Origin of the sequence: Cupriavidus sp. IK-TO18 (genome assembly GCF_015549295.1) — a bacterium.
GTDB classification, from domain to species: Bacteria; Pseudomonadota; Gammaproteobacteria; order Burkholderiales; family Burkholderiaceae; genus Cupriavidus; species Cupriavidus oxalaticus_A.
Genome location: NZ_JADGMP010000052.1, coordinates 1 through 99221 on the forward strand (window position 1 = coordinate 1; position 99221 = coordinate 99221).

The 99221-nt window shown below is 66.0% G+C and carries 96 protein-coding genes, 5 tRNA genes and 1 pseudogene; 26 read left to right on the forward strand and 76 right to left on the reverse strand.

Annotation, left to right across the window (positions count from 1 at the left end):
* The first annotated feature begins 437 nt into the window (after positions 1 to 437).
* The 4 genes from IPF36_RS32270 (at position 438) to murI (ending at position 4744) form a co-directional block, all read left to right on the forward strand.
* Positions 438 to 1421, forward strand: coding sequence for a DMT family transporter (locus IPF36_RS32270; protein WP_276609576.1), 984 nt, complete (start codon positions 438 to 440; stop codon positions 1419 to 1421).
* Between the two features lie 112 nt (positions 1422 to 1533).
* Positions 1534 to 2091, forward strand: a complete 558-nt coding sequence (locus IPF36_RS32275) for a TIGR00645 family protein (RefSeq protein WP_133095560.1) — start codon at positions 1534 to 1536, stop codon at positions 2089 to 2091.
* A gap of 192 nt (positions 2092 to 2283) precedes the next feature.
* The gene (locus IPF36_RS32280; RefSeq protein ID WP_133095559.1) at positions 2284 to 3807 is read left to right on the forward strand and encodes a fumarate hydratase; all 1524 of its coding nucleotides are present in this window, start codon (positions 2284 to 2286) and stop codon (positions 3805 to 3807) included.
* Positions 3808 to 3934: 127 nt separating this feature from the next.
* Positions 3935 to 4744: a glutamate racemase gene (gene murI, locus IPF36_RS32285; protein ID WP_135705554.1), complete on the forward strand. Its 810-nt coding sequence runs from the start codon at positions 3935 to 3937 to the stop codon at positions 4742 to 4744.
* A 22-nt stretch (positions 4745 to 4766) separates the two neighbouring features.
* On the opposite strand, the gene IPF36_RS32290 is transcribed toward murI, so the two are convergent.
* Positions 4767 to 7067: an AAA family ATPase gene (locus IPF36_RS32290; protein ID WP_135705555.1), complete on the reverse strand. Its 2301-nt coding sequence runs from the start codon at positions 7065 to 7067 to the stop codon at positions 4767 to 4769.
* Between the two features lie 511 nt (positions 7068 to 7578).
* Here IPF36_RS32290 and IPF36_RS32295 point away from each other — a divergent pair.
* From IPF36_RS32295 to IPF36_RS32310, 4 genes are all read left to right on the forward strand, one after another.
* Complete coding sequence (locus IPF36_RS32295; protein ID WP_133095556.1) at positions 7579 to 8232, forward strand: energy transducer TonB; 654 nt, start codon at positions 7579 to 7581, stop codon at positions 8230 to 8232.
* Positions 8233 to 8304: 72 nt separating this feature from the next.
* Positions 8305 to 9033, forward strand: coding sequence for a MotA/TolQ/ExbB proton channel family protein (locus IPF36_RS32300; RefSeq protein ID WP_133095555.1), 729 nt, complete (start codon positions 8305 to 8307; stop codon positions 9031 to 9033).
* 21 nt (positions 9034 to 9054) lie between these two features.
* The gene (locus IPF36_RS32305) at positions 9055 to 9468 is read left to right on the forward strand and encodes a biopolymer transporter ExbD (protein WP_133095554.1); all 414 of its coding nucleotides are present in this window, start codon (positions 9055 to 9057) and stop codon (positions 9466 to 9468) included.
* A gap of 244 nt (positions 9469 to 9712) precedes the next feature.
* Entirely contained in the window at positions 9713 to 10042 is a 330-nt protein-coding gene (locus tag IPF36_RS32310; protein WP_133095563.1) for a hemin uptake protein HemP, read from the forward strand.
* A 275-nt stretch (positions 10043 to 10317) separates the two neighbouring features.
* Here the strand turns inward: IPF36_RS32310 and IPF36_RS32315 are convergent, their stop codons facing one another.
* The 3 genes from IPF36_RS32315 to IPF36_RS32325 all read right to left on the reverse strand — a co-directional run bounded on the left by IPF36_RS32315 (position 10318) and on the right by IPF36_RS32325 (position 11733).
* Positions 10318 to 10725 (reverse strand): heme-binding protein, encoded by a 408-nt coding sequence (locus IPF36_RS32315; protein WP_133095553.1) that lies wholly within the window; start codon positions 10723 to 10725, stop codon positions 10318 to 10320.
* A gap of 141 nt (positions 10726 to 10866) precedes the next feature.
* Positions 10867 to 11124, reverse strand: a complete 258-nt coding sequence (locus IPF36_RS32320; RefSeq protein ID WP_195432097.1) for a hypothetical protein — start codon at positions 11122 to 11124, stop codon at positions 10867 to 10869.
* Between the two features lie 276 nt (positions 11125 to 11400).
* Positions 11401 to 11733 carry a hypothetical protein gene (locus tag IPF36_RS32325; protein ID WP_133095551.1) on the reverse strand — a complete coding sequence of 111 codons (333 nt, stop codon included), beginning with the start codon at positions 11731 to 11733 and terminating at the stop codon, positions 11401 to 11403.
* Between the two features lie 208 nt (positions 11734 to 11941).
* On the opposite strand from IPF36_RS32325, the gene IPF36_RS32330 reads away from it, so the two are divergent.
* Positions 11942 to 12028 (forward strand) — tRNA-Leu (locus IPF36_RS32330).
* A 96-nt stretch (positions 12029 to 12124) separates the two neighbouring features.
* On the opposite strand, the gene IPF36_RS32335 is transcribed toward IPF36_RS32330, so the two are convergent.
* Positions 12125 to 13228 (reverse strand): YeiH family protein, encoded by a 1104-nt coding sequence (locus IPF36_RS32335; RefSeq protein ID WP_195432098.1) that lies wholly within the window; start codon positions 13226 to 13228, stop codon positions 12125 to 12127.
* Positions 13229 to 13322: 94 nt separating this feature from the next.
* Here IPF36_RS32335 and IPF36_RS32340 point away from each other — a divergent pair, with 94 nt between their 5' ends.
* Positions 13323 to 14252: a LysR family transcriptional regulator gene (locus IPF36_RS32340; protein WP_133095549.1), complete on the forward strand. Its 930-nt coding sequence runs from the start codon at positions 13323 to 13325 to the stop codon at positions 14250 to 14252.
* Positions 14253 to 14283: 31 nt separating this feature from the next.
* Here the strand turns inward: IPF36_RS32340 and IPF36_RS32345 are convergent, their stop codons facing one another.
* The 6 genes from IPF36_RS32345 to uvrC all read right to left on the reverse strand — a co-directional run bounded on the left by IPF36_RS32345 (position 14284) and on the right by uvrC (position 19279).
* Entirely contained in the window at positions 14284 to 15513 is a 1230-nt protein-coding gene (locus IPF36_RS32345; protein WP_133095548.1) for a cation:proton antiporter, read from the reverse strand.
* Between the two features lie 417 nt (positions 15514 to 15930).
* Positions 15931 to 16004 (reverse strand) — tRNA-Cys (locus IPF36_RS32350).
* 107 nt (positions 16005 to 16111) lie between these two features.
* Positions 16112 to 16187, reverse strand: a tRNA-Gly gene (locus tag IPF36_RS32355).
* A 61-nt stretch (positions 16188 to 16248) separates the two neighbouring features.
* Positions 16249 to 16324: transfer RNA gene (locus tag IPF36_RS32360), tRNA-Gly, on the reverse strand.
* Between the two features lie 172 nt (positions 16325 to 16496).
* Positions 16497 to 17096: a CDP-diacylglycerol--glycerol-3-phosphate 3-phosphatidyltransferase gene (pgsA, locus tag IPF36_RS32365; protein WP_133095547.1), complete on the reverse strand. Its 600-nt coding sequence runs from the start codon at positions 17094 to 17096 to the stop codon at positions 16497 to 16499.
* 107 nt (positions 17097 to 17203) lie between these two features.
* Positions 17204 to 19279 carry an excinuclease ABC subunit UvrC gene (uvrC, locus tag IPF36_RS32370; protein ID WP_195432099.1) on the reverse strand — a complete coding sequence of 692 codons (2076 nt, stop codon included), beginning with the start codon at positions 19277 to 19279 and terminating at the stop codon, positions 17204 to 17206.
* 108 nt (positions 19280 to 19387) lie between these two features.
* Between uvrC and earP the strand changes: the two genes are divergently transcribed.
* Together earP and efp are read left to right on the forward strand one after the other, a co-directional pair.
* Positions 19388 to 20557 carry an elongation factor P maturation arginine rhamnosyltransferase EarP gene (gene earP / locus IPF36_RS32375; protein ID WP_195432103.1) on the forward strand — a complete coding sequence of 390 codons (1170 nt, stop codon included), beginning with the start codon at positions 19388 to 19390 and terminating at the stop codon, positions 20555 to 20557.
* A 222-nt stretch (positions 20558 to 20779) separates the two neighbouring features.
* Complete coding sequence (efp, locus tag IPF36_RS32380; RefSeq protein ID WP_133095544.1) at positions 20780 to 21340, forward strand: elongation factor P; 561 nt, start codon at positions 20780 to 20782, stop codon at positions 21338 to 21340.
* A gap of 88 nt (positions 21341 to 21428) precedes the next feature.
* Here the strand turns inward: efp and nagZ are convergent, their stop codons facing one another.
* From nagZ to IPF36_RS32495, 23 genes are all read right to left on the reverse strand, one after another.
* Entirely contained in the window at positions 21429 to 22478 is a 1050-nt protein-coding gene (gene nagZ, locus IPF36_RS32385; protein ID WP_135705560.1) for a beta-N-acetylhexosaminidase, read from the reverse strand.
* Between the two features lie 14 nt (positions 22479 to 22492).
* Positions 22493 to 22915, reverse strand: coding sequence for a holo-ACP synthase (gene acpS / locus IPF36_RS32390; RefSeq protein WP_133095542.1), 423 nt, complete (start codon positions 22913 to 22915; stop codon positions 22493 to 22495).
* Entirely contained in the window at positions 22912 to 23694 is a 783-nt protein-coding gene (gene pdxJ / locus IPF36_RS32395; RefSeq protein ID WP_195432105.1) for a pyridoxine 5'-phosphate synthase, read from the reverse strand. The genes acpS and pdxJ overlap by 4 nt, the downstream gene beginning before the upstream one ends.
* A 34-nt stretch (positions 23695 to 23728) precedes the next feature.
* Positions 23729 to 24628, reverse strand: coding sequence for a DNA repair protein RecO (recO, locus tag IPF36_RS32400; RefSeq protein ID WP_133095540.1), 900 nt, complete (start codon positions 24626 to 24628; stop codon positions 23729 to 23731).
* 29 nt (positions 24629 to 24657) lie between these two features.
* A complete protein-coding gene (era, locus tag IPF36_RS32405) occupies positions 24658 to 25593 on the reverse strand; it encodes a GTPase Era (protein WP_133095539.1) in 936 nt (311 codons plus the stop codon).
* Positions 25590 to 26360 (reverse strand): ribonuclease III, encoded by a 771-nt coding sequence (gene rnc / locus IPF36_RS32410; RefSeq protein ID WP_133095538.1) that lies wholly within the window; start codon positions 26358 to 26360, stop codon positions 25590 to 25592. Before rnc ends, era begins: the two co-directional genes overlap by 4 nt.
* 1 nt (position 26361) lies before the next feature.
* Entirely contained in the window at positions 26362 to 26775 is a 414-nt protein-coding gene (locus IPF36_RS32415) for a DUF4845 domain-containing protein (protein ID WP_135705563.1), read from the reverse strand.
* A 50-nt stretch (positions 26776 to 26825) separates the two neighbouring features.
* Positions 26826 to 27725, reverse strand: a complete 900-nt coding sequence (gene lepB, locus IPF36_RS32420) for a signal peptidase I (RefSeq protein WP_195432106.1) — start codon at positions 27723 to 27725, stop codon at positions 26826 to 26828.
* Between the two features lie 89 nt (positions 27726 to 27814).
* Positions 27815 to 29608: a translation elongation factor 4 gene (gene lepA, locus IPF36_RS32425; RefSeq protein ID WP_135705564.1), complete on the reverse strand. Its 1794-nt coding sequence runs from the start codon at positions 29606 to 29608 to the stop codon at positions 27815 to 27817.
* A 210-nt stretch (positions 29609 to 29818) separates the two neighbouring features.
* Positions 29819 to 30103, reverse strand: coding sequence for a glutaredoxin family protein (locus IPF36_RS32430; protein ID WP_133095535.1), 285 nt, complete (start codon positions 30101 to 30103; stop codon positions 29819 to 29821).
* Positions 30104 to 30122: 19 nt separating this feature from the next.
* Positions 30123 to 31613 (reverse strand): DegQ family serine endoprotease, encoded by a 1491-nt coding sequence (locus IPF36_RS32435; protein WP_133095534.1) that lies wholly within the window; start codon positions 31611 to 31613, stop codon positions 30123 to 30125.
* 130 nt (positions 31614 to 31743) lie between these two features.
* Entirely contained in the window at positions 31744 to 32823 is a 1080-nt protein-coding gene (locus tag IPF36_RS32440) for a MucB/RseB C-terminal domain-containing protein (protein WP_133095533.1), read from the reverse strand.
* A gap of 8 nt (positions 32824 to 32831) precedes the next feature.
* Positions 32832 to 33455 carry a sigma-E factor negative regulatory protein gene (locus tag IPF36_RS32445; RefSeq protein WP_195432107.1) on the reverse strand — a complete coding sequence of 208 codons (624 nt, stop codon included), beginning with the start codon at positions 33453 to 33455 and terminating at the stop codon, positions 32832 to 32834.
* Between the two features lie 134 nt (positions 33456 to 33589).
* Positions 33590 to 34189, reverse strand: a complete 600-nt coding sequence (gene rpoE / locus IPF36_RS32450; RefSeq protein ID WP_012353313.1) for an RNA polymerase sigma factor RpoE — start codon at positions 34187 to 34189, stop codon at positions 33590 to 33592.
* 111 nt (positions 34190 to 34300) lie between these two features.
* Positions 34301 to 34771 (reverse strand): hypothetical protein, encoded by a 471-nt coding sequence (locus IPF36_RS32455; RefSeq protein ID WP_240745886.1) that lies wholly within the window; start codon positions 34769 to 34771, stop codon positions 34301 to 34303.
* A 52-nt stretch (positions 34772 to 34823) separates the two neighbouring features.
* The gene (gene fabF / locus IPF36_RS32460; RefSeq protein ID WP_063238294.1) at positions 34824 to 36056 is read right to left on the reverse strand and encodes a beta-ketoacyl-ACP synthase II; all 1233 of its coding nucleotides are present in this window, start codon (positions 36054 to 36056) and stop codon (positions 34824 to 34826) included.
* A gap of 190 nt (positions 36057 to 36246) precedes the next feature.
* Positions 36247 to 36486: an acyl carrier protein gene (gene acpP / locus IPF36_RS32465; protein ID WP_008644813.1), complete on the reverse strand. Its 240-nt coding sequence runs from the start codon at positions 36484 to 36486 to the stop codon at positions 36247 to 36249.
* Between the two features lie 182 nt (positions 36487 to 36668).
* Positions 36669 to 37418, reverse strand: coding sequence for a 3-oxoacyl-ACP reductase FabG (fabG, locus tag IPF36_RS32470; protein ID WP_133095531.1), 750 nt, complete (start codon positions 37416 to 37418; stop codon positions 36669 to 36671).
* Positions 37419 to 37479: 61 nt separating this feature from the next.
* Positions 37480 to 38409: an ACP S-malonyltransferase gene (gene fabD / locus IPF36_RS32475; RefSeq protein WP_133095530.1), complete on the reverse strand. Its 930-nt coding sequence runs from the start codon at positions 38407 to 38409 to the stop codon at positions 37480 to 37482.
* A 78-nt stretch (positions 38410 to 38487) separates the two neighbouring features.
* Positions 38488 to 39468: a beta-ketoacyl-ACP synthase III gene (locus IPF36_RS32480; protein WP_133095529.1), complete on the reverse strand. Its 981-nt coding sequence runs from the start codon at positions 39466 to 39468 to the stop codon at positions 38488 to 38490.
* 52 nt (positions 39469 to 39520) lie between these two features.
* Complete coding sequence (plsX, locus tag IPF36_RS32485) at positions 39521 to 40600, reverse strand: phosphate acyltransferase PlsX (RefSeq protein WP_133095528.1); 1080 nt, start codon at positions 40598 to 40600, stop codon at positions 39521 to 39523.
* A gap of 163 nt (positions 40601 to 40763) precedes the next feature.
* Positions 40764 to 40943 (reverse strand): 50S ribosomal protein L32, encoded by a 180-nt coding sequence (gene rpmF, locus IPF36_RS32490; RefSeq protein WP_029046300.1) that lies wholly within the window; start codon positions 40941 to 40943, stop codon positions 40764 to 40766.
* Between the two features lie 117 nt (positions 40944 to 41060).
* Positions 41061 to 41651 (reverse strand): DUF177 domain-containing protein, encoded by a 591-nt coding sequence (locus IPF36_RS32495; protein WP_135705565.1) that lies wholly within the window; start codon positions 41649 to 41651, stop codon positions 41061 to 41063.
* 195 nt (positions 41652 to 41846) lie between these two features.
* Here IPF36_RS32495 and IPF36_RS32500 point away from each other — a divergent pair, with 195 nt between their 5' ends.
* Together IPF36_RS32500 and IPF36_RS32505 are read left to right on the forward strand one after the other, a co-directional pair.
* Positions 41847 to 42446, forward strand: a complete 600-nt coding sequence (locus IPF36_RS32500; protein ID WP_195432108.1) for a Maf-like protein — start codon at positions 41847 to 41849, stop codon at positions 42444 to 42446.
* A gap of 16 nt (positions 42447 to 42462) precedes the next feature.
* The gene (locus tag IPF36_RS32505; RefSeq protein ID WP_133095525.1) at positions 42463 to 43194 is read left to right on the forward strand and encodes an SAM-dependent methyltransferase; all 732 of its coding nucleotides are present in this window, start codon (positions 42463 to 42465) and stop codon (positions 43192 to 43194) included.
* 67 nt (positions 43195 to 43261) lie between these two features.
* Here the strand turns inward: IPF36_RS32505 and IPF36_RS32510 are convergent, their stop codons facing one another.
* Genes IPF36_RS32510 through IPF36_RS32525 form a run of 4 tightly spaced genes read right to left on the reverse strand, consistent with a single transcriptional unit; the run spans position 43262 to position 46574 of the window.
* On the reverse strand, positions 43262 to 44437 hold the full coding sequence (locus IPF36_RS32510; RefSeq protein ID WP_133095524.1) for a S49 family peptidase: 1176 nt from the start codon (positions 44435 to 44437) through the stop codon (positions 43262 to 43264).
* 54 nt (positions 44438 to 44491) lie between these two features.
* On the reverse strand, positions 44492 to 44890 hold the full coding sequence (locus IPF36_RS32515; RefSeq protein ID WP_195432109.1) for a Rieske (2Fe-2S) protein: 399 nt from the start codon (positions 44888 to 44890) through the stop codon (positions 44492 to 44494).
* Positions 44883 to 45542 carry an HAD-IA family hydrolase gene (locus tag IPF36_RS32520; RefSeq protein ID WP_135705568.1) on the reverse strand — a complete coding sequence of 220 codons (660 nt, stop codon included), beginning with the start codon at positions 45540 to 45542 and terminating at the stop codon, positions 44883 to 44885. The genes IPF36_RS32515 and IPF36_RS32520 overlap by 8 nt, the downstream gene beginning before the upstream one ends.
* A gap of 30 nt (positions 45543 to 45572) precedes the next feature.
* Positions 45573 to 46574 (reverse strand): RluA family pseudouridine synthase, encoded by a 1002-nt coding sequence (locus IPF36_RS32525; RefSeq protein WP_133095521.1) that lies wholly within the window; start codon positions 46572 to 46574, stop codon positions 45573 to 45575.
* A gap of 815 nt (positions 46575 to 47389) precedes the next feature.
* Here IPF36_RS32525 and IPF36_RS32530 point away from each other — a divergent pair.
* The 5 genes from IPF36_RS32530 to IPF36_RS32550 all read left to right on the forward strand — a co-directional run bounded on the left by IPF36_RS32530 (position 47390) and on the right by IPF36_RS32550 (position 54277).
* On the forward strand, positions 47390 to 50503 hold the full coding sequence (locus tag IPF36_RS32530; protein ID WP_195432110.1) for an Rne/Rng family ribonuclease: 3114 nt from the start codon (positions 47390 to 47392) through the stop codon (positions 50501 to 50503).
* Between the two features lie 218 nt (positions 50504 to 50721).
* Positions 50722 to 51846: a GTP 3',8-cyclase MoaA gene (gene moaA / locus IPF36_RS32535; RefSeq protein ID WP_195432111.1), complete on the forward strand. Its 1125-nt coding sequence runs from the start codon at positions 50722 to 50724 to the stop codon at positions 51844 to 51846.
* An 18-nt stretch (positions 51847 to 51864) separates the two neighbouring features.
* Complete coding sequence (gene mobA, locus IPF36_RS32540) at positions 51865 to 52464, forward strand: molybdenum cofactor guanylyltransferase MobA (protein ID WP_133095518.1); 600 nt, start codon at positions 51865 to 51867, stop codon at positions 52462 to 52464.
* Between the two features lie 29 nt (positions 52465 to 52493).
* Positions 52494 to 53789: a gephyrin-like molybdotransferase Glp gene (gene glp / locus IPF36_RS32545; protein ID WP_195432112.1), complete on the forward strand. Its 1296-nt coding sequence runs from the start codon at positions 52494 to 52496 to the stop codon at positions 53787 to 53789.
* A 206-nt stretch (positions 53790 to 53995) separates the two neighbouring features.
* Complete coding sequence (locus IPF36_RS32550) at positions 53996 to 54277, forward strand: hypothetical protein (protein WP_029046288.1); 282 nt, start codon at positions 53996 to 53998, stop codon at positions 54275 to 54277.
* Between the two features lie 77 nt (positions 54278 to 54354).
* Here IPF36_RS32550 and rmuC read toward each other — a convergent pair whose 3' ends face one another.
* The 6 genes from rmuC to IPF36_RS32580 form a co-directional block, all read right to left on the reverse strand.
* Positions 54355 to 55851 carry a DNA recombination protein RmuC gene (gene rmuC / locus IPF36_RS32555; protein ID WP_133095516.1) on the reverse strand — a complete coding sequence of 499 codons (1497 nt, stop codon included), beginning with the start codon at positions 55849 to 55851 and terminating at the stop codon, positions 54355 to 54357.
* 37 nt (positions 55852 to 55888) lie between these two features.
* A complete protein-coding gene (locus IPF36_RS32560) occupies positions 55889 to 56884 on the reverse strand; it encodes a D-glycerate dehydrogenase (RefSeq protein ID WP_133095515.1) in 996 nt (331 codons plus the stop codon).
* Between the two features lie 4 nt (positions 56885 to 56888).
* Positions 56889 to 58334 (reverse strand): sodium:proton antiporter, encoded by a 1446-nt coding sequence (locus IPF36_RS32565; protein WP_195432113.1) that lies wholly within the window; start codon positions 58332 to 58334, stop codon positions 56889 to 56891.
* A 177-nt stretch (positions 58335 to 58511) separates the two neighbouring features.
* Positions 58512 to 59198 (reverse strand): lactate utilization protein C, encoded by a 687-nt coding sequence (locus IPF36_RS32570; RefSeq protein ID WP_133095513.1) that lies wholly within the window; start codon positions 59196 to 59198, stop codon positions 58512 to 58514.
* Between the two features lie 81 nt (positions 59199 to 59279).
* Positions 59280 to 60449 carry a nicotinate phosphoribosyltransferase gene (gene pncB, locus IPF36_RS32575; RefSeq protein ID WP_135705573.1) on the reverse strand — a complete coding sequence of 390 codons (1170 nt, stop codon included), beginning with the start codon at positions 60447 to 60449 and terminating at the stop codon, positions 59280 to 59282.
* Positions 60450 to 60527: 78 nt separating this feature from the next.
* A complete protein-coding gene (locus IPF36_RS32580; protein ID WP_135705574.1) occupies positions 60528 to 61067 on the reverse strand; it encodes a hypothetical protein in 540 nt (179 codons plus the stop codon).
* A 306-nt stretch (positions 61068 to 61373) separates the two neighbouring features.
* On the opposite strand from IPF36_RS32580, the gene fdxA reads away from it, so the two are divergent.
* From fdxA to IPF36_RS32595, 3 genes are all read left to right on the forward strand, one after another.
* On the forward strand, positions 61374 to 61697 hold the full coding sequence (fdxA, locus tag IPF36_RS32585) for a ferredoxin FdxA (protein ID WP_133095510.1): 324 nt from the start codon (positions 61374 to 61376) through the stop codon (positions 61695 to 61697).
* 86 nt (positions 61698 to 61783) lie between these two features.
* Positions 61784 to 62893 (forward strand): NAD(P)/FAD-dependent oxidoreductase, encoded by a 1110-nt coding sequence (locus IPF36_RS32590; protein WP_133095509.1) that lies wholly within the window; start codon positions 61784 to 61786, stop codon positions 62891 to 62893.
* A 210-nt stretch (positions 62894 to 63103) separates the two neighbouring features.
* Positions 63104 to 63179, forward strand: a tRNA-Asn gene (locus IPF36_RS32595).
* 119 nt (positions 63180 to 63298) lie between these two features.
* Here IPF36_RS32595 and IPF36_RS32600 read toward each other — a convergent pair.
* From IPF36_RS32600 to IPF36_RS32620, 5 genes are all read right to left on the reverse strand, one after another.
* Positions 63299 to 64066, reverse strand: coding sequence for an IclR family transcriptional regulator (locus IPF36_RS32600; protein WP_133095508.1), 768 nt, complete (start codon positions 64064 to 64066; stop codon positions 63299 to 63301).
* Between the two features lie 84 nt (positions 64067 to 64150).
* Positions 64151 to 65305, reverse strand: a complete 1155-nt coding sequence (locus IPF36_RS32605; protein WP_195432114.1) for a CaiB/BaiF CoA-transferase family protein — start codon at positions 65303 to 65305, stop codon at positions 64151 to 64153.
* Positions 65306 to 65318: 13 nt separating this feature from the next.
* Complete coding sequence (locus tag IPF36_RS32610) at positions 65319 to 66485, reverse strand: acyl-CoA dehydrogenase family protein (RefSeq protein ID WP_195432116.1); 1167 nt, start codon at positions 66483 to 66485, stop codon at positions 65319 to 65321.
* 20 nt (positions 66486 to 66505) lie between these two features.
* On the reverse strand, positions 66506 to 67483 hold the full coding sequence (locus IPF36_RS32615) for a tripartite tricarboxylate transporter substrate binding protein (RefSeq protein WP_135705577.1): 978 nt from the start codon (positions 67481 to 67483) through the stop codon (positions 66506 to 66508).
* A 48-nt stretch (positions 67484 to 67531) separates the two neighbouring features.
* A complete protein-coding gene (locus IPF36_RS32620; protein ID WP_135705578.1) occupies positions 67532 to 67921 on the reverse strand; it encodes a cupin domain-containing protein in 390 nt (129 codons plus the stop codon).
* Positions 67922 to 68409: 488 nt separating this feature from the next.
* Between IPF36_RS32620 and rpsU the strand changes: the two genes are divergently transcribed.
* From rpsU to IPF36_RS32640, 4 genes are all read left to right on the forward strand, one after another.
* Complete coding sequence (gene rpsU / locus IPF36_RS32625) at positions 68410 to 68622, forward strand: 30S ribosomal protein S21 (RefSeq protein WP_010814647.1); 213 nt, start codon at positions 68410 to 68412, stop codon at positions 68620 to 68622.
* Positions 68623 to 68808: 186 nt separating this feature from the next.
* The gene (gene nodI / locus IPF36_RS32630) at positions 68809 to 69720 is read left to right on the forward strand and encodes a nodulation factor ABC transporter ATP-binding protein NodI (RefSeq protein ID WP_133095503.1); all 912 of its coding nucleotides are present in this window, start codon (positions 68809 to 68811) and stop codon (positions 69718 to 69720) included.
* A gap of 13 nt (positions 69721 to 69733) precedes the next feature.
* Positions 69734 to 70606 (forward strand): ABC transporter permease, encoded by an 873-nt coding sequence (locus IPF36_RS32635; RefSeq protein ID WP_135705579.1) that lies wholly within the window; start codon positions 69734 to 69736, stop codon positions 70604 to 70606.
* Between the two features lie 90 nt (positions 70607 to 70696).
* Positions 70697 to 70987: a hypothetical protein gene (locus tag IPF36_RS32640; RefSeq protein ID WP_240745887.1), complete on the forward strand. Its 291-nt coding sequence runs from the start codon at positions 70697 to 70699 to the stop codon at positions 70985 to 70987.
* A 24-nt stretch (positions 70988 to 71011) separates the two neighbouring features.
* Here the strand turns inward: IPF36_RS32640 and IPF36_RS32645 are convergent, their stop codons facing one another.
* The 27 genes and pseudogenes from IPF36_RS32645 to IPF36_RS32770 form a co-directional block, all read right to left on the reverse strand.
* On the reverse strand, positions 71012 to 72217 hold the full coding sequence (locus IPF36_RS32645; protein WP_133095501.1) for an O-succinylhomoserine sulfhydrylase: 1206 nt from the start codon (positions 72215 to 72217) through the stop codon (positions 71012 to 71014).
* Between the two features lie 322 nt (positions 72218 to 72539).
* The gene (gene purF, locus IPF36_RS32650; RefSeq protein WP_133095500.1) at positions 72540 to 74069 is read right to left on the reverse strand and encodes an amidophosphoribosyltransferase; all 1530 of its coding nucleotides are present in this window, start codon (positions 74067 to 74069) and stop codon (positions 72540 to 72542) included.
* Between the two features lie 109 nt (positions 74070 to 74178).
* Positions 74179 to 74676: a CvpA family protein gene (locus tag IPF36_RS32655; RefSeq protein ID WP_029046270.1), complete on the reverse strand. Its 498-nt coding sequence runs from the start codon at positions 74674 to 74676 to the stop codon at positions 74179 to 74181.
* Between the two features lie 41 nt (positions 74677 to 74717).
* The gene (locus IPF36_RS32660; protein WP_195432117.1) at positions 74718 to 75440 is read right to left on the reverse strand and encodes an SPOR domain-containing protein; all 723 of its coding nucleotides are present in this window, start codon (positions 75438 to 75440) and stop codon (positions 74718 to 74720) included.
* A gap of 56 nt (positions 75441 to 75496) precedes the next feature.
* Entirely contained in the window at positions 75497 to 76807 is a 1311-nt protein-coding gene (folC, locus tag IPF36_RS32665; RefSeq protein WP_133095498.1) for a bifunctional tetrahydrofolate synthase/dihydrofolate synthase, read from the reverse strand.
* Between the two features lie 137 nt (positions 76808 to 76944).
* The gene (gene accD / locus IPF36_RS32670; protein ID WP_195432118.1) at positions 76945 to 77817 is read right to left on the reverse strand and encodes an acetyl-CoA carboxylase, carboxyltransferase subunit beta; all 873 of its coding nucleotides are present in this window, start codon (positions 77815 to 77817) and stop codon (positions 76945 to 76947) included.
* A gap of 175 nt (positions 77818 to 77992) precedes the next feature.
* On the reverse strand, positions 77993 to 78793 hold the full coding sequence (gene trpA / locus IPF36_RS32675) for a tryptophan synthase subunit alpha (RefSeq protein WP_133095496.1): 801 nt from the start codon (positions 78791 to 78793) through the stop codon (positions 77993 to 77995).
* Position 78794: 1 nt separating this feature from the next.
* Entirely contained in the window at positions 78795 to 79607 is an 813-nt protein-coding gene (locus tag IPF36_RS32680; protein ID WP_240746000.1) for a site-specific DNA-methyltransferase, read from the reverse strand.
* Positions 79608 to 79705: 98 nt separating this feature from the next.
* Positions 79706 to 80899 (reverse strand): tryptophan synthase subunit beta, encoded by a 1194-nt coding sequence (trpB, locus tag IPF36_RS32685; protein ID WP_116346157.1) that lies wholly within the window; start codon positions 80897 to 80899, stop codon positions 79706 to 79708.
* 126 nt (positions 80900 to 81025) lie between these two features.
* Positions 81026 to 81748 (reverse strand): phosphoribosylanthranilate isomerase, encoded by a 723-nt coding sequence (locus IPF36_RS32690; RefSeq protein ID WP_195432119.1) that lies wholly within the window; start codon positions 81746 to 81748, stop codon positions 81026 to 81028.
* Positions 81735 to 82553 (reverse strand): tRNA pseudouridine(38-40) synthase TruA, encoded by an 819-nt coding sequence (gene truA / locus IPF36_RS32695; RefSeq protein ID WP_133095493.1) that lies wholly within the window; start codon positions 82551 to 82553, stop codon positions 81735 to 81737. Before truA ends, IPF36_RS32690 begins: the two co-directional genes overlap by 14 nt.
* A 128-nt stretch (positions 82554 to 82681) precedes the next feature.
* A complete protein-coding gene (locus IPF36_RS32700) occupies positions 82682 to 85528 on the reverse strand; it encodes a FimV family protein (RefSeq protein WP_195432120.1) in 2847 nt (948 codons plus the stop codon).
* Between the two features lie 278 nt (positions 85529 to 85806).
* Positions 85807 to 86943, reverse strand: a complete 1137-nt coding sequence (gene asd / locus IPF36_RS32705; RefSeq protein WP_133098515.1) for an aspartate-semialdehyde dehydrogenase — start codon at positions 86941 to 86943, stop codon at positions 85807 to 85809.
* Positions 86944 to 87033: 90 nt separating this feature from the next.
* Positions 87034 to 87165 (reverse strand): hypothetical protein, encoded by a 132-nt coding sequence (locus IPF36_RS34935; RefSeq protein ID WP_012353360.1) that lies wholly within the window; start codon positions 87163 to 87165, stop codon positions 87034 to 87036.
* A gap of 99 nt (positions 87166 to 87264) precedes the next feature.
* Positions 87265 to 88332, reverse strand: coding sequence for a 3-isopropylmalate dehydrogenase (gene leuB / locus IPF36_RS32710; RefSeq protein WP_195432121.1), 1068 nt, complete (start codon positions 88330 to 88332; stop codon positions 87265 to 87267).
* A gap of 22 nt (positions 88333 to 88354) precedes the next feature.
* Positions 88355 to 89005, reverse strand: coding sequence for a 3-isopropylmalate dehydratase small subunit (gene leuD / locus IPF36_RS32715; protein ID WP_133098517.1), 651 nt, complete (start codon positions 89003 to 89005; stop codon positions 88355 to 88357).
* Between the two features lie 10 nt (positions 89006 to 89015).
* Positions 89016 to 89147: an entericidin A/B family lipoprotein gene (locus tag IPF36_RS32720; RefSeq protein WP_116322288.1), complete on the reverse strand. Its 132-nt coding sequence runs from the start codon at positions 89145 to 89147 to the stop codon at positions 89016 to 89018.
* 14 nt (positions 89148 to 89161) lie between these two features.
* Entirely contained in the window at positions 89162 to 90571 is a 1410-nt protein-coding gene (gene leuC / locus IPF36_RS32725; RefSeq protein ID WP_133098518.1) for a 3-isopropylmalate dehydratase large subunit, read from the reverse strand.
* Between the two features lie 347 nt (positions 90572 to 90918).
* A complete protein-coding gene (locus IPF36_RS32730) occupies positions 90919 to 91620 on the reverse strand; it encodes an ABC transporter ATP-binding protein (RefSeq protein ID WP_133098519.1) in 702 nt (233 codons plus the stop codon).
* Entirely contained in the window at positions 91620 to 92399 is a 780-nt protein-coding gene (gene livG / locus IPF36_RS32735) for a high-affinity branched-chain amino acid ABC transporter ATP-binding protein LivG (protein ID WP_133098520.1), read from the reverse strand. The genes IPF36_RS32730 and livG overlap by 1 nt, the downstream gene beginning before the upstream one ends.
* An 8-nt stretch (positions 92400 to 92407) precedes the next feature.
* Entirely contained in the window at positions 92408 to 93670 is a 1263-nt protein-coding gene (locus IPF36_RS32740) for a high-affinity branched-chain amino acid ABC transporter permease LivM (protein ID WP_195432123.1), read from the reverse strand.
* 35 nt (positions 93671 to 93705) lie between these two features.
* Positions 93706 to 94632: a high-affinity branched-chain amino acid ABC transporter permease LivH gene (livH, locus tag IPF36_RS32745; RefSeq protein WP_133098521.1), complete on the reverse strand. Its 927-nt coding sequence runs from the start codon at positions 94630 to 94632 to the stop codon at positions 93706 to 93708.
* Between the two features lie 85 nt (positions 94633 to 94717).
* Entirely contained in the window at positions 94718 to 95833 is a 1116-nt protein-coding gene (locus IPF36_RS32750; RefSeq protein WP_133098522.1) for a branched-chain amino acid ABC transporter substrate-binding protein, read from the reverse strand.
* 539 nt (positions 95834 to 96372) lie between these two features.
* Positions 96373 to 97674: a citrate synthase gene (gene gltA, locus IPF36_RS32755; RefSeq protein ID WP_133098523.1), complete on the reverse strand. Its 1302-nt coding sequence runs from the start codon at positions 97672 to 97674 to the stop codon at positions 96373 to 96375.
* Between the two features lie 43 nt (positions 97675 to 97717).
* Positions 97718 to 98005 (reverse strand): succinate dehydrogenase assembly factor 2, encoded by a 288-nt coding sequence (locus tag IPF36_RS32760; RefSeq protein WP_116322295.1) that lies wholly within the window; start codon positions 98003 to 98005, stop codon positions 97718 to 97720.
* A 78-nt stretch (positions 98006 to 98083) separates the two neighbouring features.
* Positions 98084 to 98785 carry a succinate dehydrogenase iron-sulfur subunit gene (locus IPF36_RS32765; protein WP_133098578.1) on the reverse strand — a complete coding sequence of 234 codons (702 nt, stop codon included), beginning with the start codon at positions 98783 to 98785 and terminating at the stop codon, positions 98084 to 98086.
* 34 nt (positions 98786 to 98819) lie between these two features.
* Positions 98820 to 99221 (reverse strand): annotated as a pseudogene (locus IPF36_RS32770) (succinate dehydrogenase/fumarate reductase flavoprotein subunit); the annotation flags it as partial.

The window sequence follows — 99221 nt, forward strand, 5'->3', positions numbered from 1 at the left end:
TCGGCTTCCTCGCACAGCGCGCGGTAGGCGTCCATGCTGGGAATCGCGGCCTGGCTGGCGAACGACTCGGGCGGGTTGAACACGCGGTTCTCTTGCATCACCGATTCGATGGCGGACATAGACTCGTCTCCTGATTTTGGAATGGCTTTGGCTGCCAAGTTACGCCCGACGGCTTACTTAAACCTGACGGTCGGCGGCTGCTGCCTATGGTGACTGGCCGGTGTCCGAGGTCGCCGCATGCTGCAATGCAGCGGGAAACGTCCTGCCATCGGGGGCGAAAGTGCAGCCTTCTCCATTAGGCTAGCACAGCTATAATCCCGCGAGCCCTATACCTGAACGCGGTGCTTACCCTTGCCGCGGCCTCTCCACGCTTGCACCGGCTCGCCGCGCCTCGCGCCACCCGCGATCGTGGCCGCCGGCTGACCGAGGCATCGACCGTGCCCACCAACACCTCCACTTCAGCCCCTGCCCACTCTCGGCTTTTCTCCCCGATCCACGCACTGTTCCTGGTCGGATCGATGGCGCTGGTCGGCAGCAATGTGGGGCTGGGCAAATCGATCATCGCCCATGTGCCGGTGCTGCTGTTCGCGCTGCTGCGCTTCGTCATCGCCATCGTCTGCCTGGCGCCGTGGTACCGGCCGGCGCGCATGCGCCGGGTGTCGCGCGGCGAATGGCTGAACCTGTTCCTGCAGGCGTTCTTCGGCACCTTCCTGTTCACGCTGCTGATGCTCAACGGCGTGCGGCTGACCAGCGCCATGGCCGCGGGGGTCATCACCAGCACCATTCCCGCCACGGTGGCAATCCTGTCCTGGCTGGTGCTGCGCGAACGGCTGTCGCGCCGCACCGTGGCCTCGGTGCTGCTGGCGGTGGCCGGCATCGCCGTGCTCAACATCGCCCGCAGCGATGCGCACGGCGCCGGCGAAAACAGCCAGGCCTGGCTCGGCAACCTGATGATCCTGGGCGCGGTGCTGTGCGAATCGGTCTACGTGATCCTGTCGCGCCGCCTCACGCAGACACTGGCCGCGATCGAGATCTGCGCCTATACCCACCTGATCGGCGGCCTGCTGATGCTGCCGCTGGGGCTGGTGCCGCTGCTGACCTTCGACGCCTCCACGGTGCCGGCGCAGACCTGGCTGATGCTGCTGTGGTACGCGCTGTCGGCCAGCGTGTTCTCGTTCTGGCTGTGGATGAAGGGCATCCGCCATGTGCCGGCGCAATTGGCGGGCGTGTTTACCTCGGTGCTGCCGGTGGCAGCGGCCACCTACGGCATCGCTGTGCTGGGCGAGCAGCCGGGCTGGCCGCACGGCGTGGCGCTGGCCTGCGTGCTGGCCGGAATCGTTCTTGCGAGCTGGCCGGGGCGGATTGCGCGCGGCGCGTGGCGCGGCAAGGCGGCGGGCGCCGATCCGCGCGCGGGAACCTGAACGGCGTGGCGTGGCACCGGTTACTGCTGGTAACACAGCGCTGCCATCGTCGCTTGGTACAATCCACGCCGATTTTCAACTCGCCGCAATTTTTCCACTCTTCGCCCCGCCCATGGCTTCCAATCCAATGACCAAGCCGCAGGCCCAGAGCCTGCGGCCGATCCCGAGCATCATCTTCGCGTCGCGCTGGCTGCAGCTGCCGCTATACCTGGGCCTGATCGTGGCCCAGGGCGTCTATGTCTACCATTTCCTGGTCGAAGTCTGGCATCTGCTGGCACATGTGACCGAGTTCGACGAGAACAAGATCATGCTGGTGGTGCTGGGGCTGATCGACGTGGTGATGATCTCCAACCTGCTGATCATGGTGATCGTGGGCGGCTACGAGACCTTCGTCTCGCGCCTGGGCATCGACAACCACCCGGACGAGCCGGAATGGCTGGACCATGTCAACGCAGGGGTGCTCAAGGTCAAGCTGTCGATGGCGCTGATCGGGATTTCGTCGATCCACCTGCTGAAGACGTTTATCGACGCGGAACAGCGCACTACCCACACCATCATGTGGCAGGTGGCCATCCACGTGGCGTTCCTGGCCTCTGCGGTGGCGATGGCGTATGTCGACCGGATGGTGTCGCACCCGGCCGGCGCGCATGCCAAGCGCGAATCACATTAAGCTTTCCAAAAGCCAGGACTTGCCTCCGGACCGCGGCCATGCGCCGCGGTTTTTGCATTTGGCGTTCGGTGTCCGCGCCATGAGGCGCCGGCGACACCCCAGGAGGCTGTAGACCAATGTATGCAGCCGGGCAGACAGCCCCGGGGCAGTGTATGATTTCGGCCTGTGTTTCACCGCTGCCCACCCCACAAAATGACAGTCATCAAGCAAGAAGACCTCATCCAGAGCGTCGCCGACTCCCTGCAGTACATCAGCTACTACCACCCGATGGACTACATCACCAGCCTGGGCCGCGCCTATGAGCTGGAGCAGAGCCCGGCGGCCAAGGACGCGATCGCACAGATCCTGACCAACAGCCGCATGTGCGCGGAAGGCAAGCGTCCGATCTGCCAGGACACCGGCATCGTCACGGTCTTCGTCAAGGTGGGGATGGACGTGCGCTGGGACGGCGCCACCATGGGCCTGACCGACATGATCAACGAGGGTGTGCGCCGCGGTTACACGCACCCCGACAACGTGCTGCGTGCCTCGATCGTCAGCCCGCCCGAAGGCGGCCGCAAGAACACCAAGGACAACACCCCGGCCGTGATCCACTATGAAGTGGTGCCGGGCAACACCGTCGACATCCAGGTCGCGGCCAAGGGCGGCGGCTCGGAGAACAAGTCCAAGTTCGTGATGCTGAACCCGTCGGACTCGATCGTCGACTGGGTGCTGAAGACCGTGCCGACCATGGGCGCCGGCTGGTGCCCGCCGGGCATGCTGGGCATCGGCATCGGCGGCACCGCCGAGAAGGCGATGGTGATGGCCAAGGAATCGCTGATGGAATCCATCGACATCCAGGACATCATCGCCCGCGGCCCGAAGGACTGGGTCGAGGAACTGCGCGTCGAACTGTACGAGAAGGTCAACGCGCTGGGCATCGGCGCGCAAGGCCTGGGCGGCCTGGCCACCGTGCTGGACGTCAAGATCATGGCCTGCCCGACGCACGCCGCGTCCAAGCCTGTCGCGATGATCCCGAACTGCGCCGCCACCCGCCACGTGCACTTCACGCTGGACGGCAGCGGCCCGGCCAAGCTGGAAGCGCCGGACCTGTCGCAATGGCCGGAGGTCGAGTGGGCACCCAACACCGAGACCTCCAAGCGCGTGGACCTGAACACGCTGACGCCGGAAGAAGTCGCCTCGTGGAAGCCGGGCCAGACCCTGCTGCTCAACGGCAAGATGCTGACCGGCCGAGACGCCGCGCACAAGCGCATCGCCGACATGCTGGCCAAGGGCGAGAAGCTGCCGGTGGACTTCAAGAACCGCGTGATCTACTACGTCGGCCCGGTCGATCCGGTGCGCGACGAGGCGGTCGGCCCGGCCGGCCCCACCACCGCCACGCGCATGGACAAGTTCACCGAGATGATGCTGGCCGAAACCGGCCTGATCTCGATGATCGGCAAGGCTGAGCGCGGCCCGGCGGCAATCGAGGCCATCAAGAAGCACAAGTCGGCCTACCTGATGGCCGTGGGCGGTGCCGCCTACCTGGTGGCCAAGGCGATCAAGGAAGCCAAGGTGGTCGGCTTCGAAGACCTCGGCATGGAAGCCATCTACGAGTTCGACGTCAAGGACATGCCGGTGACGGTCGCCGTGGACAGCGAAGGCACCTCGGTGCACAAGACTGGCCCCGCCGAGTGGCAGGCCAAGATCGGCAAGATTCCGGTCGCCGCGCTGTAAGCATCGCCACGCGAGCGCATCACGCCGAGGCGGTAGAATCTGCCCTAGCACTCGAAAAAGCCGGGTTCCGACCCGGCTTTTTTCTGCCCTCTTCTTTCCAGTCCTTTCCAGTCGTCCTCGCATCCCAGTGAACCCAGCACCCATCGGCATCTTCGATTCCGGCCTTGGCGGCCTGTCCGTGCTGCGCGAGATCCGCGCGCTGCTGCCGCAAGAATCGCTGCTGTACCTCGCCGACTCGAAATATGCGCCTTACGGCGAGAAGCCCGAGACGTTCGTCGAGGCGCGCACGCTGCAGGCGTGCGAATGGCTGCTCGGCCAGGGCTGCAAGGCGCTGGTGATCGCCTGCAACACGGCGACCATGCACGCGGTGCAGACCTTGCGCGAGCGGCTGCCGGTGCCGATCATCGGCGTCGAGCCCGGCCTCAAGCCGGCCGCCGCGGCGAGCCGCAGCAAGGTGGTGGGCGTGCTGGCGACCGCCAACACCCTCAAGAGCGCCAAGTTCGGCCGGCTGCTGACCTCGCTCGAGCACGAAAGCCGCTTTATCTGCGAGGCCGGCCTTGGCCTGGTATCGCTGATCGAGCAAGGCGACCTCGACGGCCCCGCCGTGCGCGAGCGCCTCGATGCCTACCTCACTCCCATGCTCGAAGCCGGCGCGGACACGCTGGTGCTGGGCTGCACGCACTACCCTTTCCTGTCCGGCACGATCCGCGAGATGGTCGGAGACCAACTGGCGCTGGTCGACACCGGCAGCGCCATTGCGCGCCAGCTCGCCCGCAAGCTGGCCGAGCACGGCCTTTGCGCGGACACCGGCGCGCTGCCGCGCGACCGCTTCGTTTCCACCAAGGACGCCGCGCACTTGCGCGCGATGGCAGCAGCGCTGCTGCGGGTGGACGCGGATGCCGAAACGGTGGTGATCGAGCCGGCGCCAGCGTTCTAGCCGGCGCCTGCCCTGCGGCAGGTTATTGCAGGAAGCCCAGCGGCCGGTGCTCCCGCACCTCCGGCTTGATGGCATGTTCCTGGCGCAGCTGCGCCAGGAATTCGTCCGGCGTCAGCGCCTCGCCCAGCAGCACGCACTGGCGCTTGACGGTGGCGAAGTCGCCTGGCGTCAGGCAATCCATCGCATCCAACTCGCGCCGCATGGCATCGGTCAGCAGCGTGGCGTCGCCGCCCAGCGCTTCGTCGACGAACATCGCCGCCCGTTGCTCCGGCCTCAGCGCCAGGAAGCGGATCTTGAACGAGAAGCGCCGCAGCGCGGCCTCGTCAATGCGGTCGAACAGGTTGGTGGTACAGATGAAGATGCCGTTGAAGCGCTCCATGCCCTGCAGCATCTCGTTGACCTCTGAGATCTCGTAGTTGCGCACCGCCTGCTGGCGGCTCTGCATGAAGCTGTCGGCCTCGTCCAGCAACAGCACCGCGCCGTCTTCCTCCGCGCGCGCGAACATGGCCGCGATCTGCTGCTCGGTCTCGCCCACGTACTTGCTCATCAGGTCAGAGGCGCGCCGGATCATCAGCGGCAGGTCCAGCTCGGCGGCGATATGCTCGGCGAGCGCGGTCTTGCCGGTGCCGGGCGGCCCATAGAAGCACAGCGTGCCGCGCTGGCGCACGCGCAGTGCATCGACGATCTTCACCACCTCGTAGCGGGTTTCCAGGTGCAGGTTTTCCAGCCGGTAATGCGTGACCACCGGGCGGGCCTCGGCCTCCGGACGCAGGCCCATGGCGCGGTCGGCATGCTCCAGCTGGCGCAGGATCAGCGCTTCGACCGGTTCCGCCACGTCGGGCCGCGCCAGCTCGACAAAACGCGCCGCCGATTGCACCTGCGCCGGCGTCAGCGTCTTGCGGGCGGCCAGGCCGCTGATGAAGGCATCGCTGACATCGAGCCCACCCAGGTGCTTGCGGATGATGTTCTCGCGCACCAGCGGCGGCGGGATCTTCAGTTCGAGGTGGAACTGGAAGCGGCGCAGGTAGGCCGGGTCGATCTGCCGGATCGAATTGGAAATCCAGATCACCGGCACCGGGTTCTGCTCGAGGGTCTGGTTGACCCACGCCTTGCCGTTGACCGACGCGCGCGTATCTTCCTGGCCGAACAGGCTCATCAGCTCGCGCGCGCTGCCGGGGAAAACGTCCTCCACCTCATCGAACAGCAGCGCGGTATGCGCGCGGCCGCGCAGGAAGGCCTGCGATACCTGCAGCGAGCGGTAGCGGTCCTTGCCCGACAGGCTGTTGCCGTCGCGGTCCAGGCAATCCACCTCGTACAGCTCGCAACCGGCCTCGCGCGCCAGCAGGCGCGCAAATTCAGTCTTGCCGGTGCCGGGCGGGCCGTAGATCAGCACGTTGACGCCGCTGGCGTGCTGGCGCGTGGCGTTGGCGAGCAGCGCGCACAGGTAGCGGGCATCGGTCTCGACATGCGGGTAGTCGGCGACGGTCAGCGTGGGCGGCGCGGCCGGGCGTGTGAACACCGCCATCATCTCGGCCTCGTTGGCGTAATTGCCCAGCAGCACGTGCAGCAGCCGGTCGGACAGGCGCATCAGGTCGCCCAGGTCGGTGACGCTGTTCTCGGGCAGCGGCTGCTCGATCAGGTTCAGCGTTTCCAGCCGCGAGCCCGGTCGCAGCGACGCGGCCACGTCGGCCGCCCCGGCACCGGTCAGGCCGGCCAGGATCTGGAAGGCTTCCTGGCTGTGCGCCACCTTGCAATCGACCATGACCGCGCGCAGGTCGCGCTTGTACTTGGCCAGCGCCGCGTACAGCAGCAGCTTGCGCTCGTGGTCGGGCAGGTCCAGCACGCGGCTGAGCATGTCGATATTGCGCACCAGCAGCACGCGCTCGCCGTCCAGCCGCTGCGCGATGGCGGCGGCCGAGGCGTCGAACACGGCGAACATGTCCTTGGCGTGGTGCTTGACGTACTCGTCGAGGTAATAGAACAGCGCGCTTTCGTCGAAGGCACTGTTCCACTGGCCGTGGCGGTCCAGGAATTCCTCGGGCGTCAGCCGCGCCGCGCCCTTCCACGCGGGCATGTCGGCGCAGCGGGCGGCCAGGAAGCGCTGCACGCGCAGCACCACCCCGTATGGCCACACCATTTCCTGCGCGCTGACGGTCAGCACATCGTTGATATTGCTGCGCAGGTTGAAGCGCGGACCCAATGCGCACACCACGCGCAGGGCAAATTGCGCGCACATCCAGTCCAGCGCGGAGCTGGACGACACCCCGGGCATGGAGCGCAGGAGCGTCGATCGGTCATCTTCAGCGGAACGTGTGAAATCCATGGACGGTTCCCCGAGTTCGCCGTGGCGGGGCCGACCGATCGGCGCACCGCCTCGTCTGCAGTTTCTTCCTATGCTAGCGCGCTTTGCTGCCCACCGCGCGGGGATAGGCAAAGCTGCCACCAGCGACTGTGGCCTGTGCCACCGAAGCTACGGATCCTTGCGGGCGCGCAAACCCGCGCAAGATAGCGCCAACCGCTCCACACGGCTGCCTGATCTGGCGGTATAACTTGCCGCGGCAGAAAATTCCAGTTGCGACGCACAAATCACAACAAATAAGAATCATTATCGTTTATACTAGCGCGCTGACACGCTGCCCCAGAGTGGCGCTCCCACGTCAACCTAGTTGAAGGAGCGTTTATCATGGAATTGCTGCTTAGCCTGCTGGTCGGTTGCGGCATCTCGCTGATCCTGTTTTACCGCAAGTGATGGCGCACGGTCGCTGCTGCTCGTGGCGCTGGTTGTACCGAGCCAGGCCCTCCTGCGCCTGCCGGCAGACTTTTGTTGTTGACACATGTTCGATCAACGCTTCTTCAAGATTACGCTCGCCGTCCTGCTGTTCCACGCCGGCCTGCTCTACCTGATCCAGAGCGGCCTGGGCCGCAAGCTGACCGAGGCGGTGGTCGCCCCCGAGATCGTCGCCCGCATCATCCCGCTCGAACCGCCCAAGCAAGAGGCCCCGCCCGAGCCGCCCAAACCCAAGCCCAAGCAGGAAACGCCGCCGAAGCAGGTCAAGGTGACCACGCCCAAGCCGGCGCCGCAGCCCAAGCCGACTCCGCAGCCGGTGGCCAACCTGCCGCCGACCCCGAGCGCGCCGGAAGCGCCGGCCGCACCGCCTGCGCCGCCCGCACCGCCTGAACCCGCTCCGGCGCCCGTTTCCGCCGCGCCGCGCGCTGTCGGCATCGGTGAAATCCAGTGCACGCCGCCCCAACCGAAGTATCCTTCTCAATCGCGCCGCATGGGCGAGACCGGCAGGACAGTGGTGCGCCTGACCACAGATGAAGGCGGCAAGGTCGTCAAGACTTCCGTGGTGTCGTCGAGCGGCTCGTCGCGCCTGGACCAGGCCGCGGTGGAAGCCGTGCAGGCCATGCGCTGCAAGCCTTACACGGACAACGGCCGTGCCATCGCCGTCACGGCGCAGCAGCCAATCGGCTTCGAACTGAACTGATCACCGATCCGCTACCCGATTTCCGATCATCCGATCTGACCTAAACCAAGCGAACTCACCAGGAACCAACCCATGCAGGACCTCGGACTCTCCCACCTCTGGACGCAAGGCGACTTCGTCATGCGTGCGACCGCCATCATTCTGCTGATCATGTCGCTCGCCTCTTGGATCGTGATCTTCACCAAGGCCTGGGATCTGGTGCGCCTGAAGAAGATGGCGCAAGGCGCGGAAAAGCGCTTCTGGCACTCGGACGACTTCGACCATGCGCTGGAAACCCTGGGCGCCAATGATGCCAACCCGTTCCGCACGCTGGCCATCGCCGGCAAGGAAGCCGCCCAGCACCACCGCGCCAGCCAGCCGCAGCTGCACGACGTGATGGATATCTCCGACTGGCTGACCCGCTCGCTCAAGAGCTCGATCGACGACGCCGTGGCGCACATGCAGTCGGGCCTGGCGGTGCTGGCTTCGGTGGGCTCGACCGCACCGTTCGTCGGCCTGTTCGGCACGGTGTGGGGCATCTACCACGCGCTGATCGGCATCGGCGCCTCGGGCGTTCCGACCATCGACAAGGTCGCCGGCCCGGTGGGCGAGGCCCTGATCATGACCGCCTTCGGCCTGGCCGTGGCAATCCCCGCGGTGCTGGGCTATAACGCACTGACGCGGGGCAACAAGGCGGTGATCTCCAAGCTCAACCGCTTCGCCCACGACCTGCACGCCTACTTCGTGACCGGCGCCCGCGTGCGCCCCACCGGTGCCCGCAGCGAAGACGGCACCGTGCGCCTGGCCGCGGCCCAGCGCTAATCCGCAAGCAAGGAAGTCATCATGGCATTCGGTACTCTCGACGGTGACGACGACGAGGTGATGAGCGAGATCAACATGACGCCGCTGGTCGACGTCATGCTGGTGCTGCTGATCATCTTCATCATCACCATCCCCGTGATCAACCACGCGGTGAAGATCGACCTGCCGCGCGCCACCAACTCCCCGAACGATCCCAAGCCGCAGAACATCAACGTCTCGATCGACGCCAGCGGCAAGGTGTTCTGGAACCAGGTGGAGGTGGACCAGGCCACGCTGGAAAGCAATATTTCGCTGGCCGCGCAGCAGCAGCCGCAGCCTGAGCTGCACCTGCGCGCCGACCGCGAGGTGCGCTACGAGCGCGTGGCCGAAGTCATGGCCGCCGCGCAGCACGGCGGCCTGGGCAAGATCGGCTTTATCACCGAACCCAAGCAATAAGGAGGCGCGCCGGCAGGCGTTGCGCACTGGAAGGGCATCCCGCGGGATGCCCTTTTTCGTTTACTGGCCGCTCGCCGCTGCAGGGCGCTGGACCGGATCGCTGTTTGTCGAATCTTCGATCCATGCTATTGTAATGATAACAATTCGCATTTATGATTCATCCATCGATTGCGCCATCGGTGGCGCACCCCTGATGCCTTTTCCCCTGCGCGCCCATGGCGCCAGGCCGACCCGGAGCCAGATGATGAGCACTCTTTCCCTGCCGCTGTCGCAACCGCGTGAAGTCACCCGCCGGCGCCTGTCGCTGCGCCGTGTCGAGGTGGCCCAGCCGCGCCGCGAGACCGCAGCCGCGAAAGCAGCCCCGTCGACGATCGCATCCATGAAATCGGCCGTAGCCGCCCTGCCCGCCCGGCTGGAAGCGTTGGTGCGCGACAGCCTGTCGTCGGCGCCCGCCGGCGAACCGGTCGCACTTGACGCGATCATGCGCGGCAACAGCACGCTGCCGATCCTGCATAACGGCGAGGTCTACACGCTGCGCGTGACGCGCTATGGCAAGCTGATCCTGACCAAATGACGCATCCTGGCGGCAAGGCCATGCGCTGAAGCCGAAGGGAACTGTTTGAGGGCCGCGTCTGCCGCGGGTGCCACGCAAGTGGCAGTACAGACTTTTGTGGGGACCACCTCGGAACGAGGTGTTGGGCAGTAGCCAGGTGCTGGCGCCGCGGCGGGAATTCCAGACCCCTCGCCATATCGGCCACACCCAGCCATGCCCTCTTTTATTCGGCCCCGCAGGCCCTGGCCTGCGGGGCTCTTTCATGCGCGGCTGGTGCCGCGCAACGGGCCCTGCTATTACAGGCCCAGAGCGGCGATGCCGGCGCGGGCAATCTGCGCGTCTTCGGTCGACTTCACGCCCGAAACGCCGACGGCACCGACCACCTGCTCGTTGGCGACGATAGGCACGCCGCCCTCCAGCATGCCCTGCAACACCGGTGCGGTCATGAACGAATAGCGGCCGTTGTTGATCATGTCTTCGTAGATCTTCGATTCACGACGGCCCAGGGCGGACGTACGGGCCTTTTCCGCGGCGATATGGGCCGAGATCGGCGCGGCGCCGTCCAGGCGCTGCATCGCCAGCATATGGCCACCGTCATCGACCACGACGATGGACACGGCCCAGTGATGGTTCTTCGCTTCGGTTTCCGCCGCGGCCATGATCTTCTTCACATCGTCTGCCGTCAGAACCGTCTTTTGCTGCATGCCACTCTCCTGGTCATTCATTTGGTTGGAGACCGAAGTATACCCCGCACCCCATGCCATCGTCATCGCGCCCACGCGGCAGCGGCGGGCAAGAAAATGGCCCGCACAGGCGGGCCATTCGTCATGCAGACACGGCGGCAATCAAGCGCCGTCGGTGTACGGATCCGGCTTGCCGATGCGGGCACCGTCGGTGTAAGGGTCAAGCTTGCCGATGCGCGCGCCGTCGGTGTACGGGTCGGTCTTGCCGACGCGGGCGCCATCGGTGAACGGATCGACCTTGCCCATGCGGGCGCCGTCCAGGTACGGGTCAGGCTTGCCGGTCGCGGCGAACGAGGCGGTGGACACTGCGCACAGCGCGGCCAGCACGGAGGCGGCGGCAATTGATTGTTTGAGCTTCATGAGATTCCCCTTGCAATTCTGGTCGGTAAGGCACCGCGGCGGACGACTCCTGAAACAAAAAGAGGCGCCGTCATCGCGATGTCATGCCTCCAGTTTAGGGAAAACCCTTAAGACGATAGACGTGACGCTTTGAGCAGTCCGTTCAAATAATTTGATGGGCGTCAAACTAGGGAATCATCCAGGGAACCGGCGCCTGCGGCTCGTGTCGCGATATGCAAGCCAAAAGGAAAGGGCCCCGCAGGGCCCTGTATTCCACAGCGTTTCGGCGCCGGCCGGTCAGTCGTGACGCCAGCGGCCATGACCGCGGTAGCCCGGCGGACCATAGTAACCGTGGTGATGGCCACCATAGTAGCGCGGCGGGCCATAGTAGCGCGGGCCGTAGTAGACCGGGCGCGGACGCACCACCACGGCCGGCGGGCCGTAGTAGACCGGTGCCGGGGCCACCACCACCGGCGGCGCATAGTAGGCCGGAGCGGGCGGATAGTAGGCCGGCGCGCCAACCACGACGCCCGGCACGCCAATCGCGACGCCGACGCTCACATGGGCCATCGCGGCCCCGGATGCCAGCCCGGCTGCGACACCGAATGCTGCGAGCCACCAACGTTTCATATCCGCCTCTCAGAATTTGAGATTTCTCTTACTCGGTATTGTAGAGGGCCTGAATTTTCCAGGTGCAACCGAAGGCACGACATTGTTACTAGCCGTAACAGTGCGTCACTTTTTCCTTCCGCGACGCCATCTGCTTGGCCAAGCAAATTAAAGCCTGCGGCGCGCTTGCATCCGGATTGCGAAGCCACCACAATACCGGGCTTGCCGTGCGGCCGTGGAGAAATTGGTAGACTCAGCAGACTTAAAATCTGCCGCCTTTCCAGGCGTACGGGTTCGAGTCCCGTCGGCCGCACCAGGGCCACCGCAGCGGCAACCTTGCGCCAAATACAAAAGAGGAGGCTCTCGCCCCCTCTTCAGATCCTTCGCGCTGGGTCGTGCTTTACGCCATCATTTAGGCCATTACGTAGCACATCAGCGCACCGACCCCCATCAGGAACACAAACAGCACCCCGGCCAGTGCCAGCGGCTTGCGTCCGGCGCGCACCAGGTCGCCGATGCGGGTATGCAGGCCGATGGCCAGCATCGCACACGCCAGCAGCCAGTTATCCAGCGCGATCAACGGGGCCTTCCAGGCAGCGGGCACCGTGCCGGCCGAGTTGAGTGCCATTACCGCGACAAAACCCACCGCAAACCACGGCACCGAGTTCAGGATCCCGGAGAAGCGGCCCTTGCCGGCAGGTGCCTGGCCTGCCTCGGCCTTGCCTTGCGGCCACAGCGCCATCACCAGCAGCAGCGGCCCCAGCGCCAGCACGCGCACCATCTTGGCCACCACCGCGGCATCGGCGGTCGGCTCGCTGATCATTTTGCCCGCGGCGATCACCTGCGCCACTTCATGCAACGTCGCGCCGGTGAAGATGCCGAACATGCGCTCGCTGACCGACCAGTGCCAATGGCCGTTGGCCAGTTCGAACAGATACGGATAGAGCAGCATGCCGACGGTGCCGAACAGCACCACCGTGGCGACCGCCACCGCGGTCTGGCGATCGTCGGTGCGTACCACCGACGACACCGCGATGGCCGCGGCCGCGCCGCAGATGGCGCTGCCGGAACTGACCAGGATCGCTTCGCGGCGGCTCAGGCCGAAGAAGGTCGTGCCGACCCAGGTGCCGAACAGCAGCGTGGCGACCAGCATCGTCAGCGGCACCACGATACCCGGCAGGCCCAGCGCGACGATGGACGCGAATGTCAGCCGCAGGCCGTACAGTGCCACGCCAAGCCGCAGCAGGTAATGGCGCGCCACCTGCATCCCGGGTGCCAGCGGCGCCAGCCAGTGCTTCGGCAGCGTATTGGCGGCGACCATGCCGGCGCACATGGCGAGCGTTAGCGCGCTCAGGCCGTAGCGGGCAATCGCCGGATGCTCGGCCAGCGCCAGTGCCAGCCAGGCAATGCCGCCCAGCGGCACCAGCGTCAGCAGGCGCTGTGACCAGGGCGGGGAAGCCGCTGCCGGCGTGGCGACTGCGGTGCGGGGGGCGCTGCTGGAAGTGGCGGAAGACATGGCAGTTCACTTGTTATGTAGTGACTCCAGCGTACTGGCCCGCCCCTAACCCGTAAAACGGGTAATATCGTTATGCGTTATCTATTCTTTCGATATGGAATCCCGTCCAGAGCCCCGCCCCGAGCAACGCCCCCTGCGCCTCACGCTGCGCCAGCTGTCCGTCTTCGTCGCCGTGGCCCAGCACGGCAGCACCATGGCAGCCGCGCAGGCGCTGGCGATGTCGCAGTCAGCGGTCAGCGCTTCACTGGCAGAGCTCGAACGTGCGCTGGACAGCCCGCTGTTCGATCGCATCGCACGCCGGCTCAGCATCAACGAGACCGGCCGCCAGTTCTTCCCGCGCGCGCTGGCGCTGCTGGACCAGGCGCATGAGCTGGAGCGCTTTGCCACACAGACCGGGGTGCAGTTGCGCATCGCGGCCAGCAATACCATCGGCAGCTATATCCTGCCGCCGCTGCTGGCGGGATTCCGTCATTCGCGCAGCGGGCCCTGCACGCTGGACCTGCGCATCGGCAACACCCGCGAAGTGCTGCAGTCGCTGCTGCAGTTCGAAGCCGACATCGGCCTGGTGGAAGGCGCCAGCCACGAGCGCGACCTGCGCAGCATGCACTGGTGCGATGACGAGATGGTGGTGGTGGTTGGCCCGTCGCATCCGCTGGCGCTCACGCCGAACGACCTGGTGGCACTGCGCGACGCCGAATGGATCGTGCGCGAACCGGGCTCGGGCACGCGCGAGGTGATCGAGGAACGCCTGGTGCCGTTGCTGGGCGAACTGCGCTTCGCGCTGGAACTGGGCAACGCCGAAGCAATCAAGCGCGCGGTGATGAGCGGCTTCGGCGTCAGTTGCCTGTCGTTGTACGTGGTGCGCGACGAACTCGCGCAAGGCACGCTGGTGGCGATCCGCGAAGGCTTGCCGCGCATCGTGCGGCCGCTGCAACTGGTCGTGCACCAGGACAAGTTCCCGACGCAAGGCCTGCTGGCCTTCACCGAATACCTGCGCACCATGGCGCCGCGTATCGGCGCGTGACGCCTCCTGCGGGCCGCCTGAGCGCGGACAGCTATGCCGCCTGCGGCTCGCTGCGCTTGCTGCGCGCGGTGTACAGGTCGAGCAGGTGGAACAGCACCGGATTGAGCATGATCGACAGCAGCGCACCCGCCAGGATCAATGCCTGGCCGCGCTCGGGCAGGATGTTCAGGTAGACGCCCAGGCTCGCCAGGATGAAGGAGAACTCGCCGATCTGCGCCAGGCTGACGGCAATCGTCATGCCGGTCTGCCCGGAGTGCCCGAACACCCGGACGATGCCCATCGCCGCCAGCGATTTGCCGACCACGATGATAAACAGCGTCGACAGCACGCCCCATGGGTCGTTGACCAGCACCATGGGATCGAACAGCATGCCGACCGAGACGAAGAACAGCACCGAAAAGGCATCGCGCAGCGGCAACGATTCTTCGGCCGCGCGATGGCTGAATTCAGATTCGGCCAGCACCATGCCGGCAAAGAAGGCCCCCAGTGCGAAGGACACGCCAAATAGTGAATACGCGCCATAGGCAACGCCCAGCGCGGTCGCCAGCACGCCCAGGCGGAACATCTCGCGATTGCCGGTCCAGACGATGCGCTCGAGCATCCACGGAATAAAGCGGCGCCCGATCACCAGCATGACCGCGACAAAGGCGGCGACCTTGCCCAGCGTCGAGAGCACCGCCAGCAGGACGTCGCCGGTGCCCGGACTGCCTTCGGCGCCGGCGTCCGCGGCGCCGGCAAGCAGACCCGCCATCGCTGGCAGCAGCACCAGCGCGAGCACCATGGCCAGGTCTTCAACGATCAGCCAGCCTACTGCGATCCGCCCCTGGGGCGATTCCACCAGGTCGCGCTCCTGCAGCGCCTTGAGCAGGACCACGGTACTGGCCACCGACAGCGCCAGGCCGTACACCAGCCCCTGCCCCCACGACCAGCCGAAACCCCACGCCACCAGCATGCCGAGGAAGGTCGCGATACCGATCTGCACGACCGCCCCGGGGATCGCGATGCGCTTCACCGCCATCAGGTCCTTGATCGAGAAATGCAGCCCGACGCCGAACATCAGCAGAATCACGCCGAGTTCGGCAAGCTCCGGCGCGAGCGCCTGGTCGGCCGTGTAGCCCGGCGTATGCGGTCCCACCACGATCCCCGCGCACAGGTAGCCGATCAGCGGCGGCAGCCGCAGCTTGCTGGCGATAGCGCCAAGGACGAAGGCCAGGACGATACCACCGACGATGGTGCTGATGAGCGGGGTGGCGTGATGCATGCGCGCGGGGTTCCTCGTGTCAGGGGCTGGACGGCGATGGCTGGATTCCACCCGCCCTCCCCGCGCGCCACGATGCCATGACCCACCATGCGGCGCGCACCAGCGGTCGGCGCGGCACGATGGCAGCCTCGTAACGGGACAAGCAGGGAAAGAACGGGAAGTGCCGCAGCGGCCCCGGACACGCTGGAGGCGCATCACGGATCGGGAATGGCGTATGACATGCTGCGCCGCGATCCATCGCGCGGCGCACCCGGAAAAGCGTACGACAGGAGTAATGTAACATGCCCGCCGCGCGCTCAAAGCGCAGAAATGCGAGGCAATTCGCGGCGCGGGGCGGCTGCGCGAGGCTGGGCGAACGAGCGCTAAACATGCGCAAAGCAAAAACGGCGCCCTTGGGCGCCGTTTTTGCTTTGCAACTGGAGGCGGAGGTCGGAATCGAACCGGCGTACACGGCTTTGCAGGCCGCTGCATAACCACTCTGCCACCCCGCCAGGTGACGTGATGCTGGATTGTAGCCGCATTCAGCCGATGCTGCCGGCCGGCCTGCCACGGCAATTCAACCCAAACAAAAAGGGAAGCGTTGCTTCCCTTTGGGGATTGGAGCGGGAGACGAGTCTCGAACTCGCGACCTCAACCTTGGCAAGGTTGCGCTCTACCAACTGAGCTACTCCCGCGTACAACTTTTTGCTGCCGGCCCGGCCAGTGCCATGCACGTTGCCGAACCCTTCGATAACCTGGAGCGGGAGACGAGTCTCGAACTCGCGACCTCAACCTTGGCAAGGTTGCGCTCTACCAACTGAGCTACTCCCGCAGGGTACTGCTTCAAAAACTTTTAAGGCATTTTATTTCGCAATTTTGCGCTATCACACAACATCTTGCGCCAAACCTGCCTTATCTCGCTGCTTTCGTTTGCGTCGTCAGCAACGAGAATGAGATTATGCAAAAAGCTCTTCTCTGCGTCAACACCTTTTTGGAATTTCTTTTCACTTCCGGGCGCCGGCACCCGCCACGACACTGCTGCGCTCCCGGATCTGCGGCCAGGCTAGCTTCATGTAATAGATCATCGACCACAGCGTCAGCACCGCGGCCAGGTAGATCATCCACGTGCCCAGCACATAGGCGTCGAAGCCGAACAGCTGACCGCTGAACAGCAGCAGCGGGATCGCGATCATCTGCACTGTGGTCTTCAGCTTGCCGAGAAAGTTCACTGCCACGCTCTTGGACGCGCCGATCTGCGCCATCCACTCGCGCAGCGCCGAGATCGTGATCTCGCGGCCGATGATGACCAGCGCGATCAGGTCGGTGACCCGATCCAGCGCCAGCAGCGACAGCAGCGCAGCCGTCACCATCAGCTTGTCGGCGACCGGGTCCAGGAATGCGCCGAACGACGAGGTCTGGTTCCAGCGCCGCGCCAGGAAGCCGTCGAGCCAGTCCGTCACCGCGGCGATGATAAAGAACGCCGCCGCCGTCAGGTTCTTGGTGTGCATGGGAAGCCATGCGTCGGGCAGGTAGAACACGCCCACCACCAGGGGAATCATGGCGACACGAAGCCAGGTCAGCAGGATCGGAATATTGAAAGGCATGGAACTCGGGCGGCGGGGGAACGTGACCAATCCCGCGATTGTCGCCGATTTCGGGACCAATCGACCATCATTGGTCATTTTCCTGCCCGCGCCGGCAACGCCGCGGGTCAATGCAGCTGCCGGTAGATCTCCTCGGCCAGCCCGCGCGAGATGCCCTCGACGCTGGCCAGCTCGTCGATACTGGCGGCCATCACGCCGCGCAGGCCGCCGAAACGGGTCAGCAGCTTCTGCCGCCGGCGTGCGCCCACGCCTTCGATCTCTTCCAGCCGCGAGGTCGTGCGCGCCTTGGCCCGGCGCGCGCGCATGCCGGTGATGGCGAAGCGGTGGGCCTCGTCGCGGATCTGCGCCACCAGCATCAGCGCCGCGCTGCCCTGCCCCAGCTCCAGCGACGGCCGGCCGTCGGCGAACACCAGCGTCTCCAGGCCGACCTTGCGCCCTTCGCCCTTGGCCACGCCGACCAGCAAGCCGATATCCAGCCCCAGCTCCTCGAATACCTGGCGCGCCACCTCGACCTGGCCCTTGCCGCCGTCGATCAGCACGATCTGCGGCAGCAGCGCGGCGGACTCACCGCCGGCCTGCCCGCCGCCGTCTTCCTGCATCTGCTCGACCAGCTTCTGGTAGCGGCGCGTAAGCACCTGGCGCATGGCGGCATAGTCGTCGCCGGGGATGATGTCCTGGATGTTGTATCGGCGGTATTCGCTGTTCTGCATGTCATGGTGGTGGTACACCACGCACGACGCCTGCGTCGCCTCGCCGGCGGTATGGCTGATATCGAAGCACTCCACCCGCAGCAGCGCCAGGTCTTCCAGGTCCAGGCCGATGGTTTCCGCCAGCGCGCGCGTACGCCCCTCCTGGCTGCCCTGCTCGGCCAGCCGGCGCGACAGCGCCAGCGCCGCGCCCTGCTGCGCCATCTCCAGCCACACCTTGCGCTGGCCCTGCGGCTGGCGCACCAGCGTCACCTTGCGGCCGGCGTGCAGCGACAGCGCCTCCAACACCGCGCCGTCGTCCGGCATATGGCTGACGACGATGATGGGGGGTGCGGATTGCTCCAGGTAGTGCTGCACCATGAAGGCGGACAACACCCGGGCGGCGATGCGCTCGACGGTGAGCGGTAGTGCAGCCTCGGCGGCGCCGGCTTCGTCCAGCGTGTCGCGCTGGTCGGCATCCTCGACGATCATCGCGGCCTCGTCGGCATGGGCCGGGAAATAGGCCTTGTCGCCGAGATGCCGCCCGCCGCGCACCATGGCCAGGTTGACGCAGGCGCGCCCGCCTTCCACCGCCACGGCCAGCACGTCGATATCGCGCGCCTGCCCGCCCACTTCCTCCACCGCCTGGCGCTTGAGCACGGTCGACAGCGCCGCGATCTGGTCCCGCACCGCGGCGGCCTGCTCGAACTCGAGCCGTTCGGCATGCTGCTCCATCTTGCCCTGCAGGCCTTCCAGCACTTCGGTCTGGCGGCCCTGCAGGAAGCGCGCCGCGTTGGCCACGTCACGCGCGTAGTCCTCTTCGCTGATGGCGTTGACGCACGGGCCCGTGCAGCGATGGATCTGGTGCAGCAGGCAAGGCCGGGTGCGGTTGTTGAAGACGGTGTCCTCGCAAGTGCGCAGCTGGAACACCTTCTGCAGGATCTGCATGCTCTCGCGCACCGCATAGGCGCTCGGGAACGGGCCGAAGTACTGGTGCTTGCGGTCGGTGGCGCCGCGGTAGTACGCCATGCGCGGGAAGCGGTGCCCGGTCAGCTTCAGGAACGGGTACGACTTGTCGTCGCGGAACAGGATGTTGTAGCGCGGCGCCAGCGCCTTGATCAGGTTGTTCTCGAGCAGCAACGCCTCGGCCTCGGTGCGCACCACCGTGGTCTCGATACGGGCGATGCGCGCGACCATCATCGCGATGCGCGGCGACAGCTGGGTCTTGGTGAAATAGCTCGAGACCCGCTTCTTCAGGTCGCGCGCCTTGCCGACATACAGCACATTGCCGGCGGCATCGAAATAGCGGTACACGCCGGGCAGGCCCGGCAGGCGCGAGATGACCGGCTTGGGGTCGAAGGGCTCCGGCGGCAATTCGCCCGGAGCGCCCGGAGCTTCGGCGGCGATCTCGGGCTGCACGTCAGCCGGAACGTCGGCCGGCGTTTCGGCCGCCACATCGGCCTCGGGTTTCGGTGAATCGGATTGCTGGTCGGACATTGGGGGACGGTGACCGCTACACGGCTCGCGCGCAACAAAGTGACGCGGCCTCTAAAATCGCAAGTTTAGAGCAATTCAGCGCGCGTCCCGCGCGCGCCTTTACCCGCCATGCCTATCCGCTCCTGGGACATCTTCTGCACCGTGATCGACAATTTCGGCGACATCGGCGTCTGCTGGCGGCTGGCCCGCCAGCTCGCGCAGGAGCACGGGCACGCAGTGCGGCTATGGGTCGATGACCTGGCGAGCTTCGCGCGGCTGGCGCCTGAACTCGATACCGGCGCCACCGTGCAGCGCCTGGCGGGCGTGGAAATTCGTCCGTGGCGGCCGGCAGGCCCGGGTGATGATAGCGACGTGGATGACACCGCCGGGGTGGCGCCACACGATGCCGTCATCGAAGCCTTCGCCTGCGAAGTGCCGCAAGCCTTCCTGGCCCGCATGGCCGCGCGCGACCCCAAGCCCGCCTGGATCAACCTGGAATACATGAGCGCCGAACAGTGGGTGCGGGAGCATCATGCGATGCCCTCGCCCCATCCGCGGCTGCCGCTGGTAAAGCACTTCTTCTTCCCCGGCTTCGAGCCCGGCACCGGCGGCCTGTTGCGGGAATCGATGCTGGGCGCTCAGCGCGCCGCCTTCCTTGGCGGAACAGCCGCCCAGGCTGCCTTGTGGCATCGGCTGAGCGTGACGCCCCGGCCCGACGCGCTGCGGGTGAGCCTGTTTGCCTACCGCAACCCGGCCCTGCCCGCGCTGCTGGAGCAATGGCGCGAAGGCGCCGAGACGGTCCATTGCCTGGTGCCCGCCGGCCTGGCTGCGGACCAGGTCGCCGAATGGCTGGGCGCGCCGCTGCGGATCGGCGACCCGGTGGAACGTGGCAGGCTGTGCGTGCAGCTGATCCCATTCGTACGCCAGGAGCACTTCGACGAACTGCTGTGGGCCTGCGACCTGAACTTCGTGCGGGGCGAGGACTCTTTCGTCCGCGCGCAGTGGGCAGCGCGGCCACTGGTCTGGCATATCTACCCGCAGGACGATGCGGCACACGAGGTCAAGCTCGATGCCTGGCTCGACCTGTTCCGCCAAAGCGGGGTGGCACCCGACGCCGCCGCTGCATTAACCGATTTCTGGCACGCGTGGAACGGCTATGGCGTTCCCGTCGACTGGCCACGCCTGCGAGCGCATCTGGAGGCACTTGCCGCAACCGCGCCGCGCTGGGAGCGGCGCTTGCAGCATCCCGGAGATCTTGCCGCCAACCTGGTGGCGTTTTGCGAAAATCAGGTAAAATAACCGGTTGATTCAAATGGCGACCGGGCCGGAGAACCGGGTCCTCTCCCATGCGTCGAACGCGGGGGCTGAAGACCTGAATGCAAGCTGAGCACGGGGTCGCGAGCGCGTGGATACCGGCTTCGGCGGCTTTCGGTGGAGCATTTGCCCGACCGCAGCGGTAATGCCGGCAGCGCGCCTTCGCCATTCCAGATTCCTACTTTCTTATTCAGGAAAACAGTTCAGATGAAAATCGCACAGGAACTCCGCGTCGGTAACGTGTTCATGATCGGCGGCGATCCGATGGTCGTGCAGAAGGCCGAGTACAACAAGTCGGGCCGCAACGCAGCCGTGGTCAAGATGAAGTACAAGAACCTGCTGACCGACGCCCCGGGCGAGTCGGTGTTCAAGGCCGACGACAAGTTCGAAGTCGTGGTGCTGGAGCGCCGCGAGTGCACCTACTCGTACTTCGCCGACCCGATGTACGTGTTCATGGACGCCGACTACAACCAGTACGAAGTCGAGCAGGACAGCATGGGTGACTCGCTGAACTACCTCGAAGACGGCATGAACGTCGAAGTCGTGTTCTACAACGACAAGGCCATCTCGGTCGAAATGCCGACCACGCTGGTCCGCGAAATCGTCTACACCGAGCCGGCCGTCAAGGGCGACACCTCGTCGGGCAAGGTGCTCAAGGGCGCCAAGATCAACACCGGTTTCGAACTGCAAGTCCCGCTGTTCTGCAACATCGGCGACAAGATCGAAATCGACACCCGTACCGGCGAATACCGCAGCCGCGCCAACTAAGGCGCGCGCAAGGTCCCGGCTCCCACAGCGGGACCGGCAAGGAAAAAGGCAGCCTCGGCTGCCTTTTCTGTTTTTGTACGCCCGCGGATCAGGCGATCAGCTCGTACTCGCGCAGCGTGCGCAGCGCAGCGCGGTATTCGCCTTCGCCCTGCAGCTTGTTCCAGTCCATCGGCTTGCGGCGCGGGAACAGCTTGCGGACGCGGCGCTGCGAGGCCTTGTCGATGCCTGTGTCGAGTTCGGTCAGCAACTGGTCGGCGCGATCCGGGTGGTTGCAGATCAGCACCATGTCGCAGCCTGCCGCCAGCGCGGCGCGCGCGGCCTCGGTCACGTTGCCGGCCACGCTGGCGCCCTCCATGCTGAGGTCGTCACTGAAAATCACGCCTTCGAAGCCCAGTTGCGCGCGCAGCACGTCCTGCAGCCAGTAGCGCGAGAAGCCGGCCGGATTCGGGTCGACCTTGGGATAGATCACGTGCGCCGGCATCACCGACGACAGGCCCAGGCCCAGCCATTCATACGGACGCGCGTCCTGTTCGAGGATCTCGTCCAGCGTACGTTCGTCGACCGGGATCGCCACGTGCGAGTCGGCTTCGACATAGCCGTGGCCGGGAAAGTGCTTGCCGCAGTTGCTCATGCCGGCCAGCAGCAGGCCGTGGTTGAGGTGGCCGGACAGCATCGTCACCACGCGCGGGTCGGCATGAAAGGCGCGGTCGCCGATCACGGCACTGCGCCCGTAGTCGAGGTCCAGCACCGGCGTGAAGCTGAAATCGATGTCGCAGGCGCGCAGCTCGGCCGCCAGCACATAGCCGCATGCCACCGCGGCGCGCGTGGCCGCCAGCACATCGCGGTCCCACAGCTCGCCCAGCCGATGCATCGCCGGCAGGTGGGTAAAGCCGTCGGTCTTGCAACGCTGCACACGGCCGCCTTCATGGTCGATGCAGATCAGCACGTCGTCGCGCACCGCGCGGATCGCGCGCGTCAGCGCCTGCAGCTGCGCGCGCGATTCGAAATTGCGCGCGAATAGGATCACGCCGCCGGTCAGCGGATGCGCGATGCGGCGCGCATCGTCGGTATCGAGCTGCTTGCCGACGACGTCGAGGACCACCGGGCCCGGCCGCTTGCCGGAGTTCTTCTTGGACATGGAAGTGGTTGGATTCACAAGGCTTTGGTTTGAGGAGCCGCCCCGCCGGTGCGCTCGGCAATGGCGAAGGCGACCGCATAGTCATGTTCGTCACTGACACTGACCCGCACGGTGAGACCGCGTTCCGCAAGCCATGCCGCCAGTTCGCCGTGGCATACCGGCGCAGGCTCGCCCGAAGGGAGGTTCATCAGTTCCATCGCGCGCCACGTCATCGGCCAGCGCATGCCCAGGCCGATGGCCTTGGAAAAGGCTTCCTTGGCGGCAAAACGCGTGGACAGGAAGGCGAGCCCGCGCTTCTCGGAACGCGCCTTGCGCGCGTGGTACTTGGCCAGCTCGTTGGGTCCGAGCACCTTCTCCGCGAAGCGGCCGTGGGTGCGTTCCATCACGCCCTGCACGCGGGCGATCTGGATGATGTCGGTGCCGACGCCGTAGATCACGCCGGCGTGCCTGCTACGGGATAACGCGTGCCGAGACGCGCGGCCACCATGATGGCCTTCATCTCGCGCACCGCGTTCTGCCAGCCGGCGAACACCGCATGCGCGACGATGGCATGGCCGATGTTCAGCTCCTTGATGCCGGGCAGCGCCGCGATGGGCTGGACATTGGTGTAGTGCAGGCCGTGTCCGGCGTTGACCACCAGCCCATGCTTCAGGCCTGCGTCGACACCCTCGGCGATGCGGCGGAATTCCGCCGCCTGCTGGTCGGGCGCATGCGCATCGGCATAAGAGCCGGTATGCAGCTCGATCACCGGCGCGCCACACGCGGCCGCGGCGGCGATCTGGTCGGGATCGGCATCGATGAACAGCGACACACGGATGCCGGCGCCGGCCAGCTGCGCGCAGGCGGCCTTGACCTGCTCGAAGCGCCCGGCCACGTCGAGGCCGCCTTCGGTGGTCACTTCTTCGCGGCGCTCGGGCACCAGGCACACGTCCTGCGGGCGGATCTCGCAGGCGATATCGAGCATCTCCTGCGTGATCGCGCATTCGAGGTTCATGCGCGTGGCCAGTTGTGGGCGCAGCGCGCGCACGTCGGCGTCGCGGATATGGCGACGGTCTTCGCGCAGGTGCAGCGTGATCAGGTCCGCGCCGGCTTCCTCAGCCTGCAGCGCAGCCTGGATGGGGTCGGGATACACGGTGCCGCGCGCGTTGCGCAGCGTGGCGACGTGGTCGATATTGACGCCAAGGTCGATGACGCCCGGATTTGCGTGGAAGATCATGCGAGCAGGAGAGATTCGGATTGGAATGATTCGGTCACAGATACTGCAGGTCGATCAGTATCTGGCGCGTTTTCAGCGGTTCGCCTTGCAGATAATAATGCAGCAGGAAGCGCATCAGCGCCCGGCTTTGCGCCGCGGTCTGCGCGCGGCTGTAATCGTCCTGCGCCATGTCGAGCAGCGTCTGGCCCGACACCACCGGCCAGGACGAAGGGTCGCTCGGCTGGGCGCGGCGCACGCCGCGCTCGGGCTGGTAGACATAGTCGAGCCCCGGCTGCACGCGCTCGCCGGTGCTCAGGCACTGGTCGAAGGCCACGGCGAAGCCGGTGTCCTGCAGCAGCACACGCTCGAAGCTGCGCAGCACCAGCCCGGCGGGCTCGCCGTGCGCCAGCCGCGTGAGCGTGGCCAGGTAATGGCGGAACAGCACGGGGTACGCATCTTCGCGCGGGCAGAAGCGCATCACCAGTTCGTTGAGATAGAACGCGGACAGCAGCGCATCGCCAGCCAGCGGCGGCATGCCGCCGACCCATTCGGCCTTGGTCAGCGTCTTTACCTCGCCGCGGCCGCTCCACGACACCGACACCGGATGGAAATGCTGCAGCACCGCGCGCAACGCCGAATGCGGGCGCTTGGCGCCCTTGGCCACCATCGAGATGCGGCCATGGTCGCGCGTGAAGACATCGAGGATCAGGCTGGTCTCGCGATACGGCCAGGCATGCAGCACAAAGCCCGGCTGGTCGGCGACGCGCGATTCGGGCCGTGCCGGCACGATGCGCATGGCGCGGTCCATCATGGCGCGTGCCGCCGCCACATCGCCAACACCAGCCATGCCGGGCAGCGCCTTGCTGTCGAGCAGTTCGGCCGCCTCGTCCACCACCGGGTCGGCGCGGCGGGCGCGGGGCGCCGGCGCGCGCGCGATGTCAGCCGTCTTGCTCAAGGGTCGCTCGCCTTTCGCTCGCAGTGCGCTCACTCGTAGCCGTAGGCCCGCAGTCCGGCTTCGTTGTCGGCCCAGCCGCTCTTCACCTTGATCCACATTTCAAGGTAGACCTTGCCGTCGAACAACTTCTCCATGTCGAGGCGCGCCTCGGTGGAGATCTGCTTGAGCTTGCTGCCCTTGTTGCCGATGATCATGGCCTTGTGCGCGTCGCGCTCGACCAGGATCGTGGCAAAGACGCGTCGCAGCCGGCCCTCGGTCTCGAACTTGTCGATGACCACGGTGCTGGTGTACGGCAGCTCGTCGCCGGTCCAGCGGAACACCTTCTCGCGGATGATTTCCGAGGCGAGGAAGCGCTCGCTGCGATCGGTCATCGCATCGGCGTCATACATCGGCTCGCCTTCCGGCAGGTAGGGCCGGATGATGTCGAACAGCCGCGCGATATGGTCGCGGGTCTTGGCCGACATCGGCACCACTTCGCGGAACGGGAACAGCTGCCCCATCTTTTCCAGGAAGGGCATCATCACTTCCGAGCGGTTCTCGCCGATGCGGTCGAGCTTGTTGGTCACCAGCAGCACCGGCGTGTTCTTCGGCAGCAGCGACAGCACCTTCTCGTCGTCGGCGCCGTAATAGCCGGCCTCGACCACGAACAGGATCAGGTCCACCGACGACAGCGTCGACGTGACCGCGCGGTTCAGCGAACGGTTCAGCGCGCTGGCGTGGCGGGTCTGGAATCCGGGCGTATCGACGAACACATACTGCGCGTCATCCGTGGTCTGGATGCCGACGATGCGGTGCCGCGTGGTCTGCGCCTTGCGCGAGGTGATGCTGATCTTCTGGCCGACCAGCGCGTTCATCAGCGTGGACTTGCCCACGTTGGGGCGGCCGACGATGGCCACGGTGCCGCAGCGGAACGCCGCGGCCGGGGTATCCGCCGCGTCTTGCTGCGGATGGTTAGATTCGGTCATTCCTTCAACCTGAGAGACAGCTGCGGGTCCTGCGGCTGGGGTTGCTTGCGGGTCTTGCCGGTGCGCTCGGCGCGGCTGCGCTTGAGCAGCTGCGGTACCAGCTTCTGGACTTCGTCCAGCGCCAGCTTGGCGGCGGCCTGCTCGGCGGCGCGCCGCGAGGCACCGGTGCCGAACACCCGGACTTCCAGTTTAGGCACCGTGCACTCGACTTCAAACTGCTGGCTGTGCGCGGCCCCGTGGGTGGCGATTACGTTATATTGCGGCAGCGCGATCTTGTGGCCCTGCAGGTATTCCTGCAGCAGGGTCTTGGCGTCCTTGCCGAGCGTACGCGGGTCCACCTGCTCCAGGATCGGGATATAGAGCTTGCGGATCAGCGCGCGCGCGGCCTCGAAGCCGGTATCGAGGAAGACCGCGCCAACAATGGCTTCGAGCGCGTCGGCGAGAATCGACGGACGGCGGAAACCGCCGCTCTTCAACTCGCCCTCGCCCAGGCGCAGCGTCTCGGACAGCTGCAGCATCTGGGCGATCTCATACAGGGCCTGCTGCTTGACCAGGTTGGCCCGCACGCGCGACAGGTCGCCTTCGTCGAGCTTGCCGAACATGCCATAGAGCATGTCCGCCACCGCGCAGTTGAGCACCGAATCGCCCAGAAACTCGAGGCGTTCGTTGTGCTGGGCGCTGTGGCTGCGGTGCGTCAGCGCCTGCTGCAGCAATTCTGGCTTGCTGAATCGGTAGCCGAGTCGTTGCTGCAAGGCGTCGAGGTTCATATCAGTGCTGCGTTCCCGAATAGGTGATCAGAAGACTCAGGGGTCCGTAGACGGGCACTTCGGTCCGGTACGAAAAATCGACCGAGCGGATGTTGCCGTTATCGTCCTCGCGGACCAGCAGGTCTTCGCCCTTGACTGCGGCAATCCGGTCGATGGCTGCCTGTTTGTCGAAATACTCGACGACTTCACGTTTGTTGACTGCGCGCTGCTTCGCGAAGCTGGCGGCGCGCTTGACTGAAAAATACTCCACCAGGCTCGGGATCGAGCGTACGGCCGGCAAGGCCACGCCAATCACGAAGACCACGACCACCAGCAGCGTCCAGACGGAAAAACCGCCCTGCCCGCGGCGCCGTGGCCCGGCCTGCCCGTACTTCCGGCCTTGTTCTTTCCCCTTAACCTTCCCGGTCTGACCCATTTGCGCTTGCCCTCTGTTGTGTTGAGTGTTCTTGCGCCGCGCGGATTGGCTTATTTAAAGGAGCCCACGCGTCCGAAATTGCCCAGGTTCATCCAGATGACAAAAGCCTTGCCGACGATATTCTCGTCCGGCACGAATCCCCAGTAGCGGGAGTCGAGGCTGTTGTCCCGGTTGTCGCCCATCACGAAATAGCGACCTGCAGGTACCTTGCACGTCACACCCTGCTGATTGTAAGTGCAGTTTTCCCGGTAAGGGAAATCCGGGTCGGCGCCCGCCACGAACGCCGGCCGGTCGGCATCGTTAAGGATGCCATGGTCGACGCTGCCGGGCAGTTTTTCGCGGAAATGCTTGGAATACGCCAGGCGCTCTTCGTCCAGGAAATCCGGCAGCACCGTGTATTCGGCCGGCTTGCCATTGATGGTCAGCCGCTTGTTGAAATACTGCACCGTGTCGCCCGGCACGCCGATGACGCGCTTGATGTAATCGAGCGACTGGTCCTTCGGGTAGCGGAACACCATCACGTCGCCGCGCTGGGGCTCGCGCATGTCCATGATTTTCTTGTTCACCACCGGCAGGCGGATGCCGTATTCATACTTGTTGACCAGGATGAAGTCGCCGATCAGCAGCGTCGGGATCATCGAGCCCGACGGGATCTTGAACGGCTCGACCACGAACGAGCGCAGCACGAACACCGCCAGGATCACCGGGAAGAAGCTGGCCGAGTATTCCAGCCACCACGGCTGGCGCAGCTTTTCTTCGGCCAGGCGCTTGCGCGTGGCGTCGGCATCGGTCGCGCCAAAGCCGCCTTGCAGCGCCGCCTGGCGGGAATCGAATTCGGCCAGCGCCAGCCGCGCCGAGGCGCGGCGCTGCCGCTCGAACACGAGCTTGTCCGCGACCCACGCAACACCCGTAATCACCACCAGCACAAAAAGGATCAGTGCAAAATTCATGACGGCTTCTGGTTCTTGGAAATCCTGGTACAGCCTGTTCTGTTACGCGCACGGCGAACCGCTGCGCGTGGCATCGTGCTGCCGGTGCCTTACTTGTCGTCCACCTGCAGGATGGCCAGGAAGGCCTCCTGCGGGATCTCGACCGTACCCACCTGCTTCATGCGCTTCTTGCCGGCCTTCTGCTTTTCCAGCAGCTTCTTCTTGCGGCTGATATCGCCGCCGTAGCACTTGGCCAGCACGTTCTTGCGCAGCGCCTTGACGTTCTCGCGCGCGATGATATTCGAGCCGATCGCCGCCTGGATCGCCACGTCGTACATCTGGCGCGGAATGATCTCGCGCATCTTGGCTGCTACTTCGCGGCCGCGGTATTGCGAGTTGGAGCGGTGCACGATCACCGACAGCGCATCGACCTTGTCGCTGTTGATCAGGATATCGACCTTGACCACATCCGACGGGCGATATTCCTTGAACTCGTAGTCCATCGACGCATAGCCGCGCGAAACCGACTTCAGGCGGTCGAAAAAGTCCATCACGATTTCCGCCATCGGGATTTCGTAGGTCAGCTGCACCTGCTTGCCGTGGTAGCTCATGTTGATCTGCGTGCCGCGCTTCTGCGTGCACAGCGTGATCACCGAGCCGACATATTCCTGCGGCATGTACAGGTTGACCGTGACGATCGGTTCCAGGATCGCCTCGATCTTGCTCGGGTCCGGCATCTTCGCCGGATTTTCAACCGTGATCATGGTGCCGTCGCGCATCTCGACCTGGTACACCACCGTCGGCGCGGTCGTGATCAGGTCCATGTCGAACTCGCGCTCCAGGCGTTCCTGCACGATTTCCATGTGCAGCAGGCCCAGGAAGCCGCAGCGGAAGCCGAAGCCCAGTGCCTGCGACACTTCCGGCTCGAACATCAGCGAGGCGTCATTCAGCCGGAGCTTTTCCAGGGACTCGCGCAGCGCTTCATACTGGTTGGCTTCAACCGGATACAGGCCGGCAAACACCTGCGGCTTGACTTCCTTGAAACCCGGCAGCGGCGCCTCGGCCTTGCGCTGCACCGTGGTGATGGTGTCGCCCACCTTGGCGGCCTTCAGTTCCTTGATGCCGGCGATGACAAAGCCCACCTGGCCTGCAGTCAGCGAATCGCGCTGGATCGACTTGGGCGTGAACACGCCCACCTGCTCGACCAGGTGCTGCGCGCCGGTGGCCATCAGCAGGACCTTGTCCTTGGTGCGCAGCGTGCCGTTGACCACGCGCACCAGCATTACCACGCCGACATAGTTGTCGAACCAGGAATCGATGATCAGCGCCTGCAGCGGTGCGTCAGTATCGCCCTTGGGCGGCGGCACCTTGGCGATCAGGGCTTCGATCACGTCCTGCACGCCCTGGCCTGTCTTGGCCGAGCACGGCGTGGCATCCTGCGCGTCGATGCCGATGACGTCCTCGATCTCCTGGATCGCGTTCTCGGGGTCGGCCTGCGGCAGGTCGATCTTGTTCAGCACGGGCACCACTTCCACGCCCAGCTCGATCGCGGTGTAGCAGTTGGCCACGGTCTGCGCCTCGACGCCCTGCGAGGCGTCGACCACCAGCAGCGCGCCTTCGCAGGCGGACAGCGAGCGGCTGACTTCATAGCTGAAGTCGACGTGCCCCGGGGTATCAATCAGGTTCAGGTTGTAGACCTTGCCGTCACGCGCCTTGTAAGACAGCGCGGCGGTCTGGGCCTTGATGGTGATGCCGCGCTCTTTCTCGATATCCATCGAGTCGAGGACCTGCGCTTCCATCTCCCGATCCGACAGCCCTCCACAGAGCTGAATGATCCGGTCGGCCAGGGTGGACTTCCCATGGTCGATGTGGGCAATGATCGAGAAATTACGGATATGGTCCATCTAGTGTTCAGGGGAGCGCCGGCAATAGGGCCCGGGCGGCAACAACGGTTCGTCGCAGTTCGAAAATGGCCCGGCGCCGCGCGCCGGCAGGCGTGCGCGGGCGTGCCGCAAAGGTCAGGGGCGCAATTTTTGCGCCAATCCGCAATTTTACCGGATTTTCAAAGGCTTCCGGGTCGCGAAATGGCCACGCTGTAAGCGTGCCAGGCGCAGTCAGCGGCTGGCGCGGGCGCCGCCGTGTGCCGCAAGCCACACCCGCACCGCGCCATCATCGAGGAAATAGTGACAAAGCTGCGCGGCACCGCTGTCGAGCGCCTCCGGTGGCCCTGGCATCAAGACCGGGACCAGTTCGCCGAAGCGGTCTTCCAGGCCGGCGTCGCTGTCGACATCCACCTCATGCAGCACGAAAGAAAAATCGCGCCGGAGCGACTCCAGCGCGACCTTCATGTCGTCGCACAGATGGCAGTATGCCCGGCCGTAGATCGTCAGAACGGGCATGCCATCGACGGGTAGCCGATCAGCGGTTGGCGGTGGCACCCGGGCGCAGCGTCAACACCTGGGTGGCGTCGCCGCGCCGCACGAACACCGCAGCGATCCGGCTCTTGTCCAGCCCGCGCACCAGCTCGTTGAACTGACGCGCGTTGGTCACGTCGGTGTCGCCCAGGCGCAGGATGATGTCGCCCGGACGAATGCCGGCGCGCAGCGCAGGACCGTCGGCCAGCTCTACCTCGACGCCCGACTTGAGCTTGAGCTCCTTCAGGCGCGTGTCGGGCAGGTCGGTGACCACCAGCCCCAGCGCGTTCGGCTTGCTGGTCTGCGCGCTGTCTTCCTTGGGCGCCGCGCTGCGGCTGGCGCGCGCCTTGCCGTCCGGCTCCAGCTCGGCGACAGTGATGGTGACCTCCCGGGTCGCGCCCTTGCGCCACAACTGCAGCGGCACGCGCGCGCCCGGCTTGGTATCGCCGACCATGCGCGGCAGGTCCGAAGCGCGCTCGATATCGCGGCCGTTGAACTTCAGGATGATGTCGCCGGCCTCGATGCCGGCCTTCTCGGCGGGGCCGCCCGGCTCGACGCTGCCGACCAGTGCGCCGCGCGCACGGCCCAGTCCCAGCGAATCGGCCACTTCCTTGGTGACGTCGCCGATCGCCACCGCGATCCGGCCGCGGGTCACGCGGCCAGCGGTCTTGAGCTGCTCCGACACGCGCATCGCCTCGTCGATCGGGATCGCGAAGGAAATGCCCATGTAGCCGCCGCTGCGGCTGTAGATCTGCGAGTTGATGCCGATCACTTCGCCGCGCAGGTTAATCAGCGGGCCGCCCGAGTTGCCGGGGTTGACCGCCACGTCGGTCTGGATAAACGGCACATAGTCGCCGGTATCGCGCCCCTTGGCCGAAACGATGCCGGCAGTCACGCTGTTATCCAGCCCGAACGGCGAGCCGATGGCCAGCACCCACTCGCCGGCGCGGACTTTCTCCGAGTCGCCCAGCGGCAGGCGCGGCAGGTTGTTGGCATCGACCTTCAGCAGCGCCACGTCGGTACGCTTGTCCGAGCCGATCAGCTTGGCCTTGAACTCGCGCTTGTCCGGCAGCGTCACGTAAATGGTCTCGGCGTCCGCCACCACATGCGCGTTGGTCATCACATAACCATCGGCGCTGATGATGAAGCCCGAGCCTACGCCGCGGCTCTGCTCTTCCTGCTGCGGCGGCTGCGGCTGCCCGCGGCGAGGCGGCGTGCCCGGGGCCGGCGCGCCCGGCATGGGCACGCCAAAGAAGCGCCGGAAGAACTCGGCCATTTCATCGTCACCGGGGGCGCCGCCGCGTTGGCGCACGCGCTCGGTGGTGCGGATATTGACCACCGCGGGGCTGGCCTTTTCCACCAGGTCGGTGAAATCAGGCAGGTTGTAGCTGTTGGCGGCAGCCTGGGCGTGGCTGACTTCGGCCACGGTCGGGCCGAGCACCAACATGGCAGCCATGACCACGGCACGCGCCAGGGCTGGAGATCTGAAAGTCATCGACAACTCCCGGGATTCAGCGAAAGAAGAAAAAACCGATACGATCCCGTGGCTGGGACCCCATGCGCAGGATTCATGGGCCAGCACCCGGAATGGGCATTCCGAGGCGCCGGCTGCACCCGCGTCAGGCTCAGTGTACCGCCTTGGGCTGCCGGTACTCTACGGCCGTCGCAAACTGGCGTACGGTGCTCGCCGGCACTTCGCCGACGACGGTAATCCAGTAATCGGCAATGCGGCGCACCACGACCTGGGTTGCGCCGAGCGCGGCCACGCCTTCGCGGCGCACGCGCTGCTCGGAAACCGGCTCGATGAACACCGACAGGCCGGTCAGCCCGTCACTGTAGACCACCTGCAGGACTTCGAAGACCTGGCCGCGGCTGTTGCCGGGCGCCGAGGCCCGCAGCTCGCCCAGCGGCCGCCGCACCTCGCGGATTTTCTGGAAACCCTTCAGCGGCACGGCGATCGTCCAGCCTTCGTCTGCAATGTTGGTCGGCTGGTAATTCACCTCGTAGTGGTTCCAGTTGCTGGCACTCTTGATGGCAGCAAGGATGCGCTGCTTTTCAGACGGCACCCCGATCTGGACTTGCGAGAACGCCACCTGCTCCAGCACCTTGCCGCCATCGCCAACGGTCTGCGCACGCATCAGCAAGCCGGAATTCTTTTCGGCCCACAGGCGCACCGCATAGCGAGCGGCATCGTGCGGCTCCAGCGCGAACACCTCGCAATCCATGCCGGCCACCCGCTCCGCGGGCATCCTGCGCATGTCGTAGAGCTCGAGCACATCGTTCTTGTTGGTGGCAAGCAGCGCCGGGAAGCGGTCCTTGGCTTCCTGCTTCTCCACCACCACGAGCTTGGCTTCCGGAATCAGGCTGTGCACCACGTCATTCTGGCGCAGCACCTCGCGCGGCTTGCCGTCCAGCGTTTCCAGGCGCTCGTACTCGTTGTTGACCAGGTCGCTGTAATGCTGGATGCGCGACGCATGCATGACGCTGCCGCGCTGGTAGATCAGCGTGCCGACATAGTTCTCGCGTTGCGCGGCTTTGTGGATCTTGTTGAGCCAGGCGGTGGCGTCGCGTCGGTTCAGCGTACTGTCCGACGGCTGCGCGGTTGCCGCTGCAGCAGTCAGACACAAGGCCAGAAAAAGGGACCTACGCAGGGCCCCAATTCTCTGTGCGCCCGCTACATAGGCGGACGACCGTCCTTTATGCATGTCCGGCATTATTCCTGCGTATTTTCCTGAGAGAAGCTGGCGCCGTTGGCAACCGTGCGCATGGTCGGCACGAATGCATCCGTTGCCACCGACGTGCGATGGGCACGCAGGTATTCGTCGAGTCGCGGGTCGCGAATCATCTGGGTTTCGGCCACGGTGACGATGCCGGCGGCCGGCGCGGCTGCGGACGGTTCCGCGCGCGCCACCACGGCTTGGGGCGTGGCCAGGCCGGTGGGTCCGCGCATCTGCGGCACCACCACCCAGCTGACCGCTGCGACGGCGGCCGCGATCGCGGTACCCGGCAAGGCGCGGCGCACCCACGACGGCCTGAACAGCAGGCGGTGGCGGGCGCTGCCTTGCGCCACGGCCGGCACCAGCACATGCGGCTCGGCCTCCAGGCGCGCGGAGAAGCGAGAGAGGAAATCGGCGGTGGAGCCAGCATGCGTCAGGTCTTCCGAGCGTAGCGCATCGCCGATCAACTGGTATGTGCTCCAGTCCACCATGCCGGCATCGCCTTTCGCGAGATCAAGCACGGCATCGACTTCGTGCGGCGCGAGTTCGCCATCCATCAGAACGGAGATCTGCTCCGCTGCTTCCACTACATGAACCGACTGCTTATGAGCCTGACCCATTTCCCACCCCAAGACATTCCATTGAACACCGATAATCCCGTCTACTGCTGTCGCTTATCGATGCAGGAATAGGCTGCAACGCTGGCCGCACGACATCGTTCTTTGCTACCGAACTACTACCACCACCGGAACCACTACCACCGCTTGCCCTCTGCCGTTCCCAGCAGCGGACGCAATCTTTCGGCAATCGCCTCGCGCGCACGGAAGATCCGCGAGCGCACCGTGCCGATCGGACATCCCATCGCCTCCGCGATTTCCTCATAGCTGAGGCCCTCGATCTCGCGCAGCGTAATGGCGGTCCGCAATTCCTCCGGCAGTGCTTCCATCGCGCGGTTCACCGTCTCGGCAACCTGGCGCGTATGGAGCATCGACTCCGGCGTATTGATATCCCTTAGTTGCTCACCGTCCGCAAAAGTTTCAGCCTCTTCCGCATCGATGTCGCTCGACGCTTCCGGGCGGCGGCCCTGGGTAGCCAGGTAGTTCTTGGCCGTATTGACGGCGATCCGGTACAGCCACGTGTAGAAGGCGGACTCCCCGCGAAACTGGGGCAAGGCGCGATATGCCTTGATAAAGGCATCCTGCGCCACATCCTCGACTTCGGCGGGGTCCCTCACCAGGCGCGAGATCAGGCGAATGATCTTCCGATGGTATTTGGTCACCAGAAGTTCAAAGGCCCGCTTGTCGCCCTGCTGGACGCGTTCAACTAGGAGCTGATCGGCTTCGCGTTCGCTCACGTATGGCTCACCTGCAGTGTATCTCTTGGTTTGGTCGTCACGACAAACGTTGTATTTTACCTACGATTCTCCGCCCGCCCCGTCGAGCAACGCGCATCCTGTGACCGTGAATTAACAATTTCGTTCCCTCGTGGCCGCATCGGGTTGCACCTGGAGTGCAACTCTGGCAGCGCGCTGCAACCGCCGCGAGAGTTCCGGCGACGCGGCTTGCCAGGGGAGGAAGACGGCACCCGGCAAGCCAGGCGCGCGGGAGGCCAGGCGCAAGACAGCGACGCCGCCCGCCTGCCAGAATCCGCTCACCACTACTTCGTGGCGGCTGGCGGATGCTTCAATACGGACTCGCAGCGGCCCTCTGCCGTCGGGTGCCGGCAGCAGCGCCGTGCAGCGCCAGCGCAAGGCACACGTCCATCGGCGCCAGCTGCGCACAATCACCACGCCGGTGGCGAAGGGCAGCGGAGCCAGCGCGCCATGCCACCACAGCATGCCGGCCGGGCTGGCGGCAACGGTGTCGGCCAGCGCGGACACGAGCAGCCCCACCGCAGCCGCTTCACCGGCGCAGAACACGAACAGGGCCCACCGCAACGGGTGGACCCTGTCCTGGCGCAGCCCGCGAAGGGCCCGCCTCAACCACGGATCAGACGCGGCGGAAGACAAGCGTGCCGTTGGTACCGCCGAAACCGAAGTTGTTCTTCACCGCAACGTCGATCTTCATCTCGCGCGCCGTGTTGGCCACGTAGTCCAGGTCGCATTCCGGATCCTGGTTGTCGATGTTGATCGTCGGCGGCGACACCTGGTTGTGCACGGCCAGCACGGTGAAGACCGATTCCAGGCCGCCGGCGCCGCCCAGCAGGTGGCCGGTCATCGACTTGGTCGAGTTCACCACCATCTTGTAGGCCTGGTCGCCGAACGCTGCCTTGATAGCATCGGATTCGTTCTTGTCGCCGAGCGGCGTCGAGGTGCCATGCGCGTTCAGGTAATGCACCTGGTCCGCGTTGATGCCTGCGTCCTTCAGCGCGTTGACCATGCAGCGGCGCGGGCCGTCCATGTTCGGCGCGGTCATGTGGAACGCATCGCCGCTCATGCCGAAGCCGATCAGCTCGGCATAGATGCGCGCGCCGCGCGCCTTGGCCGACTCGTACTCTTCCAGCATCATCACGCCGGCGCCCTCGCCCAGCACGAAGCCGTCGCGGTCCTTGTCCCACGGGCGCGAGGCTGCGGCCGGATCGTCGTTGCGGGTCGACAGCGCGCGGGCCGCGGCGAAGCCGCCGATACCCAGCGGCGACACCGTCGACTCGGCGCCGCCTGCCAGCATGGCGTCGGCGTCGCCGGCCTGGATCAGGCGCGCGGCCAGGCCGATGCTGTGCAGGCCGGTCGTGCACGCGGTCACGGCAGCCAGGTTCGGGCCCTTGATGCCGTGGATGATCGACAGGTGGCCAGCGATCATGTTGATGATCGAGCCCGGCACGAAGAACGGCGAAATGCGGCGCGGACCGCGCTCGGTCAGCACCGCCTTGGTCTCTTCGATCATCGGCAGGCCGCCGATGCCCGAGCCGACCAGTACGCCGATACGCTCGGCGTTGGCTTCGGTCACTTCCAGGCCGCTGTCCTTCAGGGCCTGCGTACCCGCGGCGATGCCGTAATGGATAAAGGTATCCATATTGCGGGCTTCCTTGGCCGGGATGTAATCCTCAGCATTGAAGCCCTTCACTTCACCGGCGAAATGCACGGAAAGCGCGGAGTGATCGAATTTGGTGATGGTGGCGATGCCGGACTTGCCGGCTACCAGGTTGGCCCAGCCTTCGGCAACCGTGTTTCCGACCGGAGACACAAGGCCAAGCCCAGTGACGACGACGCGACGACGGCTCACTATGTTTTCCTACGGGTGCGTGAAGAGGCAACGGAACGACGGATCAGCCTGCCGCCGGGCGACGGGCGCGGCGTACAGGCGCATTCCATTCTGCGTCTTCGAACAGACGAAAGCCACAGAAAACAGCAAGGCAAGGCCGCGACGGCCCGCCCACCTGCCTTCTGTGGCTCGGAATTCAGATACGACGGGCTCAGGCCTTGACGTGCGCGGTGGCGTAGTCGATAGCCTGTTGCACGGTCGTGATCTTTTCGGCTTCCTCATCGGGAATTTCCATGCCGAATTCATCTTCCAACGCCATCACGAGTTCAACCGTGTCCAGCGAGTCCGCACCGAGGTCGTTCACGAACGAGGATTCGTTCTTGATGTCTGCCTCGGCCACGCCAAGCTGTTCTGCCACGATTTTCTTGACGCGTTGTTCGATATTGTCCATGTAACCCTCCAGGGAAGTTCGACAAAAAGTGGGCGCATTTTAGCAGGTTTGGGACGACAGAAATGCCGCCTGCCAAGCTTTGCAAGAATCGCGCCCGTTTGGTTCGGAAAACTACGACTTCACTACGGCTTCAGGCGGCTTCTTCCGGCTTCTCGCCGGAAAAGCGCCACCCAAAAAGCCGATTAATTCATGTACATCCCGCCATTCACATGCAGCGTGGTGCCGGTGATGTAGGCGGCTTGCGGACCGGCCAGGAAGGCCACCGCGTTGGCGATATCCTCGGGCTGCCCCAGGCGGCCCAGCGGAATCTGCTGCTTGAGCGAAGCATGCTGCTCTTCGGACAGCGCCTTGGTCATGTCGGTATCAATGAAACCCGGCGCGACGCAGTTGACGGTCACGTTGCGGCTGCCGATCTCGGCGGCCAGCGAGCGGGTCATGCCGGCCACGCCGGCCTTGGCGGCCGAGTAGTTCATCTGGCCGGGGTTGCCGACCGAGCCGACCACCGAAGTGATATTGATGATACGGCCCTGGCGCGCCTTCATCATCGGGCGCAGCACCGCGCGCGACAGTCGGAAAACCGAGGTCAGGTTGGTCTGGATGACCGCGACCCAGTCCTCGTCCTTCATCCGCATCGCCAGCTGGTCCTGCGTGATACCGGCATTGTTGACCAGCACGCCGATGCCGCCGTGGGTCTTCACGATCTCGTCGATCAGGGCATCGCAAGCGGCCGCGTCATTGACGTTCAGCACCGCGCCCTTGCCCTTCAGGCCTTCTGCGCCGAGGTATTCGGTGATGCCGGCGGCGCCGGACTCGCTGGTGGCGGTGCCGATCACGGTGGCGCCCTGGCGGGCAAGTTCCAGCGCGATGGCGCGGCCGATGCCGCGCGAGGCGCCGGTGACCAGCGCAACCTGGTTATCGAGAAGTTTGGTCATGCAGAATGTCCTTTCGTGCTCTTTTGTCCTGGACTGACTACCTGGGCTGACTTCGCTGCGCTTACTTCAGCAGGGCCAGCGTGTCCTGCAGCGAGGCCGGATCGAAGATCGCGCCGCCGGTCAGGTTGCCGTCGATGCGCTTGGTCATGCCGGCCAGCACCTTGCCCGGGCCGCATTCGATCACATGGGTGACGCCCTCGGCAGCCATCTTCTGCACGCACTCGACCCAGCGCACCGGCGCCGCGGCCTGGCGCACCAGCGCGTCCTTGATCGCTTCCGGATCATTGACGATCGCAACGTCAACGTTGTTCACCAGCGGGATCGACGGCGACGCGAACGCCAGCCCGGCCATCCGCTCGCGCAGGCGGTCCGAAGCGGGCTTGAGCAGCGACGAATGGAACGGCGCCGACACCGGCAGCGGCAGCGCGCGCTTGGCGCCCTTGGCCTTGGCGATCTCGCATGCCTTCTCGACCGCGCCCTTGTGGCCGGCGATCACGACCTGCGACGGGGCGTTGAAGTTGACGGCTTCGACCACGCCGGCGGCAGCCGCTTCGGCGCACGCGGCGCGGACGTCGTCATCGGACAGGCCCAGGATTGCGGCCATGCCGCCCTCGCCCACCGGCACGGCTTCCTGCATGGCCTGCGCGCGGAAACGCACCAGCGGCACCGCGTCGGCAAACGGGATCACGCCCGCGGCCACCAGCGCCGAGTACTCGCCCAGGCTGTGGCCGGCCACCAGGGCCGGAGCCGGGCCGCCGGCGTCCAGCCACGCGCGGTAGACCGCCACGGCGGCGGTCAGCATCACCGGCTGAGTATTGGTGGTCAGGTTCAGTTCTTCAGCGGGGCCATCGGCGATCAGGCGGCCGAGATCCTGGCCCAGCGCGGCCGAGGCTTCTTCCACGGTGGCGCGCACGACGGCGTTATCCGCAAAGGCATTGAGCATGCCGACCGACTGTGAACCCTGGCCGGGAAATACGAAAGCGAATTTCATCGGATTGGAACCCTTTATGGAACGGGAAGCCGGCGCGGCGGCGCGCGGCATTGGCGCGCACCGGGCACCGGCTGCGAATTACATGCGCAGCAGCACCGCGCCCCAGGTGAAGCCGCCGCCGACGCCTTCCATCAGCACGGTCTGGCCCGGGCGGATGCGGCCGTCGCGCACGGCGACGTCGAGCGCCAGCGGGATCGACGCGGCCGAAGTATTGCCGTGCTCGTGCACGGTGGCGACCATGCGCTCGGCGGGCAGGCCCAGCTTCTTGGCCGTGCCCTGCATGATGCGGATATTGGCCTGGTGCGGAATCAGCCAGTCGATTTGCTCAGGCTGCATGGCCGCCAGTTCCATGGCTTCGCGCGCGACCTTGTCGAGCACGTTCACGGCAAGCTTGAACACAGCCTGGCCATCCATCTGCAGGAAGGCGTTGCCGGTGATATTGCCGCCCGAGACATTGCCGGGCACGCACAGGATGTCGACGTGGCTGCCGTCCGCGTGCATGGCGCTCGACAGGATGCCAGGCTCTTCAGAAGCGGTCAGCACCACTGCGCCGGCGCCGTCGCCGAACAGCACGCAGGTGGTACGGTCGTTGAAATCCAGAATGCGCGAGAACACTTCAGTACCGATCACCAGCACGTTGCGGTGCGAGCCGCTGCGGATGAACTTGTCGGCCGTGGCCAGCGCATAGACAAAGCCCGAGCACACCGCCTGCAGGTCGAATGCCGCGCAGTGGTTAGTGATGCCCAGCTTTTCCTGCACCATGCAGGCGGCGCTGGGGAAGACGAAGTCCGGCGTAGACGTGGCGACGATGATCAGGTCGATGCTCTGCCGGTCGATGCCGGCGGCCTCGATGGCCCGCTCGGCGGCCTTGACCGCCAGGTCGCTGCTGGTCACGTCGGGCTCGGCCCAGTGGCGCGCCGAGATGCCGCTGCGCGAGACGATCCACTCGTCGCTGGTCTCGATGCCCTTTTCGGCAAGCTGCGCCGCCAGATCATGGTTGGTCACGCGCCGCGGGGGCAAATAGCTCCCGGTACCGATGATTTTTGCGTACTTGGTCATGTAGTGTCGGATCGTATGGACCGCAGTTCCCGCCGGCTGGTGCGCAAGGCGCTCAAGCGGGGTGGGTACTGGGATGCGCGCTGGGCGCGTCTGTCTCCGGGGCGGCCAGCGCCACGCCAGCGGCGCTGGACTTATCGGCGAAAGCCCGTGCGATACGGGGAATCACGCCATTCTTGGCGGCATCATACCCGCGTTTGATTGCCCACTCAAAAGAATGGGCATCGGCCGAACCGTGGCTCTTGATCACCAGGCCGCGCAGGCCCAGCAGCGACGCACCATTGTAGCGCGCCGGGTCAAGCCGCTTGGCGAGCCGCGACAGCACCGGCATGGCCACCGCCGCGAGCAGCTTGGTGAACCACGAGCGGGTGAATTCTTCCTTGATCATGCCGCCGATCATCTTGGCGAGGCCCTCGGTGCTCTTGAGCGCCACATTGCCGACAAAGCCGTCGCAAACGACGATATCCGTCGTTCCCTTGAAGATGTCGTTGCCTTCCACGTTGCCGTAGAAATTGAGCTCGGAAGCACGCAGCAGTTCGCCGGCGCGCTTGACCACCTCGTTGCCCTTGATGACTTCCTCGCCGATGTTCAGCAGGCCGACGGTCGGGCGGTCCTTGTGGTCCACCACGGCGACCATGGCCTCGGCCATGCGGGCGAACTGCAGCAGGTGTTCGGGCTCGCAGTCCGCGTTGGCGCCGAGGTCCAGCACGGTGGTGCCCCAGCCTTCCTGGTTCGGGATGGTGGTGGCAATGGCCGGCCGCTCGATGCCCTCGAGCGTTTTCAGCACATAGCGCGACACCGCCATCAGCGCGCCGGTATTGCCGGCGGAGATGCAGGCACCGGCGTGGCCTTCCTTGACCTGGGTGACGGCCACGCGCATCGAAGAATCCTTCTTCTTGCGCAGCGCCACCTCGACCGGGTCATCCATGGTGATGACTTCGGTGGCCTCGACGATGCTCACACGCGGATGATCCAGCGCATGCAGCTTTTTCAGCTGCGCCCGGATGGCGTCCGGCAGGCCCACCAGCACCATTTCGGCATCGTCGTAGCGGGATAGAAAACTGATCGCCGCGGGCACGGTCACGGACACGCCGTGGTCGCCGCCCATGCAGTCGATAGCGATTTTGATCGTCATTGTTCCTGGTACGGATAGCGCGGCAGCGCACACCACGCCCGGCGGTTGTCCCGAGCGCCCAACAAAAAAGCGGCAACGATCTTGCCGCTTTTTTGTGTCTGACCGTCTTGTGTCCGACTTACAGGCATGCGCGAGCGAGACGCAATGTCACGCCACGAAGCTATCAGTCGTTCTTGGTCTTGATGACCTTGCGGCCACGGTAGTAGCCGTTCGGGCTGACGTGGTGACGCAGGTGGGTTTCGCCGGTGGTCGGCTCGACGGCCAGCGGGGCGACCGTCAGGTGGTCGTGCGAACGATGCATGCCGCGCTTGGACGGCGACTTCTTGTTCTGTTGAACAGCCATGATGACTCCTTCGAGAATTTTTCAATATTAACACACGCATCCCGCCCAAGGCGTAGCCGGGGCCCGGCCGGATGCTTCAACTACCACCTGCGGAACACGCCCTCGGCCCGGTTGGCCTCAGTGCTTGTTCTTCAGGCCGGCCAGCGCCGCAAAGGGCGACGGCCGCTTTTCTTCCTCTGGCTCAGCTTCGGGCTGGGCCTCGCCGTCCGTGCCGGTCACGAGGCTTTCGTGCACCGACGGGCAGGCGTCATGCTTGGGGGCCACCGGCAGCGCCAGCAGCACTTCATCTTCAATCAGTTCCAGCAGCGAAAAACGCTTGGAGCCGGCGATCACGTCGACATCGTCGTCGTCCATCGGCGCGGCATCGGCCGCCTCTTCGCTCTCCACCACCTCGAAGCGCGTAGCCGTATCGACCGGCTCGGCATAAGGCGTCAGGCAGCGCTGGCAATCCAGCCACATCCGGCCTTTGACGGTCACATCGAGAAACAGCCGCCGCACCACCGGGGCGCCCGGCTCGGCCGTCTCTTCGCGAACGAAGCCGGTGGCCGTATAGGCAAACGTCTCTTCGGGGGCCGCGGCTGGCGCTTGCGCGGCAGTCTCGGCTAAGATGCGCGGCAAATCCCGCACCGCCACGTCGCCGCTCAGGCTTTCGCTCTTGCGGCAGAACGCGAAGAGATCGAGCGCGCGCAGGTCAATTGGCTGGGTCATGTGCGTGGCTCCCGTCGTATTGCAATGACTGGCTCGCCACATCCCACGCCTGCGCTGACAGCGGCCGCGCACATTGGCGGCACAGCGCCCAAGTGCGGATGCGGCAAAACGCGCGATTATACGACGTAAACCTTGTGGAGGTCAAAGGTCTTGCCACGCAAACCTTGCCTTATTCCTGCTACGCTTCAATCACTTATGCATCAAGATCCCCGCCCCAGGCTGATCCTTGGCTCCGGCTCGCCCTACCGCCGCGAGCTGCTCGAGCGGCTGCGCATCCCCTTTGAAGTGGCCATCCCGGACATCGACGAGACCCCGCTCGGCGGCGAAGCGCCGGAGGCTACCGCCCTGCGCCTGTCGCAGCGCAAGGCCGAGGCCATCGCGGCGCGCCATCCGGGTGCGCTGGTGATCGGCTCGGACCAGGTGCTGACGCTGGACGGGGCGCAGATGGGCAAGCCCGGCGTGCACGATAAGGCCGTCGCGCAGCTGCGCCGCATGCGCGGACGCACCGCCATCTTCCATTCGGCGCTGTGCCTGCTGGACGGGCGCACCGGCACCGCCCAACTGGCCGACGTACAGACGCGCGTGACCATGCGCGACCTCAGCGACGAGGAGATCGAAGCCTACCTGCAACTGGAACGTCCCTACGACGTGGCGGGCAGCGCCAAGTCCGAGGGGCTGGGCATCACGCTGCTCGCGCGCGTCGAGTCCGACGATCCCACGGCGCTGGTCGGCCTGCCGCTGATCGCGCTGACCGGCATGCTGCGCCAGGCGGGCTACCCGCTGCTCGCGGCATGACGCACCGGAGCCAACCATGAGCGGCAATCTTTTCCTGATCCCCAATACCCTCGGCAAGCGCGACGAAGCCGATCCGCTGGTCGAAGTCATTCCCGCCGGCGTGCAGCAGATCGCAGCCGGGCTCGACTACCTGGTCGCCGAAAACGCCAAGACCGCCCGCGCCTTCCTGAAGAAGCTGGGCGAAAGCACCCCGCTGGCACGCCCGATCCAGCAGATCGAGATCCGCGAGCTGAACGTCAACACCCGCGCCGACGCGTTGGCCGAGCTGCTCGCGCCGATCCAGGCCGGCCGCGACGGTGGCCTGCTGTCCGAAGCCGGCGTGCCGGCGGTGGCCGATCCTGGCGCCGAGCTGGTGCGGCTGGCGCATGCGCGCGGCATCCGGGTGCGGCCGCTGGTCGGGCCCAGCTCGATCCTGCTGGCGGTGATGGGCTCGGGCCTGAACGGCCAGAGCTTTGCCTTCAACGGCTACCTGCCGGTCGATGCCGGCGAACGCGCGCAGCGGCTGCGCGAGCTGGAACAGCGTTCGCGCAAGGCCAGCCAGACGCAGGTGTTCATCGAAACGCCGTACCGCAACGCGGCGCTGCTCGAAGCCATGCGCGAGCATTGCGCCGGCACCACGCTGCTGTCGGTGGCGGTTGACCTGACGCTGCCGACCGAAACCATCGTCACGCTGCCGCTGTCGGCGTGGAAGGCAGACCGGCTTGCGTTGCACAAGCGGCCTGCGATCTTCTCGCTGCTGGCGGCCTGAAGACGCCGGAAAATGCAGAAAGGGGCGCAACGGCGCCCCTTTCTTTCATCTGGCGACTCGCGCCGCCTCAGTGCATGCCCTGCGGGCGCGTGCTCCACAGCATGGTCTTCATCGCCGCGGTGCCGACCGCGGCGCCAAAGCGCTTGGCCACGCGCTCGGCGATGTTTTCCTTGACCGTATAGTCGACGATATCCTCGGCCTTGAGCACGTCGCGCGCGACCGAATCGGCGGTCCCCAGCGCGTCGGCCAGGCCTAGTTCGATGCTGCGCTCGCCCGACCAGAACAGGCCGGAGAACAGCTCCGGGTCATCCTTGAGCCGGTCGCCCCGGCCCTCCTTCACCACGTCGATGAACTGCTCGTGGATTTCCTTGAGCATGGTCTCGGCGTAGGCCTTCTGCCTGGGCATCTGCGGCGAGAACGGGTCGAGCATGCCCTTGTTGGCGCCCGCGGTGTACAGCCGGCGCTCTACGCCCAGCTTGTCCATCAGGCCGGTAAAGCCGAAACCATCCATCAGCACGCCGATCGAGCCCACGATGCTGGCCTTGTCGACATAGATCTTGTCGGCCGCCGCAGCCACGTAATAGCCACCCGAGGCACAGATTTCCTCGACCACGACATAGAACGGCTTGGATGGATAGAGTCCGCGCAGCCGGTGGATCTCATCGTTGATGATGCCGGCCTGCACCGGCGAGCCGCCTGGGGAGTTGATCTTGAGGATCACGCCGGCGGCATTGGTGTCGGCGAATGCCGCCTGCAGCGAGGCATTGATCGACTCGGCGCCGGCCGGCGTACCGGCCGCGATCTCGCCCTCCAGCGTGACCATCGCGGTATGGCGGCCGGACGTGTTGATGCCGTCGCCCTTGAAATCGAACAGCGCGATGAAGATCAGCGCCAACAGGCCCAGTCCGACGAAGCGGAAGAAGATGCGCCAGCGGCGTGCGGCGCGCTGCTCGCGCAGCGATGCCGTCAGCACCTTTTCCAGGACATCGCGCTCCCAGCCGGCCGCGCCCACCGGACCGCTCCCGGCCGCTCCGGCATCCCCAGCCATGCGGGCCTTGCGTTGGCGCTGCTCTCGCCGCGCCGCATCGTCGCCGGCGCGCAGTTCGCTTTCCAGCGGATAGTCGGCCTGCTTCGCGGTGACCAGGCGTTCGGACTCGGGCCGGTTCGCATCGTCCTGCCCGGGCTCAGGCGATTCGCCCGATGCTCCCGGTTGACCAATAGGCGGCTTCTGCTCTTCTGTCATGCAACTCGCTCGTGGAAGGCTTGGAAACAGAACGGGCGGCCAGGCCGCCCGCCATTAGGCGCCGTCCGCTTGCGCGGCGGCCCGGTACGGACCCTCGGGCAACCAGTAAACCTGGCCATCGCGCTCTTCGATGCGCAGCTTGGCCAGCGCCGCGCCGCGGCAGGGACCGCCGACGCACTCGCCGCTGTCCGGCGCATAAACCGCGCCATGTGTGGCGCACATCAAGTATAGGCCCGAGCTATCGAAGAACCGCCCCTCCTGCCAGTCGAGTTCCATCGGCACGTGCGCGCACTGGTTCAGGTAGCCATGCGCGGCACCGTCGAAGCGCACCACGAAGGCGCCGATTTCGCGGCTGTCCAGCACCACCGGGAAGCGCACCCCCAGGCCGCCCTCTTCCAGGTCTGCCGCGGCGCACAGCCGCACCGCCCCCTGGCCGGCCGCGCTCTCAGGCATGGGTCAGCAGCCAGTCGGTCAGGTCGGCGATCGACGTGGCGCAATGCACCGGCGCCATCGCCCGCAGCGAGTCGCCCGGATGTGCGCCATAACACACCCCAATGCCCGCAGCGCCGGCATTGACCGCCATCTGCAGGTCATGGGTGGTGTCGCCCACCATGACGGTGCGCTCCATGTCCTGTCCCAGCTCACGCGTCAGCTCTTGCAGCATGGCCGGATGCGGCTTGGAAAAGGTTTCGTCGGCACAGCGGGTGGCGTCGAAAAGCTGCGTCAGGCCGCTGGCGGCGAGCGCGCGCTGCAGGCCGACGCGGGTCTTGCCAGTGGCGACGCCGAGGAAATAGTGCTCGGCGCGCAGCGCTTCCAACATCTCGCGCACGCCGTCGAACAGCACCAGGTCGGCGTCGCGGGTCAGGAAGTGGTAGCGGTAGCGTTCCGCCAGGCGCGGGTAGTCGACCGGGTCCAGCGTCGGCACGGCATACGACAATGCATCCTTCAGCCCCAGCCCGATCACATGGCTGGCCGCGCTGTCGTCCGGCACGGGCAGGCCCAGGTCACGGCTAGCAAGCTGGATGCACTTGGCGATGGTCGGGGTCGAGTCCATCAGCGTCCCGTCCCAGTCGAAAACGATCAGGTCAAATTGTTGCCTGGCCATGGTTGTCCTTGTGGCATTGATTGCGCGGCCCTACTCCGGGGCGCGCAGCTGTCGCAATTGTTGCAGGAATCCGACGCATTCGTCCGGCAGCGGCGCCTCGACGGCCAGCGTCTGCCCCGTTGCCGGGTGGACGAACACCAGCCGGTGGGCGTGCAGGAACATGCGCCTGATGCCGGGATTGGCGGCGGAACGCGCCAGTGACTTGTTCAGGGGGAAATCGCCGTACTTCTCGTCGCCGACGATCGGGAATCCCGAATGGGCCAGGTGGACGCGGATCTGGTGCGTCCGGCCGGTCTTCAGCTCGGCTTCCAGCAAGGTAAAGCCGGGAAACGCCTCGATCCGGTTGAATACCGTGTGCGACGCCAGCCCGTCGGCCTGTACCCGCACGCGTCGCTCGCCGTCGGGCGTGGTGTACTTATATAGAGGCAGCTTCACGTGCTGGCGGTTGTTCGGGAATTCCCCGGCCACGCAGGCGAAATACCGCTTGTCCATGCTGTTGCCGCGGATCTGCTCATGCAGGTGGACCAGCGCCGAGCGCTTCTTGGCCAGCACCAGGATGCCGGAGGTCTCCCGGTCGAGCCGGTGCACCAGCTCGAGGAACTTGGCCTGCGGCCGGGCCTGGCGCAGCTGCTCGATCACGCCGAAGGCAACACCCGAGCCGCCATGGACCGCCACGCCGGCGGGCTTGTTCACCACCAGCAGCTGCGCGTCCTCGAACAGCACGGGAAACTCGCTGGCCGGCACCGGCTGCGCCCCGGATTGCGACGGAGTCGCCACACGCATCGGCGGGATCCGCACCACGTCCCCCGACTGCAGACGATAAGTGGCATCGATACGGCCCTTGTTGACGCGCACTTCGCCAGACCGCAATACCCGGTAGATATGGCTCTTGGGTACGCCCTTGGCCACCTTCAACAGGAAGTTGTCGATGCGCTGGCCTTCGGAGCCTTCGTCAATCGTGACATACGCCACCTGCGGGCTTGCCGGCGCTACATCGGCAGGCTTTTCAATTTGATGGCGTAACTCATTCATTTTCAATATAATTTCCTCGCTGTTCCGGCCGGGGGCCGGCAGCGCAAGACCTGTGTAAGCGATCAATCCCGTGATTAATCTTGGATTGACCGCATTCTACACTTGGGGTCGCCGCCAGCCCGGCACGTCTTCCGCCCTGCGCCGCTTCATTGCGTGATCCGCGCGGGCGCCAGACGGCCAAATGGCGGTAATAGCAGCACGCACGATATCGCCGGCACGCAGGAAGTCGCCCATAGGAGGCTTCGGCGCAGCAAACGATGACGTGGGAACAGAGTGTTCAGGTAAAACAGAATTTAAGAGTGGATGCCCCTGCCGGCATCCGCTTCGGTGAGAGAAGTCCCGCCTGCACCGGGAAACGGTGCCGGCCGGCAGGCCAGCCTGCCGCCTGACTGGAAATACCGGCGCCCGGTCGCAGAACTCCAAGAAGTAGTAGGTGCGCCCGCCAGGAGATGTCAGGCAGCATCGGCAGCCTTGCCGTGTCCGAAAAATTTGCTCTTTGACGCGTCTAGGCCTTCCGCGGCCCGGCCGCGATGCCGCCGGCGCCGCGCCGGTGCCGGTCATGCCGGCGAAATGCATCGCCTCCGGAACGGGAACGCGCCAGTGTCTGCCAGAGCAGCCGCCGGCGCCCTCTCCCGCCCCACGGACGTTACCCCGACGTCATCGCCTCTCTTTCACCCGCGCCCAGCCGCTCGCCTTTGCGCGAAACGGCGCTTTCCGGCAATTCTCGCGCCTTCGCTCGCTCCCTCGCGTGCTCCATGAATCGCCGCGGACACCGCCCAGACGGTGCAACCGCGGCACCGGAGTGAGGTATTGCGATGAAACGCATGCTGTTCAACGCGACGCAACAGGAGGAATTGCGCGTCGCCATCGTCGACGGTCAGAAACTGATCGACATCGACATCGAGACTGCCGGGCGCGAACAGCGCAAGGGCAATATCTACAAGGGTGTCATCACCCGCATTGAACCCTCGCTGGAAGCCTGCTTCGTCAACTACGGCGAAGAGCGCCACGGCTTCCTGCCGTTCAAGGAAGTTGCCCGCGCCTTCTTCAAGGAAGGCATCGACGTGCGCAACGCACGCATCCAGGATGCCCTGCATGAAGGCCAGGAACTGATCGTCCAGGTCGAGAAGGAAGAGCGCGGCAACAAGGGCGCGGCCCTGACCACCTTTATCTCGCTGGCCGGCCGCTACCTGGTGCTGATGCCGAACAACCCGCGCGGCGGCGGTGTGTCGCGCCGCATCGAGGGCGAAGACCGCCAGGAGCTGCGCGAGACCATGGCGCAGCTGACCGTGCCGGAAGGCATGAGCATCATCGCCCGGACCGCGGGCATCGGCCGCTCGGCCGAGGAACTGCAGTGGGACCTGAACTACCTTCTGCAGCTGTGGAAGGCCATCGATGGCGCCGCCGGCGACAACAAGGCCCCGCTGCTGATTTACCTGGAATCGAGCCTGGTCATCCGCGCCATCCGCGATTACTTCCAGCCGGATATCGGCGAGATCCTGATCGATACCGACGAGATCTACGAACAGGCCCGCGCCTTCATGAGCGTGGTGATGCCTGACAACATGAACCGCGTGAAGAAGTACCGGGACGACGTGCCCCTCTTCTCGCGTTTCCAGATCGAGCACCAGATCGAGTCGGCCTACTCGCGCATGGTCATGCTGCCGTCCGGCGGCGCCATCGTGATCGACCACACCGAGGCACTGGTGTCCGTGGACGTGAACTCGGCCCGCGCCACCAAGGGCGCCGACATCGAGGAAACCGCGCTGCGCACCAACCTCGAGGCCGCTGACGAAATTGCCCGCCAGCTGCGCCTGCGCGACCTGGGCGGCCTGATCGTGATCGACTTCATCGACATGGAATCGGGCAAGGCCCAGAAGGACGTGGAAACGCGCCTGAAGGACGCGCTGCGCCACGACCGCGCGCGCGTGCAGATGGGCAAGATCAGCCGCTTCGGCCTGATGGAGCTGTCGCGCCAGCGCCTGCGCCCGTCGCTGTCGGAGGGCTCGCACATCACTTGCCCGCGCTGCAACGGCACGGGCCACATCCGCGATACCGAATCGTCCGCCTTGCAGGTCCTGCGCATCATCCAGGAAGAGGCGATGAAGGAAAACACCGCCGCCATCCACTGCCAGGTGCCGGTGGAGGTTGCCGCCTTCCTGCTGAACGAGAAGCGCCAGGAAATCAACCTGATCGAGCTGCGCTTCAAGGTCAACGTGCTGCTGATCCCGAACAAGCACCTGGAAACGCCGCACTACAAGCTAGAGCGCCTGCGCCACGACGACCCGCGCCTGGAAGACAGCACCGCCAGCTACAAGATGGCTGAGGCTGCGGCCAAGGAGCTGGAAGCCGACACCAGCTACAGCAGCCGCCGCAAGGAAGAAGCCAAGCCGCGCCAGGAAGCGGCGGTCAAGGGGATCACGCCGGAACAGCCGGCTCCGGTTTCCGTGCCGCGTCCGGAGCGCGCCCCGCGTCCGGAAGCCGCCCCGGCAGCTCCGCCCGTCCCTGCCACCAAGCCGGTGGAAGCCGGCGGCTTCATCGCCTGGCTGAAGGGCCTGTTCGGCGCGCGCCCGGCGCCTGCGCCGGTGGTTGAGCCGGCCAAGCCGGTGGCGGCCGCCGAAAGCCGCGGTGGCGAAGGCCGCCGCGAGCGCGGCCAGCGCGGCGAAGGCCGTGGCCAGCGCGGCGAGCGGGCCGAACGTGGCGAGCGCGGTGAACGTACCGAACGTGCCGAGCGCGGCGAACGTGGCGAGCGCCAGGAACGCGGTGACCGCCAGCCTCGCGGTCAGCGTGCAGAGCGCGGTGAGCGTGCCGAGCGTGGCGAGCGCCAGCAAGGCGAGCGCGGCGAACAACGCGAAGGCCGTGGCGAGCGCCAGGGCCGCCAGCCGCGCCAGCAGGAAGGCCAGGCCACTCCGGCCGTCGCCCGCCAGGCTGAAGGCGCCCAGGGCGAACGTGCCCAGGGCGAGCGCGCCGAAGCCCGCCAGGAAGGCCGCCGCGAACGTGGCCAGGAACGCGGCCAGGAACGCCGCGAGCGTCAGCGCGATCGCCAGCGCGAGCGCAGCGACCTGCGTGAAACCGAAGCCGGCGAAGCGCCGCAGCCGGAAGCCGTAGCCGCCGCCCAGGCGCTGGGCGTGCTGCCGCAGGCCGCCGCGGACGAAGTGCCAGCCGTGCGCGCCGAACTGCCGGAAGGTGCCGAAGGATTCGCCGAAACCGCCGAGGGCGAAGAGCGCCGCCGCCGTAACCGTCGTGGCCGCAACCGCTATCGCCGCGAGCGCGACGAAGCCGGCCAGGGCACGCAAGGTGAAGGCGAAGCCGCTCAGGAAGGCGCTGCCGAGACCGCCGAAGGCATCGCTCCGGTGACCGCCGAGGCCGCCGAGGCGGCTCCGCAAGCCGCTTCCCAGGCCGCACCGCAAGCCGAGCCGGCACCGCAGGCAGCTGTTGCTGTTGCCGCGGCGGAAAGCGTCGAAGCGATCCGCATCGCCGTGCCGGAAGGCGTGACCCCTGCCCCCGCCACTGAACCGGCAGCGGCACCGGCCCCGGTAGCCGCACCCGTGGCCGAACCCGCCCCGGCCGCCGTGGCCGCGCAAGCGGAAGCCGCCGCAGCCGTGACCGAGGCGATCGCCGCCGAAGCCGTGGCCGAGCCGGTCGTGGCCGCACCCGTGGAACCCGCCCCTGCCGTGGCCGCGCCCGCCGCGGAACCGGCCGCCGCGCCGGTCGCGATGGAAAGCCTCGAGCCGATGCTCGCCGGCGCCGGCCTGCAGTGGGTCCACACCGATGCCGACAAGCTGCGCTCCGCCCAGGAAGCGGCTGCACGCATCGTGCCGGCGCCGCGGGTGCCGCGCGAGCGCAAGCCGCTGCCGCCACTGCCTCAGGGTCCGATGATCCTGGTCGAAACCAGCCGTCGCGAAGTGGACATGGCGTCGCAGCAGTAAGCCTGCCCGGGTGCCGCCGCTGGCACCCGCGTTCGCTGCAGAGGGGACAGCCTTGGCTGTCCCTTTTTCATGCGCGCCAAATCCCCGAGATTCGCGGGAATGCGGCTCCCCGGGCGCCCACTCGGCTAGAATGGCAGCAAATGCATCCGGGCTTCCGAAGTCCCCCGGCCCGGCCTTGGCAGGCCACTCGCCGGAGCAGCAGCGCCCACCCACAGGCCATGACCGAATCCGTCATTCCGATCTTCGACCTGCGCGACCATCGCTACCACTCGATGACGCCGCGCATCCCCGGCAAGCTGGAACCGCCCTCCGGCCTGGTGGCCGATACCCGCGGCCGGCCGCTGCATGACCTGCGCATCTCGGTGACAGACCGCTGCAACTTCCGCTGCGTCTACTGCATGCCGAAGGAAGTGTTCGATAAGGACTACACCTTCCTGCCGCACTCGGAACTGCTCAGCTTTGAAGAGATCGAGCGCACCGCGCGCCTGTTCGTCGCGCACGGCGTCGAGAAGATCCGCCTGACCGGCGGCGAGCCACTGCTGCGCAAGAATATCGAGCACCTGGTCGAGATGCTGGCAAAGATCGAGACCGTCTCCGGCAAGCCACTCGACCTGACGCTGACCACCAATGCCTCGCTGCTGGCGCGCAAGGCGCGCTCGCTGCGCGACGCCGGCCTGACGCGCGTCAGCGTCAGCCTCGACGCGATCGACGACGCCACCTTCCGCCGCATGAACGACGTCGACTTCGCCGTCGCCGACGTGCTGCACGGCATCGAGACCGCGCAGGCCGTTGGACTGGCGCCGATCAAGGTCAACATGGTGGTCAAGCGCGGCACCAACGACCAGGAAATCGTGCCGATGGCGCGCCATTTCCGCCACAGCGGCATCATCGTCCGCTATATCGAATTCATGGATGTCGGCGCCAGCAACCACTGGCAGATGGACGAGGTGCTGCCCTCGGCCGAGGTCGTGCGCCGCATCGATGCCGAGTTCCCGCTGGAACCCGTGCAGGCCAACTACAGCGGCGAGACCGCCGAACGCTGGCGCTATCGCGACGGCAGCGGTGAAATCGGCGTGATCTCCAGCGTTACCCATGCGTTCTGCGGCGATTGCAGCCGCATCCGGCTGTCCACCGAGGGCCGGCTCTACCTGTGCCTGTTCGCCACCGAGGGCTATGACCTGCGCGCGCTGCTGCGCGGCGGCTACAGCGACCTGGAGATCTCGAACGCGATCGCGCAGGTATGGCAGGGGCGCACCGACAACTATTCCGAGCAGCGCGGCGACCCGGCGGTGCGCCAGGCACGCGCCGAGCGCAAGATCGAGATGTCCTATATCGGCGGCTGAACCCGCCGCCGCACCTTCATGATTGCACGCGACGACATCACCGGCCTGATTCTCGCAGGCGGCAGGGGCAGCCGCATGGGCGGCACCGACAAGGGGCTGCAGCCGCTGCACGGAACGCCCATGGCGATGCATACGATGATGCGCCTTGGCCCGCAGGTCGGCGGCCTGATCATCAACGCCAACCGCAACCTGGCTGCCTATGAATCGTTCGGCGTGCCGGTCTACACCGACACCGTGCCCGATTTCGCCGGGCCGCTGGCCGGCATGCTTGCGGGACTGGAACAGTGCGGCACATCCTGGATGGTGACGGCGCCATGCGACTCGCCTTTTCTCCCCACCGACCTCGTGGCGCGGCTGGCGCAGGCCATCGAGTCCGAGGGCGCGGAACTGGCGATCCCGGTGACGCTGGATGAAACCGGCAAGCGCCAGACCCAACCCGTGTTCTGCCTGATGCCGGTCAGCGCGCTGGACAGCCTGGTCGCGTATCTTTCCGGCGGCGGCCGCAAGATCGAGACCTGGGCCGCCTCGCACCGGCTGGCCGAGGTGATGTTCGACGATGCCGCGGCCTTCGCCAATATCAACACGCTGGACGAACTGCGCACGCACGAAAGCCGCTAGTCGCCGCAATCACCCGCCGCCGAGCCACCATGCCTTCCCTGCAATCCGTCATTTCCTGCCTGTCCGACTACGATCCCACCGCGCTGCCGGTGGACCAGGCCAACCGCATCATCGGCGAGGTGGTGGAGCCGGTACGCGGCATCGAACAGCTGCCGATCCGCAGCGCGCTCGACCGCGTGCTGGCCGAGGACATCGTCTCGACCATCGACGTGCCGGCCCATGACAATTCGGCCATGGATGGCTACGCCTTCCGCAGCGAAGCGCTCGCCGCCGCGCAGACTGACATGGTCGAGCTTGAAGTGATCGGCAGCGCCTTCGCCGGCGGCGCCGGTGCGCTCGCGCCCACGGCCGTGCAGGCGGTACGTATCATGACCGGCGCGGTAATGCCGGCCGGTTGCGACACGGTGGTGCCGCAGGAATTCGTCGAAATGGTGGCCGACGGCGCCCGCATCCGCTTTGCCGCCGACTGCGTGCGCGCCGGCGACAACCGCCGCCTGCGCGGCGAAGACCTGGCCCGCGGCCAGGCCGCGCTGCCGGCCGGCCGCATCGTCCAGCCCGCCGACCTGGGCCTGCTGGCCTCGCTGGGCATTGCCGAAGTGCGCGTGCGCCGGAGGCTGCGCGTGGCCTTCTTCTCCACCGGCGATGAACTGCGCTCGATCGGCGAACCGCTGGACGCTGGCTGCGTCTACGACTCGAACCGCTATACGCTGCACGGCATGCTGCGCCGGATGAACGTCGAACTGCTCGACATGGGCGTGGTGCGCGACGACCCCGAGGCGCTGGAAACGGCTTTCCGCACTGCCTGCGAAAGCGCCGACGCGGTCATCACCTCGGGCGGCGTCTCGGTCGGCGAGGCCGACTACACCAAGCAGATCATGGCACGCCTGGGGGATGTCACCTTCTGGAAGATCGCCATGCGCCCGGGCCGGCCAATGGCGTTCGGGCGTATTGGCAGCAGCGAGGGCTGCGATTCGGCGCTGCTGTTCGGCCTTCCGGGCAACCCCGTCGCGGTGATGGTCACCTTCTACCACTTCGTGCGGTCGGCGCTGCACCGATTGATGGGTGCCAGCGTGCCGCCGCTGCCGCTGCTGCAAGTGCGCAGCGCGCAGGCGATCCGCAAGAAGCCCGGCCGCACCGAATACCAGCGCGGTATCCTGGGCCGCGCGGCTGACGGGCAGTGGGAAGTGCGCATCACCGGCCAGCAGGGCTCAGGCGTGCTGCGCTCGATGAGCGAAGCCAACTGCTTTATCGTGCTCGGCCACGAGCATGACTCGGTCAAGGCCGGCGATCCGGTCGAGGTCATGCTGTTCGACGGGCTGATCTGAGGGTTGCTCTGAGGTTGATCTGAGCATGGCAAGAAGGCCGGCCGCATCGCTGCGGCGGCAATGTGTCGTATTTGTGCTGCACATTTGCCGCCGTGACGCGTCCGGCGCTTGGCTTTCAGCCTTGCCGTGGGCAGCGGACTATGCTTGGGGTCGGGCAGTCGCTACACTTGGCGCACGATTCAGCAACAATCAAGTTATCCCCAGTCATGAATCAGGAGATCGCTTACCTCCACCCCGTGAAGACCGCCCGCGCGCTGGTGCTGGTCTACCTGTGCTTCTCCCTGCCGATCGTCTCGCTGGGGCTGTTCGTTACCTTTATCCGCTACGGCGACCTGCCTGCGATCACGGTCTTCAGCGCGATCATCCTGAATGCGCTGATCGGCTTCGGCCTGCTGTGGCTGGCGTGCAAGGCTTACAACTGGGTGGCTGCCCGCTTTGGCGGCATCGAAGTCCACGTGCGCGAGCTGGCGCCCGAAGACGACCGCTGAACCTTCGCTGATGCACGGGCCGGCGGGCTGCCGGCCGCCTCGCCCGCGTTGCGGGCGTTCCCTGCACCGGCAGGCGCTCAACCGCCGCTGTCATCCGGCGTCTGCGCCGCCTCCACCGTCTCCACCCCGTTCAGTCCCAGCAACTGCTGCGCGGCATCGCCCGGCAGCGCTTCCACCGTCCGCAGCTTGCGCGCCATCTGGCGCGTGCGCACCTCGGCCTGCTCGATATTGCGCGCCGCGCGCTCGAGCGTGTCGCGGGTCTTGGCCAGCACGTCGCCGAACTTGCCGAACTCGGTCTTGACCGCGCCCAGCACCTCCCACACTTCGCTCGAGCGCTTCTCTAGCGCCAGCGTGCGGAAGCCCATCTGCAAGCTGTTCAGCAGCGCGGTCAGCGTGGTCGGGCCCGCCACGGTAACGCGATAGTCGCGCTGCAGCAGGTCGGTCAGGCCTGGTCGCCGCAACACTTCGGCATACAGCCCTTCGGTCGGCAGGAACAGGATGGCGAAATCGGTAGTCTGTGGCGGCGCCAGGTATTTTTCGGCAATGGTCTGCGCCTCTCGGCGCAAGGCAACTTCCAGTTCGCGGCCGAAGGCGATGACGCCGTCCGGGTCACCGCGCTCCTGCGCATCGACCAGCCGCTCGTACTGTTCCTTGGGAAACTTGGCATCGACCGGTAGCCACACCGGCGTGCCGCCGTCGCCACCGCCGCCCGCGGCCTTGCCGGGCAGACGAATGGCAAATTCCACCCGCGCGCCAGAGTTGCGCACCGTTTCGACGTTCTTGCCGTACTGGTCCGGCGTCAGCATCTGCTCCAGCAGCATCTCAAGCTGGACTTCGCCCCAGGTGCCGCGCGACTTCACGTTGGTCAGCACCTTCTTCAGGTCGCCCACGCCCTGCGCCAGCGCCTGCATTTCGCCCAGCCCGCGATGCACCTGCTCGAGGCGATCCGAGACCAGCCGGAACGACTCGCCCAGGCGCTGCTCCAGCGTCGCATGCAGCTTCTCGTCGACGGTGCGGCGCATCTCCTCCAGCTTGGCCGCGTTGTTGGCCTCGATGTCGCGCAGCTTCTGCTCCAGCGTGGCGCGCACTTCCGCCAACCGGCGCTCGTTGGCTTCGGACATCTGCGCCAGCTGCTGCTGCAGGCCGTCGCCGAAGCGGCGCAGCGCTCCCGCCTGTTCGTCGCGCGCCTGCTGGCCTTGCAGCATCAGGTGCTGGCGTACGTGCTCGAGCTGCTGCGTGTTGGACCCGGTCAGCTTGGCGAGCTGCTGCGCGAAGGTGTCGATCTGGTTGTTCTGCAGCGTGGCAATGCCGGTCAGCTGCGACGACAGCGCCTGCTGGAAGCGCAGCATCTGCTGGGCCGACTCGTCGCGGTTGCCGCGCGCGGCCTCGGCTACATCGGTACGGACCTCACGCTCCACGCGCTCCATGCCGCGCGCCCCTTCGACGCGTAATTCGGCAAGCTGGCGGGCCAGTTCGGCGCCGGGCGAGGCGGCCTGCTGGCGCAACAGCACGATCACCAGCAGGACGACCGCGAGCAGCGCCACGGCCAGCGTCAGGTACGGAATCAAGGACATGCAGCAACAGGTTAAGCGACGGACAAGCGGGCGCGCCTCAGCGGCGGCCCGGCATGACTTCAGGGTTGATCACGGTGGGCGGATGGCCGGCCTGCGGGCCCTGGTCGAGCGCGGCGATCAGGTTGTCGGCGGCCAGCGTCGCCATGGCGCGGCGGGTCTTTTCCGAGGCGCTGGCGATATGCGGCGTCAGCACGACGTTGGGCACCGTCAGCAGGTCCGGATGGACACTGGGCTCGCCCTCGAACACATCCAGCCCGGCGCCGAAGATGCGCTTGTCGCGCAGCGCCTGCGCCAGCGCTGCGTCGTCGACGATGCCGCCGCGCGCGAGGTTGACCAGCGTCGCCGTCGGCTTCATCAGCGCCAGCTCGGCGGCGCCGATGGCATGGTGGCTCTGCGGGCCATAAGGCAGCACCAGCAGCAGGTGGTCGGATTGGCGCAGCAGTTCCTCCTTGCTGACATAGCGGGCGTTGAGCGTGCGCTCGGTGTCCGCCGGCAGCTGGCTGCGGTTGTGGTACAGCACGCTCATGCCAAACCCGCTGGCACGGCGCGCCAGCGCCTGGCCGATGCGGCCCATGCCAAGGATGCCGAGCGTGCTGCCGTATAAATCCATGCCGACGAGCATGTCGTAGCTCCAGCGCTGCCACTTGCCGGCGCGCAGGTAGTGCTCGGACTCGGTGACGCGGCGCGCGGTGGCCATCAGCAGCGCCCAGCCGAAGTCGGCGGTGGTCTCGGTCAGCACGTCGGGCGTGTTGGTGGCGACGATGCCCGCGGCGGTCAGTGCCGGCACGTCGAGGTTGTTGTAGCCGACGGCCATGTTGCACACCGCGCGCAGCGACGGCAGCGCGGCAACCAGGTCCGCGTCGATGCGGTCGGCGGCGTTGGCCAGCACGCCGGCCTTGCCGGCCAGCCGGGCCTTCAGCGCGGCGGCATCAAGCACCGCGTCCTGCTGGTTGTCGTCGACATCGAAATACTGCGCCAGGCGGTCGATCACTTCGGGATAGATGGCGCGGGTGACAAGGACGGACGGCTTCATGGCATCACACATGGAAGAAGAGGAAGGTCATGATGACGAACAGCGGCATCAGGAAAATGCCCGAGTACAGCATGTAGCCGAAGAAGCTCGGCATGCGCACGCCGCGGTTCTCGGCAATGGCCTTGACCATCAGGTTGGGCGCGTTGCCGATATAGGTATTGGCGCCCATGAACACCGCGCCGGCGGAAATCGCGGCCAGAGTCGAGGCGTCGCGCGTCATCAGCGTGGCGGCATCGCCGCCGGCGGTGTTGAAGAACACCAGGTAGGTCGGCGCATTGTCCAGGAACGACGACAGCAGCCCGGTCGCCCAGAAATACATGCTGTCGACCGGCTGCCCGTTGCCGTCGCTGACCGCGCGAATTACGCCGGCAAAGGCGCCGTCTGTGCCGGACTTGAGCATGGCGATCACCGGGATGATGGTCAGGAAGATCCCTGCGAACAGCTTGCCGACCTCCAGGATCGGCTCCCAGTTGAACTCGTTGCCCGCGCGCGCGGTGTGCGGCGTGACCAGCAGCGACACCACCGCCACCACGATCAGCAGCGCATCGCGCACCGCCGCCTGCAGCGGCACGTCGGTGCCGAAGACGTTGAACGAGATGGCCGGCTGCCACAGCCCGCTCATCAGCACCAGGCCGATCAGGGCCAGCAGCAGCACGAAGTTGATCTTGCCGTCGATCGTGATGCCGTGGGAGTCCGGCGTGGGATCGTTCCGCTGCGGCAGTTCTTCCTCCTTGTTGCGGTAGTAATGGCGGTCGACCAGGTAGAACACCACCAGCAGCACCGCGCAGATAAACAGCGTCTCCAGGTAGATGTTGCGCATGGTCCAGAAGAAGTCCACGCCCTTCAGGAAGCCAAGGAACAGCGGCGGATCGCCCAGCGGCGTCAGCGAGCCGCCGGCATTTGCCACCAGGAAGATAAAGAACACGACCACGTGCGCCACATGCCGGCGGTTGTCATTGGCGCGCAGCAACGGACGGATCAGCAGCATGGCCGCGCCGGTAGTCCCCATGAAGCTTGCCAGCAGGGTACCCAGCGCCAGGATGCCCGTATTGAGCCGCGGTGTCCCGTGCAGGTTGCCGCGCACGCAGATGCCGCCCGCGACGATATAGAGCGAAGCGATCAGCGAGATGAAGGGGATGTACTCGGCGAGCAGCGCATGCACCGCGCTGGCGGCGGCCGCATGCGTGCCGAACACCGCGGCGAACGGCAGCAGGAACAGCAGCCCCCAGCCCGCGGAGATCTTGCCATAGTGGTGGTGCCAGAACTTGGGCGCAAGCAGAGGCCACAGCGCGACTGACAGCAGGATGCCGGCAAACGGCAGGCCCCATAGCGGCGACAGTGCGGCCCCCTCTATGTCCGCGGCATGCGCGGCCACAGGGAAGACAGCAAAGACAGCTGCCAGCATGGTCAGCATGGTCAGCATCGGCAACGGTACGAAAGCACGTCGCATCAGGCAGGATCTCCTCGGGAATGCAGCGTTCATGGTGCATCGAGCCCCCGCAACGAACGGCGTGCGGGCTCGCACGGCAAGCCTGCAAGTGTAATCCAGACTCCTCGCGCGATCGTGCTGCGTCGCGCGTTTGCTGCGCGTTTACAGGCGATTCTTATGTCCGTTCTGCCCCATGGATCAAGCCTGCTCGACCACGATCACATGCACGCGATACGGGCCATGCGCGCCCAGCACGATGGTCTGTTCGATATCACCGGTGCGCGACGGGCCGCTGATGATATTGGTCGCGCGCGGCAGCTCGCCGCGTTCGCTGCGCACCAGCGCAAAGGCGTCTTCCAGACCGGCGACCACGCGCGAGCGCGGCACCACCGCGATATGCGTTTCCGGCAGCAGCGCCGCGGAGGCGAAAGTCGCCGGCCCCGATAGCAGCATCAGCGAGCCGGTCTCGGCGATCGCACAGAAGCAGCCGGTGATGCCGACCAGGTCGCCATGGTCGCGGTCGGCCTCGACCTCGCGCAGCGGCGGCCGGCATTCGACCGCGATGCCGGCGGCCTGCCATGGCAGCGTGCCCAGCGCATCCCATGCCACGGCGCGCTGCACCAGGTTCAGGCTGTCCAGATAACGTCGCGCTGCCGCCGGCACTTCGTCCATGGTGGCGACACGATCGACCGTAGACGCCATGCGCTGGGCCTGCTGCACGAAGGCTTCGACGAGATCGGCGGCCGGCATCGGGCGCGGGCCTTGCGGATGGCGCGCGAGGTAATCGGCCACCGCGGCGCGTTCGCCCTGCGTGGGCTGGCGCGGCCTGCCCTGTGCGGCACGGATGCGGGCAAAGATGCGGTCGCGGGCGTCGTTGGTTTCCATAGGGCCTGGCAGTGCGGTTGGCAAGGATGCGCCGATTATAGTTGCCGCGGCATGGCACGGCGCACCGGAATCCCGCAATGCCTACTGCGCCGAGAACACCTGCCGCAGGTAGGACAGGTAGCCGACATCGTCGCACATGGTCTTTTCCGGCGTGTCCGACAGCTTGGCCACGGGCTGGCCATTGCAGCGCACCATCTTGATCACGATCTGCAGCGGCGTGTAGCCGAGATCGTTGGTCAGGTTGGTGCCGACGCCGAAGGCCAGCCGGCAGCGGCCGTGGAAGCGCTGGAACAGCTCGATCACGCGCGGCACGTCCAGGCTGTCGCTGAAGATCAGCGTCTTGGTGCGCGGGTCGACGCGGTTGGCGGCGTAATGCGCCACCATGCGCTCGCCCCAAACGATCGGGTCGCCCGAATCATGGCGCACGCCGTCGAACAGCTTGCAGAAGTACAGGTCGAAGTCGCGCAGGAAGGCATCGAAGCCATAGGTATCTGACAGCGCGATGCCAAGGTCGCCACGGTACTCGCGCGCCCAGCGTTCGAGCGCGTACACCTGCGAATCGCGCAGGCGCGGCCCCAGCGCCTGGCAGGCCTGCAGGTATTCGTGCGCCATCGTGCCGAGCGGCACCATGTTGTGCAGGCGGGCGAAATGGACGTTGCTGGTGCCGGCCAGCTGCGAACCGAGCTCGCGCCGCATGGTCAGCAGCACCTCTTCCTGCCAGTCGCGCGAGAAGCGCCGGCGCGTGCCATAGTCGGCGATGACGCAATCGGCTAATTCCGGCGGCTGCAGCAGCGCCAGCTTGTTCTCCAGCCGGCTGCGCCCGACGGCCAGGTCAGGCCGCGGCTGGGTGCGACGGAAGTAGACCTCGTTGACGATCGCCAGCACCGGCACTTCGAACAGGATGGTATGAAGCCAGGGGCCGATGATCGAGATCTCGATCTCGCCGTTGCCCTGCGGCGCCTCGCGCACCGACACGTACTTCTCGTTCAGGTGGAACAGGCCGAGGAAGTCGATGAAATCGCTCTTGATGAAGCGCAGGCCGCGCAGGTAGGCGAGTTCGTCATCGGTAAAGCGCAACTGGCACAGGTGCGCGATCTCGGCACGGATCTCGTCGATATACGGCGTCAGGTCGACGCCGGCGTTGCGGCACTTGAAGCGATATTCGACCTGCGCCTGCGGAAACTGGTGCAGGACCACCTGCATCATCGTGAACTTGTACAGGTCGGTGTCGAGCAGAGACTGGATAATCATGGCTAGCCAGAAGGCGATGTGCCGGGTCAGGCTGACATGCTAACCGAGACGGCGCGCGTCCGGGGCGCTGACAGGCGTTCAAGCGCCGTCGAGGAACGGCTGCGGCGCGCGCAGGACCGGCTTGCCGGCCGTCCTGCCCTGCAGGCACCACAGCGCGCGGCCGTCGCTCCCGGGGCACGACACCAGCGTGGCGGCACTGCGCGGCACGCGTTGCGGCAGCGGCTCGGCAAAGGCGCCGTCCTCGGCAAGGATGCGCTCGGTGTAGACCGCCGCGCCCGCGCGCTCGAAGCGCAGCACCTGCATCCGGTCCCCCGGTTTCGGGTTCAACTCGGGTCCGCAAGGCATCAGGCCGGCACGGCCGCAATGGGCGATGGCATCGCCCGCGGGGGAATCGGTCACGGTGAAGTAGTCCCAGTCGAAGCCGGTCAATGCGGGCAAGGCAACCGGCGCCTCCGATCGCGCGCGCCATGCCACCAGCCGGGACACCACGCTGTCCGCCATGCCCGGCTGGACCAGGGCTTGCGCAGCGGCGGTCGGTGTCATCGCCGGAAATGCCGCCAGCATCACAAGCAGGGATAGCAAGGCGGCGCGGCGGCAATCACGAAGCTGGCGTGGCATACGAATCTCCCGGCGTGGAGGCATGTGGCACTCAGGCGGCCTCATCATGCCTGCGGTTGCGCAAGCACGCCAGCGGGCCGCCATGTCTTGGATCAAAAGTACATAAAGAAATAAGAAAACTATCTGATCCAGCTATATAGACCCGCTATCCTTGCCAGAAGGCTCGGCTACAATACCGGTTCCCGAAAGGCCACGGCCGGCGCTCGTCCCGCCATACCTGCCCGCCAAGGCAGATGGAGGCGTCCGCCGGCAAGAAGCGGCCCAACAGTTTCCCATTAAAAGCCGACCCGTTTTCCTGGAACCGAAATGACTCACGTTGTCACCGAATCCTGCATCCGTTGCCGCTATACAGACTGCGTTGACGTATGTCCGGTGGATTGTTTCCGCGAAGGCCCGAACTTCCTGGCCATCGACCCGGATGAGTGCATCGACTGCGCCGTATGCGTGGCCGAGTGCCCGGTGAACGCCATTTACGCCGAGGAAGACGTGCCGGGCGACCAGCAGCAGTTCATTGAACTGAACGCCGAACTGGCGCGCGCCTGGCCTTCCATCACCAAGACCAAGGCCCCGCTGGCCGAGGCCGAGGACTGGAAGGACACCACCGACAAGCTGCAGTACCTGGAGCGCTGAGCGCGCCAGGCTGCAAAGAAGGCCGTCCCCACGCGCTTTCCGCAATGCCGGGCACCCGCGTGCCCAACCAACGTATCAGGACGAATATGGACTTGAGCATTCCAAATCCCGTTGCCGACACGACCAAGCAGGTCGAGGGCGGCAGCCCCGCAGGCGGCCAGCCGCTCGAAATCGACGCGCTGATCGTCGGTGCCGGTCCGGTGGGCCTGTTCCAGGTGTTTGAACTGGGCCTGCTCGAAATCAAGGCCCACGTGATCGATTCCCTGAAAGTCGTTGGCGGCCAGTGCGTGGAGCTGTATCCCGACAAGCCCATCTACGACATCCCGGCCGTGCCCAGCTGCACCGGCCAGGAACTGACCGACAACCTGCTCAAGCAGATCGAGCCGTTCGAGCCCACCTTCCACCTGGGCCAGGAAGTCTCCGTGGTGGAGCGCCGTGAAGACGGCCGCTTCTTCGTCGAGACCTCGCTCGGAACCCGCTTTATCACCAAGACCATCTTCATCGCCGCCGGCGTGGGCTCGTTCCAGCCGCGTACGCTGAAGGTCGAGGGCCTCGACAAGTTCGACGGCAAGCAGCTGTTCTACCGCGTCAAGGATCCGAGCCGCTTCCACGGCCGCAACCTGGTCATCGTCGGCGGCGGCGACTCGGCGCTGGACTGGACGCTGGACCTGGTCGGCAAGGCCGAGTCGGTGGTGATGATCCACCGCCGCGACGGCTTCCGTGCCGCGCCGGCCTCGGTGGCCAAGATGAAGGAACTGTGCGAACAGATGGAGATGCAGTTCCTGGTCGGCCAGATCGGCGGCTATGAAGAGAAAGACGGCGTGCTCACCGAGATCAAGGTGACCGGTGCCGACGGCGTGACCCGCCGCCTGCCGCTGGACGACCTGCTGGTGTTCTTCGGCCTGTCGCCCAAGCTCGGCCCGATCGCCGAGTGGGGCCTGGACCTGGAGCGCAAGCAGATCAAGGTGGATACCGAGAAGTTCCAGACCAATATCCCGGGCATCTTCGCGGTGGGCGACATCAACACCTACCCCGGCAAGAAGAAGCTGATCCTGTCGGGCTTCCACGAGGCCGCGCTGGCTGCGTTCGGGGCTGCGCCGTATATCTTCCCCGAGAAGAAGATCCACATGCAGTACACCACGACTTCGCCGAAGCTGCACAAGGTCCTGGGCGTGGAATCGCCGGTGTTCGACTGAACGGCGCTGCACGGTGCCGCAGAAAAAACCGCCGCAAGGCGGTTTTTTTCTGGCACAAACGAAAAACCGTCGCTATAATGCGGCCTCGCTGTTGACCACCAACGTGGGACGCAGCCAGCCAGCCGCTCCGAAGCACCTGAAGACAAACAAAATGTTGGCAAGGTGTTGACGGCAAAAAGAGAAACTGGCTATAATTTCTTTCTCAGCTGTTCCCCGATAGCTCAGTCGGTAGAGCGACGGACTGTTAATCCGCAGGTCCCTGGTTCGAGCCCAGGTCGGGGAGCCAACCGATACGGAAGCCCGGTGCAAACGCACCGGGCTTTTTCGTTTGTAGCTCGTTGAGGCTTGCGCCCGGGGCTGCCGCAGCGCCCCTGCCCTTCGCCGCCCCTGCCCTCTTCCCTCCGTTTATCCCTGCAGCGTGTTGCCCGCGGCCTTCAGCGCCACGACGATAGCCTCCGCATTGGCCTCGACCCGATGCAGCGGCCCCGCCACCGACATCCCGTAGACGACGCCGCCGAGCGACACCGGAATCGCGATGGCCCCCAGGTCCGGGAACGACTCGCCGAAGTTCGGATACCACCCCTGCGCCTGCCATTGCTGCATCGCTGCCTCGAATACCCGCAGCGAGTCCACCGTGCGCCCGGTGCGCGACGCAAAGGAAACGCCGGCCAGCAGTTCCGCGCGGCTCTCCGCGGCCATGGTGCCAAGGATGGCGCGGCCGATGGAATTGACATGCGCGTCGCGCAGTTCGCCCGGCGCGGCGATATAGCGCACCGGGTTGGCGGACTCGCGCACCTCCAGGTAGAGCACGCGGCCGTCGTCCTGCAGCTTGCCAAAGATCACGGTTTCGCCGGTGTCATCGCGCAGCGACTCCAGCACCGGCTGCACCCGTTCGAGCAGCGGGTCGTTGCGCGCGATGCGCTGGGCGATATCGAGTAACCGCCGCGTGGGGTAATAACCCTGGCGGCGGCCGGTTTCGTACAGGTAGCCCAGCGACGCCAGCGTGCGGATCAGCCCCAGGCAGCTCGACATCGGCGCGCCCAGCAGCTTCGCCAGTTCGGTCAGCGTCAGCGAGCGCCCTTCGCGCGCATAGATCTCCATGATCTCGATCACGCGCAGCGCCGTCTTGACGCTGCCGTAGCCCGATTTTTCCGCCGCTTCGTTTTCTGCCATCGTTGGCTTCCTCGACTTCCGTGTGCTTTGGCCGGAATTGTACGCGGCGTGGGAACGGCACCCGCGGATCCCGGTGCGGCCGGATCAGGTACCGGTGCCGTCCTGCGCCTGTGGCAGACCTTCCGGCCAGCTGCGGATATTGCCCGGCGTGCGCGAGAACCGCGTGGGGATGCCGACACCCCGCAGTCGCCCTTCGCTCGGATGGTCGTATTCGAACATCATGCCGGTGGCGCGCAGGTGCGGGTCATCCACCAGGCTGTCGAAATGCGGCAGCTCGCTGTGCGGGATATCGGCATCGCGCAGCAACGCCAGCCACTCCGTGGTGGTGCGCTGCGCGACGATCTCGGCCAGCGTGGCGTAGAGCGCGTCGATATTGGCGCTGCGCGCGGCTGGGGTCGCATAGCGCGGGTCGCGCGCCAGTCCGGCATGGCCTGACAGGTCGAAAAAGCGCAGCCATTGCGCGCTGGTATAGGGCAGCAGCGCGAGATGGCCGTCGCTGGTGCGGTACGGCTTGCGGTGGGCCGACATCACGCGCGGATAGCCGGCAGGGCCGAGCGGCGGCACGAAGGTCTGCCCGGCCAGCTGCTCGGTGGCGAGGAAGGACACCAGCGTTTCGAACATCGGCACCTCGATGGCCTGCCCCTGCCCCGACCGCTCGCGCTCATACAGCGCCATCGGGATCGCATAGGCGACGGTGAGGCCGGCGACCTTGTCCGCCAGGATGGTGTTCACGTACTGCGGCCCCTCGTTCGAGTTGGCGCCCTGGAACTGCGCCATCCCGCTGCGCGCCTGAATGATGTCGTCGAAGGCCGGCGCGCCGGCATACGGGCCCTCCTCCGAATAGCCATAGGCGCCGCAATAGATCAGCCGCGGATGATCCGCACGCAGCGAGGCATAGTCCAGGCCGAGCTTGCGCAACGACTGCGGCCTCACGTTGGAGACGAAGACATCGGCCGTGGCGATCAGCGACTTCAGCTCGGCCAGGTCCTCCGGCTGCTTGACGTCGAGCACGACAAACTGCTTGTTGCGGTTCAGGTTGAGGAAGCTGGCGCCCATCGCGGCGTGGCGCGCCGGCTCGGCATGGCGGAACACATCGCCGGCGGGCGCTTCGACCTTGATCACCTCGGCGCCCATGTCGCCGAGGATCTGCGTGGCGTACGGCCCCATCGCGACCGAGGTCATGTCGATCACCCGCACGCCCGCCAGTGGCCCGGTCGCGGGAGGCGCTTTGTCTTGCATCGTCACCTCCCGTTCAGTACGACTTGGGCAAACCCAGCACACGCTCGGCGATAAAGCACATGATCAGCTGCGGGCTGACCGGCGCGATGCGCGGGATATACGATTCGCGCAGCAGGCGCTCGACGCGGTATTCGCGCGAATAGCCCATGCCGCCCAGCGTCAGGATCGCGGTCTGGCAGGCGTTGTGGCCAGCCTCGGCGGCGAGGTACTTGGCGGCGTTGGCCTCGGCCCCGCAGGACTGCCCCGCGTCGTAGCGCGCGGCGGCCTTCAGCATCATCAGGTTGGCCGATTCCAGCTGCATCCACGCCTGCGCCAGCGGGTGCTGGACGCCCTGGTTCATGCCGATCGGGCGGCCGAAGACCACGCGCTCCTTGGCGTACTGCGTGGCGATTGCCAGCGCGGCGCGGCCCAGTCCGATGGCTTCGGCGGCGATCAGGATGCGCTCGGGGTTCAGGCCATGCAGGATGTATTCGAAGCCCTTGCCCTCTTCGCCGATCCGGTCTTCTTCCGGGATGTACAGGTCGTCGATGAACAGCATGTTGGTATCGACGGCGGCGCGGCCCATCTTGTCGATCTCGCGGATCTCGATGCGGCTGCGGTCCACCTTCGTGTAGAACAGCGACAGGCCTTCGGTCGATTTCTTCACCTGCTCCAGCGGCGTCGTGCGCGCCAGCAACAGCATGCGGTCGGCCACCTGCGCGGTCGAGATCCAGATCTTGCGCCCGCTCACCGAATAGCCGCCCGGCACCTTGCGCGCGAAAGTCTTGAGCTTGGTGGTGTCCAGGCCCGCATCGGGCTCGGTCACGCCAAAGCAGGCCTTTTCCTCGCCGGCGATCAGCGGCGGCAGGAAGCGGCCCTTCTGCTCTTCGGTGCCGAACACCACCACCGGGTTCAGGCCGAACACGTTCATATGCACCGCCGACGCGCCGGTCATGCCCGCGCCCGACTGCGAGATGGTCTGCATCACCAGCGCCGCTTCCAGGATGCCGAGACCGGCGCCGCCGAATGCCCCGGGCATCGCCACGCCCAGCCAGCCGCCCTCGCACAGGGTCTTGTAGAACTCGTGCGGATAGGTGCCGGACTTGTCGAGGCGGTCCCAGTACTCCATGTCGAACTGCGTGCAGACCTGCTGCACGGCTTCGACGATCGATGCCTGTTCTTCGGAGAGATCGAAATTCATGAGATTGCCTGTCAGGTTGTTTATTCCGGCTGGATGCCCGCGTCCTTCACCAGCCGCGACCACTTCTGCAGTTCGGCCACGACAAACTGGTTCAGCTCGGCGGGCGTGCTGCCGAAGGGCTCGAAGCCCAGCGCGTGGAACTGTGCGGCATGCTGCTTGCTGGTGGCGATGGCAACCAGCTCGCGGTTGAGGCGCTCCACCACGGGCGCCGGCACGCCGGCGGGTGCGAATACGCCATTCCAGGACGTGATGTCGAAACCCTTAAGCTCGGGCGCGCTGCCGACCGGCGGCAGGTCCGGCAGCAGCGCACTGCGTTGCACGGTGGTCACCGCCAGCGCGCGCAGCTTGCCGGCGCGCACATTGGCGATGCCCGCGGCAAAGTCGACGAACATCGCCTGCACCTGGCCGCCCATCACGTCGGTCATCGCCGGCGGCGTGCTCTTGTACGGCACGTGCAGCATCTTCAGGCCCGCCATCTTCGACAGCGTCGCGCCGGCGACGATGCCGGTGCTGTTGCCGCTCGCGTAGCTCATGCCAGGATGCGCCCTGGCGTAGTCGATGAATTCGCGCAGCGTCTTCACCGGCAATTGCGGGTTGACCACCAGCATGAACGGCAGGTTGCCCATGCGCGAGACCGGCGTGAAGTCCTTGACCGGGTCGTAGCGCAGCTGTTTCATCAGCGACGGGTTGGCCGAATGCGTGGTGTTGGTGGTCATGAACAGCGTATAGCCGTCGGCCGGCGCCTTGGCGACGAACTCGGCGGCGATGGTGCCGTTGGCGCCCGGCTTGTTGTCGACCACCACCGGCTGCTGCAGCGCTTCGCCCAGGTACTTGGCGGTCAGCCGGGCCACCGCATCGGTGCCGCTGCCGGCTGCGAACGGGACCACCAGGCGCAGCGGCCTGGACGGAAATTCATCGGCGGCCGGCGCCGGTGTTGCAAGCAGCGCGGCGGCAAATCCCACCACCAGGCTGGCGAAAGCGGTCTTGAAGCACTTCACGGTCTGTCTCCTGTCGTTATATGAATTCTTGCCGTGGCCGGCCGCGTCTCAGGCGGGCCGTGTCACACGCTCGGGCGATTCCTCGTACGGTGGGGAATAGATCACCAGGATCCTGGCCGGCTCTTCGCTTACCACCGTGAACACATGCATCTCGTCCGGCGGGAAGAAGCAGCAATCGCCCGGTCCCAGTTCCTTGCGCTGGCCGCCGACTTCTGCGACGGCCCGGCCTTCCAGCACGTAGCACACCTGCTCGATGCCGGGGTGCGCGTGAGGCAGCGCGCCCTTGCCTTTCTCGATGGTGCCGTGAATCACTTCCAGGTGGCGCGAACCCACGGTCTCGGGGCCGATCAGCCGGCGGTTCAGCGTGCCGACGTGGTTGGCGGGGTGGTAGCCCTCGACCTCTTCGGTCGAGATGAAATAAACCGGGGGTTGCGGCACGCTGCTCTCCTGTGTGGATCTCGCCGTACTGGGCGAGTAATTCATATCTATGAATCTTAGTTTATACATATGAATTTAATCGTCAAACAATTTCAGGCATCTTGCGGGTTTACCGGTAGGCAGCGCTTGGGCCATCACCCGCGATTCCGGGTGGGCTGGTGGACAATCGAAAAAATGCGGATAATTCGCGGCTTGCCGGCCTTTCCTACGGCGCCGATCGAACGCCATTCTTGACAGGTGCGTCGTATACGTGCCATAGTTACGGGCGTATAGCATTCATGGAAACCGGTACTGTCAGGCTCCAAGTTATATCCGGGCCTGGCGCTATCACCCCTGACACTGGTTGCACGGACTGAAACGTCCACATCTTTCAGGTTCGCGGGGGCGCACCGGGCACAAGCCCAGCGTGCAATACCAGTCGCTCCGGCGACAGCAGTTTCCCCCCGTGTGAACCAGCCGCTACCGCGGCAATCCCCTAAAGGACTGAATTGACTAAGATCGTCTTGAAACCCGGTGAGCCCGTTGAAGTTGCAATGCGGCGTTTCCGTCGTGCCATTCTGCAGACTGGCCTGATCGTTGAACTCAAGAGCCGTACCGCTTACGAGAAGCCGACGACCGAGCGCAAGCGCAAGAAGAAGGCCGCCGAAGCACGCCTGCGCAAGCGCCTGCGCATGCAAATGCTGCCGAAGAAGATGTACTGATTCGGGCAAGCTTCGTAAAAAAACCGCCAGTTCGCTGGCGGTTTTTTTATGCCTGCACGAAACGTGCGTCCGGGTCGCGCCCCAGGCTGGCGGCCTTTGCTGCACTGCGCCACCTGAGCGTTGCGCCGATGCCCGGCATAATGGCGGATATTGCGCCCCCTTTTGGGCGCCCACCGGACCCCTGCCTTGACTGCCATCCTCGAGTTGCGCAAGGTGCGCAAGCAATACGGCGATACGGTCGTCGTCGATGACCTCGATCTCCAGGTGTTTCGCGGCCAGTGCTTTGGCCTGCTCGGCCCCAACGGCGCCGGCAAGACCACCACGCTGCGCCTGCTGCTGGGCCTGACCACGCCGATGGCCGGCACGCTGATGCTATGCGGCGAGCCCATCCCCGAGCGCGCGCCGCAGGCGCGCATGCGCGTGGGCGTGGTGCCGCAGTTCGACAACCTCGACCCGGATTTCTCGGTGATCGAGAACCTGCGCATCTTCGGGCGCTACTTCGGGCTGTCATCGACCGAGATCGAGCGCCGGGTGCCGAAGCTGCTGGAATTCGCCCGGCTGGAAAACCGTGCCGACGCGCAGGTACGCGACCTCTCCGGCGGCATGCGCCGGCGCCTGACGGTGGCGCGCGCGCTGATCAACGATCCCGACCTGCTGGTGATGGACGAGCCCACCACCGGACTGGACCCGCAGGCGCGCCACCTGATCTGGGAGCGCCTGAAGTCGCTGATGGCGAGTGGCAAGACCATCCTGCTGACCACGCACTTCATGGAAGAAGCCGAACGGCTGTGCAACTACCTGTGCGTGATCGACGGCGGGCGCAAGATCGCCGAAGGCAAGCCGCACGAGCTGATCGACAGCCAGATCGGCTGCGATGTGGTCGAGGTCTACGGCGATGAACTGGGCACGCTGCGCGGCACGCTGACACCGCTGGCGCAGCGCACCGAAATGAGCGGCGAGACGCTGTTCTGCTACGTGCGCGAGCCCGCCCCGCTGCTGGCGGCGCTGCACGGCAAGAACGGCGTGCGCTACCTGCACCGCCCGGCCAACCTGGAGGACGTGTTCCTCAAGCTGACCGGCCGCGAGATGCGGGACTGAACCAGGGACTGACATGAGCGAACAGGACCCCCGCACCGACACCTCCGACACCTCCGACACGCCCGCCATCGCCACCCGGAGCGCTGGCCCGGCCGCGCGCCAGACCTATCCACAGCCGCTGCTGCCACGCAACATGCGCAACTGGATGATGGTCTGGTACCGCAACTACCTGGTGTGGAGGAAGCTGGCCATCCCGTCGATGATCGGCAACCTGGCCGATCCGATGATCTACCTGTTCGGCCTCGGCCTCGGGCTGGGGCTGATGGTGGGCCAGGTCAACGGCGTGTCGTACATCGCCTTCCTCGCCGCCGGCACCACCGCATCGAGCGTGATGATGTCGGCCAGCTTCGAGTCGATGTACTCCGCCTTCTCGCGCATGCACGTGCAGCGCACCTGGGAAGCGATCATGCACGCGCCGCTGACATTGGGCGACGTGGTGCTGGGCGAGATCTTCTGGGCGGCCAGCAAGGCGGTGCTGTCGGGCCTGGCGATCATGCTGGTGGCGGCCGCGCTGGGCTATGCGCAAATGCCGGGCGCGCTGCTGGCGCTGCCGGTGATCGTGCTGGCCGGCATTGCCTTCGCCGCGCTGGCGATGATCGTCACCGCGCTGGCGCCCAGCTACGACTTCTTTATGTTCTACCAGACGCTGGCGATGACGCCGATGCTGCTGCTGTCGGGCGTGTTCTTTCCGGTGGAGCAATTGCCCGAAGGCGTGCAGGCGGCCACCAGGCTGCTGCCGCTGGCGCACGCGGTCGATCTGATCCGGCCGCTGATGCTGGGCCGGCCCGTGGAAGGCGCCAGCCTGCATCTTGCCGTGCTCGCAGCCTATGCGGTGGCCGCGCTGGTGGTTTCGCTGGTGCTGCTGCGCCGGCGGATGTTGCGCTGAGGTTGCACGCGCGGGCTCAGGCGCTGCCCACCAGCTTGAGCCCGATTGCCCACACCACTTCGAACAGCCCTGCCAGGGCCAGCAGTGTCCATGCCATACCGAAATTTCCCGTTGCAGCGTACCGTGCGCAACGATAGCGGAGAACCCGCCACCTTGCAGCGCGTTGCCTTGGCGTTGGGAGCCGCGTTGGCTACCTTTTCGCTGGGCGGCTGCATGGTGATGGCCGTGGGCAGTGCCGCGGTTTCGACCGTGGCAACCGTCGGTTCCGCCGCGGTCAGCGTGGCCTCGACCGCAGTAGGTACTACTTACGACATCACCGCTGCCGGCGTGAAAGCGGTGGCCGGCAGCGACGATCCGCCGCCGGCGCAGGAAGCACCGTAAGCGCGGGCAGCCTCGCAGGCTGTCTTACTCGCCCAGGCCGCGCAGCAGGTCGGCCTTCAGGTCCTCGACCGATTCCAGCCCCACCGCCAGCCGGATCAGCCCTTCGCCCACGCCCGCGGCCGCCTTGGCCTCCGGGCTCACGCGTGCATGCGTGGTGGTGTACGGGTGCGTGATGGTGGTGCGGGTATCGCCCAGGTTTCCGGTGATCGAGCACAGACGCGTGTTGTCGATCACGCGCCAGGCGTTGGCGCGCTGCTGCTCGGGCGTGGCGCCCTTCAGCTCGAACGAAACGATCGCGCCGCCACCGCTCTGCTGACGCATGGCAATCTCGTGCTGCGGGTGCGACTGCAGCGCCGGGTGGAACACGCGCGCCACGGCCGGATGCGACTCCAGGAACTGCGCCAGCGCCAGCGCGCTGGACGAATGGCGCTCCATGCGGATCGCCAGCGTCTCCATGCCCTTGAGCAGTACCCACGCGTTGAACGCCGACAGCGTCGGGCCGGCGGTGCGCACAAACGGGAACACCTTGCCCATGATGAAATCGTGCGAGCCCAGCACCGCGCCGCCCAGCACGCGGCCCTGGCCATCGATATGCTTGGTGGCGGAATGCACCACGATGTCGGCGCCGAACTTCATCGGCTGCTGCAGCGCGGGCGAGCAGAAGCAGTTGTCGACCACCAGCAGCGCATTGGCGTTGTGGGCAATGTCCGCCACGGCCGCGATGTCGGCCACTTCGGTCAGCGGATTCGACGGCGTCTCCAGGAAGAACAGCTTCGTGTTCGGCCGCACCGCCGCGCGCCACGCCTCGAGGTCGGTCGGATCGACAAAGGTCGTCTCCACGCCGAACTTGCCGAAGATATTGTTGAACAGCGTCATGGTCGAACCGAAGATCGCGCGCGAGCTGACCAGGTGATCGCCCGCCTGCATCGACGACAGCACCACCGACAGGATCGCGCTCATGCCCGACGCCGTGGCCATGCAGGCCTGCGCCCCTTCCAGCGCGGCCAGCCGCGACTGGAACATCGACACGGTCGGGTTGGTGAAGCGTGAATAGGTGAAGCCCTCTTCCGAGTTGGCAAAGCGTTCGGCGGCCTCGGCGGCGCTGTTGAAGCAGAAGCTCGAGGTCAGGTAAATGGCCTCGGAATGCTCCATGAACTCGCTGCGCAGCGTGCCGGCGCGCACGCCAAGGGTATCGATGCCGAGCGATTCAGGATTGAGCGGTTCGTTCATGCTGGTGGCGCGGTCGTACCCGCGCGAATGCAATGGTTGCGGCCCGCCGCGGCAAGGCGGCCGGCCATGAAAAAAGCCCGTGCGATCGGATGGTCGGATCGACGGGCTTGCTGTTCTGCGGCGGCCTTCGGCAGGCTGTGGCGATGGGTGGACGCGTTGCGCAGCACTGTGCGCATTGGCGAATCTTGCCGGCCACCATCTCTTTAGCTGTTTCGGGCTGGACCCGCGTCCGCAAGCTGACTATCAAATCGACGCCCGGCCATGTTACGGCCGGGCGTCGCATCCGTCAACGAACGGACATGCCGCGGGACAGGCTTGCGGCTTACTCGTTGTTGCCCGAGCGCTGCAGGTGCAGCGCCGAGCGCTCGGTGTCGGCCGCGGTGCCGTCGCGGTCGGCCTGGCTGCGCGCGGTTTCCAGGCGGTCCAGGTAGGCCTCGTCGATATCGCCGGTGACGTAGCGGCCATCGAAGCACGAAGCATCGAAGTCCTTCAGCGCCGGATTGATGTCGCGCACCGCCTGCTTCATCGCTTCCACCTCCTGGTACACGAGCTTGTCCGCGCCGATGATCTTTGCGATCTCTTCGTGCGTGCGGCCGTGCGCCACCAGTTCACTGCGGGTCGGCATGTCGATGCCGTACACGTTGGGGAACTTCACCGGCGGCGCGGCCGAGGCGAAGATCACCTTGTTGGCCCCGGCGTCGCGCGCCATCTGCACGATCTCGAACGAGGTGGTGCCGCGCACGATCGAGTCATCGACGATCAGCACGTTCTTGCCCTTGAACTCGACGCCCATGGCGTTGAGCTTCTGGCGCACCGACTTCTTGCGCACTGCCTGGCCGGGCATGATGAAGGTACGGCCGACGTAGCGGTTCTTGAAGAAACCTTCGCGGTAGTTCACGCCCAGGCGGTTGGCCACCTGCATCGCGGCCGGGCGGCTGGAGTCGGGGATCGGCATCACCACGTCGATGTCGCCGGCCGACACTTCCTGGCGGATCTTCTCGGCCAGGTAGTCGCCCATGCGCAGGCGCGCGTCGTAGACCGGTACGCCATCGATGCACGAATCCGGGCGGGCCAGGTAGACGTACTCGAAAATGCAGGACGTCAGCGCCGGGTTGTCGGCGCACTGCTTGCTGTAGAGCTTGCCGTCCAGGTCGATGAAGATGGCCTCGCCCGCAGCCACGTCGCGCTCGAACTTGTAGCCGATGCCTTCCAGCGCCACCGATTCGGAGGCAACCATCCACTCCTTGCCCGACGGCGTCTCGACGCTGCCCAGGCACAGCGGGCGGATGCCGAACGGATCGCGCACCGCCAGCATGCCGTAGCCGGCGATCTGCGCCGCGATGGCGTACGAGCCGCGCACGCGGCGGTGCATGCCCGCAACGGCCTTGAAGATGGTTTCCGGGTCCAGCGCCATGCCGTTGCTGGCGCGCTGCAGCTCGTCGGCCAGCACGTTCAGCAGCACTTCGGTGTCGGAGTGGGTGTTGATATGGCGACGATCGCGGCGGAACATTTCCTCGCGCAGCTGTTGCCAGTTGGTCAGGTTGCCGTTATGCGCCAGGATGATGCCGTACGGGGCGTTGACGTAGAACGGCTGCGCCTCTTCCTCGCTCGAGGCCGAGCCGGCGGTCGGGTAGCGCACCTGGCCGATGCCCGCGGTGCCCGGCAGGCCGCGCATGTTGCGGGTACGGAAGACGTCGCGCACCAGGCCGTTGGCCTTGTACATGTGGAAAGTACTGCCGTTGGCGGTGGCGATGCCGGCAGCATCCTGTCCGCGGTGTTGCAACAACAGCAGGCTGTCGTAAATCAGTTGGTTGACAGGCGTGGCTGAAACCACACCGACGATACCGCACATGCCAAGCTCCCAGGAAAGGCTTTGAATCAGGGGGCGCAGCCTGGTCCGGCTAACCTTCCGGACCGCAAGGCCTGCGTACTACTGGCCGGGCACCATGCCCGGCTTCATGTCATGTCTTGACGTACTTCGCCAGCTCCGGCGGCAGCCATGGCTTTACCGATTCCATGGCCTGCATCACATAGGGACGGCTCACCGCATCGCGCCAGAACGGTTCTTCCGGCAATTTCGTCAGGCTGGCGAGCGTCACCATCACCATCACCAGCAGCGCGCCGCGCAGCAATCCGAACACCAGCCCGAGCCCGCGGTCCGCCGGCTTGAGGCCCGTGCTCTCCAGCAACTGCCCGACCACCATGCCGGCCAGCGACGCCCCGAGCACGGTGCCGATCAGCAGCACCACGAAACCCAGCGCGTGGCGTGCCAGCTCGCCGCCGGGCAGCGACTCGGGCATCCAGCCCGCGGCCACCGCGCCGTAGCGGAACGCGACCCAGAACGCCACCACCCAGCCGATCAGCGACAGCACCTCGCGCACCAGGCCGCGCAGCACGCCCAGCGCGCCCGAGGCCAGCAGGATGAAGACCACGGCGTAGTCGAAGAAAGTCGGCTGCATCGTTGCTCGCTGCCGCGCCCATGGCCAGGCAGCGCTAGCCCTTACTGTTCGATTACCTTCGAGCTCAGGCCCGCCGCGCGCACGCGCTTGTCGGCGGCATCGGCGGCGTCGCGGTCGCTGAAGGGACCGGCGCGCAGCAGGATGCGCTCGCCGTCGGCCAGCACTTTCTTTTCCACATAGGCCGGCACCTTGCTCGCCTTGAGCTTGGCCAGCCAGGTCTTCGCCTTCTCTTCCGACGAGAACGCGCCGATCAGGATCAGGTACTTGCCGCTGCCCTGGGGCTTGGCCTCAGGCTTGGCTTCGGGCTTAGCGTCGGGCTTGGCCTCGGCGCGCTGGATGGGCTTGTCGGCGGGCTTGTCCGCCGTATTGACGATTTCCTCGCCGGCATCGAGCGCCGCCGCGTCGCTGCGGGCCGCCGGCGCCGGCGGCAGCGGGTCGGCCTTGCGCGGCTCGACGCGGGGCTTGCTGCTGCCCTGCCCGCCGCTCACCTTGACCGCGACATCGTCGGCCACCGGGCGCGGCTTGGTCTCGAACACGATCGGCAACACGATCACCGCGGCCACCACCAGCACCACGGCGCCGATCAGGCGGCGGCGCGCGCGCTGCTTCTGCGGGAATTCAGGGTCCAGCGTGTCGTCGGCATATTCGTCGGCGAGACGGCGCGACGAGGCGATGCCTGCACCGGGGTCGTTGCGCTGGCGGCGCGCACGCTCCGGTGCCGGGTCGTTGCCCTTGCGGGAAGAAAACAGCGAAAGCAGGCCCATAGATTGGTTCGGTGCGACAGCCCCTTCAGGCAGGGGCCGGTCGTTGCGTTTGCCGCTCAGTTGGCTTGGGTGGCCCGGTAGGCCATCACGCCGGCGACGGTATAGAACGATCCGAAGACCAGAATTCTATCATTCTCGGTCGCTCTCTCCATGGCGTCGCGGAATGCCGCCTCCGGACTGGAAAAGCAGGCGGCGGTGGCGTCGGGGCCGGCGCGGAAACCGCCCCCCTCAAGTGTCGCCAGCACGTCGGCGGCGCTGGCGGCGCGCTCGGTCGGCAGGTCGCACAGGCACCAGTGGTCGACCTTGTCGGCCACATGCTGCAGCACGCCGGCAATATCCTTGTCCTGCATCGCGCCGAACACCGCATAGGTGTAGCGGAAGAAGCCCATGTTCTCCAGGTTCTGCCCCAGCGTGGCGGCCGCATGCGGATTATGCGCCACATCGAGGATCACCGCGGGCCGTCCCGGCAGCACCTGGAAGCGTCCCGGCAGCTCGACGAACGCCAGCCCGTTGCGCACTTCCTGCGCGCTCACCGGCAATTGCGGGCGCATGGCCTGCAGCGCGGCCAGCACGGCGGCGGCGTTCAGCAGCTGGTTGGCGCCGCGCAGCGCGGGGTAGCCCAGGCCATTGAGCTTGCGCCCGCCACCGCTCCAGTCCCATTGCTGGCGTTCCTGGCCCTTGGCCGCGTGGAAGTGGAAATCGCGGCCCACCAGCCACAGCTCGGCGCCGATGGCTTCGGCATGCGCCACCAGCGACTTGGGCGGCACCGGGTCGCCGCAGACCGCCGGCACGCCCGGGCGGAAGATGCCGGCCTTTTCAAAGCCGATTTCCTCGCGCGTGTTGCCCAGGTACTGGGTGTGGTCGATATCGACGCTGGTGACGATGGCGCAGTCGGTATCGATCACATTGGTCGCATCCAGGCGGCCGCCCAGCCCGACTTCGAGGATGATCGCGTCCAGGCCGGAAGCCGCGAAGAAATGGATGATCGCCAGCGTGGTGAACTCGAAGTAGGTCAGGCTGACCGGGTCGGCAAAGCTGTTGCGCGCGCGCTCGACCGCCTCGAAGTGCGGCAGCAGCTGCGCGTCGGTCGCCATCTCGCCATTGAGGCGCGCCCGCTCGTTGAACGAGATCAGGTGCGGCGAGGTGTGGCAGCCCACCTTGTAGCCCGCCTCCAGCAGGATGCGCTCAAGCATGGCGCAGGTCGAACCCTTGCCGTTGGTGCCACCCACGGTGAAGACCGTGGCGTCGATGCGCAGCCCGAGGGCTTCCTTGACGCGCGTGATGCGCGTCAGGCCCATGTCGATGCCCACGGGGTGGGCGGTTTCGAGATGGGTAAGCCATTCGGGCAGCGTATGGAAGACAGGCATTTCAGGTGTGCGAGGAAAGCGTTTGCTACCAGATTCGGGCAGGCGGGCGCAAAGTCAAGTGCCGGCGCCGCTGGCGTCCAGAAAAGGCGAAAGGCGCGTCAACCACCCGCGCCTTCGGTACAGCGATATTTGCGGCGTTATGCCACCGCGTCGGCCGGCTGCTTCTGCAGCAGCGCCAGCAGCTGCGCCAGTTCGGCGCGCATCTTGCGGCGATCGACGATCATGTCGACGGCGCCCTTCTGCAGCAGGAATTCCGAGCGCTGGAAGCCTTCCGGCAGCTTCTCGCGCACGGTCTGCTCGATCACGCGCGGGCCGGCAAAGCCGATCAGCGCCTTGGGCTCGGCGATCACCACGTCGCCCAGGAAGGCGAACGAGGCCGACACGCCACCCATGGTCGGGTCGGTCAGCACGCTGATGAACGGCAGCTTGCTCGCGCTCAGCTGGTTCAGCATGGCCGTGGTCTTGGCCATCTGCAGCAGCGACAGCAGGCTTTCCTGCATGCGCGCGCCGCCGGTGGCGGTAAAGCAGATGAACGGCACCTTCTGCTCGAGCGCGGCCTGCGCGCCGCGCACGAAGCGCTCGCCCACCACCGAGCCCATCGAGCCGCCCATGAACTCGAACTCGAAGCAGCTCGCCACCACCGGGATGGTGTGGATGGCACCGCCCATCACCACCATGGCGTCGGTCTCGCCGGTCTCGTCCATGGCCGCCTTGATGCGGTCCGGATACTTCTTCGAGTCCTTGAACTTGAGCGCGTCGACCGGCACGATCTCCTGGCCGATCTCATAGCGGCCTTCGGCGTCCAGCAGCGCGTCCAGGCGCGCACGCGCGCTGATGCGCATGTGGTGGTCGCACTTGGGGCAGACGTGCAGGTTGGCCTCGACGTCGGTCCGGTACAGGGTTGACTCGCACGACGGGCACTTGACCCACAACCCCTCCGGGATGCCCTTGCGGGTGCGGGGGTCGGTCTGTTGAATCTTGGGGGGCAGGAGTTTATCCAACCAGCTCATGAAAGCTCCTTTCGGATAGCTGCGCGCCGCCGGCAAACCCTGTGTCAGGGCGAACTTCGGCAGGTGGCAGGGAATCAACCCGCGAATTTACCACGGCGGGCCCGTGACCTCGAAGCGCGGCGCGCGTATTGGGCACGCCGCGTCACTTCTTGATTCCTGCCAGGCAGTGATTAGGTCACTTGGCGTCCAGCGCCTGGCGGATCTCCGCGATAAACGCCTGCAGCGTTGCCACCGCCTGCTCGCGCGGCGTGTCTTCCAGCAACTGCACCAGGCGGCTGCCGATCACCACCGCGTCGGACACGCTGCCGATCGCGCGCGCGGTCTGCGCGTCGCGGATGCCGAAGCCCACGCCCACCGGCAGGTTGGCGTGCTGCTTGATCAGCGGCAGGCGTGACGCCACGCTGTCCAGGTCGATCGATGCGGAGCCGGTCACGCCCTTGAGCGAGACATAGTAAAGATAGCCGCTGGCGACCTTGGCCACCGCCTCGATGCGCGCATCGGTGGAGGTCGGCGCTAGCAGGAAGATCGGGTCCATGCCATGGTCGCGCATCAGCGCGGCGAACGACTCGCACTCCTCGGGCGGATAGTCGACCACCAGCACGCCATCCACGCCGGCCGCGCTCGCGGCCTTGGCAAAGGCCTCTTCGCCCATGCGCTCGATCGGGTTGGCGTAGCCCATCAGCACCACCGGGGTCTCGGCATTGGCCTGGCGGAACTCGCGCACCCACTGCAGCACCTGGGTCAGCGACACGCCCTGCGCCAGCGCGCGCTCGGAGGCGCGCTGGATCACCGGGCCGTCGGCCATCGGGTCGGAGAACGGCACGCCCAGCTCGATCACGTCGGCGCCGCCCGCCACCAGCGCGTGCATCAGCGCCACGGTCAGGCCGGGCTCGGGATCGCCGGCGGTGATGAACGGAATCAGGCCCTTTTTCTGCTGCGCGGCCAGTGCCGCGAACGTCTTCTGGATACGGGACATATCAGGGAATCAGGTGAGGCCGCGGCGCCGGCGAGGCGTCGTCGTTGGCGGCGGCCGGGGTTGGGGTGACGTCAGGCTCGATCGCGGGCATGGCTTGCGCGGCCGCAGCCACGCGCCCGCACGCCACCTGCACGTACTCCGGGTTGATCTCGTAGCCGACAAAGCGGCGGCCGTGGCGCAGGCACGCCACCGCGGTGGTGCCGCTGCCCGCGAACGGGTCCAGCACCAGGCCGCCCGGCGGGCAACTCGACAGCACCATGCGCTCGACGATCTCCAGCGGCTTCTGCGTCGGGTGGTTGGCGCGTTCGGGGTCCTGCCGGTGGATGCGCGAGATGCTCCACAGGTCCTTGGGGTTGTAGCCCACCTCCAGCCACTTCTTGCCCTCGAAGCGCGGACGGCTGCGCGCCTTCTTGGTCTCGGGGTCGTACGGGATGCGGACCGGGTCGAGATCGAAGTAGTAGTCGCGCGCCTTGGCAAAGAAGCCGATGTTGTCGTGCACCGACGAGAACTTGCGCGTGGTGCCGCCCATGCTGGGCACGCGGCGGTCCCAGATGATCTCGTTGATCATCGTCAGGCGCCGCTTGAGCATCACGAACAGCTCCGGCGAGTACTGCCAGGTGCAGAACAGGTAGAGCGTGCCCTTGGGCGCGAGCTTGGGCACGACCGCGTCCATCCAGCGCTCGGACCAGTCCAGGTAGGCCTGGCCCGACAGCAGGTCGGAATCGTTGCCGTAGTCCTTGCCCAGGCCGTACGGCGGATCGGCGACGATCAGGTCGACCGAGCCGTCCGGCAGGCGGGCAATGCCCTCGAACATGTCTTCCTGGAACAAGTGCAGCGGCGGCGCGTCAATCGCGCCAGGCAAGCAGTCGGGCCCGCCGACGGCAAGGCCCTGGGGGTGGGGCAGCGCGCGCATCAGAGCTTGAGCCCCGCGCGCTCGGCCACGGTATGCATGTCCTTGTCGCCGCGTCCGGACAGGTTCACCAGCAGCAGCTTGTCCTTGGGCAGCGTGGGCGCCAGCTTGCACGCGTAGGCGATCGCATGGCTCGATTCCAGCGCCGGGATGATGCCCTCGATGCGGCAGCAGTCGTGGAAGGCCTTGAGCGCTTCCTCGTCGGTGATCGGCACGTACTGCGCGCGGCCACTGTCCTTGAGCCAGGCATGCTCGGGGCCGACGCCGGGGTAGTCCAGGCCGGCCGAGACCGAATGCGTCTCGATGATCTGGCCGTTGTCGTCCTGCAGCAGGTAGGTGCGGTTGCCGTGCAGCACGCCAGGCGTGCCGCCGGTCAGCGAAGCCGCGTGGCGGCCGGTGTCCAGGCCATCGCCGGCGGCTTCCACGCCGATCAGCTGCACGTCCTGGTGCTCGATGTACGGGTAGAAGATGCCCATGGCATTGGAGCCGCCGCCCACGCACGCGATCACGGCATCCGGCTGGCGGCCGGCCAGCTCGGGCATCTGCACCTTGGCCTCCTCGCCGATCACGCACTGGAAGTCGCGCACCATCATCGGGTACGGGTGCGGGCCGGCCACGGTGCCGATGATGTAGAAGGTGTTCTCGACGTTGGTGACCCAGTCGCGCATGGCTTCATTGAGCGCGTCCTTGAGGGTGCGCGAGCCGCTTTCCACCGGCACCACGGTCGCGCCCAGCAGTTTCATGCGGTAGACGTTGGCGGCCTGGCGCTTGACGTCCTCGGCGCCCATGTAGACCACGCATTCCATGCCGAAGCGGGCGGCGATGGTGGCCGTGGCCACGCCGTGCTGCCCTGCCCCGGTCTCGGCGATCACGCGCGGCTTGCCCATGCGCTTGGCCAGCAGCGCCTGGCCGATGACGTTGTTGATCTTGTGCGCGCCGGTGTGGTTCAGGTCTTCGCGCTTGAAGTAGATCTGCGCGCCGCCGAGGGTCTCGCTCCAGCGCTGCGCGTGGTAGATCGGCGACGGGCGGCCGACGAAGTGCTTCAGCTCGCGGCGGAATTCGGCATCGAACTCCGGATCCTTCTGGTAGTGCGCATAGGCTTCGCGCAGTTCGTCCAGCGCGTGGACCAGCGTCTCGGAAACGAAGGTGCCGCCATAGGGGCCGAAATGGCCACGGGAATCGGGCAGGTCGTACATGTCTGGGCTCTTTGAATCAGCGGCCTTGCCTTGGCTCGGCAAGGCTCGCCTGGTTGACTGGGTGTGCGATGCCCGCCCTGGAACTGCGGGGCGCGGTCTGCGGAAGGGATCGGGCTTCGGCCCGGTTCATCCTGCGCAGGCGCTGCGGACAGCGCGCACGAATTCGGCAATGCGGGCGTGGTCTTTCACGCCCTTGGCGGCCTCTACCCCGCTGCTGACGTCCACAGCGTAGGGCCGCACGCGTTCAATCGCGCCAGCGACGTTTTGCGCGTTCAACCCACCACTCAAAACGATGCGAGGAGCGCCGCTTGCGTTCGGGTTGCCGGTTGCCGGGACCGGAGGATTGGGCGGAAGCCATGCCGGAGGAATCAGGGTCCAGTCGAAGACGTGGCCGCCACCGCCGTAGCCTTCGACGAAGGCATCGAGCAGCAAGGCAGCGGCATCACGGTATTGGTCGGCAAATTCTACCAAATCGAGCCCCGGACGGACACGGGCGGCGCGCAGGAACGGCAGCCGGCAGCGCTGGGCGGCCTGGGTGCAGAACTGCGGGGTTTCGTCGCCGTGCAGCTGCAGCAGCGTCAGCGGCACGCGCTCGGCCACGTGGGCGATGTCTTCCAGTTCGGCGTTGACGAACAGTCCCGTCACCGCGACGAACGGCCCGGCGGCCTCGGCCAGCGCCGCGGCTTGCGCCACGTCGACGTAGCGGGGGCTCTTCGGGTAGAACACCAGCCCGATCGCGTCCGCGCCGGCGTCGACGGCGGCGCGCACGTCGTCTTCGCGGGTCAGGCCGCAGATCTTGATGCGGGTGCGCTGCGGCAGGTGCGCCGCACTGCCCTCAGGCTGCGTCATCGAACACTCCATGGAACAGGCTCGCGGACGGGTCGGCCGCGGGGATCGGGTAAGCATCAGGATACTTGACCCCGACCAGGTAGAGGCCATCCGGCATGAACGTGGGCGCCGCCAGCTTGCGGTCGCGCCCGGCGAGCACCTGCGCGAGCCACTGCGGCGGGTAGCGGCGCCGGCCCACCGCCACCAGGCAGCCCATCAGGTTGCGCACCATATGGTGCAGGAAGGCGCTGGCGCGAAAGCGCAGGAACACCCAGTTGCCGTCGTCGCGGATGGTGACGTCGTACATGGTCTTGACCGGCGACTTGGCCTGGCATTCGGCGGCGCGGAACGCGGAAAAGTCGTGTTCGCCGATCAGGTGCGCCGCGGCTTCGCGCATGGCGTCCACGTCGAGGCGTTGTCCGGGCGGCAGCATCTGGTAGCCGGCGCGGCCATGAACCATTGGCACCCGGTGCGGACCGGTGTAGAGCGCGTAGTAGTACATGCGCTCATAGGCCAGGAAGCGGGCATGGAAGCCTTCGTCGACCGGCAGCGCCCACTGCAGCGCGATCGACCGCGGCAGGAAGGCATTGACGCCACGCACCCAGGAGAAGGGCTCGCGTTCCAGCCCGGTATCCAGGTGGATCACCTGCCCCAGCGCGTGCACGCCGGCATCGGTGCGCCCCGCCACGGTGGTCAGCAGGCGCACGCCGGCAAAGCGCTCGATGGCGTCTTCGAGGTGATCCTGCACGGTATTGCGGTGCGGCTGCGACTGCCACCCGGAAAAGGCGGCGCCGTCGTAGTGCAGGCCAAGTGCGATGCGGTTCATGTCAGGGGAAAAAGCATGGCGGCGAGCAGGCGATGCGCGCCGGAAAAGCAAATGCGCCGGAAGGGACGCTTCCGGCGCATCGCTTCAGGCCGCGGCAGCGCGTGCCGCGGCGGACCGTCAATGATAGCTCAGGCCACTTCCAGCAGCAGCGAACGGGCCTCGGCCTGCAGCGGGTCCTGCGACTGCTCGACCACTTCCTGCAGCAGCTCGCGGGCCCCTTCCTTGTCGCCGATCTCGATATAGGCGCGTGCCAGGTCGAGCTTGATCTGCATGTCGCGCCCGCCGTCGAAGCCATCGGTCGACAGCGTGCTGGGCGAAACGCCGCGGGCCGTGTCGGGATTGGTTTCGTCCGGTACACGCGACAGGTCGATCGGCGCAGCCAGCTTGCCGTCGCGCAGCAGGGTGGTCGCTGGCAGCGGCGCGAAAGCCTCGTCCGCCGCGACCGGCGCATCACTGTTGGCCGACGGCCCACTGCCCAGGTCCAGCGAAAGGGCCGACATGTCGAACTCCAGCGGCCGCGAGCGCGTCGGCGTGTCCAGGCGCGGCACGTCGTGCGCGTGCTCGTCCGCCAGCGGATCGCTGGCACGGGCCGGGAAGTCCAGGTCCAGTCCGCCGTCCAGGCGCACCGCCGGCTCGGTCGGGTCCGAATCCGCACCGAACATCATTGCCGCCGACGCCGGCGCCACGATCGGGTCGCCCGCCGCGGGCGCCGGGAAGGCGTCCAGCGGCAACGCCAGGTCGCCCAGCGAGGGCTCCAGGCGCGGGATCGAAGCCGGATCCTGCGACGGGTCCTGTGTGCGCCACTGGTCCGTCGCCGGCGAGGCCGTATCCTGACCCGCGGCCTCCGGCGTCACCGCCAGGTACATCGCGTTGCCCGGCTCGAGCGCGCGCCCCATTTCCGCTGCCTTCAGCCATTCCGCACCGTGCCCGCCGGTCTGGGCGAACATTTCTTCTGCTATCACGCGGAAACCTTCCACATCCTGTCTGTTGCTGTAAATCTCCAGGAGCTTGAGCCGCACCGACTGCTGCTCCGGGCTTTTCTCCAGGGCTTCGCGCAGGATTTCCTCCGCCTGCACATCGCGCCCGTAGGCGATATAGACCTCGGCCTCGGCGATCGGGTCGACCTCGTTGGCTTCCGGCGTGTTGTTGCCGATGCGGAAGTCGGCACCGAACACGCTGTGCTGCGAGGTATCGACACTCTGGCCGCCGGCGGCACCGAACAGCGAATTGGTGCCGGCCATCACCGTGCTTTCCTGCGACAGGATGCTGTCGCCGAAGCCGGTCGCCTCGCCTTCCTTCTGCTGGCGGCGGCGGCGATAGATCGCGTAGACGCCGAGCAGCGCCACCACCAGGCCGCCGCCGGGCAGCAGCAGCGGGTTGGCCAGCAGGCCGTCAAGGAACGACGGCTCCTGCACCGGTGCGGGCGGGGCCACCACGGGCGGCGCCGGCTTGGCTGCCGGGGCCGATGCCGGCGCGGCAGCCGCTGCTGCGGCCTGCGGCGCCGAAGCCCCGGCGGCTGCCACCGCCGGCGCTGCGGCAGCAGCGGCACTGGCGGCGGCATCCGGCACGGCGGCGGCAGTGGCTGCTGCCGCTGCCGCTGCCGGTTCAGCGGCATCGGCCTTTGGCGCCTGGGCAGCCACCACGTTCGGTGCGGCTGCTTCCGGCTTGGCCACCGCGGCCGCCTTTTCCTTCTCCTTTTCCTTGTCAGCCAGCGCAGCCTGGTTGGTCTGGCTCAGCTTGGCGATCTCGGCGTTCTTCAGCTCGAGCAGCTTCTGCATGTCGCCGATATTCTTTTCCAGCTGCGCCAGGCGCGCCTCGGCTTCCTTGACCTGGCGCTCGCGCGCGACGTTGGCTTCGGCCTTGGCGGCAGCATCGGCCTGCGCGCCCCGCTCGCCCTTGCTCAGCTTCAGCTCGTCGCGTGGGCCATCGGTCGGGGCGGCCTGTTCCTGCACGCGCGCCGTCACGTTGCCGGACTGCTGGCGGCCGCTGTCGGGTACGACCGACTTGGCCGCGGCGGCACTCGCCAGGCGGCTGCGATAGGCGTCGAAGCCCTGCGTGCGCGCCACCACCTCGCGGCGCGCCTCCTTCGGCGTGACGGACTGCGCCTGTTGCGGGGTCGGCACCTGCAGCACCGCGCCGCTGCGCAGCCGGTTCATGTTGCCGCCGATAAAGGCGTTGGGATTGTTGCGGTAGAGCGCGACCAGCATCTGGTCCAGCGACACCGATTCGGCGCCCTGTACGGCTTCGCCGGCAATCCCGTACAGCGTATCGCCGCGCTTGACGGTATAGCCACTGCCCGGCGCCGTGTCGGCGCTGGCGGCGGGCGCGGACGGCGCGCGCCTGGCCTGCCGTGCGGGACGCACCGGCGCTGCCGGACGGGCGGATTCTGCGGCGGGCGCGGCCCCCTGTGCGGCTCCCGGTGCGGCCGCCTGCGGCGCCGCCGCAGCCGCGGGCTGTTGCGCGGTGGCGGGCGAAGCGTCGGGCGTTGCAGCCTGCACCACCGTCGAAGGCGAATAGCTCTCGTTGGAAGGCTTGACCCCGGCGGGATCAAGCAGGAATGTGTAGGCGCGCGAAACCTTGCCGCTGGCCCAGCTCATGTCGACCAGGATATCGACGAACGGCTCGCTGATCGGCTGCGTCGAACGGACCTTGGCGACATAGCTGCCGTTCGGGCGGCGCTCGATCTCCAGCCGCAGCGTGCTGACCGCGGGCTGGTAGATCAGCCCGGCCGCGGCGTACGCCCCAGGCGACGCCAGCTTGACGTTCAGCGCGGCGGCCTCATCGGGTGTGACCCCGCTGATGTCGATCTCAGCCTGCAGCGGCTGCCCCAGATTCGACTGAACCCGCAATTGCCCGAACCCCGCGGCATATGCGGCCGGCTGCGCAAGCAGCAGACCCAGTGCCGTGACGGCCAGCGTTGACCAGCGCTGACGGGCAGTAGGCGCATCTTTCCGGCGATGTTGGCTCACACTCACCTTATGCTCCGTTATGTTTTAGTAGCGATATACATCGACAAACCGACCCCATAGACAGGTCCGTCAAGCTGGCGGGGCATTCTGATTGCACCCCTTGACCAACAGGCGCCGACCCCTGCGGGCCGGGGCGCATGCCGCCGTATTGTGACGCATCGCCCGGGAAAATAGGCGTCCGGATACAACAACGCCGCGCGTGGGCGCGGCGTTGTCGGCAAAGCGGTCTTTTCTGTTGCCTGGCTGCAACGGACGCAACCAGGCACGCAGCTATCAGCCACCCATCAGGATTCGATCAGGATACGCAGCATGCGGCGCAGCGGCTCGGCCGCGCCCCACAGCAGCTGGTCGCCGACCGTGAAGGCCGACAGGTACTCGCCGCCCATCTGCATCTTGCGCAGGCGGCCGACCGGGATCGTCAGCGTGCCGGTCACGGCCGCCGGGGTCAGGTCGGTCATGCTGGCTTCACGCGTGTTTGGCACCACCTTGGCCCACTGGTTGTGGGCCGCCAGCATGCCTTCGATCTCGTCCAGCGGCACGTCGCGGCGCAGCTTGATGGTCAGCGCCTGCGAGTGGCAGCGCATCGCGCCGATGCGGACGCACAGGCCGTCGACGGCGATCGGCGTGGCGCCGGTCGCACCCAGGAAGCCCTCGCCACGGCCCAGGATCTTGTTGGTCTCGGCGCCGCCCTTCCATTCTTCCTTGGACTGGCCGTTGCCCAGGTCCTTGTCGATCCAGGGGATCAGGTTGCCGGCCAGCGGCACGCCGAACTGCTTGGTTTCCTCGGCGGACAGGCCATGCTGGGTCGCCAGGATCTGGCGGTCGATTTCCAGGATGGCCGACGCCGGGTCATCCAGCAGCGGCTTGACCGACGCGTTCAGCGTGCCGAACTGCGTCAGCAGCTCGCGCATGTGCTGGGCGCCGCCGCCCGAAGCGGCCTGGTAGGTCATCGAGGTCATCCATTCGACCATGTCGGCCTGGAACAGGCCGCCCAGGCCAATCAGCATGCAGCTGACCGTGCAGTTGCCGCCGATGAAATTCTTGACGCCCTTGGACAGCGCGTCCTTGATCACACCCTGGTTGACCGGATCCAGCACGATGATGGCATCGTCCTTCATGCGCAGCGACGAGGCCGCGTCGATCCAGTAGCCCTTCCAGCCAGCCGCGCGCAGCTTGGGGAAGACCTCGTTGGTGTAGTCGCCGCCCTGGGCGGTCAGCACCACGTCGCACTTCTTCAGTGCCTCGATGTCGTTGGCATCCTTGAGCGTGGTTTCGTTCTTGGCCATGGCGGGCGCCTTGCCGCCGGCGTTGGACGTGCTGAAGAAGACGGGCTCGATGTGGTCGAAATCACGCTCTTCCTGCATGCGCTGCATCAGGACGCTGCCGACCATACCCCGCCAACCGACGAGACCTACAATCATGATTTACCTCGGATGTGATTTTTACTTCCCCGCCATTTTCCTCGCCCGGCGTGGCTGCGCGGGGAAGACGGGCAGGCACGACGAACGGATCTAGGCGATCGCGGTTTTAATAATGGTTTTAATCGTCGTTGCGGTCTGGCCGAGCGAAATCGTGCCGACCGGGCCGCGGGTGGCGGTCAGGGCGACAACAGCAGTCAGGGTGGACTGGGAAAATCGGGCCATTCGCAGAGTCTACACGATTTTGCGGCGCCGCCGCAGCGTGCAAATTAGGGACAAATAAAACAAAGGGCACCGCGCCGGCGGTGCCCTTTTGCGTGTGACTTACAGTGCGGCCAGAACGGCCTCTCCCATCTCGCGGGTGCCGACCTGCTTGCAGCCCGGCGTCAGGATGTCGCCGGTGCGATAGCCCTGAGCCAGCACCTTCTTGACGGCGTTCTCGATGCGGTCGGCCTGCTCGGCGCGGTTCAGCGAGTACCGCAACATCATCGCCGCCGACAGGATGGTGGCCAGCGGATTGGCCACGCCCTTGCCGGCGATGTCCGGCGCCGAGCCGTGCGAAGGCTCATACAGGCCTTTGTTGTTCGCATCCAGCGACGCCGACGGCAGCATGCCGATCGAGCCGGTCAGCATGGCGGCCTCGTCCGACAGGATGTCGCCGAACATATTGCCGGTGACGATCACGTCGAAGCTCTTGGGCGCCTTGACCAGCTGCATGGCCGCGTTGTCGACATACATGTGCGACAGCTCGACTTCCGGATATTCCTTGCTGACATCGATCACGATGTCCTTCCAGAACTGGAAGGTCTCGAGCACGTTGGCCTTGTCGACGCTGCACAGCTTCTTGCCGCGCTTGGCCGCGGCCTGGAACGCCACATGCGCGATGCGGCGGATTTCCGGCTCGCTGTAGCGCATGGTGTCGAAGGCTTCGCGCGCGCCCTTGAACATGCCGTCCGGCGCTTCGCGCAGGCCGCGCGGCTGGCCGAAGTAGATGTCGCCGTTCAGCTCACGGACGATCAGGATGTCCAGGCCGGCCACCAGCTCGGGCTTCAGGCTCGAGGCACCGGTCAGTTCCGGGTAGCAGATCGCCGGACGGAAGTTGGCGAACAGCTGCAGGTGCTTGCGCAGGCCCAGGATGGCCTGCTCGGGGCGCAGCGGGCGCTCCAGGCTGTCGTACTTCCAGTCGCCGACGGCGCCGAACAGGATGGCGTCGGCCTCCTTGGCCAGCTTCAGCGTGTTCTCCGGCAGCGGATGGCCTTCGGCCTCGTAGCCGGCGCCGCCCACGGGCGCGGTTTCGAGTTCGAACTTCTCGTCGAGCGCGTTCAGGACCTTGACGGCCTCTGCAACGATTTCGGGACCGATGCCGTCACCCGGCAGGACTGCGATCTTCATTGTTGTCTTCCTCGGTTGAGTCTTATCCGACCAGGCGGTTGTTCAGCCACGGCATTTTCGCCACGCGCTCGGCCTCGTAGGCCTTGATCTTGTCGGCATGGCGCAGGGTCAGGCCGATATCGTCGAAGCCATTCAGCATGCAGTACTTGCGGAACGGGGCGATGTCGAATTCATAGCCCTGGCCCGACGGTGTGATCACGGCCTGCTTGTCCAGGTCGATGGTCAGCTGGTAGCCGTTGAACGCGTTGGTCTCGTTGAACAGGTGGTCGACCTGCTGCTCGCTCAACACCACCGGCAGCAAGCCGTTCTTGTAGCAGTTGTTGAAGAAGATATCGGCAAAGCTGGGCGCGATCACGGCGCGGAAGCCGTATTGCGTCAGCGCCCACGGCGCGTGCTCGCGCGAACTGCCGCAGCCGAAGTTGCGGCGCGCCAGCAGGATCGATGCCCCCTGGTAGCGCTGCTGGTTCAGCACGAAATCCGGGTTCAGCGGACGCTTGCTGTTGTCCATGCCGGGCTCGCCGACATCCTTGTAGCGCCACTCGTCGAACAGGTTGGGGCCAAAGCCGGTGCGCTTGATCGACTTCAGGAACTGCTTCGGGATGATGGCGTCGGTGTCGACGTTCTCGCGATCGAGCGGAGCCACGAGGCCGCTGTGTACAGTGAACTTGTCCATGTCTCTTTCCTTACTTCTTGGCCGCGCGCTCGAGCGAGCTGCCGGCGGCCTGCGTGTCCTTGCCCAGGCCGGCCATGGTGTTGCAGCCAGCCAGCTGCAGCATGCCCAGGCATGCCAGCCATGCGATCAGGGTCCTTTTCATCTGCCGCGCTCCGCTCAGCCCAGCTTGCGGATGTCGACGAAATGGCCTTCGATGGCGGCAGCCGCTGCCATCGCCGGGCTCACCAGGTGGGTACGGCCACCGGCGCCCTGACGGCCTTCGAAGTTGCGGTTCGAGGTCGACGCGCAGCGCTCGCCCGGATCGAGGCGGTCGGCGTTCATGGCCAGGCACATCGAGCAGCCCGGCTCGCGCCATTCAAAGCCGGCGGCCTTGAAGATCTTGTCCAGGCCTTCGCGCTCGGCCTGTTCCTTGACCAGGCCCGAACCCGGCACCACCAGCGCCAGCTTGACGTTGGATGCGATCTTGCGGCCCAGCTTCTGCACCACCCACGCGGCGGCGCGCATGTCTTCGATACGGCTGTTGGTGCACGAGCCGATGAAGACCTTGTCGATACTGATGCTCTCCACCGGCACGTTGGGCTGCAGGCCCATGTATTCCAGCGCGCGCTCCATGGCGTTGCGCTTGGTCGAGTCCTTTTCCTTCTCGGGATCCGGCACGCGGTCTTCGATGCTGATGACCATTTCCGGCGAGGTGCCCCAGGTCACCTGCGGGCGGATCTCTTCGGCACGCAGCTCGACCACCTGGTCGAATTTGGCGCCCGCATCCGAATGCAGCGTGCGCCAGTAGGCCACGGCCTGCTCCCACTCCACACCCTGCGGCGCGTACGGGCGGCCCTTGACGTATTCCAGCGTGACGTCGTCCACCGCCACCAGGCCGGCGCGCGCGCCCGCTTCGATGGCCATGTTGCAGACCGTCATGCGGCCTTCCATGGTCAGGTCGCGGATGGCCGAGCCGGCAAACTCGATGGTGTAGCCGGTGCCGCCGGCGGTACCGATCTTGCCGATGATGGCGAGCACGATGTCCTTGGCGGTGCAGCCGCGCGGCAGCTTGCCTTCCACCCTGACCAGCATGTTCTTTGCCTTCTTGCCCAGCAGCGTCTGCGTGGCCAGCACGTGCTCGACTTCAGAGGTGCCGATGCCGTGCGCCAGCGCGCCGAAGGCGCCGTGCGTGCTGGTATGCGAGTCGCCGCACACCACCGTCATGCCCGGCAGCGTCGCGCCCTGCTCCGGCCCGATCACGTGCACGATGCCCTGGCGGTGGTCGGTCATCTTGAACTGGGTGATGCCGAAGCTGTCGCAGTTGGCATCCAGCGTATCGACCTGCAGCTTCGACACCGGGTCGGCGATCCCCTGGCTGCGGTCGGTGGTCGGCACGTTATGGTCCGAGACGGCCAGGTTCGCGCTGATGCGCCATACCGGACGCTCCGCCATCTTCAGGCCTTCGAACGCCTGCGGGCTGGTCACTTCATGCAGCAGGTGGCGGTCGATGTAGAGCAGCGTGGTGCCGTCTTCCTCGACGTGGACGGTGTGGTCATCCCAGAGTTTGTCGTAGAGCGTCTTGGCCATGATGCGATGGCGGACCGAATGACCGCTCCCTTGCAGGAGAGGCCGCGGTGACCGCGCAGTAGTTTGCAGGGGTTTTTGTTCGCTTCGGTCGCGGTGGCGAACACGGGCGTCGATAGCGTGATTGCGATGATCGCGCCGGAAGCCGCCTGAAGCGAGCGTTATTTCAAGCGTTGCTGCAATGCTTGACTTGGCAATCGATTATGCCACAGGGGATATGGGGATCAGCGCCCTGCCCGGCCGGGACGGCGCCTGGAATGTAATGTGATTGGCGAAAGGGGGCTTTCGCCGATCACGAAAACGAATCGGTAAAGAGCCGTCGCCCCGTTGCAGGGCGACGGCCGCCGGCATCAGCCGCCCAGGTAGGCAGCCTTGATCCGGTCATTGGCCAGCAGGTTAGCACCGGTATCGGCCAGCACCACCTTGCCGGTCTCCAGCACATAGCCCCGATCCGCGACCTGCAGCGCCTTGTTGGCGTTCTGCTCGACCAGGAACACGGTGACGCCCTCGTCACGAATGGTCCGGATGATGTCGAAGATCTGCGCGATGATCAGCGGCGCGAGGCCGAGCGTGGGCTCGTCCAGCAGCAGCAGCCGGGGCCGGCTCATCAGCGCGCGGCCGATCGCCAGCATCTGCTGCTCGCCGCCCGACATGGTGCCGGCACGCTGGCTGGCGCGCTGGTTCAGCCGCGGGAACAGCTTGAACACGTGCTCGATGCCGGCCTCGATCTCGTCGCGCCTGGCAAAGAAGCCGCCCATCTTCAGGTTTTCCAGCACGGTCAGGCTCGGGAACACGCGCCGGCCCTCGGGCGAGATCGCGAGCCCCAACCGCATGATCTCGTGCGTCGAGCGGTTGGTGATGTCCTCGCCCTCGAACAGCACGCGCCCTCTGGACGCACGCGGCGTGCCGCACACGGTCATCATCAGCGTCGTCTTGCCGGCACCGTTGCTGCCGATCAGGGTGACGATCTCCCCCTTGTTGACTTCGATCGATACGCCCGACAGCGCCTCGACGGCGCCGTAGTGGGTATGGACCTGTTCCAGCTTCAGCATCAGTCCTCTCCCAGGTAGGCCTTGATCACGCGCGGGTCATTGCGCACTTCGTCGGGCTTGCCGATCACGATAGGCTTGCCGTGCTCCATCACCAGGATGCGGTCGGACACGCCCATCACCAGGCTCATGTCGTGCTCGATCAGCAGCACGGCAATGCCGAATTCGCGGCGCAGTTGGTCGATCAGCTGCTGCAGCTCGACCTTCTCCTGCGGGTTCAGGCCTGCGGCGGGCTCGTCCAGCATCAGCAGGCGCGGCTTGGTGATCATGCAGCGTGCGATCTCCAGCCGGCGCTGGTGGCCGTACGACAGCGTGCCGGCCTCGCGGTTGGCCACCTTGGTCAGGCCCATCCGCTCCAGCCAGACCGCGGCGCGTTCCAGCGCCTCGCGCTCGGCACGGCGATAGGCCGGGGTGGCAAACAGGCCGCGCAGGATGCCGGACTGCACCTGCAGGTGTTGCGCCACCAGCAGGTTTTCCACCACCGTCAGCGACTTGAACAGGCGGATGTTCTGGAAGGTCCGCACCAGGCCCTGGCGCGCCACCTTGTGGCTGGGCAGGCCGGCGATGTCGTGGCCATCCAGCGTGACCTCGCCCGCGGTCGGCTTGTAGAAGCCGCCGACGCAGTTGAACACCGTGGTCTTGCCGGCGCCGTTGGGGCCGATGATGGCGAAGACCTCATCCTTGCGGACATCGAAATCGATGCCGTCCACGGCGAGCAGGCCGCCGAAGCGCATCTGCAGGCCGGATACTTTCAACAATTCGGCTTGTTGCAAACTAGTCATCGGCGCGTTCATCGGGGAAGCTCCACGTGCGGACGGCTCGCGGGCAGCAGGCCCTGCGGACGCCACATCATCATCAGCACCATCACCAGGCCGAAGATCAGCATGCGATATTCGGCAAAGCCGCGCGCCACTTCAGGCAGCACCGTCAACAGGATCGCCGCCAGGATCACGCCCAGCTGCGAACCCATGCCGCCCAGCACCACCACGGCAAGGATCAGCGCCGACTCGATGAAGGTGAACGATTCCGGATTGACCAGCCCCTGGCGCGCCGCGAAGAACGCGCCGCCGATGCCGGCGAACGATGCGCCCAGCGTGAACGCCGACAGCTTGATGCGGGTCGGGTTCAGGCCCAGCGAGCGGCACGCGATCTCGTCGTCGCGCAGCGCTTCCCAGGCACGGCCCATCGGCATGCGGATCAGGCGGCTGGTGACGAACAGCGTGAAGCCCACCAGCAGCAGCGCCAGCAGGTACAGGAAGATCACCATGTGCTGGCCGCTGTAGTCCAGGCCGATCAGGTCATGGAAGGTCTTCGTGCCCTCCACGCTGGCGCTGCGCCCCATTTCGATGCCGAATACGGACGGCTTGGGAATGCCCGAGACACCATCCGGGCCGCCGGTCAGGCTGGTCAGGTTGTTGGCCAGCAGGCGGATGATCTCGCCGAAGCCCAGCGTCACGATGGCGAGGTAGTCGCCGCGCAGCCGCAGCACCGGGAAGCCGAGCAGGAAGCCGAAGGTTGCCGACATCGCCGCGGCGATCGGCAGGCATTCCCAGAAGCCTAGCCCGAAGTGCTGGTTCAGCAGCGCATAGGTATAGCCGCCGATCGCATAGAAGCCGACGTAGCCCAGGTCGAGCAGGCCGGCATAGCCCACCACGATATTCAGGCCCAGCCCCAGGATCACGTAGATCAGCGCCAGCGTGGCCACGTCGACCGCGCCGCGCGAGCCGAAGAACGGCCACACCAGCCCGACCGCCAGCAGCACCCATATCGCCACGCGCTGCTGGCGCGCGCCGAGCTGCGGCACCGACGGCAGGCGCACGGCACTGCCGGCACGCGACAGCAACGGCTTGAACAGCTGGAACAGGAACACTGCCGCCACGGCAATCCATACCGGACGCCAGTGCGGCTCGAGCACCACCTTGTAGCCTTCCAGCCTGAGCTGCAGGCCCAGGATGGGAATGGTCAGGATTGCCGTCATCACGGCCGCCGTGATCGCGTTCTTGAGCGACTGGCCCGGCGTGGCGCCGCCGCGCGCTACCTGCCCGGCGGACATTGCGAAAGTTTGGTTAGTCATTGTCTCGCCCTCCCTCACACCTTCTCGACATCAGGCTTGCCCAGCAGCCCGGTCGGACGGAACAGCAGCACCAGCACCAGCAGGCTGAATGCGACCACGTCCTTGTATTCCGCCGGCATGTAGCCCGAGGCGAAGGTTTCCGCCAGGCCCAGCAGCACGCCGCCGAGCATCGCGCCCGGGATGCTGCCGATGCCGCCCAGCACCGCCGCGGTAAAGGCCTTGATGCCGGCGATAAAGCCGATAAAGGGATTGAGCTTGCCGATGCTCAGCCCGATCAGCACGCCGCCGACGGCGGCCAGCATCGCGCCCAGCACGAAGGTGAACGAGATTACCTTGTTGGTGTCGATGCCGAGCAGATTGGCCATGCGCATGTCTTCGGCGCAGGCGCGGCAGGCACGGCCCATGCGCGAGCGGCCGATGAACAGCGTCAGCGCGATCATCATCACCAGCGTTACGCCGACGATCAGCAGGCGCGAATACGGCACGGTCACGGTGAAATCGCCGCCCATCTGGAACTCGATGGCGCCCGAGATCAGCACCGGCACGGACACGTCGCGCGCGCCCTGCCCGATCTGGACATAGTTCTGCAGGAAGATCGACATGCCGATGGCGGAGATCAGCGGCACCAGCCGCGGACCGCCGCGCAGGGGCCGGTATGCCACCCGCTCGACCGCAAAGCCGTAGACGCCGGTGACCAGCACCGAGACCAGCAGGGCGGCGCCCAGCACCAGCGGCAGGGGGTAGCCTGCCTGGGCGCCGATCGCGGTGAGCGTGACCAGGCCGACGTAGGCACCGATCATGTAAATCTCGCCGTGCGCGAAATTGATCATGCCGATGATGCCGTAGACCATTGTGTAGCCGATGGCGATCAGCGCATAGATCGCACCCAGCGTCAGGCCGTTGACCAGCTGCTGGGTGAACTGTGGAAGGAATTCATTCATAGGGGAAGCCTCAGGAACTTGAAGCCCGATACCAGAACGCCCCGCCCGGAGGCCGGGCGGGGCGTGGGCGGGAAGGAGCGCCTGCTTAGTTTGCGGCGGTCTTGCTGGCGTCCTTGTGCCAGGTGTAGACCACGAACTTGAAGGACTTCAGGTCGCCCTTGTCGTCGTACTCGACCTTGCCGATCGGGGTGGTGAAGGCGTTCTTGTGCATGTACGCCGCGACCTTGGCCGGATCGGTGCTCTTGGCGCCGGCGATGGCGTCTCCGATGATCTTGACGGCGGCGTAGGACGGCATCTGGAATGGGCCGTTGGCGTCGCGCTTCTTGTCGGCAAACGCCTTGACCAGGCCGGCGTTGGCCGGGTCGGCCGAGAAGTCGGCCGGCAGCGTCACCAGCATGCCTTCCGACGACGGGCCGGCAATGGCGGTCACGTCCTTGTTGCCCACGCCCTCGGGACCCATGAAGGTGGCCTTCACGCCCTGCTCGCGCGCCTGGCGCAGCAGCAGGCCCATTTCCGGGTGGTAGCCGCCGAAGTAGACAAAGTCCACGCCCTGCGACTTCAGCTTGGTGATGACGGCGGAGTAGTCCGAATCGCCGGCGTTGATGCCCTCGAACACGGCGACCGGGATCTTGGCCGCTTCCAGGTCCTTCTTCACCGAGCTGGCGATGCCCTGGCCATACGACTGCTTGTCGTGCAGCACGGCGACCTTCTTCGGCTTGACCTTGCCGATGATGTACTGGGCGGCGGCCGGGCCCTGCTGGTCGTCGCGGCCGATGGTGCGGAAGATGAACTTGCGCTTCCTGGTCTCGGTCAGCTGCGGCGCGGTGGCCGACGGCGTGACCATCACGATGCCTTCGTTCTCGTAGATGTCCGAGGCCGGGATGGTCGAGCCCGAGCACACGTGGCCGATCACGTACTTGATGTTCTGGCTGACGACCTTGTTAGCCACCGCGACGGCCTGCTTCGGTTCGCAGGCGTCGTCCATCATCACCACTTCCAACTTGTTGCCGCCGGCGCCGCCGGCTGCGTTGATCTGTTCGACGGCGGTCAGCGCACCGGCCTTGACCATGTCACCGTACTGCGCCACCGAGCCGCTCATCGGGCCGGCAATGGCGATCTTCACGGTTTCGGCGTTGGCGGCGGCGCCAAAGGTGGCCAGCATGGCAGCCAGCGAAATGGTGGTAAGACGGGACAGCGTCATCAGGAGCTCCTCGATTTATGTTTGGGTCATCCGGGCAGAAGCGGAATGACCTGCGCAATCGAACAACACCCGCGGACTACAGAGATCGGAACGGCAGAAAAGCGGCCCGAGACGCGGAAGACGGGCCTGCGGAAAAGCTCAAGAGATGCGGGGCCCGGCATGTGTCAGTCCCGCTGTGGTGTGGGACCAAGGTTCGGAAAGACAACGTTTGATGCGTTCTCTATTGCGCAAGCGATTCGCCTGCCCCGCTTGCCGCACCGCATGCCGGAGGGATGGCCCGGCTGCCGTCGGCAAAGCAGCCCGCATTATAGGGTCAAATTTCCTGCGCTACGCGACAATCGCACAATAAATGCGGAACCACAGTGGGAAAACGCGACACAATTTTCCACGAATTGCGCTCCGGACCATTCGAGGTGCGATTTCCTGCCCTTTCCCGCGCTGCACCGCACAACGCGAGCCGCCCCAGAAAAGACAAACGCCCCGGCGGGCCGGGGCGTTTGCAATTGCTGCACTGCGCAGCGAATCGGATGAGCTTGCGCTCAGCGCTTGGACACGTCCGGCACGTCGCGGGTGGCGGCGCCGACAAACAGCTGGCGCGGACGGCCGATCTTGTATTCCGGATCGGTGATCATCTCTTCCCACTGCGAGATCCAGCCCGGGGTGCGGGCCAGCGCGAAGATGCAGGTGAACAGCGAGGTCGGGATGCCCAGCGCGCGCTGGACGATGCCCGAGTAGAAGTCGACGTTCGGGTACAGCTTGCGGCTGACGAAGTACTCGTCTTCCAGCGCGATCTTTTCCAGCTCCATGGCCAGCTTGAACAGCGGGTCGTTGTGCAGGCCCAGCTCGTTCAGCACCTCATGGCAGGTTTCGCGCATCAGCTTGGCGCGCGGATCGTAGTTCTTGTACACGCGGTGGCCAAAGCCCATCAGGCGCACGCCCGAGTTCTTGTCCTTGACCTGCTTGATGAACTCGGGGATGTTGTCGACGCTGCCGATCTCTTCCAGCATCTTCAGCGCGGCTTCGTTGGCGCCGCCGTGGGCCGGGCCCCACAGGCAGGCCACGCCCGCGGCGATAGCTGCAAACGGGTTGGTGCCCGACGAGCCGGCCAGGCGCACGGTCGAGGTCGACGCGTTCTGCTCGTGGTCGGCGTGCAGGATGAAGATGCGGTCCAGCGCGCGCTCCAGCACCGGGTTCACGGTGTACGGGGCGCACGGCGTGGCGAACAGCATGCGCAGGAAGTTGCCCGAGTAGGACAGGTCGTTCTGCGGATAGATGTACGGCTGGCCGATGTTGTACTTGTACGCCATGGCGACCATGGTCGGCATCTTGGCGATCAGGCGGATGGCCGAGATCTCGCGCTGGTGCGGATCATCGATGTCCATCGCGTCGTGGTAGAACGCGCTCATGGCACCCACCAGGCCGGTCAGGACTGCCATCGGGTGGGCATCGCGGCGGAAACCGCGCATGAAGAACTGCAGCTGCTCGTGGACCATCGTGTGGTTCATCACGTGGCCGACGAATTCTTCCTTCTGCTTGGCGTTGGGCAGTTCACCCTTGAGCAGCAGGTAGCTGGTCTCGAGGTGGTCGCACTTCTGCGCCAGCTGCTCGATCGGGTAGCCGCGATACAGCAGCTCGCCCTTGTCACCGTCGATATAGGTGATCTTGGAATTACACGAAGCCGTCGACATGAAACCGGGGTCGTAGGTGAACTTACCGGTTTGTCCGTACAGCTTGCGAATGTCGATCACGTCCGGGCCAACGGTGCCCGTATAAATCGGCAGCTCAACGCTGGGGGAACCATCGGAGAACGATAGCGTGGCTTTCACATCGGACGGCGTCATGTCGGATCCTTCAAATGCTGTGAATAATAATGTTGACCAAAACTCAGACCGAACGCAGCAGGTTCACTACGCGCTGCATCGGGGGCGTGTCGAGCTCACCGTCCAGTTCCTTGCGGGCAAGGAGCAGGTCCATCAACTCGTTGTCGCTGAGCTCGAACAGCTGGCTCAGCGCAGCCACATCCTCGTCGGACAGGCTCTCCTCGTAACGGTTGAAAAAACGTTCGACGATGATGTCGTTCTCCAGGAGGCCGCGGCGGGCGCGCCAGCGCAACCGTGCGCGCTTGTGCGGATCGGCCTGATGGGAGAAGGTGGTGGCAGGACTCTCGGTCATGGCTTCCTACTTTCGGTGCGCCCGCCAGATATAGCCGCTCTGGCTGACGCACCGCTTACTACTTAGACAGCCGCAGGATCACACCGCGCGGCGAACCATCAGTTCCTTGATCTTGCCGATGGCCTTGGTCGGGTTCAGACCCTTCGGGCACACGTCGACGCAGTTCATGATGCTGTGGCAGCGGAACAGGCGGTACGGGTCGTTCAGGTTGTCCAGGCGCTCATTGGTGGCCTGGTCGCGGCTGTCCGCGATGAAGCGGTAAGCCTGCAGCAGGCCGGCCGGGCCGACGAACTTGTCCGGGTTCCACCAGAACGACGGGCACGACGTCGAGCAGCTGGCGCACAGGATGCACTCGTACAGGCCATCCAGCTCGTCGCGCTCTTCCGGCGACTGCAGGCGCTCTTTCTCGGGCGGCGGCTCGTCGTTGATCAGGAACGGCTTGATCGAGTTGTACTGCTTGAAGAACTGCGTCATGTCGACGATCAGGTCGCGCACCACCGGCAGCCCGGGCAGCGGACGCAGCACGATGCGGTCCGGCAGCTCGCGCATGTTGGTCAGGCAGGCCAGGCCGTTCTTGCCGTTGATGTTCATCGCGTCCGAGCCGCACACGCCTTCGCGGCACGAACGGCGGAACGAGATGGTCTCGTCCAGCTTCTTGAGCTTGACCAGCGCGTCCAGCAGCATGCGCTCGTGGCCGTCGAGCTCGACCTCGTAGGTCTGCATGCGCGGCGCCGCATCCTTGTCCGGATCGTAGCGGTAGACTTCGAAAATACGCTTCATTTCTGTGGGTCCTGTTTTCTCTACGATGCGGTGCTCAGAAGGTACGGGCCTTCGGCGGCACGCTTTCCACCGTCAGCGGTTCCATCTTCACCGGCTTGTAGTCGAGGCGGTTGCCTTCGCTGTAGAACAGCGTGTGCTTGAGCCAGTTCTGGTCGTCGCGGTTGGGGAAGTCGCTGTGCGCGTGCGCACCGCGCGATTCCTTGCGGGCGGCCGCCGAGATCATGGTGGCCTTGGCCACTTCCACCAGGTTGGCCACTTCCAGGGCTTCCACCAGCGCGGTGTTGAAGACCTTGGACTTGTCCTTCAGGTGGATGTTGTCGGCGCGCTCGGCCACTTCCAGGATGCGGTCGACACCTTCGTCCATCAGCTTCTGGGTGCGGAACACGCCGGCATGCGACTGCATGTTCTTGCGGATGTCGTTGGCGACGTCCTGCGT

Excerpts from the sequence above, each read along its gene's own strand:
- IPF36_RS32275 (WP_133095560.1), top strand. The coding sequence starts at position 1,534 with ATGGCTTCCAATCCAATGACCAAGCCGCAGGCCCAGAGCCTGCGGCCG.
- IPF36_RS32280 (WP_133095559.1), top strand. The coding sequence starts at position 2,284 with ATGACAGTCATCAAGCAAGAAGACCTCATCCAGAGCGTCGCCGACTCC.
- IPF36_RS32290 (WP_135705555.1), bottom strand. The coding sequence starts at position 7,067 with ATGGATTTCACACGTTCCGCTGAAGATGACCGATCGACGCTCCTGCGC.
- IPF36_RS32295 (WP_133095556.1), top strand. The coding sequence starts at position 7,579 with ATGTTCGATCAACGCTTCTTCAAGATTACGCTCGCCGTCCTGCTGTTC.
- IPF36_RS32300 (WP_133095555.1), top strand. The coding sequence starts at position 8,305 with ATGCAGGACCTCGGACTCTCCCACCTCTGGACGCAAGGCGACTTCGTC.
- IPF36_RS32305 (WP_133095554.1), top strand. The coding sequence starts at position 9,055 with ATGGCATTCGGTACTCTCGACGGTGACGACGACGAGGTGATGAGCGAG.
- IPF36_RS32310 (WP_133095563.1), top strand. The coding sequence starts at position 9,713 with ATGAGCACTCTTTCCCTGCCGCTGTCGCAACCGCGTGAAGTCACCCGC.
- IPF36_RS32315 (WP_133095553.1), bottom strand. The coding sequence starts at position 10,725 with ATGCAGCAAAAGACGGTTCTGACGGCAGACGATGTGAAGAAGATCATG.
- IPF36_RS32320 (WP_195432097.1), bottom strand. The coding sequence starts at position 11,124 with ATGAAGCTCAAACAATCAATTGCCGCCGCCTCCGTGCTGGCCGCGCTG.
- IPF36_RS32325 (WP_133095551.1), bottom strand. The coding sequence starts at position 11,733 with ATGAAACGTTGGTGGCTCGCAGCATTCGGTGTCGCAGCCGGGCTGGCA.
- IPF36_RS32335 (WP_195432098.1), bottom strand. The coding sequence starts at position 13,228 with ATGTCTTCCGCCACTTCCAGCAGCGCCCCCCGCACCGCAGTCGCCACG.
- IPF36_RS32340 (WP_133095549.1), top strand. The coding sequence starts at position 13,323 with ATGGAATCCCGTCCAGAGCCCCGCCCCGAGCAACGCCCCCTGCGCCTC.
- IPF36_RS32345 (WP_133095548.1), bottom strand. The coding sequence starts at position 15,513 with ATGCATCACGCCACCCCGCTCATCAGCACCATCGTCGGTGGTATCGTC.
- pgsA (WP_133095547.1), bottom strand. The coding sequence starts at position 17,096 with ATGCCTTTCAATATTCCGATCCTGCTGACCTGGCTTCGTGTCGCCATG.
- uvrC (WP_195432099.1), bottom strand. The coding sequence starts at position 19,279 with ATGTCCGACCAGCAATCCGATTCACCGAAACCCGAGGCCGATGTGGCG.
- earP (WP_195432103.1), top strand. The coding sequence starts at position 19,388 with ATGCCTATCCGCTCCTGGGACATCTTCTGCACCGTGATCGACAATTTC.
- efp (WP_133095544.1), top strand. The coding sequence starts at position 20,780 with ATGAAAATCGCACAGGAACTCCGCGTCGGTAACGTGTTCATGATCGGC.
- nagZ (WP_135705560.1), bottom strand. The coding sequence starts at position 22,478 with ATGTCCAAGAAGAACTCCGGCAAGCGGCCGGGCCCGGTGGTCCTCGAC.
- pdxJ (WP_195432105.1), bottom strand. The coding sequence starts at position 23,694 with ATGATCTTCCACGCAAATCCGGGCGTCATCGACCTTGGCGTCAATATC.
- era (WP_133095539.1), bottom strand. The coding sequence starts at position 25,593 with ATGACCGAATCTAACCATCCGCAGCAAGACGCGGCGGATACCCCGGCC.
- rnc (WP_133095538.1), bottom strand. The coding sequence starts at position 26,360 with ATGAACCTCGACGCCTTGCAGCAACGACTCGGCTACCGATTCAGCAAG.
- IPF36_RS32415 (WP_135705563.1), bottom strand. The coding sequence starts at position 26,775 with ATGGGTCAGACCGGGAAGGTTAAGGGGAAAGAACAAGGCCGGAAGTAC.
- lepB (WP_195432106.1), bottom strand. The coding sequence starts at position 27,725 with ATGAATTTTGCACTGATCCTTTTTGTGCTGGTGGTGATTACGGGTGTT.
- lepA (WP_135705564.1), bottom strand. The coding sequence starts at position 29,608 with ATGGACCATATCCGTAATTTCTCGATCATTGCCCACATCGACCATGGG.
- IPF36_RS32430 (WP_133095535.1), bottom strand. The coding sequence starts at position 30,103 with ATGCCCGTTCTGACGATCTACGGCCGGGCATACTGCCATCTGTGCGAC.
- IPF36_RS32435 (WP_133095534.1), bottom strand. The coding sequence starts at position 31,613 with ATGACTTTCAGATCTCCAGCCCTGGCGCGTGCCGTGGTCATGGCTGCC.
- IPF36_RS32440 (WP_133095533.1), bottom strand. The coding sequence starts at position 32,823 with ATGCATAAAGGACGGTCGTCCGCCTATGTAGCGGGCGCACAGAGAATT.
- IPF36_RS32445 (WP_195432107.1), bottom strand. The coding sequence starts at position 33,455 with ATGGGTCAGGCTCATAAGCAGTCGGTTCATGTAGTGGAAGCAGCGGAG.
- acpP (WP_008644813.1), bottom strand. The coding sequence starts at position 36,486 with ATGGACAATATCGAACAACGCGTCAAGAAAATCGTGGCAGAACAGCTT.
- fabG (WP_133095531.1), bottom strand. The coding sequence starts at position 37,418 with ATGACCAAACTTCTCGATAACCAGGTTGCGCTGGTCACCGGCGCCTCG.
- fabD (WP_133095530.1), bottom strand. The coding sequence starts at position 38,409 with ATGAAATTCGCTTTCGTATTTCCCGGCCAGGGTTCACAGTCGGTCGGC.
- IPF36_RS32480 (WP_133095529.1), bottom strand. The coding sequence starts at position 39,468 with ATGACCAAGTACGCAAAAATCATCGGTACCGGGAGCTATTTGCCCCCG.
- plsX (WP_133095528.1), bottom strand. The coding sequence starts at position 40,600 with ATGACGATCAAAATCGCTATCGACTGCATGGGCGGCGACCACGGCGTG.
- rpmF (WP_029046300.1), bottom strand. The coding sequence starts at position 40,943 with ATGGCTGTTCAACAGAACAAGAAGTCGCCGTCCAAGCGCGGCATGCAT.
- IPF36_RS32495 (WP_135705565.1), bottom strand. The coding sequence starts at position 41,651 with ATGACCCAGCCAATTGACCTGCGCGCGCTCGATCTCTTCGCGTTCTGC.
- IPF36_RS32500 (WP_195432108.1), top strand. The coding sequence starts at position 41,847 with ATGCATCAAGATCCCCGCCCCAGGCTGATCCTTGGCTCCGGCTCGCCC.
- IPF36_RS32505 (WP_133095525.1), top strand. The coding sequence starts at position 42,463 with ATGAGCGGCAATCTTTTCCTGATCCCCAATACCCTCGGCAAGCGCGAC.
- IPF36_RS32510 (WP_133095524.1), bottom strand. The coding sequence starts at position 44,437 with ATGACAGAAGAGCAGAAGCCGCCTATTGGTCAACCGGGAGCATCGGGC.
- IPF36_RS32515 (WP_195432109.1), bottom strand. The coding sequence starts at position 44,890 with ATGCCTGAGAGCGCGGCCGGCCAGGGGGCGGTGCGGCTGTGCGCCGCG.
- IPF36_RS32520 (WP_135705568.1), bottom strand. The coding sequence starts at position 45,542 with ATGGCCAGGCAACAATTTGACCTGATCGTTTTCGACTGGGACGGGACG.
- IPF36_RS32525 (WP_133095521.1), bottom strand. The coding sequence starts at position 46,574 with ATGAATGAGTTACGCCATCAAATTGAAAAGCCTGCCGATGTAGCGCCG.
- IPF36_RS32530 (WP_195432110.1), top strand. The coding sequence starts at position 47,390 with ATGAAACGCATGCTGTTCAACGCGACGCAACAGGAGGAATTGCGCGTC.
- moaA (WP_195432111.1), top strand. The coding sequence starts at position 50,722 with ATGACCGAATCCGTCATTCCGATCTTCGACCTGCGCGACCATCGCTAC.
- mobA (WP_133095518.1), top strand. The coding sequence starts at position 51,865 with ATGATTGCACGCGACGACATCACCGGCCTGATTCTCGCAGGCGGCAGG.
- glp (WP_195432112.1), top strand. The coding sequence starts at position 52,494 with ATGCCTTCCCTGCAATCCGTCATTTCCTGCCTGTCCGACTACGATCCC.
- IPF36_RS32550 (WP_029046288.1), top strand. The coding sequence starts at position 53,996 with ATGAATCAGGAGATCGCTTACCTCCACCCCGTGAAGACCGCCCGCGCG.
- rmuC (WP_133095516.1), bottom strand. The coding sequence starts at position 55,851 with ATGTCCTTGATTCCGTACCTGACGCTGGCCGTGGCGCTGCTCGCGGTC.
- IPF36_RS32560 (WP_133095515.1), bottom strand. The coding sequence starts at position 56,884 with ATGAAGCCGTCCGTCCTTGTCACCCGCGCCATCTATCCCGAAGTGATC.
- IPF36_RS32565 (WP_195432113.1), bottom strand. The coding sequence starts at position 58,334 with ATGCGACGTGCTTTCGTACCGTTGCCGATGCTGACCATGCTGACCATG.
- IPF36_RS32570 (WP_133095513.1), bottom strand. The coding sequence starts at position 59,198 with ATGGAAACCAACGACGCCCGCGACCGCATCTTTGCCCGCATCCGTGCC.
- pncB (WP_135705573.1), bottom strand. The coding sequence starts at position 60,449 with ATGATTATCCAGTCTCTGCTCGACACCGACCTGTACAAGTTCACGATG.
- IPF36_RS32580 (WP_135705574.1), bottom strand. The coding sequence starts at position 61,067 with ATGCCACGCCAGCTTCGTGATTGCCGCCGCGCCGCCTTGCTATCCCTG.
- fdxA (WP_133095510.1), top strand. The coding sequence starts at position 61,374 with ATGACTCACGTTGTCACCGAATCCTGCATCCGTTGCCGCTATACAGAC.
- IPF36_RS32590 (WP_133095509.1), top strand. The coding sequence starts at position 61,784 with ATGGACTTGAGCATTCCAAATCCCGTTGCCGACACGACCAAGCAGGTC.
- IPF36_RS32600 (WP_133095508.1), bottom strand. The coding sequence starts at position 64,066 with ATGGCAGAAAACGAAGCGGCGGAAAAATCGGGCTACGGCAGCGTCAAG.
- IPF36_RS32605 (WP_195432114.1), bottom strand. The coding sequence starts at position 65,305 with ATGCAAGACAAAGCGCCTCCCGCGACCGGGCCACTGGCGGGCGTGCGG.
- IPF36_RS32610 (WP_195432116.1), bottom strand. The coding sequence starts at position 66,485 with ATGAATTTCGATCTCTCCGAAGAACAGGCATCGATCGTCGAAGCCGTG.
- IPF36_RS32635 (WP_135705579.1), top strand. The coding sequence starts at position 69,734 with ATGAGCGAACAGGACCCCCGCACCGACACCTCCGACACCTCCGACACG.
- IPF36_RS32640 (WP_240745887.1), top strand. The coding sequence starts at position 70,697 with ATGCCATACCGAAATTTCCCGTTGCAGCGTACCGTGCGCAACGATAGC.
- IPF36_RS32645 (WP_133095501.1), bottom strand. The coding sequence starts at position 72,217 with ATGAACGAACCGCTCAATCCTGAATCGCTCGGCATCGATACCCTTGGC.
- purF (WP_133095500.1), bottom strand. The coding sequence starts at position 74,069 with ATGTGCGGTATCGTCGGTGTGGTTTCAGCCACGCCTGTCAACCAACTG.
- IPF36_RS32655 (WP_029046270.1), bottom strand. The coding sequence starts at position 74,676 with ATGCAGCCGACTTTCTTCGACTACGCCGTGGTCTTCATCCTGCTGGCC.
- IPF36_RS32660 (WP_195432117.1), bottom strand. The coding sequence starts at position 75,440 with ATGGGCCTGCTTTCGCTGTTTTCTTCCCGCAAGGGCAACGACCCGGCA.
- folC (WP_133095498.1), bottom strand. The coding sequence starts at position 76,807 with ATGCCTGTCTTCCATACGCTGCCCGAATGGCTTACCCATCTCGAAACC.
- accD (WP_195432118.1), bottom strand. The coding sequence starts at position 77,817 with ATGAGCTGGTTGGATAAACTCCTGCCCCCCAAGATTCAACAGACCGAC.
- trpA (WP_133095496.1), bottom strand. The coding sequence starts at position 78,793 with ATGTCCCGTATCCAGAAGACGTTCGCGGCACTGGCCGCGCAGCAGAAA.
- IPF36_RS32680 (WP_240746000.1), bottom strand. The coding sequence starts at position 79,607 with ATGTTCGAGGGCATTGCCCGCCTGCCGGACGGCTCGGTCGACCTGATC.
- trpB (WP_116346157.1), bottom strand. The coding sequence starts at position 80,899 with ATGTACGACCTGCCCGATTCCCGTGGCCATTTCGGCCCCTATGGCGGC.
- IPF36_RS32690 (WP_195432119.1), bottom strand. The coding sequence starts at position 81,748 with ATGACGCAGCCTGAGGGCAGTGCGGCGCACCTGCCGCAGCGCACCCGC.
- truA (WP_133095493.1), bottom strand. The coding sequence starts at position 82,553 with ATGAACCGCATCGCACTTGGCCTGCACTACGACGGCGCCGCCTTTTCC.
- asd (WP_133098515.1), bottom strand. The coding sequence starts at position 86,943 with ATGATTGTAGGTCTCGTCGGTTGGCGGGGTATGGTCGGCAGCGTCCTG.
- IPF36_RS34935 (WP_012353360.1), bottom strand. The coding sequence starts at position 87,165 with ATGGCCCGATTTTCCCAGTCCACCCTGACTGCTGTTGTCGCCCTGACC.
- leuB (WP_195432121.1), bottom strand. The coding sequence starts at position 88,332 with ATGAAGATCGCAGTCCTGCCGGGTGACGGCATCGGTCCCGAAATCGTT.
- leuD (WP_133098517.1), bottom strand. The coding sequence starts at position 89,005 with ATGGACAAGTTCACTGTACACAGCGGCCTCGTGGCTCCGCTCGATCGC.
- IPF36_RS32720 (WP_116322288.1), bottom strand. The coding sequence starts at position 89,147 with ATGAAAAGGACCCTGATCGCATGGCTGGCATGCCTGGGCATGCTGCAG.
- leuC (WP_133098518.1), bottom strand. The coding sequence starts at position 90,571 with ATGGCCAAGACGCTCTACGACAAACTCTGGGATGACCACACCGTCCAC.
- IPF36_RS32730 (WP_133098519.1), bottom strand. The coding sequence starts at position 91,620 with ATGCTGAAGCTGGAACAGGTCCATACCCACTACGGCGCCGTCGAGGCG.
- livG (WP_133098520.1), bottom strand. The coding sequence starts at position 92,399 with ATGACTAGTTTGCAACAAGCCGAATTGTTGAAAGTATCCGGCCTGCAG.
- IPF36_RS32740 (WP_195432123.1), bottom strand. The coding sequence starts at position 93,670 with ATGTCCGCCGGGCAGGTAGCGCGCGGCGGCGCCACGCCGGGCCAGTCG.
- livH (WP_133098521.1), bottom strand. The coding sequence starts at position 94,632 with ATGAATGAATTCCTTCCACAGTTCACCCAGCAGCTGGTCAACGGCCTG.
- IPF36_RS32750 (WP_133098522.1), bottom strand. The coding sequence starts at position 95,833 with ATGACGCTGTCCCGTCTTACCACCATTTCGCTGGCTGCCATGCTGGCC.
- gltA (WP_133098523.1), bottom strand. The coding sequence starts at position 97,674 with ATGACGCCGTCCGATGTGAAAGCCACGCTATCGTTCTCCGATGGTTCC.
- IPF36_RS32760 (WP_116322295.1), bottom strand. The coding sequence starts at position 98,005 with ATGACCGAGAGTCCTGCCACCACCTTCTCCCATCAGGCCGATCCGCAC.
- IPF36_RS32765 (WP_133098578.1), bottom strand. The coding sequence starts at position 98,785 with ATGAAGCGTATTTTCGAAGTCTACCGCTACGATCCGGACAAGGATGCG.